Origin of the sequence: Chryseobacterium viscerum, assembly GCF_025949665.1 — a bacterium.
GTDB classification, from domain to species: domain Bacteria; phylum Bacteroidota; class Bacteroidia; order Flavobacteriales; family Weeksellaceae; genus Chryseobacterium; species Chryseobacterium viscerum_A.
The window spans coordinates 576,716-692,058 of the sequence record NZ_JAPDFT010000001.1 but is presented as its reverse complement, the minus strand read 5'-3'; the positions used below and the strand labels follow the sequence as shown (position 1 = coordinate 692,058).

At 36.4% G+C, this 115,343-nt stretch carries 108 protein-coding genes and 1 riboswitch (2 of these 109 running past the window's edge); of the genes, 45 read left to right on the top strand and 63 right to left on the bottom strand.

The annotated features are described in order from the left end of the window. Together OL225_RS03240 and OL225_RS03235 are read left to right on the top strand one after the other, a co-directional pair. On the top strand, window positions 1-1,096 hold the 3' portion of the coding sequence (locus OL225_RS03240) for an ABC transporter permease (RefSeq protein ID WP_047378595.1). The gene continues 134 nt to the left of window position 1, outside the view; the window shows 1,096 of its 1,230 coding nt (coding positions 135-1,230); its start codon lies beyond the left edge, outside the window; the stop codon is at window positions 1,094-1,096. A gap of 125 nt (window positions 1,097-1,221) precedes the next feature. Further along, the gene (locus OL225_RS03235; RefSeq protein ID WP_047378596.1) at window positions 1,222-2,214 is read left to right on the top strand and encodes a PLP-dependent cysteine synthase family protein; all 993 of its coding nucleotides are present in this window, start codon (window positions 1,222-1,224) and stop codon (window positions 2,212-2,214) included. A gap of 63 nt (window positions 2,215-2,277) precedes the next feature. Here OL225_RS03235 and OL225_RS03230 read toward each other — a convergent pair whose 3' ends face one another. From OL225_RS03230 to OL225_RS03215, 4 genes are all read right to left on the bottom strand, one after another. After that, the gene (locus OL225_RS03230) at window positions 2,278-2,805 is read right to left on the bottom strand and encodes a hypothetical protein (RefSeq protein ID WP_264517255.1); all 528 of its coding nucleotides are present in this window, start codon (window positions 2,803-2,805) and stop codon (window positions 2,278-2,280) included. A gap of 36 nt (window positions 2,806-2,841) precedes the next feature. Next, window positions 2,842-3,144: a chaperone modulator CbpM gene (locus OL225_RS03225; protein WP_264517254.1), complete on the bottom strand. Its 303-nt coding sequence runs from the start codon at window positions 3,142-3,144 to the stop codon at window positions 2,842-2,844. Between the two features lie 3 nt (window positions 3,145-3,147). After that, window positions 3,148-4,062: a J domain-containing protein gene (locus OL225_RS03220; protein ID WP_264517253.1), complete on the bottom strand. Its 915-nt coding sequence runs from the start codon at window positions 4,060-4,062 to the stop codon at window positions 3,148-3,150. 163 nt (window positions 4,063-4,225) lie between these two features. Then, window positions 4,226-5,584, bottom strand: a complete 1,359-nt coding sequence (locus OL225_RS03215) for a S8 family serine peptidase (RefSeq protein WP_264517252.1) — start codon at window positions 5,582-5,584, stop codon at window positions 4,226-4,228. Between the two features lie 302 nt (window positions 5,585-5,886). Here OL225_RS03215 and OL225_RS03210 point away from each other — a divergent pair, with 302 nt between their 5' ends. Together OL225_RS03210 and OL225_RS03205 are read left to right on the top strand one after the other, a co-directional pair. Further along, complete coding sequence (locus tag OL225_RS03210) at window positions 5,887-7,086, top strand: dicarboxylate/amino acid:cation symporter (RefSeq protein ID WP_264517251.1); 1,200 nt, start codon at window positions 5,887-5,889, stop codon at window positions 7,084-7,086. A 28-nt stretch (window positions 7,087-7,114) separates the two neighbouring features. Further along, complete coding sequence (locus OL225_RS03205; RefSeq protein ID WP_264517250.1) at window positions 7,115-7,627, top strand: hypothetical protein; 513 nt, start codon at window positions 7,115-7,117, stop codon at window positions 7,625-7,627. Window positions 7,628-7,648: 21 nt separating this feature from the next. Here OL225_RS03205 and OL225_RS03200 read toward each other — a convergent pair whose 3' ends face one another. The 3 genes from OL225_RS03200 to OL225_RS03190 all read right to left on the bottom strand — a co-directional run bounded on the left by OL225_RS03200 (window position 7,649) and on the right by OL225_RS03190 (window position 10,956). Next, the gene (locus tag OL225_RS03200; protein ID WP_264517249.1) at window positions 7,649-8,032 is read right to left on the bottom strand and encodes a DUF779 domain-containing protein; all 384 of its coding nucleotides are present in this window, start codon (window positions 8,030-8,032) and stop codon (window positions 7,649-7,651) included. A gap of 85 nt (window positions 8,033-8,117) precedes the next feature. Next, entirely contained in the window at window positions 8,118-9,152 is a 1,035-nt protein-coding gene (adhP, locus tag OL225_RS03195; protein ID WP_047378603.1) for an alcohol dehydrogenase AdhP, read from the bottom strand. A gap of 274 nt (window positions 9,153-9,426) precedes the next feature. Next, on the bottom strand, window positions 9,427-10,956 hold the full coding sequence (locus OL225_RS03190; protein WP_264517248.1) for an aldehyde dehydrogenase family protein: 1,530 nt from the start codon (window positions 10,954-10,956) through the stop codon (window positions 9,427-9,429). Window positions 10,957-11,138: 182 nt separating this feature from the next. On the opposite strand from OL225_RS03190, the gene OL225_RS03185 reads away from it, so the two are divergent. After that, window positions 11,139-12,062, top strand: a complete 924-nt coding sequence (locus OL225_RS03185; RefSeq protein ID WP_264517247.1) for an AraC family transcriptional regulator — start codon at window positions 11,139-11,141, stop codon at window positions 12,060-12,062. Window positions 12,063-12,136: 74 nt separating this feature from the next. On the opposite strand, the gene OL225_RS03180 is transcribed toward OL225_RS03185, so the two are convergent. The 11 genes from OL225_RS03180 to OL225_RS03130 form a co-directional block, all read right to left on the bottom strand. After that, window positions 12,137-13,816 (bottom strand): RagB/SusD family nutrient uptake outer membrane protein, encoded by a 1,680-nt coding sequence (locus tag OL225_RS03180; RefSeq protein WP_264517246.1) that lies wholly within the window; start codon window positions 13,814-13,816, stop codon window positions 12,137-12,139. Window positions 13,817-13,828: 12 nt separating this feature from the next. Next, complete coding sequence (locus tag OL225_RS03175; RefSeq protein WP_264517245.1) at window positions 13,829-16,681, bottom strand: SusC/RagA family TonB-linked outer membrane protein; 2,853 nt, start codon at window positions 16,679-16,681, stop codon at window positions 13,829-13,831. 670 nt (window positions 16,682-17,351) lie between these two features. After that, entirely contained in the window at window positions 17,352-18,680 is a 1,329-nt protein-coding gene (locus tag OL225_RS03170; RefSeq protein ID WP_264517244.1) for a hydroxymethylglutaryl-CoA synthase family protein, read from the bottom strand. A 167-nt stretch (window positions 18,681-18,847) separates the two neighbouring features. Further along, window positions 18,848-21,358, bottom strand: a complete 2,511-nt coding sequence (locus tag OL225_RS03165; RefSeq protein WP_264517243.1) for a M1 family metallopeptidase — start codon at window positions 21,356-21,358, stop codon at window positions 18,848-18,850. A 24-nt stretch (window positions 21,359-21,382) separates the two neighbouring features. Beyond that, window positions 21,383-21,601 (bottom strand): hypothetical protein, encoded by a 219-nt coding sequence (locus OL225_RS03160; RefSeq protein ID WP_047378609.1) that lies wholly within the window; start codon window positions 21,599-21,601, stop codon window positions 21,383-21,385. 395 nt (window positions 21,602-21,996) lie between these two features. Beyond that, window positions 21,997-22,791, bottom strand: coding sequence for a thymidylate synthase (locus tag OL225_RS03155; RefSeq protein ID WP_264517242.1), 795 nt, complete (start codon window positions 22,789-22,791; stop codon window positions 21,997-21,999). Window positions 22,792-22,926: 135 nt separating this feature from the next. Further along, on the bottom strand, window positions 22,927-23,367 hold the full coding sequence (locus OL225_RS03150; protein WP_047378611.1) for a hypothetical protein: 441 nt from the start codon (window positions 23,365-23,367) through the stop codon (window positions 22,927-22,929). A 150-nt stretch (window positions 23,368-23,517) separates the two neighbouring features. After that, window positions 23,518-24,867, bottom strand: a complete 1,350-nt coding sequence (locus OL225_RS03145) for an alpha-amylase family glycosyl hydrolase (protein ID WP_264517241.1) — start codon at window positions 24,865-24,867, stop codon at window positions 23,518-23,520. Between the two features lie 176 nt (window positions 24,868-25,043). Further along, entirely contained in the window at window positions 25,044-25,640 is a 597-nt protein-coding gene (locus OL225_RS03140; RefSeq protein ID WP_047378613.1) for an IS1096 element passenger TnpR family protein, read from the bottom strand. Window positions 25,641-25,775: 135 nt separating this feature from the next. Next, on the bottom strand, window positions 25,776-26,807 hold the full coding sequence (locus OL225_RS03135; RefSeq protein WP_047378614.1) for a sensor histidine kinase: 1,032 nt from the start codon (window positions 26,805-26,807) through the stop codon (window positions 25,776-25,778). Between the two features lie 49 nt (window positions 26,808-26,856). Continuing rightward, on the bottom strand, window positions 26,857-27,531 hold the full coding sequence (locus OL225_RS03130; RefSeq protein WP_002977493.1) for a response regulator: 675 nt from the start codon (window positions 27,529-27,531) through the stop codon (window positions 26,857-26,859). Between the two features lie 324 nt (window positions 27,532-27,855). Here OL225_RS03130 and OL225_RS03125 point away from each other — a divergent pair, with 324 nt between their 5' ends. Further along, window positions 27,856-30,645, top strand: coding sequence for a TonB-dependent receptor (locus OL225_RS03125; protein WP_264517240.1), 2,790 nt, complete (start codon window positions 27,856-27,858; stop codon window positions 30,643-30,645). A 44-nt stretch (window positions 30,646-30,689) separates the two neighbouring features. Continuing rightward, on the top strand, window positions 30,690-32,099 hold the full coding sequence (locus tag OL225_RS03120) for a hypothetical protein (RefSeq protein ID WP_047378616.1): 1,410 nt from the start codon (window positions 30,690-30,692) through the stop codon (window positions 32,097-32,099). A 399-nt stretch (window positions 32,100-32,498) separates the two neighbouring features. Here the strand turns inward: OL225_RS03120 and OL225_RS03115 are convergent, their stop codons facing one another. From OL225_RS03115 to OL225_RS03080, 8 genes are all read right to left on the bottom strand, one after another. Next, complete coding sequence (locus OL225_RS03115; RefSeq protein WP_264517239.1) at window positions 32,499-33,737, bottom strand: amidohydrolase; 1,239 nt, start codon at window positions 33,735-33,737, stop codon at window positions 32,499-32,501. Between the two features lie 80 nt (window positions 33,738-33,817). Then, window positions 33,818-34,663, bottom strand: coding sequence for a helix-turn-helix domain-containing protein (locus OL225_RS03110; protein ID WP_047378618.1), 846 nt, complete (start codon window positions 34,661-34,663; stop codon window positions 33,818-33,820). A 242-nt stretch (window positions 34,664-34,905) separates the two neighbouring features. Beyond that, window positions 34,906-35,574 (bottom strand): ankyrin repeat domain-containing protein, encoded by a 669-nt coding sequence (locus OL225_RS03105; protein ID WP_264517238.1) that lies wholly within the window; start codon window positions 35,572-35,574, stop codon window positions 34,906-34,908. 26 nt (window positions 35,575-35,600) lie between these two features. Further along, complete coding sequence (locus OL225_RS03100) at window positions 35,601-36,935, bottom strand: amidohydrolase (protein WP_264517237.1); 1,335 nt, start codon at window positions 36,933-36,935, stop codon at window positions 35,601-35,603. Window positions 36,936-37,262: 327 nt separating this feature from the next. Then, window positions 37,263-38,552, bottom strand: coding sequence for a glutamate-1-semialdehyde 2,1-aminomutase (hemL, locus tag OL225_RS03095; RefSeq protein ID WP_047420975.1), 1,290 nt, complete (start codon window positions 38,550-38,552; stop codon window positions 37,263-37,265). A 75-nt stretch (window positions 38,553-38,627) separates the two neighbouring features. Then, window positions 38,628-39,686, bottom strand: coding sequence for a glucosaminidase domain-containing protein (locus OL225_RS03090; protein WP_047378622.1), 1,059 nt, complete (start codon window positions 39,684-39,686; stop codon window positions 38,628-38,630). Window positions 39,687-39,701: 15 nt separating this feature from the next. Further along, window positions 39,702-40,610 (bottom strand): 1-aminocyclopropane-1-carboxylate deaminase/D-cysteine desulfhydrase, encoded by a 909-nt coding sequence (locus tag OL225_RS03085; RefSeq protein WP_047378623.1) that lies wholly within the window; start codon window positions 40,608-40,610, stop codon window positions 39,702-39,704. A gap of 324 nt (window positions 40,611-40,934) precedes the next feature. After that, complete coding sequence (locus tag OL225_RS03080) at window positions 40,935-41,261, bottom strand: hypothetical protein (protein ID WP_264517236.1); 327 nt, start codon at window positions 41,259-41,261, stop codon at window positions 40,935-40,937. 40 nt (window positions 41,262-41,301) lie between these two features. Here OL225_RS03080 and OL225_RS03075 point away from each other — a divergent pair, with 40 nt between their 5' ends. The 3 genes from OL225_RS03075 (at window position 41,302) to OL225_RS03065 (ending at window position 44,166) form a co-directional block, all read left to right on the top strand. After that, window positions 41,302-41,484, top strand: a complete 183-nt coding sequence (locus tag OL225_RS03075) for a DUF5522 domain-containing protein (RefSeq protein WP_007842321.1) — start codon at window positions 41,302-41,304, stop codon at window positions 41,482-41,484. Between the two features lies 1 nt (window position 41,485). Then, the gene (locus tag OL225_RS03070; RefSeq protein WP_264517235.1) at window positions 41,486-42,013 is read left to right on the top strand and encodes a DUF4136 domain-containing protein; all 528 of its coding nucleotides are present in this window, start codon (window positions 41,486-41,488) and stop codon (window positions 42,011-42,013) included. Window positions 42,014-42,375: 362 nt separating this feature from the next. After that, window positions 42,376-44,166, top strand: a complete 1,791-nt coding sequence (locus OL225_RS03065) for an endonuclease (protein ID WP_264517234.1) — start codon at window positions 42,376-42,378, stop codon at window positions 44,164-44,166. 211 nt (window positions 44,167-44,377) lie between these two features. On the opposite strand, the gene OL225_RS03060 is transcribed toward OL225_RS03065, so the two are convergent. From OL225_RS03060 to namA, 18 genes are all read right to left on the bottom strand, one after another. Then, window positions 44,378-45,097 (bottom strand): hypothetical protein, encoded by a 720-nt coding sequence (locus tag OL225_RS03060; RefSeq protein ID WP_264517233.1) that lies wholly within the window; start codon window positions 45,095-45,097, stop codon window positions 44,378-44,380. Between the two features lie 248 nt (window positions 45,098-45,345). Beyond that, window positions 45,346-45,999, bottom strand: a complete 654-nt coding sequence (locus OL225_RS03055; protein ID WP_156118474.1) for a hypothetical protein — start codon at window positions 45,997-45,999, stop codon at window positions 45,346-45,348. Window positions 46,000-46,019: 20 nt separating this feature from the next. After that, a complete protein-coding gene (locus OL225_RS03050; protein WP_047378628.1) occupies window positions 46,020-46,400 on the bottom strand; it encodes a hypothetical protein in 381 nt (126 codons plus the stop codon). Further along, window positions 46,381-46,941 (bottom strand): LemA family protein, encoded by a 561-nt coding sequence (locus OL225_RS03045; protein ID WP_264517232.1) that lies wholly within the window; start codon window positions 46,939-46,941, stop codon window positions 46,381-46,383. Before OL225_RS03045 ends, OL225_RS03050 begins: the two co-directional genes overlap by 20 nt. Beyond that, a complete protein-coding gene (locus tag OL225_RS03040) occupies window positions 46,941-47,717 on the bottom strand; it encodes a hypothetical protein (protein WP_156118475.1) in 777 nt (258 codons plus the stop codon). Before OL225_RS03040 ends, OL225_RS03045 begins: the two co-directional genes overlap by 1 nt. A 60-nt stretch (window positions 47,718-47,777) precedes the next feature. Beyond that, window positions 47,778-48,569: a hypothetical protein gene (locus tag OL225_RS03035; protein WP_264517231.1), complete on the bottom strand. Its 792-nt coding sequence runs from the start codon at window positions 48,567-48,569 to the stop codon at window positions 47,778-47,780. A gap of 8 nt (window positions 48,570-48,577) precedes the next feature. Beyond that, window positions 48,578-49,288, bottom strand: coding sequence for a hypothetical protein (locus OL225_RS03030; RefSeq protein WP_264517230.1), 711 nt, complete (start codon window positions 49,286-49,288; stop codon window positions 48,578-48,580). Window positions 49,289-49,300: 12 nt separating this feature from the next. Next, entirely contained in the window at window positions 49,301-49,927 is a 627-nt protein-coding gene (locus tag OL225_RS03025) for a hypothetical protein (RefSeq protein ID WP_264517229.1), read from the bottom strand. Between the two features lie 4 nt (window positions 49,928-49,931). Further along, entirely contained in the window at window positions 49,932-52,751 is a 2,820-nt protein-coding gene (locus OL225_RS03020; protein WP_264517228.1) for an OmpA family protein, read from the bottom strand. Between the two features lie 11 nt (window positions 52,752-52,762). Beyond that, the gene (locus OL225_RS03015; protein WP_047378635.1) at window positions 52,763-53,251 is read right to left on the bottom strand and encodes a DUF4280 domain-containing protein; all 489 of its coding nucleotides are present in this window, start codon (window positions 53,249-53,251) and stop codon (window positions 52,763-52,765) included. A gap of 29 nt (window positions 53,252-53,280) precedes the next feature. After that, on the bottom strand, window positions 53,281-54,324 hold the full coding sequence (locus tag OL225_RS03010) for a hypothetical protein (protein ID WP_264517227.1): 1,044 nt from the start codon (window positions 54,322-54,324) through the stop codon (window positions 53,281-53,283). Between the two features lie 58 nt (window positions 54,325-54,382). Further along, the gene (locus OL225_RS03005) at window positions 54,383-55,795 is read right to left on the bottom strand and encodes a DUF2235 domain-containing protein (protein WP_264517226.1); all 1,413 of its coding nucleotides are present in this window, start codon (window positions 55,793-55,795) and stop codon (window positions 54,383-54,385) included. A 34-nt stretch (window positions 55,796-55,829) separates the two neighbouring features. Continuing rightward, window positions 55,830-56,804 (bottom strand): DUF2931 family protein, encoded by a 975-nt coding sequence (locus tag OL225_RS03000; RefSeq protein WP_264517225.1) that lies wholly within the window; start codon window positions 56,802-56,804, stop codon window positions 55,830-55,832. A gap of 61 nt (window positions 56,805-56,865) precedes the next feature. Further along, window positions 56,866-57,036, bottom strand: a complete 171-nt coding sequence (locus OL225_RS02995) for a hypothetical protein (RefSeq protein ID WP_264517224.1) — start codon at window positions 57,034-57,036, stop codon at window positions 56,866-56,868. Between the two features lies 1 nt (window position 57,037). After that, window positions 57,038-58,969: a type VI secretion system Vgr family protein gene (locus tag OL225_RS02990; protein ID WP_264517223.1), complete on the bottom strand. Its 1,932-nt coding sequence runs from the start codon at window positions 58,967-58,969 to the stop codon at window positions 57,038-57,040. 149 nt (window positions 58,970-59,118) lie between these two features. Then, window positions 59,119-59,523 (bottom strand): type VI secretion system tube protein TssD, encoded by a 405-nt coding sequence (gene tssD, locus OL225_RS02985; protein WP_047378640.1) that lies wholly within the window; start codon window positions 59,521-59,523, stop codon window positions 59,119-59,121. 287 nt (window positions 59,524-59,810) lie between these two features. Beyond that, window positions 59,811-60,089: a DUF2752 domain-containing protein gene (locus OL225_RS02980; protein ID WP_264517222.1), complete on the bottom strand. Its 279-nt coding sequence runs from the start codon at window positions 60,087-60,089 to the stop codon at window positions 59,811-59,813. Window positions 60,090-60,117: 28 nt separating this feature from the next. Further along, entirely contained in the window at window positions 60,118-61,170 is a 1,053-nt protein-coding gene (gene namA, locus OL225_RS02975; protein ID WP_264517221.1) for an NADPH dehydrogenase NamA, read from the bottom strand. A gap of 100 nt (window positions 61,171-61,270) precedes the next feature. Here namA and OL225_RS02970 point away from each other — a divergent pair, with 100 nt between their 5' ends. Continuing rightward, entirely contained in the window at window positions 61,271-61,753 is a 483-nt protein-coding gene (locus OL225_RS02970) for a cytidine deaminase (RefSeq protein ID WP_047378643.1), read from the top strand. 210 nt (window positions 61,754-61,963) lie between these two features. Here OL225_RS02970 and OL225_RS02965 read toward each other — a convergent pair whose 3' ends face one another. Genes OL225_RS02965 through OL225_RS02935 form a run of 7 tightly spaced genes read right to left on the bottom strand, consistent with a single transcriptional unit; the run spans window position 61,964 to window position 66,012 of the window. After that, on the bottom strand, window positions 61,964-62,278 hold the full coding sequence (locus OL225_RS02965) for a barstar family protein (protein WP_047378644.1): 315 nt from the start codon (window positions 62,276-62,278) through the stop codon (window positions 61,964-61,966). Further along, a complete protein-coding gene (locus tag OL225_RS02960) occupies window positions 62,275-62,898 on the bottom strand; it encodes a Zn-dependent protease (RefSeq protein ID WP_264517220.1) in 624 nt (207 codons plus the stop codon). The genes OL225_RS02965 and OL225_RS02960 overlap by 4 nt, the downstream gene beginning before the upstream one ends. Window positions 62,899-62,955: 57 nt before the next feature. Next, window positions 62,956-63,474, bottom strand: coding sequence for a ribonuclease domain-containing protein (locus tag OL225_RS02955; RefSeq protein WP_264517219.1), 519 nt, complete (start codon window positions 63,472-63,474; stop codon window positions 62,956-62,958). 25 nt (window positions 63,475-63,499) lie between these two features. Continuing rightward, window positions 63,500-64,291, bottom strand: coding sequence for an NAD(+) synthase (gene nadE / locus OL225_RS02950; protein ID WP_264517218.1), 792 nt, complete (start codon window positions 64,289-64,291; stop codon window positions 63,500-63,502). 12 nt (window positions 64,292-64,303) lie between these two features. Beyond that, window positions 64,304-64,837: a GNAT family N-acetyltransferase gene (locus tag OL225_RS02945; RefSeq protein WP_264517217.1), complete on the bottom strand. Its 534-nt coding sequence runs from the start codon at window positions 64,835-64,837 to the stop codon at window positions 64,304-64,306. Next, a complete protein-coding gene (locus OL225_RS02940; RefSeq protein WP_319800560.1) occupies window positions 64,834-65,361 on the bottom strand; it encodes a GNAT family N-acetyltransferase in 528 nt (175 codons plus the stop codon). Before OL225_RS02940 ends, OL225_RS02945 begins: the two co-directional genes overlap by 4 nt. Before the next feature lie 12 nt (window positions 65,362-65,373). Further along, window positions 65,374-66,012, bottom strand: a complete 639-nt coding sequence (locus OL225_RS02935; RefSeq protein ID WP_264517216.1) for a protein phosphatase 1 regulatory subunit 42 — start codon at window positions 66,010-66,012, stop codon at window positions 65,374-65,376. A gap of 52 nt (window positions 66,013-66,064) precedes the next feature. Between OL225_RS02935 and OL225_RS02930 the strand changes: the two genes are divergently transcribed. The 9 genes from OL225_RS02930 to OL225_RS02890 all read left to right on the top strand — a co-directional run bounded on the left by OL225_RS02930 (window position 66,065) and on the right by OL225_RS02890 (window position 73,218). Further along, window positions 66,065-67,051 carry a gliding motility protein GldB gene (locus tag OL225_RS02930; RefSeq protein WP_185097859.1) on the top strand — a complete coding sequence of 329 codons (987 nt, stop codon included), beginning with the start codon at window positions 66,065-66,067 and terminating at the stop codon, window positions 67,049-67,051. A 21-nt stretch (window positions 67,052-67,072) separates the two neighbouring features. Further along, window positions 67,073-67,396 carry a gliding motility protein GldC gene (gene gldC / locus OL225_RS02925; RefSeq protein WP_034695059.1) on the top strand — a complete coding sequence of 108 codons (324 nt, stop codon included), beginning with the start codon at window positions 67,073-67,075 and terminating at the stop codon, window positions 67,394-67,396. A gap of 135 nt (window positions 67,397-67,531) precedes the next feature. Next, on the top strand, window positions 67,532-68,671 hold the full coding sequence (locus tag OL225_RS02920) for a cystathionine gamma-synthase (RefSeq protein ID WP_264517215.1): 1,140 nt from the start codon (window positions 67,532-67,534) through the stop codon (window positions 68,669-68,671). Window positions 68,672-68,741: 70 nt separating this feature from the next. Further along, window positions 68,742-69,191, top strand: coding sequence for a GNAT family N-acetyltransferase (locus OL225_RS02915; protein ID WP_264517214.1), 450 nt, complete (start codon window positions 68,742-68,744; stop codon window positions 69,189-69,191). Window positions 69,192-69,280: 89 nt separating this feature from the next. Continuing rightward, complete coding sequence (locus OL225_RS02910) at window positions 69,281-69,793, top strand: DinB family protein (protein ID WP_047378651.1); 513 nt, start codon at window positions 69,281-69,283, stop codon at window positions 69,791-69,793. A 249-nt stretch (window positions 69,794-70,042) separates the two neighbouring features. Continuing rightward, the gene (gene tnpA, locus OL225_RS02905; protein WP_264517213.1) at window positions 70,043-70,471 is read left to right on the top strand and encodes an IS200/IS605 family transposase; all 429 of its coding nucleotides are present in this window, start codon (window positions 70,043-70,045) and stop codon (window positions 70,469-70,471) included. A gap of 290 nt (window positions 70,472-70,761) precedes the next feature. Beyond that, window positions 70,762-71,310, top strand: coding sequence for an L-threonylcarbamoyladenylate synthase (locus OL225_RS02900; protein ID WP_264517212.1), 549 nt, complete (start codon window positions 70,762-70,764; stop codon window positions 71,308-71,310). A 107-nt stretch (window positions 71,311-71,417) separates the two neighbouring features. Next, complete coding sequence (locus tag OL225_RS02895) at window positions 71,418-71,762, top strand: nuclear transport factor 2 family protein (protein ID WP_047378654.1); 345 nt, start codon at window positions 71,418-71,420, stop codon at window positions 71,760-71,762. A 37-nt stretch (window positions 71,763-71,799) separates the two neighbouring features. Further along, the gene (locus OL225_RS02890; RefSeq protein WP_264517211.1) at window positions 71,800-73,218 is read left to right on the top strand and encodes a CCA tRNA nucleotidyltransferase; all 1,419 of its coding nucleotides are present in this window, start codon (window positions 71,800-71,802) and stop codon (window positions 73,216-73,218) included. A 167-nt stretch (window positions 73,219-73,385) separates the two neighbouring features. Here the strand turns inward: OL225_RS02890 and OL225_RS02885 are convergent, their stop codons facing one another. The 3 genes from OL225_RS02885 to OL225_RS02875 form a co-directional block, all read right to left on the bottom strand. Next, entirely contained in the window at window positions 73,386-74,441 is a 1,056-nt protein-coding gene (locus tag OL225_RS02885) for a YncE family protein (protein ID WP_047378656.1), read from the bottom strand. Between the two features lie 20 nt (window positions 74,442-74,461). Then, entirely contained in the window at window positions 74,462-76,288 is a 1,827-nt protein-coding gene (locus tag OL225_RS02880) for a TonB-dependent receptor plug domain-containing protein (RefSeq protein ID WP_264517210.1), read from the bottom strand. A 30-nt stretch (window positions 76,289-76,318) separates the two neighbouring features. Beyond that, a riboswitch (cobalamin riboswitch) is annotated at window positions 76,319-76,496 on the bottom strand. Between the two features lie 125 nt (window positions 76,497-76,621). Next, entirely contained in the window at window positions 76,622-77,935 is a 1,314-nt protein-coding gene (locus OL225_RS02875; RefSeq protein ID WP_264517209.1) for a T9SS type A sorting domain-containing protein, read from the bottom strand. A 154-nt stretch (window positions 77,936-78,089) separates the two neighbouring features. Here OL225_RS02875 and OL225_RS02870 point away from each other — a divergent pair, with 154 nt between their 5' ends. Both OL225_RS02870 and OL225_RS02865 read left to right on the top strand, forming a co-directional pair. Beyond that, on the top strand, window positions 78,090-79,718 hold the full coding sequence (locus OL225_RS02870; protein WP_264517208.1) for a helix-turn-helix domain-containing protein: 1,629 nt from the start codon (window positions 78,090-78,092) through the stop codon (window positions 79,716-79,718). After that, complete coding sequence (locus OL225_RS02865; RefSeq protein WP_264517207.1) at window positions 79,715-80,851, top strand: tetratricopeptide repeat protein; 1,137 nt, start codon at window positions 79,715-79,717, stop codon at window positions 80,849-80,851. Before OL225_RS02870 ends, OL225_RS02865 begins: the two co-directional genes overlap by 4 nt. A 61-nt stretch (window positions 80,852-80,912) precedes the next feature. Here the strand turns inward: OL225_RS02865 and pafA are convergent, their stop codons facing one another. Continuing rightward, window positions 80,913-82,559, bottom strand: a complete 1,647-nt coding sequence (pafA, locus tag OL225_RS02860) for an alkaline phosphatase PafA (protein ID WP_264517206.1) — start codon at window positions 82,557-82,559, stop codon at window positions 80,913-80,915. 95 nt (window positions 82,560-82,654) lie between these two features. Here pafA and OL225_RS02855 point away from each other — a divergent pair, with 95 nt between their 5' ends. From OL225_RS02855 to OL225_RS02815, 9 genes are all read left to right on the top strand, one after another. Beyond that, window positions 82,655-83,449 carry a DUF6896 domain-containing protein gene (locus OL225_RS02855; RefSeq protein WP_264517205.1) on the top strand — a complete coding sequence of 265 codons (795 nt, stop codon included), beginning with the start codon at window positions 82,655-82,657 and terminating at the stop codon, window positions 83,447-83,449. A 129-nt stretch (window positions 83,450-83,578) separates the two neighbouring features. Continuing rightward, window positions 83,579-84,115 (top strand): GNAT family N-acetyltransferase, encoded by a 537-nt coding sequence (locus OL225_RS02850; RefSeq protein ID WP_264517204.1) that lies wholly within the window; start codon window positions 83,579-83,581, stop codon window positions 84,113-84,115. Between the two features lie 111 nt (window positions 84,116-84,226). Further along, complete coding sequence (locus OL225_RS02845; protein ID WP_047379510.1) at window positions 84,227-84,460, top strand: hypothetical protein; 234 nt, start codon at window positions 84,227-84,229, stop codon at window positions 84,458-84,460. A gap of 138 nt (window positions 84,461-84,598) precedes the next feature. Next, entirely contained in the window at window positions 84,599-85,171 is a 573-nt protein-coding gene (locus OL225_RS02840) for a Crp/Fnr family transcriptional regulator (protein ID WP_264517203.1), read from the top strand. 45 nt (window positions 85,172-85,216) lie between these two features. After that, the gene (locus OL225_RS02835) at window positions 85,217-85,771 is read left to right on the top strand and encodes a putative glycolipid-binding domain-containing protein (protein WP_264517202.1); all 555 of its coding nucleotides are present in this window, start codon (window positions 85,217-85,219) and stop codon (window positions 85,769-85,771) included. A 284-nt stretch (window positions 85,772-86,055) separates the two neighbouring features. After that, entirely contained in the window at window positions 86,056-87,678 is a 1,623-nt protein-coding gene (locus OL225_RS02830; RefSeq protein WP_264517201.1) for a T9SS type A sorting domain-containing protein, read from the top strand. A 5-nt stretch (window positions 87,679-87,683) separates the two neighbouring features. Beyond that, window positions 87,684-91,022, top strand: a complete 3,339-nt coding sequence (locus OL225_RS02825; protein ID WP_264517200.1) for a hypothetical protein — start codon at window positions 87,684-87,686, stop codon at window positions 91,020-91,022. A gap of 8 nt (window positions 91,023-91,030) precedes the next feature. Beyond that, the gene (locus OL225_RS02820; protein WP_264517199.1) at window positions 91,031-94,489 is read left to right on the top strand and encodes an RHS repeat-associated core domain-containing protein; all 3,459 of its coding nucleotides are present in this window, start codon (window positions 91,031-91,033) and stop codon (window positions 94,487-94,489) included. Further along, complete coding sequence (locus OL225_RS02815; RefSeq protein WP_264517198.1) at window positions 94,479-94,847, top strand: hypothetical protein; 369 nt, start codon at window positions 94,479-94,481, stop codon at window positions 94,845-94,847. The genes OL225_RS02820 and OL225_RS02815 overlap by 11 nt, the downstream gene beginning before the upstream one ends. Before the next feature lie 105 nt (window positions 94,848-94,952). Here the strand turns inward: OL225_RS02815 and OL225_RS02810 are convergent, their stop codons facing one another. Further along, complete coding sequence (locus OL225_RS02810) at window positions 94,953-95,963, bottom strand: zinc-dependent alcohol dehydrogenase family protein (RefSeq protein ID WP_264517197.1); 1,011 nt, start codon at window positions 95,961-95,963, stop codon at window positions 94,953-94,955. A gap of 124 nt (window positions 95,964-96,087) precedes the next feature. Here OL225_RS02810 and OL225_RS02805 point away from each other — a divergent pair, with 124 nt between their 5' ends. Both OL225_RS02805 and OL225_RS02800 read left to right on the top strand, forming a co-directional pair. Next, complete coding sequence (locus OL225_RS02805; RefSeq protein WP_047378668.1) at window positions 96,088-96,471, top strand: winged helix-turn-helix transcriptional regulator; 384 nt, start codon at window positions 96,088-96,090, stop codon at window positions 96,469-96,471. Between the two features lie 84 nt (window positions 96,472-96,555). Continuing rightward, on the top strand, window positions 96,556-97,473 hold the full coding sequence (locus OL225_RS02800; protein WP_264517196.1) for an alpha/beta fold hydrolase: 918 nt from the start codon (window positions 96,556-96,558) through the stop codon (window positions 97,471-97,473). Window positions 97,474-97,633: 160 nt separating this feature from the next. Here OL225_RS02800 and OL225_RS02795 read toward each other — a convergent pair whose 3' ends face one another. The 3 genes from OL225_RS02795 to OL225_RS02785 all read right to left on the bottom strand — a co-directional run bounded on the left by OL225_RS02795 (window position 97,634) and on the right by OL225_RS02785 (window position 101,449). Next, window positions 97,634-98,560 carry a malate dehydrogenase gene (locus OL225_RS02795; protein ID WP_047420928.1) on the bottom strand — a complete coding sequence of 309 codons (927 nt, stop codon included), beginning with the start codon at window positions 98,558-98,560 and terminating at the stop codon, window positions 97,634-97,636. Between the two features lie 117 nt (window positions 98,561-98,677). Next, window positions 98,678-99,229, bottom strand: a complete 552-nt coding sequence (locus OL225_RS02790; protein ID WP_264517195.1) for a biliverdin-producing heme oxygenase — start codon at window positions 99,227-99,229, stop codon at window positions 98,678-98,680. Between the two features lie 21 nt (window positions 99,230-99,250). After that, window positions 99,251-101,449 carry an ATP-binding protein gene (locus tag OL225_RS02785; RefSeq protein ID WP_264517194.1) on the bottom strand — a complete coding sequence of 733 codons (2,199 nt, stop codon included), beginning with the start codon at window positions 101,447-101,449 and terminating at the stop codon, window positions 99,251-99,253. A gap of 379 nt (window positions 101,450-101,828) precedes the next feature. On the opposite strand from OL225_RS02785, the gene OL225_RS02780 reads away from it, so the two are divergent. The 6 genes from OL225_RS02780 to OL225_RS02755 all read left to right on the top strand — a co-directional run bounded on the left by OL225_RS02780 (window position 101,829) and on the right by OL225_RS02755 (window position 109,051). Next, the gene (locus OL225_RS02780) at window positions 101,829-102,878 is read left to right on the top strand and encodes a linear amide C-N hydrolase (RefSeq protein ID WP_264517193.1); all 1,050 of its coding nucleotides are present in this window, start codon (window positions 101,829-101,831) and stop codon (window positions 102,876-102,878) included. 188 nt (window positions 102,879-103,066) lie between these two features. Beyond that, on the top strand, window positions 103,067-104,233 hold the full coding sequence (locus OL225_RS02775; RefSeq protein WP_264517192.1) for an OprO/OprP family phosphate-selective porin: 1,167 nt from the start codon (window positions 103,067-103,069) through the stop codon (window positions 104,231-104,233). Window positions 104,234-104,253: 20 nt separating this feature from the next. Continuing rightward, complete coding sequence (locus OL225_RS02770; protein ID WP_264517191.1) at window positions 104,254-105,684, top strand: anion permease; 1,431 nt, start codon at window positions 104,254-104,256, stop codon at window positions 105,682-105,684. Window positions 105,685-105,700: 16 nt separating this feature from the next. Next, window positions 105,701-106,357 (top strand): succinate dehydrogenase cytochrome b subunit, encoded by a 657-nt coding sequence (locus OL225_RS02765; RefSeq protein WP_264517190.1) that lies wholly within the window; start codon window positions 105,701-105,703, stop codon window positions 106,355-106,357. 11 nt (window positions 106,358-106,368) lie between these two features. Further along, window positions 106,369-108,285: a fumarate reductase/succinate dehydrogenase flavoprotein subunit gene (locus tag OL225_RS02760; protein ID WP_264517189.1), complete on the top strand. Its 1,917-nt coding sequence runs from the start codon at window positions 106,369-106,371 to the stop codon at window positions 108,283-108,285. 13 nt (window positions 108,286-108,298) lie between these two features. Continuing rightward, on the top strand, window positions 108,299-109,051 hold the full coding sequence (locus OL225_RS02755; protein WP_255816385.1) for a succinate dehydrogenase/fumarate reductase iron-sulfur subunit: 753 nt from the start codon (window positions 108,299-108,301) through the stop codon (window positions 109,049-109,051). A gap of 87 nt (window positions 109,052-109,138) precedes the next feature. On the opposite strand, the gene OL225_RS02750 is transcribed toward OL225_RS02755, so the two are convergent. The 3 genes from OL225_RS02750 to OL225_RS02740 form a co-directional block, all read right to left on the bottom strand. Beyond that, on the bottom strand, window positions 109,139-109,912 hold the full coding sequence (locus tag OL225_RS02750) for a cyclase family protein (protein ID WP_264517188.1): 774 nt from the start codon (window positions 109,910-109,912) through the stop codon (window positions 109,139-109,141). Between the two features lie 54 nt (window positions 109,913-109,966). Next, window positions 109,967-110,929: a hypothetical protein gene (locus OL225_RS02745; RefSeq protein ID WP_264517187.1), complete on the bottom strand. Its 963-nt coding sequence runs from the start codon at window positions 110,927-110,929 to the stop codon at window positions 109,967-109,969. A gap of 61 nt (window positions 110,930-110,990) precedes the next feature. After that, the gene (locus OL225_RS02740) at window positions 110,991-112,004 is read right to left on the bottom strand and encodes a nucleoid-associated protein (protein WP_047378681.1); all 1,014 of its coding nucleotides are present in this window, start codon (window positions 112,002-112,004) and stop codon (window positions 110,991-110,993) included. A gap of 353 nt (window positions 112,005-112,357) precedes the next feature. On the opposite strand from OL225_RS02740, the gene OL225_RS02735 reads away from it, so the two are divergent. The 5 genes from OL225_RS02735 (at window position 112,358) to OL225_RS02715 (ending at window position 114,286) form a co-directional block, all read left to right on the top strand. After that, window positions 112,358-112,522 (top strand): hypothetical protein, encoded by a 165-nt coding sequence (locus OL225_RS02735; RefSeq protein ID WP_255816393.1) that lies wholly within the window; start codon window positions 112,358-112,360, stop codon window positions 112,520-112,522. Window positions 112,523-112,533: 11 nt separating this feature from the next. Next, entirely contained in the window at window positions 112,534-112,890 is a 357-nt protein-coding gene (locus OL225_RS02730; RefSeq protein ID WP_047387108.1) for a hypothetical protein, read from the top strand. Window positions 112,891-112,972: 82 nt separating this feature from the next. After that, window positions 112,973-113,104, top strand: a complete 132-nt coding sequence (locus OL225_RS02725) for a hypothetical protein (protein WP_262712104.1) — start codon at window positions 112,973-112,975, stop codon at window positions 113,102-113,104. A 51-nt stretch (window positions 113,105-113,155) separates the two neighbouring features. Continuing rightward, window positions 113,156-113,551 carry a hypothetical protein gene (locus tag OL225_RS02720; protein WP_047378683.1) on the top strand — a complete coding sequence of 132 codons (396 nt, stop codon included), beginning with the start codon at window positions 113,156-113,158 and terminating at the stop codon, window positions 113,549-113,551. Between the two features lie 132 nt (window positions 113,552-113,683). After that, the gene (locus OL225_RS02715; RefSeq protein ID WP_264517186.1) at window positions 113,684-114,286 is read left to right on the top strand and encodes a hypothetical protein; all 603 of its coding nucleotides are present in this window, start codon (window positions 113,684-113,686) and stop codon (window positions 114,284-114,286) included. Window positions 114,287-114,364: 78 nt separating this feature from the next. Here the strand turns inward: OL225_RS02715 and OL225_RS02710 are convergent, their stop codons facing one another. Further along, window positions 114,365-114,877 (bottom strand): thioredoxin family protein, encoded by a 513-nt coding sequence (locus tag OL225_RS02710; RefSeq protein WP_047378685.1) that lies wholly within the window; start codon window positions 114,875-114,877, stop codon window positions 114,365-114,367. 164 nt (window positions 114,878-115,041) lie between these two features. Between OL225_RS02710 and OL225_RS02705 the strand changes: the two genes are divergently transcribed. Continuing rightward, on the top strand, window positions 115,042-115,343 hold the 5' portion of the coding sequence (locus tag OL225_RS02705) for a helix-turn-helix domain-containing protein (protein ID WP_264517185.1). Its footprint extends 490 nt past the window's final position; 302 of the gene's 792 nt are visible here — the first part of the coding sequence; its start codon is at window positions 115,042-115,044; its stop codon lies off the right edge, out of view.

The window sequence follows — 115,343 nt, the reverse complement described above, 5'->3', positions numbered from 1 at the left end:
CACCGGTTTTGGTTCAAAAAAAGCTATCAAAGAGAGGCTGGCAGATTTCAGCGGGCATATTACTGTAAGATCAACGAGATCAAACTCCTCTTACAACACTTCTGTACTCGATAATCAGGGACTCAATATTGCAAAAATAAAAGAACTTCCTGATGTGGAAAGTACTCAAAAATATGTGATGGTTACCGGAATTATGCGTAACGAGCACAATTTTGCAGGGATCATATTTAAGGGGATCGGAAAAGATTTTGACAGTTTAAGATTTAAAAAATTCCTCATTGCCGGTACTACTCCGAAAGTTACTGAGCAAGGTTTTAACAATGACGTTGCTATTTCGCAAAAAGTTGCCAACGACCTTCATCTTAAGGTGAATGACAGTATTGTTACCGTATTTTTAAAGGCTGATCAAAAACCACTTTATCGTAAATTCAAGATTATTGGTATCTACAGAACTGATATAAAACTGATCGATGAACAGTTTGTGATTGGCGGAATCAACCATGCAAGAAAGATTCAGGATATGAAACCTGATGAAATTGGCGGAATAGACATCTTCCTGAAAAATGTAAATGATATCGACAAAGATTTTCCTGAAATTGAAAAACTGATCGGTTATAAAAACTATGCTGAAAAAGCTACTGAAAAATTTCCACAGATCACGGACTGGATCAGTATTTTTGATACCAATATAGCTTTGATCATTATCATCATGCTGATTGTAGTGGTTATTAATATCATTATGGTTCTTCTGATTCTTATTATTGAAAGAACAAATTCTATTGGTCTTCTTAAAACATTAGGTGCAAGCAATTCACAGATAAGAGCTACTTTCATCAATTATACGTTGATTATTATGATTCCGGGACTTTTGTATGGAAATGCTATCGGACTGGGACTTATTTTGATCCAGAAATTCTTTGGTGTTATAAAGCTTAACCCGGAAAATTATTATGTAAGCACGGTTCCGGTAGACCTTAATCCTATTGCAATCATTTCAATCTCATTAGGAATTCTTCTTATTTCAGGATTGGCTTTAATTATTCCAAGCTATCTGATCAGTAAGATTTCTCCTGTGAAAGTTATTAAGTACAACTAAATTGATAATTGACAATTATTCGCTGTCTTTCAGGGGTTTTTAACTTTATTCACAACTTATCCACACGTTATCCACAGCGCAGATAATTTTAAAAGCCTTATCTTTGCGCCGCATATAAAACATTTATGAAATACGCAAAAAATATCCTTGAAACTATAGGTAACACGCCGCTGGTAAAGCTTAACAAAGTATTAGGTGAAGATTTCCCGGCATTAGTATTAGCAAAAGTAGAGACCTTCAATCCTGGAAACTCAGTAAAGGACAGAATGGCTCTTAAAATGATAGAAGATGCCGAAAAAGACGGCAGATTAAAACCTGGAGGAACCATTATTGAAGGGACTTCAGGAAATACAGGAATGGGATTGGCATTAGCAGCGATCATCAAAGGCTACAAATGTATTTTTGTAACCAACTCTAAGCAATCAAAAGAAAAGTGTGACATCCTTCGTGCTGTAGGTGCGGAAGTAATCGTTTGTCCTACCGATGTAAAACCTACTGACCCGCGTTCGTATTATTCAGTTTCAAAAAGACTGGCAAAAGAGACAGAGAACGGCTGGTATGTGAACCAATATGACAACTTATCTAACAGAGCCGCTCATTATGAGTCTACAGCTCCTGAGATCTGGGAACAGACTGAAGGAAACCTGACTCACTTTGTAGTAGGAGCCGGAACAGGAGGCACAATTACAGGATGCGGAACTTTCTTCAAAGAAAAAAATCCAAACATCAAAGTAATCGGTGTTGATACCTATGGTTCTATTCTGAAGGAATTCCACGAAACCGGAGAACTGCACTATGATCACGCATATACTTATATTACAGAAGGTATCGGGGAAGATATCATCCCTGAAAACTACGACATGTCTGTAATAGATCATTTTGAAAAAGTAACAGACAAAGACGGCGCTATCTATGCCAGAAAGCTGGCTAAGGAAGAAGGAATTTTCTGCGGATATTCTGCCGGAAGTGCCATTGCTTCTTTGATCCAGATGAAAGATCAGTTTACTAAAGATGATGTAATTGTCGTTTTACTTCATGACCACGGTTCAAGATATGTAGGAAAGATCTACAATGACGAGTGGATGAAGGAAATGGGATGGCTGGAAGAAAATAAATAAGCAAGAAGGCTTACTTATAAGATAATAAAAAAACGGAACAAAATTTTGTTCCGTTTTTTATTTTTATTGCTTGATATTTTCTTTTAATTTATTTTTGAGAAAACTATATTCTTTTTCACTCATTGCTTTTCTGGGAAACATATAGCTGTATTTTCCTTCAAGGGAAATAAATTCATTATTGCTGTCAAAATATTCAAAATCTTTCCACTCACTGGTTTCTTTTTCTCCATCAATATTCACAGTGAAAAAATTCTGATCAAATCTGATTTCATACACTTTACACTTTTCCAGAACATGCAAATAATGATTCACCTGTTTTTTCCATCTTGAAACTTTATTGACACTTACAGACAGAAAAACAGCACAAAGCAAAAAAATAAAACTCAAAAAGTATAAAATCCCTACACTTTCTTTGCTCAGATTATCCTTCAAAAGAAAAACAATAAAAACAATGATTGCTGCTGCAATGGTGGCAACGGTTTTACTTTTCGTTGTAGGTGAAAAAAGCAGACTTCCCTGATTACCGCTAAAATAAATATCTTCAAAAATCTTTCTTTCCGGTTTTAGTGTAATCACCTTTTCTTCATTCATAATTATAGAGTTGCTTTAAAAAGCTACAAAACTAAACTAAATATCTTCATATTGATTACTTATTGCAGAAAGTTTATTCATCAACTCTCTGTTTCTTCGGTTCAGCGCATCCAGTTTTTTCAGCATATTGTGAATCACTTCAAGACCGGGAAGATTGACTTCAAGATCATAATACCAGTTGGCAAATTTTTCCAGATCAGGCAGATCCTCATACATCAGATAATGGATATTGTCTTCAATCTGTATATTCAATAGCCCATAATCTACAAGCTCATCAAAAAAAGTGATTTCTATATTATAGATTCTTACGAGTTCTTCCCGTGATATTCTTTCAATCATAGCTTAGGAATTTTTTAGTTGTTCAAAAAGTTCTTTCTGCTTCTCGGTAAGGTTGGTGGGCAGTTTCACTTCATAGGTTACAAAAAGATCTCCATGTTCTCCTTCTTTTTTATAGACAGGAAAGCCTTTTCCTTTCAGCCTTACAGTAATTCCGGTTTGGGTTTCCGGTTTTACTTTAAGCTTTACGCTTCCTTCCAGGGTATTTACATTCACTTCTCCGCCTAAAACAGCGGTATACAGATCAATGGTTACCTTGGTTTTCAGATCATCCCCGATTCTTTCAAAATTCGGATCGGCTGGGATATTAAAAGTAATATATAGATCTCCGCTTGGACCTCCATTGACCCCCGGATTTCCATGCCCTTTCAGTTTGATCTGCTGCCCGTCATAGACACCTGCCGGAATTGTGATTCTGACTTTTTTCCCATTGATATCAAAGGTTTGCGGGTGGGTTTTTGCAGCATCTCTCAGATTCAGAGTTAATTCTGCTTTGATATCCTGTCCTTTGAACTTTCCGGAAGCTCTTCCTCGTGAGCTTTTACCAAATCCGCTACCTGCTCCGCCAAACATATTCTGGAAGAAATCTGAAAAGTCTTCCCCATCACCAAAATCAGCACCGGAGAATCCACCGCCATAATTATTTTGCTGTTGATATTGTCTTTGCTGCTGCTGCGCCTTTTCGTATTCTTCACCATGTTTCCAGTGTTCTCCATACTTGTCGTATTTAGATCTGTTTTCCGGATTGCTGAGTACTTCGTTGGCTTCATTCAATTCTTTGAACTGTCTTTCGGCTTCCTTATCATCAGGATTCAGATCGGGATGAAGTTTCCTGGCCTGTTTCCGGTAGGCCTTTTTGATATCATCCTGTGTTGCGCTTTTATCTACGCCTAAAATTTTATAGTAATCTATATAAGCCATAGAAATGAGGTTTACCCAAATTTATGAAATTTATCTTTGAATGATATATAATAAAACATGAAAATTTGTCCTAAAAAAAGTTTTAATATTCATATCATACAAACAATATCAACAAAAAAAGAGACGGATAACTCCATCTCTTTTTAGTTAAAACTATAAATGATTATCTGTGAATAATCTTATCAATTACACCATCTTTATCGTAACGATAATCTGCTGTAGAATAAATATTTGTAGGGCTATATTTACCAGTATAATATTTTCCATATGTTCCATCATTTAACCATCCATATTTATACTCCCAATAAGCAGGTTTTACACTACCATCACTTGTTGGAGTTCCTAATAACAGAATTCCTGCTGCATGAGGCGATGCCATAGAAGTTCCGCTTATTGTGTTATATGTACCATTTAACCAAGTTGATTTTATACTGTAGCCCGGGGCAGCATAATCGACACCAATCCCATAATTAGAAAAATGGGCCCAGTAATCACCTTGAGCTATGGCTGATATGGTATAGATATTTTCATGATTCACGGCTGCTGGTGAATAGTAATCAGCATCATCATAACTATTCCCTGCTGCAATAGCTATTTTAATACCTTTCTGAGCAACCTTTAAGGTAGCTTGATCAGTAGCAGAAAACCTACCTCTTACTTTTGGTCCTAAACTCATGTTTACAACATCATTTACCGAAGCATTAGCATATACATAATCCAGGGCAGAAACAGTCCATGAAAACTCTCCACGTCCATCGCTTTTTAAAACTTTCAATGCAACAACTTTAGCACCGGCAGCTACCCCTACAACACCAATATTATTATTAATAGCAGCAATAGTTCCTGCAACATGAGTTCCATGACCATTCCCATCATCAGGGTTGTTATCCCCTGCAAAAGAAACACTTCTTTGGGTATCTACATTAAGATCCGGATGATCCAAATCTATTCCAGAGTCAATTACCCAGGCTGTCTTTCCTGTTCCATCTCCTGAACCTCCTATTCTTGTAATCCCCCAAGGTAACTCTTGTTGAGAGGTGGCTTTTGCAATAGTACCTACTGCCGTTCCTAATGAAATCTGATAATCCTGTTCAATACTTTTGATTCTTGAATCCTTCTTCAGTGTTTCCACTTCTACATCAGTAAGATTTCCAGCAACAAAACCTTCCAGAGCATACCCGAAAGCATTGGAAATTTTTTGATTATCAATTCCCAGTTTTAGCCCACTAACATTACTTTTCAATTTATCTAATAACACTCCAGTCTGCCTTAAATAACTTTCTCTGTCATTGTTTGCACCTTTAAAAACAGCGAGACCATTTTGAGCCAGAATACCATCTTTTAAAACTACAATGTATTGTCCCGGAATAGGTTTAGAACTTCCGGAGACTACACCCTCGGAATTAGCAAGTGCATTAGCATCAGTATTAGGTTCAGCAGTATCATTTAACCTATCAGTGTTACAACTTACAGTGATTGCACCAACAATCAGTAATAACGAAATTTTGTTTTTTCTTTTCATAAATTTGTAATATTTTTTTGCATTAGTTAATTTTAAATATATAACAAATAATTGTTTTTAAAACAATATCAATAAAGAATAATTAAAAAAAATATAAAATAAAGAATTAATTTGACTAAAAAATTAATTATTAAATAATTTAAATATTTTAATCTATTGATAATTTTATAGAATAAAATTTCATAATTAGCAATATCAACTTTTCAATTTTATAGTAATACACCAAAATCATACAATTGATAAATTGAGCTAATTTCTATTCTCACATAGAAAATAAACTTATCTTTGATAAAAAGCGCCGCATGAAAGAGGTCCTGAAAAACTACTCCGGAATTATATTTTTACTTTTGGGAATCACTATTGGAAGCATCATTGGAATTGTTGCTCCTGGTTTTGTGGAATATATAAAACCTTTGGGAGATATTTTCCTTAATCTTCTTTTTGTGAGTGTAGTTCCGTTGGTATTTTTTGCCGTATCCAATTCTATTTCTTCTTTGGAACAGCAGTCTAAATTTGGAAAAATCATCCTTGTGATGTCACTTACCTTTTTATTCTTTATTCTCACGGCAGCTATTTTTACTATCTGTGCTGTGTATCTTTTTCCGGTTTCAGGAGTCTCAGGGAGTTCTGATATGATTACGGAAGCAGCGAATGATGATACATGGGGTAATAGGATTGTAAGTTTCTTTACGGTAGGCGAATTTACTGAGCTTTTCTCGAGAAGAAATATGCTGGCTCTTCTGGTATTTGCATTTCTGACAGGATTTGCGGCCAGAAAGACAGGTGAAAAAGGACAGCCTTTCCGGGTTTTTATTGCTTCCGGGTATGAAGTGATGAAAGAGCTTCTTTTATTGGTCATGAAACTGGCTCCCATTGGTCTGGGTGCTTACTTTGCTTACCAGGTAGCGACTTTAGGACCACAGCTTTTCGGATTTTATGCTAAACCTTTAGGCTTGTATTATATTGCCGGAATCATTTACTTTCTGGTCTTCTTTTCAATTTATGCTTTTATGGCAAACGGGCAGAAAGGAATCAAAAGTTTCTGGACTAACGCAATCTACCCTACTCTTACTGCAATAAGTACCTGCAGCAGTTTTGCCACCATGCCTGCCAATTTACAGGCAGCATCAAAGATCGGAATTCCGAACTCTATTGCCAATCTGGTGATTCCTATCGGGACTACCCTGCATAAAAACGGATCTTCTATGTCTTCTATCATCAAGATCTATGTAGCATTTTTAATTATCGGAAAAGATTTCTTTGATCCGGCCAACCTGCTTTTGGCTTTGGGAATTACAATCTTTGTGAGTATTGTGGCTGGTGGTATTCCTAATGGCGGATATATTGGGGAGATGCTGATGATCTCAGTGTACAAACTGCCTCAGGAAGCTATTCCTGCGGTAATGATTATCGGGACTCTGGTAGATCCTCTGGCTACTGTTCTGAATGCTGTAGGAGATATAGTGGCGGCGATGTTTGTCAACCGGTTTGTGAAAGTCTGATTGCATTTTAACTATTTTCTATTAACCCATGAACTCATTTTTTAAAAGCATTGGCTTGTACAACAGCCTCACCATTGATCTCAATATCAGCAGTGCAGAACTTATACAGAGATTAATGAAAGTAACTTATAAAACCAATACGACATTCATATCATTGGAAAAAGATACTGCAATTCCCACGCGGTTTGAATACCGGGGAATGATTGATGCCAAGAGCTTTACAATCAAAAGAAGAGGAAGACTATTTGATATGAACAGAAGTAATCCTGTATTACGTGGAACTATTTCTGATAAAAATGGTATATCATCCGTATCTGTAGAATTTTTTCCTTCAGGATTTCAGATTTTGAATTGGTTTTTTATTCTGTGTTTTTGCTTTATAATAGGATTCGTCAGTATAACAGGAGATCAACAAGGTCTTATGGTCGGGGCAATCGCTTTCACAATAGCAATCAGCCAATATTTTATCTTAAAAAGAGGAATTTCGAGAGGGAAATATGAGTTTGAAAGAGAGCTTATTTATATTACCCAAAAGCCTTAAACCAATCTCAGGCCCAAGGCTCTACTCACTGCGTTTTACAGCTTCAAGATTTTTATATTCATCCGGAGTGAAAAGCCTGTAGTGAACTTTAAATGTTTTTCCTAAGGGAGTTTCCAAAGAGAAGCCACCAGGTCCGAAGCCATCTGTAACATCTAATGTAAAATGTGAATATTTCCAGTATTCAAATAGGTCACGGTCTATCCAGAACTCATATCCATTAATGGTTCCGATCATTGCATCATTCATCCGGGGAAAAAATCCGCCTTTTTCAAAACATTGCGGCTGCGTACCTTCACAGCATCCTCCTGCCTGATAAAACATGAGTGGTCCATATTGATCTTCCAATTTCCGGATCACTTCAAGTGCCTGTTCTGTTGCAGAGAGTCTGGATATTTTTGCTTCCATTGTTTTTTATTTTAGCTTACGGAACCTTATTGTTATAAAAGATCCCGACAAGTAAATCCAGCCGGGATCAGCAACACATCATCAATTAATTTGAGCCGGCAATATCCAAAACGATTCTGCCGTCAATCTGTCCTTTTTTCATTTTATCGAATACATCATTGATATCTTCCAGTTTTGCGGGAGTAACTGTGGCTTTTACCAATCCTTCATTGGCAAAATCCAATGCTTCCTGCATGTCTTTTCGGGTTCCTACGATGGAACCTCGCACAGTGATCCTTTTTAAAACTGTTTCAAAAATCGGAAGTTCAAAGGAGCCGGGAGGAAGACCGTTCAGAGCAATGGTTCCTTTTCTTCTTAAAACATCTATTCCTTGTTTGAAGGCAATAGGAGAAACGGCTGTAATCAATGCGCCGTGCATTCCGCCAACTTCTTTATGCAAATATTGTCCAGGATCAGTGTTTTTTGCATTGACTACAAGGTCTGCTCCTAATTTTTTTGCCAGTTCGAGTTTATCATCAGCAACATCAATGGCTGCTACATGCATTCCCATTGCTTTGGCATACTGAACCGCTACATGTCCCAGCCCGCCGATTCCTGAAATAGCTACCCATTCTCCAGGTTTTGTTTCTGTTTCCTTTAATCCTTTATAAACAGTTACTCCGGCACATAAAATAGGAGCAATTTCAAGAAAGTTAACATCTGATTTCAAATGTCCCACATATCTTGAGTCTGCAATAACATATTCTGCAAAACCGCCATCTACGCTATAGCCTCCGTTTTTCTGTGCTTCACAAAGGGTTTCCCATCCTGTGATACAATAATCACAACATCCACAGGCACTGTACAACCAGGGAACACCTACGGCATCACCTTCTTTTACAAAAGATTCAGGTCCGCAGGCTACCACAATACCTACTCCTTCATGTCCGGGAATAAGAGGCATCTTGGGTTTTGCAGGCCAGTCACCATCTACAGCATGTAAATCTGTATGGCAGACTCCACAGGCTATTACCTTAACAAGGACTTCATATCTTCCGGGTTCTCTTACGGGTACTTCTTCTATTTTCAGAGGCTGGCCGTAGCCTTGAACTACTGCCGCTTTCATTGTTTTTGGAATCATATTTTATTTTTTGGATGGAGTTATTTTGGGTTATTAGTTTTTATCACCAGATGTAAACAGTTAGCTGTAAATCGCTATGCTGCTTTATAAGTCAATGACTAAATAGAAAATGTATATCAAAAGACCAATATTTCTCTGCGTGAGGGATAGTAAGGGCGGCGAGGAACGAGCCGGTGCGAAATGCAATGGAGCACCGAAACGAAGTGCAGCCCTGCATAGCCCGACCGTTTTGCCCTGGATAAAGCCAAGGCAATCGGGCACGTCCTAAATAACATTAAAAGAAACCTAACTTATTCTTGTTGTAAGAAATCAGCATGTTTTTGGTTTGGCGGTAATGATCGAGCATCATTTTATGATTCTCTCTTCCGATTCCGGATTGTTTGTAACCTCCGAAAGGAGCACCTGCAGGGTAAGAGTGATATTGGTTTACCCATACTCTTCCCGCTTCTATCTGACGAGGGATATTGTATAGCTGGTGAGCATCTCTTGTCCAAACCCCGGCGCCAAGTCCATAAATGGTATCATTGGCAATTTTTACTGCATCTTCTTCATCTTTAAAGGTCGTAAATGCCAGCACCGGCCCGAAAATTTCTTCCTGAAAGATTCTCATTCTGTTGTTTCCTTTGAAAACCGTTGGCTGAATGTAATATCCGTCTTCCAGATCTTCTCCAAGATGATTAACTTCTCCTCCTACGAGCACTTCCGCTCCTTCTTCTATTCCCAACTGGATATAGGAAAGGATTTTATCTTTCTGAATCTTTGAGGCCTGAGCTCCCATCATTACGGTTTTGTCCAGCGGATTTCCTACTTTGATGGCTTTTACTCTTTCAATCACTTTTTCAATAAAGGCATCTGCAATATCTTCCTGAACGAGCAATCTTGAAGGGCATGTACAAATTTCTCCCTGGTTAAGGGCAAAAAGTACAGCACCTTCTATCGCTTTATCTAGAAACTCATCATCAGCATCCATTACAGAGTTGAAGAAAACGTTTGGTGATTTCCCTCCCAATTCCAGGGTTACCGGAATTATATTTTCAGTTGCGTACTGCATCACCATACGCCCTGTAGCGGTAGAACCGGTAAATGCTGCTTTTGCTACTTTCGGATTGGTTACCAGGGCTCTTCCAAGTTCTGCACCAAATCCGTTCACAATATTGATAACACCTGCGGGTAAAAGGTCTCCGATAAGTTCCATTAGAACCATGATAGAAACAGGAGTACTTTCTGCAGGTTTCAAAACGACACAGTTTCCTGCCGCCAGTGCCGGAGCCAATTTCCAGACAGCCATGAGTATCGGGAAATTCCATGGGATGATTTGTGCAATTACTCCCAGTGGCTCGTGAACGATCAGAGATACGGTATCTTTATCCAGTTCGTTATGAGATCCTTCGTCAGCACGAATCACGGAAGCAAAGTATCTGAAGTGATCAATTGCTAAAGGTAAATCTGCCACCAGTGTTTCTCTCACGGCTTTTCCGTTATCAATTGTTTCTACTGTTGCCAGATATTCTAAATTCTGTTCTATTCTGTCTGCAATTTTGTTCAGGATAATGCTTCTTTCTGTAGAGGAAGTATTTTTCCAGGTACGGAATGCTTTTTCTGCTGCATCTACGGCCAGCTCCAAATCTTCTTTGGAGGAATGGGCAACCTGGGTAAAGTTTTTCCCATCCACTGGCGAGACTACGTCAAAATACTGCCCTTTAACGGGTGGCGTGAATTTCCCGTCAATATAATTATCATATCTGCTTTTGAACTCCGGACGCTGTAAAAGCGTGGCTGATCTTGGTTCTGTAATAGTGCTCATATTAGTCTTGTTTTTATTTTTCGATAAAGCCAAATTACACTGAGATTCCCAAAAGAGTATAGCACAATCCTATAAAAAAAGTGTAAAATAGTACAAAGGGTTCAATTTTAGTATTTTATTAACAGCAACATACTGCCAAATTCTCTATATTTGAGTTACCTCCTTTTCAAAAAAAATTAGAAATGAATAACAATAGTAAGATTTTATTAAATACTCCTGAATTACGTAAGGAAAACCAACTATTGAGTCTTGTTGAAAACCAGACGAAATTCAATCTAAACAATTGTGAATTCAGTATTTATGAGACTCATAAGGCTGCTTTTGATGTAAAACTTCATTTTGAAAATATTGCATTTACAGCAATGCTGAGAGGTAAGAAACATATGAAGCTGGATAATAAGACCAATTATTTTGATTATTATCCGGGAGAAAGTATTCTGGTTGCTCCGGGAGAAACAATGGTTATTGATTTTCCTGAGGCGGATGAAACCCCTACCCAATGTATTTCTTTAAGTCTTAATCCTGATTTTATAGAAGATTCTCTTAATTATCTCAATTATCATCTTCCCAAAGTGGATGAAACTTCGCAATGGAATATTCAGCTGGATGAATATTTTCTGTTCAACAATAAAGCGATTGCTTCTGCCACCAATAATATTATGAGAATTGCAATGGATGATAACTCACAAAAGGATATCATGGCTGATTTTGCATTGAAAGAACTTCTGATAAGACTGATGCAGACCCAGGCAAGAAGCATGGTAGAAAAAAATATTGTTAAAAATAAATCCAGGATAGGCTTTGTGGTAGATTATATTAAAAGAAATCTTCACCAGAAACTATCCATTGACACTATTGCCAAGCTGGCTTATGTAAGTAAATCCAATTTCTTTAAAATGTTCAAAGATGAGCTGGGAACTTCCCCAAATGATTTTATTTTGCAGGAAAGGATTAGCAAAGCAAAAGAGTTATTAGCCAGCCAAATCAGTATCAAAGAAACTGCTTTTCAGACCGGATTTTCAGATACAAATTATTTCACGAGAGTATTTAAGCAGCTGGAGGGAGTAACTCCGAAAAGCTATCAGGACAGAATGGTTCTGAGGTAATCTATTTACAAATTTCTATAAAAAAAGAGCCCCATTACTGGGACCCTTCTTAAAAAATATATTAAAATTAAATCTTAATACTTGTCATTCTGCTTAACGTTCGGGTTTGCAGATATTTCTCTGATTGGAATAGGTAATGTATATCTGTAATCACCATTTGGAAGGTTTTTCATATCGATAATATCATCCGTAGGGTTTCTGTCCATAGATACATTAGCTGATACAGCAAGTCTCTTAAGGTCGATAAAACGGTGTCCTTCAAGTGCTAATTCAACTCTACGTTCTTTCAAGATATCAGCATATGCTAATTGTGCAGATGAATAAGTAGGAGTAGTAGCTGTTCCCTCGAAGTTTCTTGCTACTCTCACTTGCTGAATTTTATCGTGAGCTGCTGCAAGGTTTCCTGCCGCTACTTCAGCTTCTGCTATAATGAAGTACATTTCTGACAATCTGAAAACTTTCACATCGTTTCTTGTAGCTGTACTTATTTTACCAGGATATTTATCAATAACCAATCCGTCCGTTCTGGTATTTCCTGCTGTTGCAGTAGCATAATTTGGATTTGGTTTTGAAGAAGGGTCTACGTAGGCATATTTTCTGATATCTCCAGGAGTATTTTTAAATATGTTGTATAGGTTTCTTCCCCAGAACCACATTGGTGCTCCACTAATATTAGACTGATTTGTATTCCATTTTCCTCCAATAGCTGCACCAGCTCCTAAAGGTAGTCTATTCAGAGAGAAAATAGCTTCTCCATTTTCAGTATCAGCCCACATTCTTCTGTATGGGTTGAAAGATCCTCCTGCTATACCATTTCCAGTGCTCTCATCAATTCCTCCGTAGAATGCAATATTCCACTTACTTGTAGGGGTATCACTGAAAGGTCCGGATTGGAACACAGAACCATCAGCTTCAGTAACTGGAACTGCAGCATTGGTACCTGTGATTGGCGATGCAATTGTAAGAGAAAGACCAGATCCGTTGATTACTAATTCTGCATTTTGCTTAGCTAATGCCATTTCACCTCTGTAGAGATTAAAACGAGCAGCAACAGCATTTACAAAATTCTTATCTACTTTATATCTTCTTGGAGTAGTAGAGTTTCCTAAGATTCCTCTTGCATAATCCAAATCAGCATTAATGAAATCATAAACATCCTGATTTTTAGCTCTTGGCAATTTCGATTCTGTAGAAGGAACATCCGTAAGAAGAATAACTCCCAAAGCATTAGGATCCTTCATATCAGCAGAGAAATAAGCCTCTAACTGTACATAGCAATATGCTCTGATCGCCCTTGCCTGCGCAAGAATAGCATTGTATGTATTCTTCTCCTCAACAGTAGTAGGTGTAATTCTCTTTGCTCCCTCAAGAAGTCTGTTTACCCTGTTGATTACTCTATAATTGTTTAACCAGATTCCATCACTGGCAACAGTACCTACTGTACCTCCAGTAATAATAGGACTAGACGGATCTAGGAAATGTCTGTGCAATGTATATTCCTGTCCTCCACTACCAGATCCTGGCTTTACTTCATCTGTAAATACCGCTGTGAAATAGATCTCATCAATTGGGTCTAACTGAGCGTAAACAGATCCGTTTAAAACTTCATTAAGATTAGCAACACTTGTATACAGGTCTTCTCCTTCTAATTGTCCTGCCTGCTTTATATCTAGTGCATCCTGACAGCTATTCAGCGTAAATGCCACAGATGATAGGGTTGCTACAACTAATATTGTATTTATAATTCTTTTCATAATTCTTCTCTATTAAAAATCAACATTTAAACCTACAGATATGGTTTTTGGGTTAGGATAAACATTTAATGAATACGAAGTAATTGGCTCCGGATCAAATCCTTTCCAATCTGTCCAGGTGTAAAGGTTTTCTGCCTGAACAAATACTTTGATTCCTTTTACCGGCAGTTTACCTAACTGGCTTTTGCTGAAGTTATATCCTACAGAAATATTTTTAAGTCTGATAAAGTCTGATCTGTGTAAGAATCTGTCTGAAGAACCTAAGCTTAAGTTACTTGCTTTTAGTGCAGGGATATCTGTATCTCTGTTATCAGGAGTCCATGCGTTCAATAAATCAGCTGAAAGGTTTCTTGTTGCTGCTGCATTTGGATCCATAATCCATGATTGTAAGTTATCATAGATCCATCCTCCTTGTTGGAAAGAGAATAATGTATCAAGGAACCATCCTTTATGTTGTACATTGAATCCGAAACCTCCTGTAAACTTAGCATATCTTGATTTTCCAGTCAATACTCTGTCTGCTGATGTTGGAGCTTCTGTAATGTTTCCGTTTTTGTCAAGGAACTGTAAGTTTCCATTGTCACGGTTTACACCAACGTATGAATATAGCTGATACTGACCAGCAGGTCCACCGATAGCATTTACCACATCTCCTGCAAGGTTTTCGCTGTTCATAGAAACGATCTTGTTTGAGTTGTATGCACCGTTCACAAAAACAGATACTTTTGTATTTTCGTTTCTGATCACATTGTACTTGATCATCCCTTCAATACCTTTGTTGTCAAGAACACCGTCGTTACCTCTGATTGAGTAATATCCTGTAGCAGATGATTTTTGAATGTCATTGAACATTCTTGATGTTCTTTTCTGATAGTAATCAACGCTACCTTCAACCAATCCTTTATAGTTAAAGTCTACTCCGATGTTGCTTTGTTTTACCTGCTCCCACTCTAGAGAAGGGTTTGATAAGTTTACAAAGTTGTATCCTAATAAATTCTGGTATCCTGAGAAACCGTTATATAGATCAAGGAAATTATTCGGAAGAAGTGCTAATGGGTTTTGGTTATCACTGGCAATTCCTAAGTTCTGGTTACCTGTAGTACCGATTGAAGCTCTTAGCTTAAGCAGTCTGAATCCGGAATTAGCCATGAATTCTTCTTTGTCGATATTCCATCTTGCCGCAACTGACCAGAAAGTTTCCCATCTGTTGGTAGGAAGGAAACGGTAAGAACCATCTCTTCTTACAACTCCACTTACTCCATACTTATCTTTGTAATCGTAATCTAGAGTTCCAAAGTAAGCTAAGGTACCAGCAGTTACTTTTGTAGCACTATTAGAAGGTCTATAGATGTTTGGTGTATCCGGGTTAAATGGAATATAACCAGTTCCTGCACCAAATTCCCACTGTAATGGGTTAAGACCGTTTTGTCTTTGAGTATTTGTAGTTACATGAGCTTTAATATAGTCCATGTATGCACCAGCACTAATGGTATGATCTCCAAAAGATTTATTGAATGTAATATTCGTAATACTGTTGAACGTAAGATCTTTTATTGTAGAAAAATCTTCGAATCCGCCATATGTAGATCCGTCTCCTTTTGCTACACTGATAGCAAGGTATCCTAGTGGTGATCTTGCAAAGGTTCTGTCGTATTGCTTATACTCTATACCAGTTCTGTTCCCAACGCTTAAATAATCTGTAATTTTGTAGTTTACATTAGCATTGGCAGAAATACTTAGTTCAGTAAATCTGTTTCTGATTCCCCCATTGATGTTATCCTGAAGAATCCAGTGTCTGTTATTAGTAGCATCTCCTTTAATAGCATTATATAACTCCAGTCCATTTGCATATGGAGAAGGTGTTGCATATGGTAATGAAAGAACACTTCCGAATAAAGGATTCTGAAGGGTATTGTTAGAAATACCTGTGTTTGTTTCATCATCCAGCTGGTTTCTTCTGGAATACCCTAACCCCATAATAGCCCCAAAAGTTAATTTTCCGTTTTTAGACTTACCATTAAGGTTATTTCTCATTGTAAATCTCTTGAAGTCTGTAGATTTTACAGTACCTTCACTATCAAGATATCCTAGAGACAAGAAGTTATTGATGTTTTCCCCACCTCCTGTAATGGAAAGGTTGTGTTGTTGAGAAATACCTATACGGGTAAATTGCTTACTCCAGTCTGTATTAGTACCCCAGTTATTGATCTGATCCTGTGTTAAGGTATTACCTTTACCAGTTGCTAAATTCTTTTGAATTTGTAAAAGTTGTCTACCGTCTGACATGTTGTAGTCAGAAGTAGGCAGTTTACTGAACGAAGTTAATGCATCGTAAGACACCTTCATTCCTGCGTTGAATTTCCCACCTTTAGTTGTAATTACTACAACTCCGTTTGCTGCTCTGTTACCATAGATAGCAGTTGCCTGAGCATCTTTCAGGATACTGAACGTATCAATGTCATAAGAGTTTAGGTTTCTGAACTGAGAACCGGAAGTAATTACCCCATCCACAACGTATAGAGGATCTGTAGAACCATTAAGGGAGCTAGCACCTCTGATCAAAATATTGAATTTTCCAGAACCTGGAGATCCAGATGCTGAATTTACTACGATCCCGGGAGCTGTACCCTGAATAGAGCTCAGTACCGAGATATTAGGTCTGTTTTCTAAGGTTTCAGAACCAACAGTAACCGAAGATGTTGTTGTTTTCGCTTTAGTAGCAGTCTTGCTATAACCTAAAACAACAACTTCCTCAAGTTTTGTCTCTTTGTCCTTACTGTTCTTAGAGTCCTTTTCCTGAGCTAATACAGTCTGCCCTGTAAAAAACAGAACACCGACTGTTAAAACGCTTAATTTCACATTCATATTAACAGATTTTAATATATTCAAGGGACAAATATGTCGATAAATATCTACAACATCAATTCATTAAACGCTGAAAACAGGCTTCCAGAAAGGAGAAATTCACATTCATACTAAAAAAATGATAGGGAATCATTTTAATTGTATTTAAAAAATTAACGAAAAATAAGCCAATTTAAAGATTAACGGAATTTTAATAAATTTTGAAATTAAAATCAACTTTCATTAATTAACCAATATTTATTAAAAAAATAAACCAAAAAACATCAATTAGATTAATAAATTAAAATATTTCATCATCAATTTTAACTAAAATGAAGAAAAAAATACGCCATTTTCTTAAATTTTATTTAAAAAACAGGCCCTGAATAGCAAGAACCCCCTTTTTCAATAGGGCATCATTGTAATTTCCACCAAAAAACTGTTACTATATTATATTGCGAGATCAGTTGAAACTTATAAAACTCTCTTTCATATTCCCTGCATTTTTTTAACCTTTTTAGCATTACATTTAAAAATAATTCAACTCTGAAAGTGAGAAAATATTCAATGTGCTTTTATTTGAAAAAGCACATAATTAACATAAACTTCATGGATTATTATAAGCATGTTTTACTGCAAAAAAAAGCATCCCATACGATGAGATGCTTTATATATTAAGTTTACAATAATCTTATTTCTGGTAACTATAATATCTGGCTCCAATTAATACCGGATTTTCAGTCTCAATAGAAACAAGTCCGAATCCTTTATAATTTATGTTTACAGATTCTTTCAGTTGCTTTCTGTGAAGTTTTTCATAAGTTTCAAAATCTACAGAAGTTCTTTGTTTCAAATTTTCAAATACGTTCCATTTTTCTACTACTTTTTTCCAGTTCACAGAAACTTTTCCGGCAAACACTTTTGATTTTGAACCACTTCCATAGCCTACAAAGCCAATTTCTTCTCCTGAAAGCTCTTCATTTTCGTTATAGGATGTCTGTAAAGCAGAAAGAAAGGCCATAAAGACAGAAGCTGTGTACATGTTCCCTATCTCGGAAGAAGCCCTTTGTGTCTTTTCTATTTTATCACTGATTAATTGTAAATAATCTTCAGATTTGGCAACGGCTTTCTGTTCTTCTGCAGTTTCATAAGGCAAACCATTCTCAAGACTGTAAATTTCAGTAAAAACCCTTTTCCCGTGAAAGGCATAAGGTAGATGGAAAATAATATATTTCCAGTTTTCATAAGGTTTTTTCTCTCCTGTTATTTCTTTATAATGATTGTAAGCTTCTCTTATCCTATCCTGGTAGCATTGGTTAGAATATTGCCCGTCAAAAACAGGTTCATCTGTGAAAATTTCAATTTTTTCGGGATATGTTTCCGGAGCACCGTTCAGGTCTTCTTTATTATAGGTTCTTCTCGGTTTGAAAAAATCAAAGACACTTTCTGAAGCAACTCCCCAGTTATTTTCAATTTCAAGAAGATCCGGTTTTGATGAAACCAAAAGAGCTACAGCTCCTCCTCCTTGTGTATATTCACCAGAAGAAGCCAATTCATATTTTGCATAGTCACTGGCAATCACTACTGCTTTTTTATCGGGATTCACCCTTACAAAATCCAAAGCATTATGAAGAGCATCTACTCCTCCTACACAAGCAAATGTCATATCCAGCACATCACAGTTTCTGAAACATCTTGCTCCAAATTCTTCTTTCAATACCTGTTCTACCATCTGAACAGCATAAGATACTGTAGGCTTTGCTGCATCCACCGCACTTTCTGTTCCCAGATATACTCTTGCTATTTCCTTAGGATTGATATTATAATCTTGTATAAGCTTCAGTAATGCTTCTGCGGCAAAGGTTGCTGCATCTTCATGAACATCAGAAAGCCCCATTTTATGAAGACCTAAGCCTTTTTCCAATTTCGCCGGTTCTATTCCTCTTTTTTCTGCTAAATCCTTAATCTCCAAATATAAACCAGGCACATAATAGCCCGCTGCTTCAATTCCAAAACTCATAATTGTCTAAATTTTAAACGAATTTATGAAAGATACTGCAAAAAACAGTGGTAAAAAATGCTGATTTTTGTAATATTATTAAAAATCAATTTACTTTATCTTATATTTTTACAAATTGGTATTCAGTCATGATAAAAGAAAGCCGGCAAATCTGCCGGCTTTCTCTATTATTTATAGTTTTCAATTGCTTTATTAATCACATCAATCTGCTTATTAATACTTGCAGCATTTTGCGGATTCTGTTTCAGCAGTTCCATTTTTTTACTTAAGCCATCTTTCAGCATCTGAACCATCATCATTTTAGCCTGCGGATTACCTGCCATCTGATTCTTGGCATATCCTGCTATTTTTGTAATGCTTTCCGTTGCTTTCAGATTATCGGAAGTCATGATCCAGTTGAAACCATCTTCTGCAGCTTTTCCTAACTCGGGGTTCTGGAATTTAATAAATGGATAAAAGGTAGCAAGAGGAGCAATATTCTCTATCTGAGAAGTAATTTTGTTCTTTACAATAATCGGAAGCAACTGAGCCTGCAATGCATCTGATGCTCCTTTCATATCAATTTTATCAGCCAGGTTATTTGCTCTTGACGGATCAATGGAAAGAAGTGCACTCATTGAACTCCCTTTCACAGCATTTGAAACAGCATTTATTCCTTTTTCAAATAATGGAAGATATTTTTTGTCTTTTGTCTTTCCTAAAGCAGTAATAGCCGCTGCCTGTGTTAATGTTTTAGGATCATTGGAAGCCAGTTTTTCAACTTCAGCACCCAGCGCCTTCATTTGCTCAGGATTGGTAAGATCTATTAAATTTAAAGCTTTTATTCTTACTCTGAAAAAAGGATCTTTTAATGCTGCAGCCAGCAATTTTACAACGGCAGGGCTTTTTCCAGTCTGATCCTTGATCCCATTTAACGCCAGATATCTGCTTTTAAACTCCTTGGAATTTGTAAACTGCATCAGATTCTGCTCAGGAGTCTTAGCCTCGGTAATGTCTGCCAGTAAAACCCCATCTGCATTGATATTAATCAGATCAGGAGTTTTGGAAACATCAAAACTGAATGTATTTTTTGCTTCTGCATTTACCCAGACATTATATCTTTTAGATTTTCCGTTGTCATAGACATCTATAGCCAGAGGAAATTCAAATGGTTTTTCTTGACTTTGATTAATAGTTAACGCCACTTGTTTTTTTACAGGCTCAAATGTGAATGAGTAATTAATTTTCGGATTTCCACTTCCAAAATACCATTGATTGAAGAACCAGTTTAAGTCTTTCCCTGATACTTTTTCAAAAGAGAGTCTCAACTGATGGGCTTCTGCATTCTGATATTCATTGGTTTTCAGATAATCGTTCATTCCTGCAAAGAAGGCATCATCTCCGAGGTAGTTTCTCAGCATATTCAAAATTCCTCCTCCTTTCTGATAGGTTACCAGATCAAAAACATCTTCTCGGGATTCATAATTGAACCTTACAAGATTCTTGTTAAAGTCTGATGGGTTGTGAAGATAGTTATTCACATCGGTCATCAGGTGATAATCTGCCTGATCTTTTCCATATTTATATTCATTCCAAAGGTATTCGGAATAATTGGCGAAGGATTCGTTGACTGTAAGATTGCTCCAGCTTTCTGCTGTAACAAGATCTCCAAACCAATGATGGAACAATTCGTGGGCAATAGTGTCTTCCCATGTATTTTCGTCAATAAGCTGACCTGGCTTCTGAAGAATATCACTTCCATGAAGTGTTGCTGTGGTGTTTTCCATTGCTCCGCTTACATAATCTCTTCCTGAAATCTGAGCATATTTTGCCCATGGATAATCGTAATTCAGTTTTTTGGAGAAAAAGTCGATCATTTCCGGAGTATTCCCGTAGATCTGTTTAGCATAAGGTTCGTATTCTTTTTCAATATAATAATCAACCGGGATATTTTTCCACTTGTCTTTTACAATAGCATATTCTCCTACTCCCATAAAGAAAAGATAGGTAGAATGTCTTTTATCCATCACCCAATGATCTGTCCTAAGTCCGTTGGATTCTTTTTTAGATTCTTTCAGTAGGCCATTGGAAAGGGTTACATATTTATCAGGAACTGTCATATAAATTTCCTGTGTTGTCTTTTGGTTGGGTTTATCAATCGTAGGAAACCATGCAGAAGAAGATTCTGTTTCTCCCTGTGTCCAGATTTGTGTAGGCTTATCCGGTTCTGTTCCCTGAGCATTGATGAAATAAAGTCCTTTTGCATCATTGATAGCCATGCTTCCCTCCTGCTTCACCTCATTGGGACGGGATGTATATTTGATGTAAACGGTATACTCCTGATTTTTCTGGTATGTTTTATCAAGGTTGATTTTCAGAACATCATCTTTGTAATCATATTTCAAAGGAGATTTTTTTCCGTTATTATCAAGAGCCACTTCATGAATCAGCATTCCTTTTGCATCAAGCGTAAGTTCGTTGGTGGCATAAAAATAAGGTGAGGCGGTAAGCCATTCTTCCCCATTCATCTGTTCTTTCTGATAATCGAAATTTACTTTCAGCTTTGTGTGTTTAAGTTCCGTCACCTTGGCAGGAGTAGCTCTGTATACTTTTTCCCTTCCTGAAGTTTCGGTTTGTGCTGATACATTTGCGGAAAATAAAATTCCAAGTATAGCAATTGATAAAATGGCCTTTCTCATCGGTCTACTTTATTATTTTTAGAATTATTTTTTAATGATTATATCGAAAATATCATTGACTAAGGTTTCATAGTCTCCTTTTTGAAGTTGTTCTTTGGTTTTTGCAAAAGCTTTTTTCAGCTCGCTTTCCGGATTTTCGTCATCCATTATTTCTGCTGAAGCCACTCCCTTCAATTGAAGGATGGCATTTTTCAGCGCTTCGATGTCTGCGTTTTCTTCAATATTAACTTTTAAATACTTCATGATTTATTTTTAAGCATTTGAAATTTATGATCTGTAACCCAATCATCCTTCCCTTTTTTTCAAAAGATTAAATGAATCTGAGTTGTTCTTTCAAATTTAAGAAACAATTGCCAAAAGAAAGTGTGCTTAAGGGTTTATCTCAAGATAATTTGTGATACAGACTGTTTTGCGGAGTATTTTCCGTTTTAAAATAGAATATCATCTCATCATTTACTGTCTATCGAAAATGTAAATATGAATTTTTGAAGATAGAATAACGGTTGGGCTACCCAATCAGGCACAGCCCCGACTGCCTTATGTTTCCAGAACATATGACAAAAGCAATCACCTCTAATAATGCATAAATAATAGAAGTATATTAATCAAAAAGGATATCAGATAGATTTTACAGAATCTTAAATAGCTACAGGAGCTTTAATTCCCGGATGCGGATCATAATTTTCAAGACTGAAGTCTTCGAAATCAAAATCAAAGATATTTTTAACTTCCGGATTCAGTTTCATCGTCGGAAGTGCTCTCGGCTCTCGTCCCAGCTGTCTGTTTACCTGTTCAAAATGATTATTGTAGATATGAACATCCCCGAAACTGTGAACATAATCTCCCACTTCCAGATTACAAACCTGTGCTACCATCATCAGGAGCAATGCATAGCTTGCAATATTGAATGGTACCCCAAGGAAAACATCAGCACTTCTTTGGTACAGTTGTAAGGATAATTTTCCATCAGCTACATAAAACTGGAACAAAGCATGACAAGGAGCTAAGGCCATATTGGGAATTTCTGCTACATTCCATGCGGAAACAATCAGTCTTCTGGAATCAGGATTTTTTTTAATCTGGTCAATGACTTCTGTAATCTGATCTACCACTTTTCCATCTGCACCGCTCCAGCTTCTCCATTGCGCTCCATAAACCGGTCCCAAATCTCCATTTTCATTTGCCCATTCATCCCAGATGCTTACTCCGTTATCTTTAAGGTATTTGATGTTGGTATCTCCTTTCAGGAACCAAAGCAACTCATAAATAATAGATTTCAAATGCACTTTTTTGGTCGTTACCAAGGGAAATCCTTTAGACAGATCATATCTCAGCTGATATCCGAAAACACTTCTTGTTCCAGTGCCTGTTCTATCGGTTTTATCCGTTCCGTTGTCTAAAATATGCTGTAAAAGGTCCAGGTAGTTTTGCATTTTGAATGAGATTTTAAGTTCCAAATTTAGTAAAAACCATCAAAAAAAGCACTCATTTTTATGAATGCTTTTTATAGGTCTGATGTCTATTTTCTATTAAACAACTGTATATCTGCAATCTAACGTCTATTAAATTTACCATATATTTTCAATGGTCTGGTGAATGCTGTTTACTGTAAATGATTCTCCTGTTTTTTTACCATACATTACTTTTACCAGTGGAGATTCTGCAGATACAGTCATGATTTTCTGATTTTCAAAGACAAGTTCTCCCATTGAAGCAGAGATATAGAACAGCCCCTTATTGGTTTTCACCAATGCACCATTCTGAACTTTTTCCGAAGGATCGGAAGTTATTTTCTGCAGTACAGCCTGCTGATTCAAAACTTCGTTAAGCTGTCTCTGCAGATTATTAATTTCCTGCTGAAGCATTTCTCTTCCGGTTTCATATTTGTCCCCCATCGAACTTTTCGTATCGTTATTGGATGCCCGTGTTTCCGCAATAAGGTTTTCAAAATACTGGATTTTGTCGGTAGCTTTTGCTTTTATTATATTGATTATTTCCTGTTTGTTCATTACGATGATCGTTTTTTTATTGTGGGCAGATAAACCACCCCGTCAAAATCATAGATTTTGACACCCCTCCAGCGGAGGGGAATTGAGTACCTTTAAAGATCAGTCATTAAGATTTCACTGTTTCAGCCAGAATTTCAAAGAGTTGATTGCTTATTTTTCAAATACGGCATAATCTGAAACTTTGAAACTAAAGTCTTTCCCATTATTGAAATCTCTTTTCGTTTTATCAAAAACATTCCTGAATGCTCCTGATACATGTTCGTCTTCAATTGAAAAGTTAACAGGTTCTTTTGACATATTCAGAACAACCAATACTTCATCATTCCCATTTTTTCTTACATAGGCCAGAATCTTATCATTGGCTGTAGTATTAAGAAGATAAGTTGTTACATTAGAATCTCCTCCTCTCAAGGCCAGGTTGGAGGCTTTTAAATCCAATAATGTTTTATAGAAATCAGCGACCTGATATGTATTTGTCCATTTGATGACATCCTTTTCGAAAAACTCAAGTCTTTTTATATTCGGAAGTTCCTGTCCAGAGTAAAGTAACGGAACACCATTCCATGTTGCAGAGAATACTGCCATAGGTTTTGTGATGACTCCATATTTTTCATATTCGGTTCCGTTCCATGAATTCTCGTCATGATTTGTGGTAAACCACGCTCTCATCGAAGCATCTCCGATATTTGAATATTGTCTCAGAAGGTCTTTTAATTCCTGAAGAGGTTCGTTATTTTTATAGTAATCGGCAGATTTGTGCATCCATTTCCAGGAATAGCTGGCATCAAAAACTTTTCCGTACTCAGGGCTTTCCAACTCATCAAATTCTCCCAGCCAGAAAAGAGGTTTTACTTTTTCTACTTCAGGACGGGCCTGCACCCAGAAATCTGCTTCTACCCATGAAGCAAGGTCGCATCGGAAACCATCAATATCAGTTTCCTGTACCCAGAATTTCATGGCATCAATCATAGCTTGACGCATCTCCTGGTTTTTGTAATCCAGCTCAATAATATCATCCATTCCGGAAGCGATATGGAATTTTCCATCCGGATCTTTCAGATAAAATTCAGGGTGTGTTTTTGTCCAGACATGATCCCAGCCTGTATGATTGGCTACCCAGTCTATAATTACTTTGAACCCCAGTCTATGTGCCTCATTCACCATATCTTTAAAGTCCTGCAGTGTTCCGAATTCAGGATTGATAGAAGTATAATCTGAAGCGGCATATGGGCTTCCCATGCTTCCTTTTTTATTCTGATGGGCAATGGGGGTGATGGGCATAAACCAAAGGGTTTTTATTCCCATAGATTTCAGGCGGGGCATTTCTTTTGCAAATGCTTTGAAAGTTCCTTCCTGAGTATATTGTCTTATGTTTACTTCGTAGATATTTGTATTATGTTTCCAATCTTTTGGCAGTTCTGTCATCTTCCGGGTATTTTTTTGAGTGGTACAGGAAACAATTCCCAGACCAATTACAGCTAACAAAATTAATTTTTTCATTAAACTATTTTTAACAAAAGTAAGGATTGTTTTTTGGGAAAAGGCAAAATTTACGGATAGATGGATATACTTCCCGGCAGTTACCAGGAAGACCTGTTTTTATTGAAAATTAAATACCTTCACACTTTTGCAAAAAAAGCCCCGGATCAAAATCCAGGGCCAGTATATTGTGTTGACTATCTTTCGTCATCATTGTCATCTTCATCATCAAAGACATCGTCATTGTAGTCTTCTTCTTCCTCATCGTCGAAGCTGTCGTCCTCATCTGCAAAGTTTCCTCCTGATCCGAAATCTTCATCGAAACCAAACTCATCATCTACCAAAGGCATTGCCGATTTCTTTTTAGATCCTCCGGCACTTCCGTTTTTGCTAGGTGCTTTCAACGGAACGTTTCCGAATCTGTATACTGTGATAGGATAATTAACCCCTTTTGTTTCTTCAATTACTTCTACAAGTTCACAGAAGAATTCCCAAAGGTCAAGAAGCCCATATTGGAACTGTGCCTTGTCGCCTACACTTTCAAAAGCTTCATCAATGTAAACATCTGACATAATCTCACCATCACCATCATCACTCATATCTTCCAATGGGACACTTTTTACAATTGTTCCGTCATCTTCTAACAGATTAAAAGTAGAAAGCTCATCTCCCTGCAGACTGAATGCACTTTTAATTCCTAAATGTAAGTTCCATAACGTTTGTTTTCCCTTAACTTCGATATCACGGAAAATATCTTCTTTCGCATCTAATATTACGCGGATTTTGTAAACCATATCAGTTTCTTAAATTACTTTTTTTGCCTTTATAATTATGATAAATCTCTGGTGCAAATATATAATAAATGACATGTGACAAAAAAATATTTCAGGATTTTTTAAAATATTTTTTTTCCTTACATTTTGCCGGAATTATTTACTTTTTTCGAGCATAAAACTAAACTTCGTGCCTTCAAGGTATACACTTTCAACGGTGATATTTTCGTTATGTGCTTCAAGAATATGTTTTACGATGGCTAATCCCAGTCCTGAACCTCCTTCTCTCCTGCTTCTGCTGGTTTCTACACGGTAAAACCTTTCGAAGATCCTTGGAAGAATCTCAGACTTGATTCCCATCCCGTTATCTATCACTTCTATCAGCACCTTATTTTTAAGGATACTGGTCTTTACGATCACTTTTGCTTCCTGTCTGTTGGCATAGTGAATCGCATTGGAAATAAGATTAATGAAAACCTGGGAAATTTTCTGTTTATCAGCCTCCACAAAGATTTGTGGATGAAGGGTCTGGATCTGTAATGTTGTATTTCTTTTTTCAGCTTCAAGATCAAGCAGATCGAAAATCTCTTTGATCAGAAGATTGACATCAAATTTAGAAACGGTAAGATTGATTTCGCCCGCTTCCAACCTGTTGATCATATCAAGATCTGTGACAATAGCAATAAGTCTTTCGACAGATTTATCAATTCTTTCCAGGTATTTGTCACGAATGGTAAGATTGTCTACACCACCGTCTCTTAAAGTTTCTACATATCCCTGAATAGAAAACAAAGGCGTTTTCAGTTCGTGAGATACATTACCTATATATTCTTTACGGTAGCTTTCCATCTCTTTCATCATATCAATTTCTGATACCTGCTGCTGATTGAGATCAGAAAACCTTTCTCCTAATTCCTTGATGGTAATATTTTCATCCTGATTCTGAACTATTTCCTGCGGCAGAAATCCCGAAAGACCTTTTACCTGTTTTCTGCTGTAATAATTGAAAAGTAGCTCCAATACCACACAGTTGATCATAAAGATTAGGATAATACAGATGAAAAGACCCGTTTTAAACAAAGGGGTCTCATAATAGATATCTTTCAGTGAATCGAAGACGACTACTAAAAGGAGCATTACCAATGTCAGCAGACAGGAGGCAACGAGGGTAAGTCTGTAAAATTTCAATTTTACAACGTTTTAATGATTGAACGTAAAGTTAAGATTCTAAAAATAATTAAACGATCAGTTTATACCCAATCCCTTTTAATGTCTGAATCGTATTGATTCCTAGTTTTTCTCTCAACCTTCTGATATGTACATCGATGGTTCTTTCACCAACAATCACATCATTACCCCAAACTTTTTCCAGAATTTCTTCTCTTTTGAAAACCTTTTCAGTATTGGAAGCCAAAAGGTAAAGCAAATCAAATTCTTTTTTAGGAAGAAGAAATTGCTGTCCGCTTTTGGAAACTCTGAAATTATCTTTGTCGATAACAAGGTCTCCGATTTCGATTAGTTTTGCATTGTCAGAAACCTGCGAGGTTAGCTGTAATAATGCATTTACTTTAGAGATAAGGATTTTCGGCTTGATCAGTTTTACGATGTAATCATTAGCACCCGCCTGAAAACCTGCTAACTGAGAAAACTCCTCGCTTCTTGCAGAAAGGAACACGATAAGTGTTTTTTGAAGTTCTTTCACTTTACGAAGTTCCTGACAGGTTTCTATACCATCTTTTTCAGGCATCATGACATCTAATAAGATAAGGTCCGGAACAATCTCCTTTGCTTTTTCTATACCTTCGTTACCATTGGTAGCTGTATAGATATCATACCCCTCCTTTTCCAAATTGTAAGACAGAATCTCTAAAATGTCCAGTTCATCGTCTATTAAAAGAATTTTTTTGCTCATCTTCTAGTTTAAGAATTCCCACAAAATTAATTATTTCAATTGATTTCATCTATCTGCCAAATGTTAACTAATTATTAAAAAAACATATCGCAGCACAAAATTATAAAATCAATAAAAAAAATTAACAATAAATACACATAAATCAAATATAAGGAATAATATTTAAAATTAAAACAAAAATTACAATTATATAAATTAAACATCAATAACTGTAAATTTCACTCATCCGTTAATACAAACTTCACAATTAATTAAGATTCTCCTAAAGTTTTCTTAAAAACTTAGCCCTTATTTTGCCCTTGAAAAAGAAGTAAAAGAAGTAAAATGAAAAAACAACTCCACAAGAGCATCATGCTACTTGCCTTGTTTTCTGCTGGCTATGCTTTTGCACAAAGTCAGATTTTGGAAGGTAGGGTATTGGACGAGAAAGATAACACTCCTATAGAAGGGGTAAAGGTAAAAGTAAATGGGCAGGAAGCAACGACTGACATTTCCGGATACTACTCTATCAACCTGTCCCCCGGCACCAATTACATTGTAACGGTAAGCTCCAATGGGTATAACAGAAAAGAGATCAGTGAGGTTATTATCAAAAATGAAGGTAATACTCATCTTGATATCGTAATGGACAAGCCCTCTACCAAGGAAAAAGAAATTGAGGGAGTTGTCATAAAATCAAACGCAAGAAAAGAAACCATAGCCTCTACAATCGGTTTACAGAAGAACGCCGGTGTAGTTTCTCAGGTTATTGGGGTTGAAGCTATTAAAAGAAGTCCGGACAGAAACACAGGTGAAGTTCTGAAGAGAGTTTCCGGGGTGAGTTTATCTGAAGGAAAATATATTGTAGTAAGAGGTTTATCAGACCGTTATAACCAAGCGATGCTGAATGGTATTCAGTTATCCAGCACGGAGCCTGACAGAAAGACTTTCTCTTTTGACCTTTTCCCGGCAAACGTTATCGAAACCCTTGTCATCAACAAAACTTTCATTCCGGAATATACAGGTGAATGGGGAGGAGCATTGATTCAGGTAAATACAAAGGATATTCCTAATAAAAATTTCTTCAACGTACAGGTAGGTGTAGGAGGAAACACTGCTACTATGGGGCAGGAATTCCATATGCAGAAAGGAGGAAAATGGGACTTTTTAGGAATTGATGACGGTTACAGAAAGCTTCCTACCAATATGCCTGCAAAAAATGCTTTCAGCATTCTGACTGAAGCTCAGAAAACAGAGATTGGTAAAGGATACACAAAGAACTTAGGATACAACAGTATCGGTTATCCTGAAAACTTAAGTTTACAGCTTGACGGAGGTTTCAATACCAAAATATTTGGAAAGGATTTAGGAGTAATTGCTGTTTTAAACTACAGTAACAACAAGAGAAGAACTGAGTCTACCAACCGTTTCTTTACCATCAACAACGAACTTGCTGATACCAACTTCGATTATTTTACAGAAAAATACAGCAATGATATTATCTTAGGAGGAATGTTGAACTTAGCTTTAAAGCTGAACAGCAACAATAAAATTTCCTTAAAGAATATCATCACTAATAATACAGTGAACCATATGTCCTTCAGAACAGGAAAGGACTTTGAATTTGATCCAATCAACGGAACAAACATTATGGCAAGGGAAATTGGATTTAAAGAAACTACTTTCTATAATTCTACCCTTACCGGTAACCACAAAATTGATATTCTTGGCGGCCTTACTGTAAACTGGTACGGAAGCTTCGGAATCCTGGATCAGTATATTCCTTTGCTACAGCGTTTGCAGTATAATCAATACACAAACATGACAGGAAGCCCTTATTTAGCATTGATCTCTAATGGTCTTTCTCAAAAATCGGGAAGTGTATTCTACTCTACTTTAAGTGACTATCTGTATAATGCAGGAGGTGATATCTCCAAAACATTTACCATGTTTGGTCAAAAACAAACGATCAAAGGAGGTTATTTATTCCAGGTAAAAGACAGAATCTACAATTCAAGACCATTCTCTGTAAGACTTGAAAACTTCAATCAGGGATTACTTTCCCAGCCTTTTGAAACTATCTTCAATCCAGGAAACTTCGGAGGTAACGGTGGATTTACATTTGATGAAATTGCAGGAAACCAGTACCGATATATTGCCAACACAATCCTTAACGCAGGGTATTTACAGTTTGACAATAACTTTACACCATGGTTAAGAGCTGTTTGGGGATTAAGAGTTGAAAACTTTGATCAATTGGTAGGAAGCACGAAAAAAAGTGATGACCGTTTTGTAAACACCCGTGTTACAGATTTCTTACCTGCTGTAAACTTAACATTCAAGGTAAATCCTAAAATGAACATCCGTGTTGCAGGTTCACAAACTGTTGTAAGACCGGAGTTTAGAGAGGTTTCTCCTTTAGCATATTATGATTTTGATCTGGGAGCTACTGTAATCGGTAACAAATCTATTGAAAGAACTAAAATTACGAGTGCCGATGTTCGTTGGGAATATTACCCAAGAAACGGAGAGATTATATCTGTGGCAGGTTTCTATAAAAACTTCAAAAAGCCGATCGAATTATACTTCAACCAATCAGGGGTTGGAACGAGTAATACCTTCAACTACCTTAATGTAGATAAAGCTGATGCTTACGGGGTGGAATTGGAAGTAAGAAAAAAGCTGGATTTTGTAAGTGCTCTTAAAAACTTTACGCTGGGTGGAAACGTAGCTTTAATTAAAAATAAAGTAACAGACGAAGCTACTAAGATTGACAGACCAATGCAGGGTCAGTCTCCATATACGGTCAATGTAAGTCTTCAATATGATACTGAAAAATCAGGATGGTCTTCCACCGTATTATTCAACATGATCGGAAGAAGAATCCTTTATGTAGGAAACGATCAGGTACCACCAATCTGGGAAGCACCAAGACCTCTTCTGGATTTCCAGATTGCTAAAAAAATATGGAGCAACAAAGGAGAAATCAAGCTGAATGTTTCAGATATCCTGAACCGTCGTGCTAAATTCTACCATGACCTGAACGACAACGGTAAGTATGATAACAAGGATGCTCTTGCTATTGAAAGACTTATGGGAACCAATATCAGTTTAACACTGGGATACAATTTTTAATTCACACAACAAATAATCTAATAAATAATTTAATTCTTTATAACATGAAAAAGTTCGTTTTATATTCTTTAATGCTTGGCGCTCTAGTATCAACTACCGCATGTAGAAATATAGAAGAAGATGGACCTACCATTATTCAAAATGGAGGTAACGGAAACGGAGATACTGAAAACCTTATTCTTTCAGGAAAGATCACTTCCAGCATGACGCTTAAAGCTAACAAAATTTATAAGCTAAGAGGACTAGTATATGTAACTAACGGAGCTACTTTAACTATCGAGCCAGGTACAAAGATTGTAGGTGAAGCTGATAAAAACGGAGCTTTGATCATTACAAAAGGCAGTAAAATCATGGCAGAAGGAACTGCTGCCAACCCTATTATCTTCACTTCTGAAAAACCAAGTCCTAAAAGAGGAGACTGGGCAGGTGTAGTAATTTTAGGAAATGCTCCTACTAATGCTTCTTTCGGTGGAGCAAACGGAGTTGGAGAGATTGAAGGAGGTATCAACAACTCTGAAGGTCTTGGACTTTACGGTGGAAACAATGCTGCTGATAACAGTGGTGTATTAAAATATGTAAGAATAGAATATGCAGGATATGCATTCTTACCGGATAAAGAGATCAACGGACTTACTTTCGGTGGTGTAGGTAACGGAACTACAGTAGATTACGTAGAGGTTGCTTATGCTAATGATGACAGTTTTGAATGGTTCGGAGGAACAGTAAACTGTTCTCACCTTATTTCTTACAAAGGTCTTGATGATGATTTCGATACAGATAACGGTTTCTCAGGAAACATTCAGTTTGGTATCGCAGTAAGAGATTCTCAGGTAGCAGACGTTTCCGGTTCTAATGCATTTGAATCTGATAATGATGCTAACGGTTCTACTTTAACGCCTCAGACTTCAGCTACATTCTCTAACATGACGATCATCGGGCCAATCAACTCTGCGGCTCCAGGATCAATCAACGCATTATTCCAGAATGCATTACAGATCAGAAGAAACTCTTCTATCTCTGTATTCAACTCTGTATTCACAGGATTCCCGGTTGGTTTATTCATTGATGCTACAAAAGGTGCTCCAACAGATAACAATATTGTAGGTAACAAATTATTCTTTGAAAACAATGTTTTAGCAGGAATGCAAACTCCTTTAAAATTCGGACCATCTACTTCTACTCCGACAACTTATACATTAAACGATCTTACAACTTGGTTTAATGCTAAAGGAAATACAATCCTTGCTTCTACTGCTGATGTAAAACTTGCCGGTGCTTGGGCTCCTGCAGGAACTACACCAAACTTTACTCCTAGTGCAGGTTCTCCATTATTAACTGGAGGAGCGTTTACTAATCCTAAATTAGCTACTTGGTTTACACAGGTAACTTACAAAGGTGCTGTAAAAGATGCTACGGATACATGGTATGCGGGTTGGACAAACTTCAACTTATAATAGTATATAGTACTTAGATTTAATTTCAAATAGAAGGCCTTCGGAAGTATTTTCCGAGGGCTTTTTTTATTGTTATTATTGGATATTACAGATATTAGGAATTCTGAATATGAATAGATGTTCATATTGCAAAAACAGAAAAAGGGAATATGAACAGTTATTTTTTTAATTGATCATGGGGTTATTGGCAAGTTCGGCTAAAGCCAGACGAATGATTCTTCTAATTAATAAATGGTCTAAACCCATTCCTATTGATAGGAAAGAGACCCGAAACCCGGATCCCGGAACTCATAATTCATAATTTATAATTTATAATTTATAATTCAAAAAAAACGCCACCAGGAAAACTCCCGATGGCAATTACAAAAAACAAGTGTATAAAAATATATATACTTCAAATTAATTTCTCCAAAATAAATTCCCGTCATTCATCAGGGCTTTTATTTCAGACATTCTGGAAACAGCTTCTGCAGAACATGAAGCGTCTGTAAGTACAATTGCAGCTTCATCACCAGCTTTAGGCCACTGCTGTTTTCCTTTTTCATCCAGAGGAAGGATACTTTGAGTTGCAAACTGTAAAGCTCTTGATAATGCATATTCTGTGGCATAACCGTACAATTCTGCAATCAGATTGGCTTTCTGCAGCATACTTCCGGACCCGAAAGTACTCCAGTAGTCCTGTACATTATCATTTCCGATTAATACATTCACACCATATTTTTTCAAAGTTGGAATGGGCATTACCGTTCCTTTAAAAGGTACAGAAGAGGCGATTCCTACTTTTCCTGCGGCCAGTCTTTCTGCAATCAGTTCTGTTTCTTTTGATGAAAGATGTGCTAAAGCAAATGCATGACTTACAAATATTTTTCCCTGAAGTGCCGGATTTTCGATTGCTTTGTCAATCAGATAATTGATCGTTTTCATACCGGACTCTCCTACTTCATGCAGGTGAATATCAATTCCTTTATTGTGATCTAATGCCAGCTGAACCGTAAAATCCATTACTTTCTCAATACTTCCATCAATACTTAAAGGATCAAGTCCACCGATAAATTCCACACTTTTCAGTTGTGCTGCTTCCTTCATCAGAGGAGCAGATTCTGTGTAATACACTCCGTGCTGCGGGAAAGCTACCAGTTCAGCTTTGAAAGAATCTTTTTTGTTTTCAAGCGCCTGCTCAAGATGTTCCAGGGATTTCAATCCTGATGTAGGGTCTATATTGAAATGTGTTCTTGCAAAATGAGTTCCATAGTGCTGCTGCAGACTGATCAACTGTTCTGCTCTGCTTACCGATGTTTTCAACAGCTCAGGAATAATTTCCTGTTCATAGGCAATCATATCTTTCACTGTTCTTCTTTTCGGGGACAGCGCCTGCCATGGAAGACCGTACAATGTTTTATCCAGATGGATGTGCATATCTCTGAAAGCCGGAAGCATCAGATATCCTTTGGCATCTGTTGCTTTGGAAGCAGGGTCATTGGCTTTTACTGTTTTTATTTTTCCGTCTTCAATTTCAATACTGAAAAGCTCAGTTTTAGTTCCGACAACCTCTTCATTTTCGTATTCAAAACCTGTTTCCAGGCGGACATTTTTAAGGGAATATTTTCCTTTTGCAGTTAATTGATAGGGAAATTGCATGATTTAAAATTTTAACAATACAAAATTAACCCGGCTTTGGGGTAAAACCGGTGTATCAATTATGTCTTGTTTTGTACAGATTATTCTTTGAATTGGGAAGGTGTCATTCCCGTTTGTGCTTTAAAAAATTTGGAAAAGCTGGCATGGTCATAGAAACCGAGATCATACACAATATCTTTTACAGACATTTCGGAAACCTTTAAAAGTCTTTTGGCTTCCAGTAAAATACGATCCTGAATAAGAGATGAAGCCGAAGCATTAAGATTTTTCTTGCAGACAATATTCAGATAGTTGGCAGAAATATTCAGTTTATCAGCATAGAAAGAAACAGATCTTTCTGTTTTAAAATGTTCATCAATAAGATGGAGAAATTTTGAAATAATAGGATTTGAGTTATAGACTTCAAAGTCTTTGAAAGCCCCTTCCACAGATTTACTTACCAGCAGCCCAATGAGCTCACTTCTTTTTTGAATAAGCTCCCAAAATACGTTTTCTCCATTCAGTTCTTTCTGGATAGATTGAAATTCATATAGAAAAGTTTTAAAAATTTCCTGGGAAAGATTAATAACCGGATGATTCTGATAATAAGATGCCGAAAATCTTAACGATGGCAGAAAGCTTTCAAACCAGTCCCGGCTGATCATCAGCTGATAACCTATGGTTTCTTTCTCAATGACCCATTGGTGCACCTGATCCGGAAAAACAAGGTGGATCTGATGGTCTTTTACCGGATATTCTGTAAAATCTATGGTATGTGAGCCTGCTCCATGCTCAAAAAGATTGATGATAAAAAAATCATGCTTATGGGGATCATCAATGGAACGTGCCCCATAAAGTTCATTAAACAGCAGATTACAGCCCTTCAGCTGATTCTCACTAAATTCCTGAATTCCTAAAATTGGAAAATGATCTGTATGGTAACCCACTCTGCCTGATTTTCTCTTAAAATTACTAAAAATTGTGAGAGAAAAAATTAAAATAACCACAAAAGGGACAAAAGCTTTACTATACCACTTCTACTTCAGTTTCTATCTGCATCCAGTGGCTGTTTCTGAAAAGTTCAATACATTTCCAGGCTTTCCCCCGTAAAAACTTTTATACCCTTTGCGGTTAAAAAAACACAACTAAAAATATATTAATTTATTAATCACGAGCTGTTGCTCAACATCTATGATTTTAAAATCTGAGCAATTTCTTTAAACCCTGATGATTCTGCATGCTGCAAAGGCGTTTTGCCTGAATGGTCAGGAATGGTTAGATCAGCTCCGTTATCTTTTAATATCTGTACAATTTCCTGATATTTCCCGCTTCCATTACCCAGAATCACCGCTTCCATCAAGGCTGTCCATCCTAATCTGTTCACATGATTAATGGGAAATCCTTTTGTTTTAACCAAAACTTTTACAGTTTCCACATGTCCCCGCTCGCAGGCAGGGATCAAAGCAGTTCCGTTATAACGGTTAAAAAGATCAAAACGAGCTCCGCTTTCCAGATACAGCTTAACAAGTTCCGTCTGTCCGCTTGCTCCTGCATACAAAAACGGACTGTCCAGCTGATCGTCCTGAAGATTAACATCTGCTTTGTAAGATATAAGCAGTTTTGCCATTTCAGATTGTTTGTTTATTGTTGCAATCAGCAATAAGGAACGGCCTTTCCTGTCTTTGGCATTCACATCTGCACCGTTATTCAAAGCTGATTGTACCGCAGTCACATCATTTTTCTTTACAAAATGTATTATATCTTTTTCCTGCATATTTTCTTCTTTTGGTGTATCAATAGGCTTTGTTTCACAAGCATTCATACTTCCGAATACCAGAAAGAATAATAATACTTTCATAACTTTCATGTGAGTTAAAAGAAGGTTTAAAAGACAACATTCCCATTATGTACCAATGATTCCACTTCTGAAATTCTTGATACAGCTTCTGCGGAACAGCTTGCGTTCATCAGAACAAAGTCTGCTTTGTCTCCTGTTTTTGGCCATTGTTGAGTTCCTTTATCATCCAGTGGAAGAATATTTCCTGTTGCCAGTTTTAAGCTTCTTGACAATAAAAACTCTGTTGAATATCCGTACAATTGGGCCATTAAGTTGGCTTTCTGAAGTACACTTCCTGTTCCGAAAGTATTCCAATGATCTATGATACTGTCATTTCCTGTGAGAACAGTTACATTATGTTTGTAAAGCGTTGGTATTGGCATGATCAACCTTCCAAAAGGGATTGTAGAAACAATTCCAATCTGTGCTTCACTTAATTTTTCAGCGATTTCTTCCTGTTTTGCAGCTTCTAATTTAGCCAGAATAAAACAGTGGCTTAAATAAGTCTTCCCTTTCAGAGCAGGATTTTCATTTACTTTTTTAATAAGATATTCTACTGTTTTCAATCCGGAATCTCCGGTTTCATGCAGGTGAATATCTATTCCTTTTTTATTGTCCAAAGCAAGCTGAACAGTAAAGTCTACCACTTTTTCGATATGTCCATCGATGTTGAATGGGTCTACACCACCGATAAAATCAATATCCATCTTTGCAGCTTCTTTCAGATAAGGCACAGAATCCGTATAGAACACGCCATGCTGTGGAAAAGCTACCAATTCGGCTCCAAAACCTTTCTTTTTATTTTCTAAAGCTTTCTGCAGATTTTTTAAGGACTGAAGTTTGGAAGTGGGTTCAATATTTACATGGCTTCTGGCATAAGAAGTTCCTTTCGACTGTAATAATTCGATCAGTTTTTCAGCTTTGAAGGTTGAGTTCTTCAGCATTTCAGGAAGCATTTTCTGCTCCAGCTCTATCATTCCTTTGATCCCTCCGGTTCTTTTTTGGACAGCCTGCCACTGATCTCCGTAAAAGGTTTTATCAAGGTGAATATGCATATCTTTAAATGCAGGAAGCATCAGCAGACCTTTTGCATCTACGACCTTAGCATTGGGCTGATTGGGTGCAATCTTTATGATTTTTCCGTTTTCAACTTCTACATAAAACAGATCAGTTTTGGTAGAGGCTACTTCCCCATCCTGGTATTCAAACCCTGTCTCCAGACGAACATTTTTCAGACTCATTTTTCCCTTTACTGAAGTATTATTTTGATCAAAGAAAGGTGATGCATTCATCATATTAGGTATTAAAGTGAGTCCCGCAACAGCCAAAGCTGAATTCCTGATAAAATCTTTGCGGGAGATGGTATTGTCAGAAGTCTTCATTTCCAATCTATTTATGACAAAATTAAAAAGAAGTCTGCTGAACGAAGTGTATGGTTTATTACAAAATCTGTATGATTTATACTTTGTGGTAATTACTTGCTAAAATACTCAGTTTATCTTTTCCGTATTGCAATCAAAAGATATCCATGGCAATTGTCAATCCGTAGAAATCTAAATTATATTGTTTTTATGCTGGTGAGACTCCTACGGAGTGACAAGGATTGTGGATAAATTTGATTGCGTAGAGTTTTTTATTGATCTGCAGACTTTCCAATTCAAATCATTCTGCATAAAAAAACCGGATCTAAAATCCGGTTTTGTTTATTTTTATTTATTTGAATATTCAAATTTTCTTACAGCTTCCAGCGTCATGTCAATTTCTTTATCTTTGATCGCATCACTGATGAAGTACGTTTCGTATCCACTTGGCGGCAGATATACTCCATTCTGAAGCATCTGATGGAAGAAATTATTAAACAATGAATGATTAGCTTCCTGAGCCTCATCAAAGTTTGAAACCCTGTTGATATGGAAGAAAACAGACATCATAGAACCTTTTCTGTTGATTTTATGAGCAATTCCTTTTTCATTTAAAATTTTTCCGATTTCAAAATCCAAAGTTTCTGTTGTCTTATGCAATCTGTTGAAAAATTCGGGGTCGTTTTTAATAAGCTGAAGGGTTTTTAATCCAGCTCTCATTGCTAAAGGGTTTCCGCTTAATGTTCCTGCCTGATATACTCCTCCTTTTGGAGCCAGGTGATCCATAATTTCATTTCTACCAGCGAAAGCTCCTACCGGAAGACCTCCACCGATTACTTTTCCGTAAGTCACTAAGTCTGCTTTTACATTGAAAAGTTCCTGAGCTCCTCCGAAAGCCAATCTGAAACCGGTCATTACCTCATCAAAAATTAATAAAGCTCCATTTTCATCACAGATCTTTCTCAGGTTTTGTAAGAAGTTGTTTTCTGGCAGTACACACCCCATATTTCCTGCAACCGGCTCTATAATTACCGCTGCAATTTCTCCCTGATTGTGACGGAATAAATCCTCAACCTGTTCAAAATCGTTATAACGTGCTAATAATGTATCTTTAGCAGTACCTGCTGTTACTCCTGGAGAATTTGGATTTCCGAAAGTTGCTGCACCACTTCCTGCTTTGATCAGAAATGAGTCTGAATGTCCGTGATAACAGCCTTCAAATTTCACAATTTTATCTCTTCCTGTGTATCCTCTGGCTAGTCTTACTGCACTCATACATGCTTCTGTTCCTGAAGAAACCATTCTGATCTGGTCAATATTCGGGACATTATCAATAATGAATTTTGCAATTTCTGTTTCCAGTTCTGTAGGAGCTCCGAAAGAGAATCCTTTCTCTGCCTGAATCTTCAGTTCTTCCAGTACTTCAGGATGTGTATGTCCCAAAATGGCCGGACCCCATGAATTGATATAATCGATGTAAGTATTGTCATCTGCATCGGTAAGGTAAGCCCCTTTTGCCGATTTCATAAAAACAGGAACACCTCCTACGGATTTGAATGCTCTCACCGGAGAGTTTACTCCTCCCGGAATGTATTTGTAGGCTTCATCAAACAAAGCCGAACTTCTTTGATACTTCATATATACTTAGTTGCTGTTGGCAGTTGCTTGTTGGCATTTAACTGTCAACGGTAAACTCTCAACAAAAAAATTAAATTAGTTTCGTGGTTTTTTGTCTATCAAATAAATCAGCTGTCCTGCAGATGGCTGCTGTCCTTCATCCATTCTGTTTTTAGCATAAAGTTTATTTAATTTGATTCCGAATTTCTGAGCGATATCATGCATATCTTCTCCGGATTCTGCTTTATAAGTAGCTGTATTTCCTGTAGAATTTTTTGATTCCAGAAAAACAATATCATTTTTCTTTAAGGTTTCACCTTCCAATTCATTCCATTTTATCAGTCTGCTTTCGCTGACTTTGAATTTATTAGCAATGAATTTCACATCAGTATCTTCAGGAATTACAATATATTTCAGCCCGTCATTCGGATGGCTTTTGATAAGAATGGAATTAAGAATTTCAGCTTTCGTTTTGATTCTTTCCACTCTTTTTTGCTGTTGTGCGTAAGAAGTCTGTTTGTAAGGAACTTCTACGGTAACCGGGTCTTTAGCTTTTTTAACAGCTTTTGAAGGGTCCAGCTGTGCCATGAAAGTTCTGTCGTCTTTCAGATCCGGATACATTTTAAGTACAGCGTACAATACCTCATTAGAACTGGTATTGTCGAATTCATATAGCTTGTACTTTTCAATTTTGGTAATAAGAATTGAAGCATAACGTGGATTGGTAGCATAGCCCGCCTTTTTTAAACCGGTTGCCCACGCTCTGTAATCTTTCATATCCAGTTTGAAGAGGTTTGCATAATATTTTCTTGTGGATAAGAATATAGAATGGTCTTCATAAGACTGTCTTGGATCGTCATAAACACGGAAGCATTCATTGGGTGCATCATCGGTATGTTTCATCGTTCTACCGGTCCAGTCTTCTTTACATTTTATACCGAAGTGGTTTTTACCTTCCTGTGCTAATCTGCTTTGCCCGCCCCCGGTTTCCAATAATCCCTGGGCAAGGGTAATAGAAGCCGGAATTTTATATTTTTCCATTTCTTCTACGGCATATTTAGCAAACTTCTGAATATACTGATCTTCGGTTGCCCAAGTTTGGGCAGAAAATTTTGATAAAACTAAAAGGCTTATGGTTAGGAAAAGTCTTTTCATGTTTTTCAATTTTACTTATATAATTAAATTTCTATTCTGTTTTTCCAAAAGCAGATTAGCTCCTTCAATCCCCTGTAATCCACCAGTGTGAAAGCACAAAATCCTGCTGTTTTCAGGAAAATAATCATCTTCAATCAGTTCAAAAACTTTCTCCATCATTTTTCCTGTATATATCGGTTCTAAAGGAATACCATACTTCTCTTTGAAATCATTGATAAAACGGATGTTTCCATCATTTATTTTACCGTAACCTCCAAAACATGAATCTATTAGATTAAAATTATGTCTCAAAGTTAATTCAAAAATTCTATTTTCCAGTGAAGCATCATCTACAACCTTAAATCCTATAACTTTCTGATTGTCTTCACTAAATTTTGAAATTCCCGCAATGGTTCCTCCGGTTCCGACTGCGGTGCAAAGATAGTCAAAATCTTTTGTTTGTTCATTGAGCATCATTTTCACCCCTTCCACAGCCTCTTCATTGGTGCCTCCTTCGGGTACTATCAGTGCATCGGGAAACTCCTGATGAAGGAATTCTGTCAGTTTTTCTTTATGGCGGTATTCTTCGCGGGTGACAAATTTCAGATTCATTCCATTTCTTTTGGCAAAAAGTAAAGTAGGGTTATCACGCCACTTATGCTGCAGTTCTTCTCCTCTGATGATTCCCAATGTTGGAATACCTGCCAGATTTCCTACGGCTGAAACCGCAGCAATATGGTTGGAAAAAGCGCCTCCAAAAGTAATAATATAAGGTTTATCCGGATTTCTTTCCAGATAGTGGTTGACATTATAAAACAGTTTCCAGTATTTATTACCTGAAACCAGCGGATGAATCTGATCTTCCCTTTTAATGAAAAGTTTTACATTTTTATGAATGGGAATTTCCTGAATGGAAACAGGTTCTGTGGGAAGTTGTAATAGCATTTCAGTTTTTAGCAGCTCAAGGTTTATTCTTTACAAAAGTAGGAAAAGATTTATTCTTCCGGAGGTTTCTGGCTGTATGAGTAATTATGTTTAGATCTTTCACTCGGATCACACAGATTTTCACAGATGGTGGTTTGATTTTTTTAGGTTTCAGCTAAAGCCAAATGAATTTGAGTTTATTTGATAAACGGGCTAAAGCCCGTTCCTATTAAATATAAAGAAAATCGAAATTGATCTTCCCAAAAAAACAGAATCCAGAAACTTGAACCACGAACCCCAAATCCTTAAGAATGAAATCTCGAATCCCGAAACTGGCAAATAACTCTACAAATATTTCCTGAAGTTCCAGAATTTTCTTTTCTTCAAATAATTCAGATTATTTTCATTGGTGTAGGCTTCTCTTTCAAATGAGATTCTTCTGTAAGCCAGATAGCCGTCTTTCAGCTTGAAAAACCAATAATAATATTCAATGACATAGAAAATATAGAAGAAAATAATAAGCATTTCCCATTGTTGGCGTAAATGGATTTTTTCGTGATTGATCAAAACATTATTTTCCTTATCTTCGGGTTTCCTAATGAAGATAAAGGGAAAGAGAGCAATGCCATTAATTTTTAATTTTTTTAAAGGCTTTTGGCATACAATTATCATAGTAACAAATATAAAAAGTTTTTTGACTAGCATTTAACTTATGGCCCATTATGACATCAAAGAAGGTGAAGACTTCTACTATAATGAACAGGGGTACAAGGTTTTTACAGAAAAATTTCATCTGAAAAGAGGTTATTGCTGTAAAAGCGGCTGCAGACACTGTCCTTACGGGTACGATAAAAAGACTGATACATTCATTAAAAATGATAAAAAAAATAAATAAAATGAAAAAATATATTTTTATTTTGTTGGCATCAGCTACTTTAGGTTTAACTTCTTGTAGCCCTTTTCAGGTACGTTCAGATTATGCTGAAACCGCCAATTTCAATTCTTTCAAAACTTATAAAATAAGAATTGATGATCTAAAATTGAATGATATTGATAAAGACAGAGTGCTGAATGAACTGTCAAGACAGCTTCAGAGCAAAGGACTTCAGTCTGGAGAAAGCCCTGATCTGATTATCAACGTAAAAGCTAATCATAAAAAGATTACTGATATCAATTCTTCTTCACCTTACGGAATGTGGGGATGGGGCGGACCATTCGGATGGGGTGTTGGAATGAGCAGAACGTGGACCTCAAATTATAATGAAGGTGCACTGATTGTAGACCTTATTGATGCAAAAACCAACAAATTGGTTTGGCAGGGTATCGGAAGCGGAATTTCTGTAGATTCTCCAAAAGCAAAACAGAGACAAATTCCGGAAATTATGGCTGAGATTATGAAAAATTATCCGCCACAAAGAAAATAAAATTTAAGTCATCCATTATATAAGCCGGTATTTTTGTACTGGCTTTTTTTATGAGTGATGATTCTGTTTTTCCCACAGATAATACAGATTTCCACAGATGCTTTTTTTGGATTTTTTATGAGTTTGGTCATTAAGTTTTAAGTTTTGGCTAAAACCAGATAAATTGTTGGTTTATTTGATGAGTGAGCTAAAGCCCACTCCTATTGAGTATAGAAAATATTAAAATGTATAATCCAAAATATAAAATTCAAAACCCGGAACTCCGCATTCATTACGTATTACATGCAGTGCATTTAAAATTAACTATTTTGTAATTTCTTATTCACAAAAAATGTAGTATTCTTGCTGAAACTTGTATTAATATGAAAAAAATCATTTTATTCTCTGTATTTGCAGGACTTGCCCACGCTCAGGCTCCTGCAGGATACTACAATTCTGCCAACGGACTGAGTGGAGCAGCACTGAAAACTGAATTAAGCAGCATTATCACCAGCGGTCATATGGACAAAGGATACAGTGGACTTTGGACCGGTTATAAAACTACTGACATAGATAAGGATTATGAAAATGATGGTTCTATTCTTGATATCTATTCTGAAAAACCTGTAGGCACAGATCCTTATAAGTATACTCCAGGAACCAACCAGTGTGGAACATATTCTACTGAAGGAAATTGCTATAACAGAGAGCATATTGTTCCTCAAAGTCTTTTCAATCAGGCTTCTCCCATGGTTGCAGATATTCACTTTATCAGAGCGACAGATGGGAAAGTAAACGGAATGAGAAGTAATTATCCTTTCGGAAAGGTAGGAAGCGCCTCTTTTACTTCACTGAATGGTTCAAAGCTTGGAACGTCAGTCTCTTCAGGATATTCGGGAACGGTTTTTGAGCCGATTGATGAGTTTAAAGGAGATGTGGCGCGTATGATTTTCTATTTTGTAACCCGTTATCAGAGTAAACTTTCTACTTTCTCATCAGGAAATATGTTAGGAAGTTCTACATTCCCGGGATTACAGACATGGGAACTGAATGTTCTTCTGGCATGGCATAATCAGGATCCGGTTTCTCAGGCTGAGATCAAAAGAAATAATGCCTCTTATACTTTCCAGGGTAACAGAAATCCATTTATTGATAATCCTAATTATGTAAATCTTATCTGGGGTTCCCAGCAGCCTTCAGGTGATACTCAGGCACCTACTGCAGCAACAGGACTGAATGTTTCAGGAAAAACTTCCAGCAGTATTTCTCTTGCCTGGAATGCCTCTACAGATAATGTAGGAGTAACAGCTTATAATGTTTATATGGATGGAAATCTGAAAACTACGGTAAGCTCAACTTCAACAACGATTTCAGGACTTGCTCCTTCTACTTCTTACAGCTTTTATGTTGTAGCAAAAGATGCAGCAGGAAATTCATCATCAAACAGTTCTACGGTTTCCGGTACTACCGATGCAGGAAATACAAATCCAGGAACAAGCTGTGCGAATGAAAGTTTTGAAACAATTCCAGCAGCCAGCTCTACTTATTCAACCAAAACATGGAGCAACGATGGTATCTCCTGGACAGCAACGGATGCAAGAACTGATCAGACTCTTAACAATAAAGCTATTACGGTAAGAAACGGTTCTTTAACTTCCGGCAGTTCTGCAAACGGTATCGGCTCTTTAACAGTCACTACACAACTTAAATTCTCAGGAACAAACGGTACTTTTGATGTAAAAGTAAACGGAACAACAGTAGGAACTATTCCTTACAGCACTTCATCTACAACTACTACCATCAACAATATCAATATTTCCGGGAATGTAGTGGTAAGTCTGGTTAATAATTCATCAAGTAACAGAGTTGCCATTGATGACCTTTCATGGACATGCTATTCCGGATCAAGTGCAAGAATAGCTCAAAATACAGCTGCAGAAACTACTTCTAACGGTTTTAAAATTTCTCCGAATCCTATTACCAACCAGGAGATTTTTGTAAAAGGAGATCTTCAGAAGGTAAAAAAAGCTGAAATTTACACTCTTCAGGGGAAAGTTCTTCAGACGATTAACCAGCCTTTCAGAAATGGAAATTCTATTAAAACCATAAATCTTGGTCAGGGAGTTTATATTCTGAAACTGGATCAGGTTACGATGCAGTTCCTTGTAAAATAATTCAAGTACTGATTTAATATAAAAAATGCCGGTCTTTTTAGACCGGCATTTTGTGTTTTTAAACTATCGCTGATTTTGCTGATTGAGCTAATGTTTTTAACGCAAAGGTTTTATTTTTATAATATTTTATTTTAGAGGGCAAAGAGGAATCAGCAAGCTGATTTGACTAAGCGAATGTTTTATTTTTTTGTTTGTTCTTATCTTAATTCAATTAATTCAGAGAGATTTTATCGAGATCCGGATATCCTGATCCTTTCAGAAGGTCTTTCCATTCTTTATTTTTGAATACAAAGAGATTGCAGCGGTATTCGTCCGGTCTGTTATCTATTTTGGTTTCGCAGTAATAATAGAGTAAATCTTTGTTTCTCCAGATTGCTACTTCCTGTCTGAGTTTATTATGGGTCTGGATGATTTCATCATCTCTAACTTCTGATTCAAAACCTTCACGTATGGTATCAAAGCTGGGTTTCTGAAGTGTTTTGTTCAGATTATCCAAAAGTGCAGTTTTTTCCTGCTCTGTATAAATATCAAGCTGATACATTCCCAATTCGTCTTCTTTTTCATTGGCAAGAGGACCAATTTCCTGATCAACCTTTCCAAAATGTAAAATTACTTTGTTGATGTTTTTATTATTCTTTCCTTCCAGGTCTATTCCGTTGAAGTGTAATAGTTCTTTTGATGAAAAAGCCAGTTTTTCATTTCCGATAAGGGTAACCTCACTGGTACGTACTGCTTCTTTGGCTGTTGCTCCAGCAGATTTCAAAATTTCATTAATATTTTGACCTACAGTAATTTTGGCAAGATTAAAGGGTTCTGTCTGTGTACTTCCCTGTGTTTCAACCAAAGCCTCAGTCTCTTTATTTTTCTGATGGCCGCATGAAGCAAATCCCCAACAGATCATTGATAGTACTATATATTTCAATCTTTTCATAATGTTAGTGTTAGTATGCGGTTATCAATATTAAAACAGAAAAAAGGGGATTCAAGTATCCGGAATCTGTTTTTTATTTGTTATTCTCTTGTTTTTCATCTCCTGGTCCGCATTTTAATTCATATACTTATCTACGGAGACTCTTGAGATGTAGAACATTTTAATCCAAAAACAACATTATTATGGTAAGCCTCTTGGATCGCGGAAATACATTTATACCTTTATTTTTACTTTACTCTCAATGACTTTTAGTTCATGTATTTATACCACGGAGAAGCCGGAGGTGTTGGATATTTCAATCCAAATACGGCATTATCACGATACGCGTCTTTCGTAACGGAAATGTATTTATTTCTTATTTTACCATCAGCTTCAATGGAGATACTGAGTATGGAATAATTTTTACCATCATCCCAGAAGAAAGAAGTTGGGTAAGTAAAGGTATTTTTTTGATTTTGGTCCCATGACACTTTTTCGGGAGAAAGTTTTTTCAGCTTTTCAAAAATTGGTTTTACAAGTTTGGCATCTACGGTAGCTTTATCAGTAATAGAAGCTGTAGGATTTCCATGTTTTTTTACTATTTTTTCTACAAATTCCAAAGAGTATTTTTCGGATGCATTGGTATCTACAGCTCCTACTTTCCCTTTGTATACGGTAATTCTTGTACCCATCGTATTGTCTAAGGGTATATTCCCATACGTCACTCCTTTGTTTCCATCAGCATAGTATTGAATGATATCTGCCTTTGCAGCATCTTTCATAAATAAATCTTTGTTTTCAAAATCATACTTCTTTGCATCATTACCTAAGGAAACTGATGACAGGTCAAATGATTTATTTCCACAACAGATATTGATCAATACTACAAAAATTAATACCAGTACTCTTGCTTTTTTCATCATGTTAAATGTTTTTTCCAAAATTACTGATTTTGTTTTTCTTTGATCATTTTAGACCAATCTGTAAACATTTTGGTAATGGTATTGGCATTGATCAGACTGAAAAAAAACATTCCCGCGAGTACCGTAAGCCAGCAATAGGCTAGTTTTACTCCATTTTTATCGGTAATAAAAAAAAGGATAAATATTGTAATTGCCCCTACTATAAATGTAAAAAGCAAAGTATACATGAATACATGAACGATATACATGCTGAATTTAAGCTTTCTGAAAATCCATCCTATAACGGCAACTGGAATAAACAACAAAAGCGGCAGAAACATAGCTCCGAAAATGGTTACTTCCGGGTAATCTACTATTTTATCTTCTAATCCGAAAAAGGTATTAAAACTGAACCCCGTCATAATGTTTTTCTTCGTTTGTGATTTCCAGTAAAGTTTTGTCTTTATAGCCTAACATTTTCGCCAGTATCACATTGGGAAATTCATGAATTCCGATGTTATAAAGGTTAACGCTGTCATTAAAAAATTCTCTTCTGTCTGCTATTTTGTTCTCCAGATCGGAAATTCTTTTCTGCAGTTCAAGGAAATTATTATTAGACTTCAGTTCGGGATAGTTTTCTGAAACAGCAAAGAATGAAGAAAGTGCTTTTGAGGTTTCATTGGCAATCTCTGTTCTTTTATCTGCATCAGTACTGTTATTATAAAAGGTCCTGAGCTCTGTAAGGCGGGCAAGGAGCTTTTCCTCATAGTTCATAAAGTGTTTGGCAACTGTAACAAGATTGGGGATCTCATCTGCACGCTGTTTCAGCACTACATCAATATTACCAAAGGCTTTATCAACATTAAATTTAAGCATAACCAGCTTGTTATAAAGATTGATTAGAAAACTGATGATAACTACTCCCAGCAGAATAAGTAATATGATTGCGACCGTCTGATTCATTATTGTGTAAGTATATAAATAATTATTAAAAGGATGATGGAGCAGGTAAACATAAATGACTTCAGCAATGGCTGGTATTTGTTCCAAACCGTGATGCCTGATGACGAAGTAATCCCAAGGACTTTATAATGTTCATCTTTTCTCATGAAAGGTGTTCCGTTTCTGGAATCGGCATAGCCTACCAACAGCATCTTCTGACCATCTTTTAAAAGCGTTTCTTTGTACCTTTTACCGCTATGACTGCTTACATTGGTTTCTTCTAATAAAACCAGCTCTATTCCTTCAGGTTCTACCTCTATCGTGCCAGTATCATCTTTAATCTGGAAAATACTGCATTGGGTTTCCCGATGAATCGTTCTGTAGCTTTCTTTGCCGTCAGAATCTCTGTCGATATCCTCAATGGTATAATAATATCCGATGCAGACTTCATTCTTCACTGGTGAGGATAAAGGGGTTTTCATCACCAATGTTCCTTCAATCTCTGCCAGTCCTTTTGCTACCGAATGAATCTTCGAAGTCGGAAGTGATGACTGAAGATGTAAAAAACGTTTGGCTGTATTAGGCTTCATTACAATGATAAAGACGAGGAGAAAAAAAAGTAAAGGAAGAAAAATGATTGCTTTTTCTGCATAGCTGTCATAATTATTGGCGATTTCAAAAGCATATTCATGCAGCGGCATTTTATCTTTAAAAATAACCCACAGAATAAAATAAATAAAGCACGCCGCTATTATTCCTAAAATGCTATATATAATGTATGGTCTTCCTTTTTTCACTCCCCTTTATTCTATTCTAAAACCCTGTAGAAATATCTGAATTTATCCCGTATTTCTTTTTTAAATGACTTCAAATTCTTCTTTTCCTTGTGGAATATGAAACATCAGCTCCAGCATTAATTCTTCACCGGTTTGTTCTTTATAAAGGAAAAATGCGGGTTCTCCGTTCAGTTTTTTATAGGTTGCCAGTTTTCCATTGCCATAGATTTTCAAAATCCTGTCTTCCGGTAACGGCATCATTGCAAAGCCATTATTAAAATCTTCTAATAAGCTGTTCAGTCTTGCTTTCGTATCTGCATCGCTTAAATACATGGATAAGGCCATATTTTTTTCACGGTTCTTTATCATTTCAAAGTAAGATTCATACTGCCTTGAGCTGATAAGACTGCTTATTTTTTTGTATGCTGAATCCAGTTTGGTACCAAGGTAAGAATTATCTTTTGAAATGGACAGCAGATCACGGCTTTGTTCCCAGCTCATCATTTCATAAGGAATTTCAGCCTGAAAGGATGATTTATGGCTTAGTGAAGGTAGTTTTTTTGCAGTTTCTTTTTCTGAAAACTGAAAATTACCACAATCTTTTTCGTGAACAAATTGATCATTGAAAACATCAAATAATTTGATGGTATATTGAAATGCTGTTCTTGAATCTATATGCTGTTCTCCTGTAACCGGCAGAAGCTTAATCTCAATTTTCTGTTCACCGGAACTGTTTATTCCGAAATTAACAGGAACGTTGGGAGACATTTGTCCTTCGGTTTCCAGAGCGATAACGGGAATGTCATTCACCAGAACTTCAAATTTGCAATAAACAGCAGTAAAATCAATGGTGTAGTAAGGTTCTTTAGCCATTATTGTGGTTATTTATTGTAAAACATATCGAGACTGCGGTAAGAAACCCATTCTTTATATTTTGGACTGGTTTTATCTAAAGCAAAAATCTTCAATGTATTTTCATTGGGTTTCTTAGAAAGATTAACGGTATGGATGGTAAAGAAAGTTGTTTTTGCTTCTTTATCTTCCCAGACCTGTATTGTTTCTTCTATGTGATCTGTTTTGAATTCTCCGTTTTCATCAAGGAAAATAGGCCTTTCTTTTGTATTTACTTTTTTATCTGAAAAGTCTGCTTTATGACCTGCTTTTTTTTCAATAGCACTCAGAATGGCATCTGTATTGGGGTTGTTCTGAAGTACCATTTCGTAGCACCATACTTTCTTATCATTCTTTGAATAAAAAACGGAAACGTCATCCGCAGCCGGTTGCAGGGCGTTATTAAACAACGACAGGTTCAGGTTTTTATCTTTTGGAAATTGAAATTCAACATAATCCACCGAGGTATTAAAATCACCTGAAGCATTGTCATTAGCAGTTAATCCAACTCCTTTGAGTACCTCTTCTCCATTGGTTCCGAATTTCAGATCTTTAAAATCCATTTTTCCCTGTGTGTTGTTTGCTGTTTTATTTATAACGTTGGTATTGGCTGTCTGGGAAGCAGATTTACCTGTTCCTTTTTCCTGACAGTTCATGAGAACAAAGCTCAAAACAATTTGGCATATAACGATCTTTTTCATTCAACTTTTTATTTAATTTTGGTCTTTACTATATACACTATAAGGGTAATTTTCTACCTTCTTATTGTTTTTTATCCTGAATTTTAAGTATTCAGAATATTTTGTAGCCTGAGTAGCATTAATGATCAGTGTGGTAAAGTTAGTATTTAAACACAACAGATCCGATTCTTTTGTTTTTTCTCCTTGTATTTCAGCATTTCCACTATTGAGAATGTATAGCTTTCCGGAGGTTTCCCAGATGATATTCCTTTCTGTTTCGTTTCCTTTATCGAAAGCCGGTTTTCCTAATTTATCAAGAAGGAGTTTTTCCAGTTTTTCGCTTTCCTTCTGGGTATACAGATGAATTTTATAGCCGTTTATCTCTTTTGAATCTCCTAAAAACTCAAGATAATTTTTTCCTGCATAGGCTGCAGAGCTGCTTCCAATTTCATTTGCAAAAGTCTGTCCGTACAAGCTAAAAGTATTCATATCTTTTACCTGATAGGCAGTAAGCTTTTCATCTAATATGGATTTCTTCTCTGTATAGTCTGCTCCACCTACAATTTTTTCTTTTTTTACAGGGAAAAGAATAGTAGATAAATCTTCTTTTGCTGTACTGCATGATGATATAAACAGAGATATGATTAAAAGTATAAACATATTTTTAATTTTTCTTTTTTTCCCAAAGTAACATTTTGTTGTCATAACCTGCTAGTTCTGCTAAATATTTCATGATATCAAATCCGTCAAAAAATGTACGGGTTCTGTTATAATTTACCGGAGTCCAGTCTGAGCTTACTTTTTTATAGGTAAATCCGGCTTTTACCATGACCACTACTGTTCCCACACATGGGTCTATACTTAAACTCGGAATATAATAAATTCCGGCTGTGGAATCATATTTTAATTTATGCCCTGAAGTAATTCCCATTGTTGCTCCTGCAGTTAGTTTTCCTTCTATGTGTCCTTCCAGTTCTGGTTTTTTTGTAGTTCCGATGACCACAAACATTCCTTTTAACTCGAGTCCGGATTTTAATTCAACGGTTATATTGGAGCTCAGATCAAAATTGACCTCCGCTCCGTCTTTCACAGTACTGAATGAACCATCGATAACACCGTCTACTTTTCCTTTTACTTCAAGATCAATGTACATTTTAAAATTGATAACTACATGTTCCGTTTCATATCCTTTGCTTGCCCATTCTCTTACCATATTGAAGATTTCAAGAGCGAGCGCATTTCCTGTTCCGGCCGTCGCTACAGCAACTCCTGCCTGAACAATTAAAGCCAAAAGGTCAAAAACAATGGCCAGCTCAACCAAAGGTTTTGCTTCAATGAAGAGCATCAGTTTTGTCCCTATATCAGAATGAGCTTCATTTACATCTGCTTCCCATTCTGCTCCAAAATATAATGCGGGAGCATTTAATTTTATTTCAAATGGCAGCTTTCTTCCTACTCCTTTGGACACCACACCTTTTGTCTGTGATGTGATTCCCTGCGACATTTTTTTAACGGAAGAAATAATAGAGAAGAGTTTACTGATCTTATCTTTATATTTCAGAGTAAGCTCCGGCTTACAATAATAGCTTCCATCTTTTTGTTTGTCATAAGAGGCCTTAAGCTCCACTCCGAATTCTACATCTGTGTATTTTCCTTTCTCTTCATTGGCAAGGCTTAATGCCTTACTTCGAAGTTCTTTATGCTTGTCGGGAGTCATTTTCTGCCATTTTATACTTAAGCTGTTGCTCAGATTGATAAAAAAGGCGAATCTCCACTTTATATCCGGATATGCTTTTATTAATACCGTAGTTCTTTTCTCATTGCTGTAATACCTGCAGGTATGTACGTGCATATGAAACTGATTCGGGCTGGAAGATGCAGGCCAGATATATTGCATAACGGTCATTGATTGGGCATCAAACCCAACTCCTCCTCCAAAATTATACCTGCTCAGCGGAGCATAGACTTCATAAGGGAATGATGGAGTCTGGAAACTTTTCTTTGTATCTCCTTTATCTATTGCCTGCCCTACGTCTACGATATAAATTTCTTTTTTATGCTTGTTTTTGGTATCTCTGAAACAGCTGTTGGTATCAAATCCTGTAACATCAATAATGAGTTCTTTTTTAGTGGCTGAAGTAGGAGCTACTACAGCATAATTGATTGTCTGGGCATCATGAGCATTGAATACGAATGAAATGTCTACTCTACGGTTGTTTTCGTAGTCTTTCTCATTTTTGTATTTGATATTATCTCTTCCCATTTTATCATCGGTAGGATCTACTTCTCCTTTTCCTACTGAGATGATTCTTTTTGGATCTAACCCTCCGTCTGCAAAGAATTTTTTGACAACATCTGCCCTTCTTTGTGAAAGTCCTTTGTTGTAATTTTCTTTTCCTATAACGCAGGCATAGCCACTGAGATTCATGGTAGCATCTTTGTGTTCGAGAAGAAATTTGAGTACATTATTCAGTATGGCCACTCCATCTTTATCAATGACTGTTGAATCAAATTTATAAAAGATCGTTCTCTGAATATGTTCCTGTAATGCAGCGGATTTTATCTGTTTTACACCGTCTCCGTTTTTAAAGACTGTAGCTGTTGTATTGTTGGCTTTGCCATCTTTTATTTCACTTTCTGTAATTTTGATGACTTCAAATTTACAGGGTTCAAGTCTGACTGCATTTACATCCGGCTTATATACTTTCGTTGGAGTCTGGTTCTGGGCTCCATTGGTATTGGTTGTGACTATTTTATTTTTCACATTCAGATAGATGGCATGAAGATCATCACCCAATCTATCTTTGATATATTGCTTTGACGCGGCATCTTTTACTTTAATATAAAATTCCTCTACGTTTACAATATAATCTACATGCGCCATCCAGGAATAGGTGTTTTCTATTTTCAGGTTCACTTCACCATCTATTACCTGTACATCAGTATATACACATATCTGCTTATCTTTTTTGGCAGTTTGGCGGTTCCACAGCTCAATAATAAGTGTATTCCCATTCAGGCCTTCTGTCATCAGGTTCAGGTGTACAATATGTCCGTAGGAAATATACTCTATCTTTTTATTGTTTTTTATGCTTTTGCTGTTTTTTTGTGTGGACCACTTACTGCTTACAATTTTGGGCTCACACCAGCCTTTCACGTACAGGCCTGTATTATTTTTAGTATCTCTTACTCCTGAAAGACTGGCTTCTATATAGAATTGATAACTTCCGCAGTATTGTTTATCTATTAAAAATTTATACCCGCCCGCAGAGGATACCTGATTGATAATAATTTTCCTGTTGCTGTTCTGCCTCATCCAGATAAGAGGTTTCTTTTTATCTGCATCTGTAGTGCCCGGCAGCCATTCGTCAATACCAAACTGCACCCATTGGTCAGGTTTTATTGTTACCCTTTGCCCTAGTACAGACATTTTAGGATAATACAGTCCGCTTACAACTTTTATTTTTTTTACGCCTTTTGCCATTTTTTTATCATTTAGATTGCACCATCCTGACCTCCTCCTGAAGGCTGCTCGTTATACATTTCTTCGGAATCTACCAACGGATTAATCTGCTGCTGGACGTCTTTATCTGCATTTTTAAAGTTCTGCTGGCTGGCTTCTGCTCTCTGCCCGTGGTCTATGATCTCAATGCATGGAGTTCCGGCAACAGCACATACGGCTTTGCTGTCTTCTACAATGATATATCCGCCATTGCTGAGCTGTACTTTATCATAAAACTTCTGCCATTCTGTAACCATGATTTTGCAAGGTGGCGGCGGAACTCCCATTTTGGTACAGTTTCCGAAGGTATTTTTTTCAAATGTAGCTGCTCCTATTTCTTTCGTAGTAACGATCAGTTTTTTGGAAGCGCTTTTATCATTGGCATATTCTTTTTGGTGTGTAAGTACTTTCAGCTTGTCCGGAGCCTGCCCGAACTGGCATTTGCACATGGCGCCCTGTACTACAATATGTTTTTCTGCCATATTAATTTTATCTTTAGTGAAATGGTAATTTAGTTTTCATCAATTCCTGAAACTGATACTGAAATCTTTTTCTCTTCCTGCAGCATGATACTGCATTCCAGATAAAGAGATTCCGGAAGTGAAGTTTCTTCTTTCAAATAGCTTATGAGTCTGAAAGTTCCTTCTTCATTCATTATCGGTTCGTCTTCTATAATCAATGAAAAAGGTGATCTTCTTATAAAATCATCAATATCTCTTTCTTCATATAATTTTCCTGATCCTTCCACAGTAATCAGGTCTGTTTCTCCTTTTAGCGGATCTGTCTGCAGTGTGATCTTGTATCTGGGTTCAATTGCATTATCCACTACCGGAAAAGTTGCTGTCATTTCTGTTATATAGTCCGGTCCGAAACGTTGGTATATCCCAAAGAACAAAGCACGGATAAAATAATCATTTTTAAGGTAAAGATCTATGGCTTCAGGCTGGCTGATTACTTTTTCAATCTTTCCGCAATATTCGTCTACCGTCTCTCCTTCAAATTCTTTATACAGTTCTTCTTTAACGGCCGGCCATCTTTTGATAAATACCTCAGCATTTTCTACTGTTCCAAATTTTCCCTGTTCATCTGTACTGATCTGTAGAGGGTATAAAACCTTAGAGGTTCTGTACGCCAGCAGATCTGCAATTTCATTAACTTCTTCTTCATTAAGATAAAGGTTGGATGTCCTGTCTATCTCAAAAAAGTAAAGTCCTTTATCTGTTTTCAGCCAGCGAACTGATGTTTCATATTTTAATTCACTTCGAGCGTCTCCTTTTTCAATGGTAATGACAACACTGTATTTCCGCACTGAAGTTTCCGGCTGAAAAACAAGTTTGTTTCCTCTTCCGAATTTTACCAGACTGTTTTTATCTGCAACTGCCGTTCTCGGAATAAAAAGTTCTTTCTGCCCGTTAAGGTTGATCAGGATCATATCCTTAACAGCGCAATGATTATTATGGAAGAGTTTTAATGCATCTTTATCCAACCCGTACAGCGAGGCTATACTTTTTAAAGTTTCATCTTTCTGAACGGTATGTATATTATATTTCTGCATAAAATGTTCCTGCTTCAATTTCTTTCTTGACTGATATCTTTTGTTTAAAGATTTAATTCTAATGGATAACTCTTGTTCTGTTTGGCCTCGGATCCATCCCGATTTTTTCTCTTCTTGCGGACCAGTGAAGGTAATGAAGACGAAGGAATCTTAAATCATCCTGTTCTTTTACTTCTTTCTGATACGCTGTCTGGCGGTCTTCCGGAATTTCGTTTCCTCCATAGGCGTCCCTCAGTTCTTTATAATGTCTGAAAGAATAAGGTTTGCCATCTCCCATTACGTAAGTTCTGAGACGATCTTTTATTCCTATTAAAAATTGATCATCCATAATGGAATATTTATCGTCTGTCAGTTTCTTTATGGTTATAGGAAGATTTTTATCAATCCCATATTCTGCCATAAAATGTAAAGGAATATAGCTGAAAGTCTTCAGCAGATAGCGAGATCCTCTTAATGAAAGATAAAATCCGGGAGTAATGGTAAGCTGGTCTTTTTCGTACCATCCTTCTGTTTCAAGCTCTGTTTTTAATGCTTTTAATTTGGTACTGGTGGTCCATGATGTTTCAACTTCTTCCCATGTTTCCTGCCCGTTTTCATAGGCTCCGCCTACATCGCAGTGTACACCCGGGAATGTTTTTTCCGTTCCGATATGTACTCTTGTCAGGTCAAAGTTTTCTCTGTGCTCGTTTTCTGCAATAAAATGAACTACCGTCTGAGCTTTTCCAATATCATTAAGGCTCAGTTCTTCTACGTCATTGCTGAAATTGGGTACTGGTGACAGGTATTTTGAATAGGAAGAAACCGTATCGTAAATTCCCAGGAATCTTACTTTCAAAACATCGACCTTTAATCCTGCTTCTTCAAGTTTAAGGCCTAAATGTCCCCATTTTGGAAGTTCTTCCGAAGCAACACCTTTTCCGTCATCATCTGAGTAGGTAGTCACTGAAACAGCTTCATTGGCAACTGTGCGTGAAGTGGCTTTATATTTTGCTTTTCCAATTTCGTATACAAAGTTACGGGCAGCAGCAGCCCCACGGCTAAATCCGAATACATCAAAAGTAAGAACAGCAATTTTATCAGCTTTCTTTTCTGCTTTAATGGTTTTCACCTTTTTTACGATTTCTTCACAGCCTTTTCTCACTTTTGATCTGATCCCGGTTTCTCCTGTTCCAAAAGCATAGCCCAGCGTAGCATCTCCTTCTTTATCCTGTGTACCGATACCTTCTATATAAATACCGAAGTTTTTATCATAATTATCCCACATACGGGCTACATTACTCCAGTCATTATTGTAGCTGGTATTATCTGTAGCTTTTCCGCCATGTTTTTTATGAGCCTCCGTCCCTTTTTTTCTTTCGTCTGTATTGGTTTTATTATTCAGGGTTCCGTCAAAAAAAATCCCAATGGTAATATCCAGTACTTCCTCTTTGGATACAGATGGTGTATAACTTCCAAATTGATTGTTGTGCATAGTTCTTGTTTTTAAATTGACTGAGTGAATATTATCATTCTATCTTTCCGGATACTCTGATTTTTGCTTTGGTAACAGCCAGCTTTTCTTTTTCAGATTCTAAGAACACCAAAACTTTGGTATTGTCTTCATTAACTTTAATGGTAAGATCAATGTTTTTACCCTTACCTAATTTTTGAAACAGATCAAATATTTCTTTGTCATCAAAAGAGTCTATCCATACCGCATATCTGTTGTTGTTTTTATCTTTCCAGTAAAAACCACAGAATCCGGGAACAGCTCTGCTTTTGTAGGTATTAGCTTTTAAACTCTGATCAAAAAGATTTTCCTGCTCACCGTTATAATTGGTAAATCCGAAATCTATCCATGTTGCACCTTCCGGAAGAATCACTGAAGGTTTCCAGCTGTATTTTTCTCTGTATACGTTATAAATATCAGCTGCAGGATATCCTTCTTTTTCAATTTTCTCCCGAACTTCCGGCTTGAATGTCTTATAAGACGGATCTTTCAACATTCTGTCCGCAAAGCCTTCTTTCAGCATATACTGTGCGTTATCGTATGCTTTTTCTTTGGTAATAACAGTATCATGAGCCTGAAAAGCACCTACTTCTTTCTGATTTCCTGCACCTTTCATCCAAAGCACTACCCTTCCTTGTGGAGCTAGTCCCACAACAAAAGAACTGTAAGTAGATTTCTTTTTCGTGTCCTGATCTACAAATCCTTCGTCAAAAAGGCTTTTTATCTTTTCTTTATCCAGGTTCCATTTCCCGGTATAGAATTTTTTCTCTACCAGAGAATACCATGTGAATTCCAGCTCATGAGGAGCATTCATTCTTTCGGTGGTCACGTTCATGGTTCCTCCTTCTTTACCCCATCCTGTATTTTGTGTTCCCCAGATTGCATCAAAGCTGTAAGTAAAACCATCGGCAACAATAGCTCCTTCATACACTTCCATCGGATATTCCTGTGGGGCAGAAACGGTTCCCAGCCAACTGTATTTTTCTTCCATTTTTTTATTCTGACAATTCGTTAATGAAAAACACCATATAAAAAGAATCAGCAGGTTATATTTACTTATGACCATGGGACATAATCTTCTTGTTACTTGCTAAAACCAGATTTGCTTTATGTGCTTCCACATTGATTTTCTTTGCTATTTTCTCCACCTTTTTTCCTACGCTCAGATGATAGGAATCTTTAACCGTGATGTGCAGATTGGTTGCTGTCTTTATAATGGCCATATCAGAAAAGTTTTGATTTTTCAGCACTGTTGAATTCTACAATCTTTCCACTTTGCATGGTCATATTTTCCAGTTCGCTGAACATAGAAATTTCACCAGCTATTTCGTTGGATGTTTCAGATTGTCTCTTGAATTCTTTTTCAATCATTTCCGTTCTGGTATCGGAAGTTTCTGTAATATCTCCCGAGGCTGTAAGTTTCATATCTTTTCCTGCAATGGAAACAATATTATCGTTTGCAGTACTGGTAATACTTGCTCCTGCTCCTATTGAAATTTCTTTTCCTGCGGTGATATTGATATTGTCACCTGCATTTAAAGTAAAGTTTTTAGGTGCTTTCATGCTGATATTGCCCTGTCCGTCCATGAAATAAGTATTTCCACTTGGATCAAGTATCGTTACACTTCCTTCTTCATCATTCATTAAAATTCTGATTCCGCTCCTGGTTTGAATTGACTTAAGGTGATTGTTTACACCACCTCCTAATGCAATTCCTCCATGGAACATTCCTCCCATTACAAAAGGTCTGTCCGGATGGCTGTGAACAAAGTTGACCATCACCTGATCTCCTACTTCAGGAATGGCAACATAACCACGGTTTTGGCTAACCTGATCTGTGCCTCCCGCATCAGGGCTCATCATACGGATAAAGTGAGTGGTATCATTGGTCTGCCAGTCAAATCTCACCTGTATCCTTCCTTGTCCTTCGGGATCTGTATTGGAAATTACGGTTGCAGTCTGCGGTTCAGCCTTCGGAATGGTGTATTCCGGTTTTGGAAGAAATCCTGTGTCTGCGGCAATTCCTATAAAGCTTCCATTATAATGACCTATTGTGTCAATTTCATGTTCGGCTTCTGTGATCATAATTCTGGTAAAATAGGAGGTTTCATTAGAATCCTGTTTACGCATCTGCACATCTGCTACGCAGCCCGGATGTAAGAAAGGCACTGTTGTATTTCCTGAAACAGAAAAAACGTTGACAGCTTCGCTTCCTGATGCACTTTTTTGAGAATACTCAACATCAAGGTGCGTGGCAGCTTTGATGGGAGCCATCTGTAAAGCCGGAGTTTTATAAATAGACTCGTTATGACTGTATGCTGTTTTTGCCAGATCGCCCACGTGTTTGATCGGTGTTGAACCGGAAGTCAGTCTTTCATTTTTATTGCTGTTGTAGCCGTAGAATTGCGGCTTGGTATGTACAGCTTTCAATTCCACTTTTATATCATTGGCACTGCTTCCGTAAGTAAGGGTTATTGGTTTGTTCTGAGCAGGAAGTTTTCCGAAGTGTAAGACTTCACCGTCATAGTAGAACTGTTCACCATAAGCTTCAGCCATTCTTGCCAGATAGTTGTAATGGGTTTCATCATACTGGCTGCTGTAGATAATCTGAGAATAGTTATTGGCATCTACCCTGATATCAAAACGGCTTTTGTCAATTCCCTGTTTGATCACTTCTTCGGCAATGATTCCTACATTTACAGACTGTGCACCTCCAAAGCTCTGGATATGGGGAGCTCCATCAAGGAGAATGGTAGGACTGTATCCGGTAAGGACAATATTTCCTAAACTCATCTGTTCCTGGCTGAATCCTACTCCGGTAATCACTCCTACAAAGGTTCTTTCGGGGCTGTTGTCTATATCTTTATAGGAAATAACAGCCGTAAGCCGTTTTCCAAGAAATTTATTGGCCTCTTCCAATGAATGGGTCTGTCTGTCTCCCAGAGTATCATGCGCCAGTGTCAGCGTAAATTCATGGTGTCGTCTGGTGCTTTGTTTAAGCTTAAAATGCTTATAGTACTTGATAATCTTACCTTCTATGACAAGGGAAAGTTTTACCAAACGGTTGATACCTGTATGATGGTTTTCGGAAATACCATCTGCATTCTGCGTAGGACGAAAAGACGTCGCTTGTGATTTTCCGGGTGTATTTGACATATTTTTTAGTGATTTGATTAATTTTCTAAACGATTATTCAACAGAACGGGAATTTAAAAATAAAAACAAAAGCTCCCACTGAATATAGTCTAAGGTAAAAAAAGACCGTCTTATTAAGGACAGTCTTTTATTTTTCACTCATGAAAGACCTAGCTCATTGGCCAAAGACCATCATAAGATGAATTTCCATATGTAATGCTTTCAGCGCTTACTACAAAGCTGATCAGCATGTTGTTACTGTCTACTGCATCAAAGTCTACTTCATGCTGGATAACATATCCGTTTTCCCACTTCAAAGAAATCAGTGTTCCTTCTTCATGAGATTTATTGAAGTTTATTTCTCCGTTTGTAGGTTTATATTTACTGTTTAGTAAGCTTTCTAAAACATCAGATTTTTCTGTTGCTTCAATGGTTACTTTAATCAATGCGTTTGACGGATCAGATGCTACACGTCCTGAAATGTCCGTAGATCTTGATACGCTGTAGTTAAGCTTTAATAACTTCTGACCTTCTCCTCCATTGAATTTTAAGATTCCTCTTGAATTTCCTGCCATATTCTTAAATTTTAATCATTAACAACTGTTCCCAGATATAGGATTTATATAACAAAGATAGACTTCATGTTCTAATTTAAAAAGTTTTTAGAGAACAGTTTCATAAATTGTAGTAGTTCTACGACATTTTAAAAATTCTACACGACAAAATAATACAAGAATTTTAATCTAATAAATTTTATTTTTTATTGAAATTTTTCTACATAACCCTATATAAATCAGGATACAAAAGAAAGCTCACTACATACATTGAGCTCAATATCAAGCATTTGTCCTTTTCTTCTTAATTAATAATGTTTATATGTGTATCCAATAATCATGATAATAAGATTAATTACAACCATAATCATTAAAATATTACTATATTTTCTTTTTTTATCTATAAAACTCAAACCAAGAATAAGAAAGAACAGCAATAAAGTATACACCGCAGGATACATTTGAAAAGCTTCAGAAAACTTTCCTTCAAATACCAGTACAATTGCTCTCTGGGCACCACATCCCAGGCATTCTACCCCAAGGAATTTTTTACTGGGGCAGGTAAGCATGAAATCTTCGATATCCATTTCTGAGTTTTTATAAATTTTTCATTACCTAAGAAGAGATTTTAGCTCTGGTATACTGATGTGGGAAAAAACAGTCTTCTTTCATTTCAAAAGACCCCTGAACGGCAATATATGGATTTCTAAGAATTTCTCTTGCCACAAAAACAAGATCGGCATCGCCTTTCTGAAGAATTTCCTCAGCCTGCTCCACTTTGGTTATCAATCCTACTGCTCCTGTCTTTACACCTGCTTCCTTTCTCACCTGTGATGAAAAAGGAACCTGGTAGCCGTCAAAAACCGAAATTTTTGCGCCATGAATATTTCCTCCACTGGATACATCCACAAGGTCTACAGCGTGTTGTTTTAAAATTTTTGCCAGTTCTGCACTGCTTTGAATGTCCCATCCGTTCTCTGCATACTCCGTTCCGGAAATTCTTACAAAAAGAGCTGTATTTTCACTCAATTCCCCATTAACAGCGTCTACAATTTCAATCAGAAATCTGATCCTGTTTTCAAAGCTTCCACCGTATTCATCTGTTCTGATATTGGATAGTGGTGACAGGAACTGATGGATCAGATATCCGTGTGCCCCATGAATTTCAATAATATCAAAGCCAGCTTTTACAGCTCTTCTTGCCGCTTTTTTAAAATTCTGAACCTGTTCTTTAACCTCATCTGTCGTTAATGTATGCGGAATTCTTTCTGTAGGATGATAAGGAATAGGGCTTGGTGCAACGGTTTCCCAGCCTTCTTCCACAGAAATCTGCAGGTTATTCCATGTTGAACCTTTTCTTCCGGCATGAGCCAGCTGAATTCCTATTTTACTTTCTGAATTTTTATGCACAAATTCTACAATTCTTTGCAGCTTCTCTGCCTGTACATCATTCCAGATTCCCATGCAGTGATTGGTAATTCTTCCTTTGGGTTCTACTCCTGTAGCTTCTACAATCAATAACCCTGTACCACCCTGCGATCTGCTTCCGTAATGTACAAAATGGAAGTCATTGGCTTCTCCGTTTTCACATGAATACATACACATGGGGGACATTACCCATCTGTTTTTTAACTCTACATTTCTGAATTTTATTGGTGTATATAACATTATATTCTTAAAAAAAATTGAACTGTTTACCGGGAGAATAAAATATTGCCCACTTCATTAAAAAGAACTAATTTTACCCCCCTTTTTTAGTTGACAATATATGAAAAAAGACATACAGATCAGTTATGAATATTTTAAAAATAGCAGTGAACTGAGCGATATAGAAAATAAATTATTTGCAAGAGCCAAAGAGGCTCGTGAGAATGCTTATGCACCCTATTCTCAATTTTTGGTAGGATGTTCCGTATTATTGGAAAACGGAGAAATCTATTCCGGGAACAACCAGGAAAATGCAGCCTACCCATCCGGACTCTGTGCGGAAAGAACGACTGTTTTTTGGGTAGCAGCCAATTTTCCGAATGTGAAAATAAAAAAGATCTTCGTTGTAGGTGGTCCTAAAGAATTTCATGAAAAGAACCCTCCGATTCCTCCTTGTGGAGCTTGTCGCCAGAGTTTAATAGAGTATGAAACCAAACAAAATGAAGATATAGACCTTTATTTTTCAAGTATGAATGAAGAGGTTGTAAAAGTGCGTGCGGTGAAGGATCTGCTTCCTTTTTATTTTGATTCTACGTTTTTGTAACCAAAGTAAAACTTGATTTTTAAACCCTGCGAAGGTTTGAAACCTTGGCAGGTTGTGAAGTAAAAACTTTACATTGACTAGTCCTAAATAAACTTTACAATTAATAAGATAAGAAACCTAACAGGTTTTGGAAACCTGTTAGGTTTGTATGTTAAAGAATAAAGATCAGCATAAAAAAGGCTGTCTCCTCTATTGAAACAGCCTTTTTTTCTATTCTTCGTCCTCAGATTCCACATCATCATCTTCGTCTTCGTACTGCTCAAGATAATAGCTAAAGCTAAAGTCTTCAACTTCTTCTTCCGCATCTTCAAGTGTTGTAAGAAGATCTTCGAAAATTTCTAGCTGATCTACAGTCATGTTTACGAATTCTAAATGGAGCGGCATTTCCACATCTCCGGTGATGGTATCAAAAAGTGCATCAAGATTATCACCGAAATGCTCAGGAAGCTGAATTTTTTCCTTTAGCTGGGTGTAAAAATCTTCATAGTCACCTATGTCTGTAAAATCTATATATATTGTCTTCATATTGAACTAAATTTCCATTTTTTATTGATTAAAAAAGTTTTGCATTTTTTGCAGAAATCCGTTTCTTCATTGGTTGGATTCTTACCTTCTGCATCTCTCATAAAGCACATTTTTTCGGGGCAATGTGGCAGCCCCTGAGTATGACCTAATTCATGAATAGCTATTTTGTAAAACTGCTCATCCCGATTTTCTTTGCTCAGTCTGAAATTTGAAGCTACACAAGCTTTCCCAGGTCTATACCCCAATCCCATGATTCCAAAGTCTTTTATCTTTCCTCTGGTGGCGCTGATGTCTTTTGAAGTCAGACCAATTGTAACAAATCCTTCTTTTGTTTCCTTATTTAAAAACTTAATGATTGAATCTGCTCTATATCGGTTTCTTCCTTTATAATAAGTATTTTCAGGAAAATCTATGGCATTCTGAACTTTTACATTCGGGTATACTTTTTCTATTCCTTCAGCTACTTTTGCTACAGTTTCCTGTTTAATATCTTTAAATGGTTGTATGAGTATTGTTACGGCTGGCTTTTCTATTTTTTCTTTTGCAATATTCTTCTTTTCCGAACATGAGTATGCCAGAAGCAAAACAATTAAAAAGTAAAAAAATCTAATATTCTTCAAAATTAATAATTACAATGCAAATTACATATTAGTCATTGCGAGGAACGAAGTGACTATTTATTGTTTTTCAAAGCTTTTATAATGGTTTTTGGTAAGATATACGTCACCATTCTGAGTGTAAATGATACGATCAGCATTTCTTCCGCCACAATGATAGTTTACATCTGCTTCAAAATATTTTTCTCCATCCGGCAAACGACCTTCTCTGTTTCCGAATTTATCTCCGCCAATAGCTTTTCCGGGAAGTACGTCACAAAGATTTCCTTTGGAAGGATTCCACCCCTGTTTTCTCGCTTCATTTTTAGTGATATAATAATCCGGAAGTTTATGATTCTGTTTCACATAGCTGATCACCGTTTTTTCCTCTGTAAGCTGATCTATAGAAACCTGAGCAGATGAATTCCCATTATTGGATGCACCATCCGGGGTGGTACTGCTATAGTTCACCGTTTCCTTTTTTACAGGACCTGTCTGATCTTTTTTATCTTCAATAAAATTTCTGTAAACATACATTACAGCCATTCCGAAAAGGAGTCCCAGACAAATAAAAAACAGGGATCTTATTTTACCGTTCATAACTAGTATTTAATGTAATAATATTTTATGCTCTCCACTCTTCAGGAATATCACAAACAGGAATAGGGTCCATTTTGTGTTTTGCAGCTTTATGCATTCTGTCGAAGATCTGAAAAACTTCTTTATCTCTTCCTTCGTAGTCATCAGCCGTTTTGGTTCCGTATTCTTTCTGGATTTTCTCCAGTTCCGGATACGTAGCACCAATCTGCTGCTCGTCTGTTCTGTCTACATCCCAAAGTCCATCTGTAGGAATTGCTTCCTGAATACTTTTGATCAGATTCAACCCTCTGGCAAGTTCATATACTTCAGTTTTATAAAGGTCAGCAATGGGAGAGACATCTACTCCGCCATCTCCATATTTTGTATAAAATCCTATCCCGAAATCTTCCACCTTATTTCCGGTTCCCCCTACCAAAAGGCCATTTATCTGTCCATAATAATACAGGGTAAGCATTCTCAAGCGGGCTCTTGTGTTGGCAAATGCCAGTTTCTCGTTAGGAAACAGATCATCTTTTACATCGAAAGTTTTGTACAGCTCCTCAAAAGCAGGCGTCAGATCTACAGACATTGTTTCAACGTTGGGGAATCTGGATTTAAGGTCATTCATATGATCTTTTGCACGGTCTACCTGATCAGCTTTCTGACGGATCGGCATTTCGATCAGTAATGTTTTCAGGCCTGTCATTGCTGCCAATGTAGAAACAACCCCTGAATCTACTCCTCCTGAAACTCCAATTACATATCCATTCACTTTTGCTTTTGTGGCATAATCTTTTAACCAGCTTACAATATGATCTATCACTTTTTGTGTCTGCATCGTTTATATTTTTTAGTCTATTCCAAATTCCTGAGGGTATTTCACCACTCCTTTTTTATCTTTTAATCCATCTTTTACCAATTCTGCAGCCATTCCGTTTTCTTCCGGAATATCGAATGGAAAAGAAATCCCAAAATTACTTGTTTTTTTGTAACCAAAGCGTGGATAATATTTTTCGTGCCCTATAAGTATTACCGATTCATATCCCAGCTCTTGAGCAATATGATGTCCCTGAAGAATCAATTTCGCACCGATTCCCTGATTCTGAAATTCAGGTTTTACGGAAACAGGGGCCAATGCAAGGGAATCAAAAGATGCGTTATCATTAACAATTTTAATTTTTGTAAACAGAATATGCCCTGCAATTGTTCCGTTTTCATCTTCTGCCACTAATGATAATTCCGGGATAAATGCTTCAGATCTTCTTAATTTTCCCACCAGAAACTGCTCCTGATGATCACTGTGTTCCATTTCTCTAAAGGCCTCTTCCGTAAGTTGAAAGACCTGATGATGATCTTTTTTCTCTTCCTGTCTTATGGTAATCATTTTTGTATATATTTTTCACGCTTCAGTTCGTACCATGAGCACATCACCCCATCTTCTTCAAATTCTCCAATATTTTCAAAACCCAGTTTCCCAAGAATATATCTTGAGCCTGTATTTCCGGAATCGGCATAAGCATAAATTACATTTGCATTTAGCTCAATAAAACCATATTCAAGTGTTCTTTCAGTGGTCTCAGTGGCATATCCTTTTCCCCAGAACTCTGGAATAAAACGATATCCCAATTCCAGTACATTTTTGTAACCATTGATAGGTTTTGTCAGTAATTTTAAACCACACCATCCTATCAGCAATCCGCTTTCTTTTTCAATAACAGCAAGCCTTCCCACACCATTTTCTTCATATTGCTTCCGAATCATTTGGATCACTTCTTTCGATTCTTCTTTTGTTGCCGCAGGTTTACCCAGATATTTCATCACCTCAGGATTGGAATCCAAAAGAAAAATACGTTCTACATCTGTCTCTTCAAGTTTTCTTAAAATAAGTCGTTTTGTTTCTATTTTCATACTCATTAGTTTTTACTCTCCAACTCCAAAAATGGCAACATCTATTTTTATCCCTTTTTTGATATCCGTTTCCTTTATTTTATTTCCCATTACGTTCAGGGTTTGCAGAGCCGGATTCCAGGAAATATCAATTTTTTGAAGCTTATTATGTTCTAAATTCAGTTTCCTTAATGCTTTAAACTGAGTCAGATCAATTGTTTTCAATTGATTTAAAGATAATGTTAATTGGTCAATTTTTGGAATTCCATTAAGCGAAATACCTTCCAAGAGATTATTATCCAGGTATAAAGAACTTAAATTTTTCAAATTTTCTGCTTTGAATGAAGAAATCTTACACCCTGTACAGGAAAACAATTCCAGTTGATCCAGATTGTTTACTACAATATTCTGTATCGTATTATCATCTATAACAATCATTTTCACATTTTTGAAAAAGTGCAGATCTTCCGTAGAAGTAATTCCTTTCTGAACAAGGAACAGATTCGTAACTGTCCCAGCTTCCAGGGGTTCAAGTATTCCGTTTTTATTCAGATCAAAATTTTCAAGGACTGCTTTTTCAAAGTTTTTATCTTTAAATTCAAGCTTTTGCCCATAGAAAAAAGAAAGTCCCCAAATAAGGCAAAGGGTTGTAATTATTTTAATTTTCATCATGAATTGTGTATTTAATCCTTATTTTTGTAAACTTAAATTCCATGTAAAAATAATGAAGATTTTTAGATATATTGCGCTTTCTTCTATTTTAGCTGCCGGACTTGTTTCCTGCAAAAAAGAAACTGAAAATCAATGGAAGGTAGAAGTTAAAGAAACTACCGAAAAAGTTGATGTAACAGATATTTCCAAAGAATTTTATAATCCGAATGTTCCACTGGAGCAGTTTAAAGCTAAATTTCCATGGTTTCAGGGAAGTGTTTCAGATGCAGATTTCGAAAAAAGGAGAATGGATGCTGAAGAGATCAAAATCTATAAGGAAGCCATTGGAAAAATAAATCAGGCTACATTAGAAACGGAGCTGAAGAGTTTATTCTCACATATCAAGTATTATTTCCCACAGTTCAAAAGCCCCAAAGTATATTTATTTTCATCTGCATTACAGATGATTCAGGATCCTATATTTTATGATCAGAAAGGAAACCTTCTATTCATAGATGTTACCGGTTTTATGGGTGACGGAAATCCTAATTATAAGGGACTGGAACTGTATTTTCAAAAATCGATGAACCCGCAGAATATTGTTCCAAAAGTATCACAGCTTTTTGCTGAAAATATTGTAACAGAATCCCCAGATCACCAGAAATTTATTGATCAGATCATTCTGAACGGAAAAGTAATGATTCTTCAGGACGCTTTTCTTCCGGATACTCCTGATTATCTGAAAATAAATTATACCAAAAAGCAGTATGAATGGGCAACGGGTAATGAGGCCAATATCTGGAATTATTTTGTAGAAAGCAATCTGATCTTCGGAGATGATCCGAGATTGGGAGAACGTTTCATATCACCTGGACCATTCTCGAAATTTTATACGGAGATTGATAATGAATCTTCACCACAAATCGGAATTTTTACGGGATGGCAGATCTGTAAAACATACCTTAAGGAAAAGCCTGAGACAAAACTTACTGCTTTCCTGAAAATGGATGCAACTACCATTTTTAATGAATCTGGTTATAAACCGAAACTTAAACAATAGAAAATTTAGAATTTAGAAAAAATGAGAAAGACTCAGATTACGATAGATGTAGAACTTGATGAAAATCATGTGCCTGAAAATATTACATGGAACGCTCAGGACGGAGGTATTGATAAACAAGATACCAAAGCAACCATGATTTCTGTATGGGATGATAAGACAAGAGAGGCATTAAGAATTGATCTTTGGACTAAAGAAATGCCTGTAGATCAAATGAAGATGTTTATCCACCAGATTTTAATATCTTTAGGAAGCACTTATCAGAGAGCGACAGGTGAAGAGGATGTGGCGCAATGGATGGAAGAAATTGCAGAAGAGTTTGCTGTAAAATCTGCTATTAAGTAAAAAAATACAATTGTGATAAACTGGGGACGGTAAGCGGTAAGCTTTTTGTATTCAGTTAGAGCAAATTTTAATAAAAAACAATGGGCTTAAGTAATATATTCTATTGCTTAATGCTCAAGCCTAAAGCAAAAAATTATGAATTTTAATACAAAAGTAATTCACGGAGGGCAGCACCATGAGTCTGCAACAGGTTCTGTAAATGTTCCTGTATTTTTAACCTCTACGTTTGCACAAAAAAGCCCTGGAGTACATTCCGGATATGAATATTCAAGAGCAGCCAACCCTACAAGACAGGCATTGGAAGATTCTTTGGCAAGTATTGAAAATGGAGCGAGGGGTTTAGCTTTCGGTTCTGGTCTTGCTGCCATCGACTGTGTTTTGAAATTATTAAACCCTGGTGATGAAGTAATTGCTGTAGATGATCTTTATGGTGGTACTTACAGAATGTTCACAAGACTTTTCGAAAAATATCAGCTGAAGTTTACTTTCGTGAATTTTGACGATGTTTCTAAAATTGCAGATGTTATCACTGATAAAACTAAGCTGATCTGGGTAGAAACACCAACTAACCCATTGATGAAATTGGTAGACATCAAAGCAGTAGTAGAGATTGCGAAAAGAAAAGATATTTTAGTAGCGGTAGACAATACCTTTGCGACACCTTACATCCAGAGACCTATTGATTTGGGAGCTGATATCGTGATGCACTCTGCAACAAAATATTTAGGAGGACACTCTGATGTGATTGCAGGAGCGCTTATTGCTAAAGATGCTGAACTGGGAGATAAACTTCACTTTATTCAGTTTGCGAGTGGTGGTATTTTAGGGCCTCACGATTCTTACCTTGTATTGAGAGGAATCAAAACACTGGCATTAAGAATGCAGAGACATTCTGACAACGGACTTGCTGTAGCAAAATATCTGGAGACCCATCCAGCTGTAGATAAAGTAATTTATCCAGGATTGGAATCTCACCCACAGTATGAACTGGCAAAATCTCAGATGAAGGAATCAGGAGGAATGGTTTCATTCACTTTCAAATCCGGAAAGAAAGAAGATGCAATCAAATTCTTAGAGAAAGTAAGAGTATTCACACTTGCAGAATCTTTAGGAGGAGTGGAATCTTTAGCTAACCATCCTGCTCTGATGACTCACGCTTCAATCCCGGCAGAAAAACGTGCTGAATTGGGAATCACTGATGACCTTGTTCGTTTAAGTGTAGGTATTGAAGATGCTGAGGATCTTATTGCAGATTTAGAGAAAGCTTTTTCTTAACATACCATAAACTAAAATGAGAGGGGTTATTAAAAATCCTTCTCATTTTATTATAACCATCACTAATAATATGAAAAACACAAGAAAAGCAGTCATCTCCGACTTGCCTCAGCTGGCTGAACTATTTGACCAGTATAGAATATTCTATCATAAGACTTCAGACATTCCTGCCTCGACCAATTTCCTTCAGGAAAGACTTGAAAATAAAGATTCTGAAATTTTTGTTGCAGAAGAAAATAGTAAACTAACAGGCTTCGTACAATTATACCCGATATTTTCGTCTACAAGAATGCAGCGCTACTGGCTGCTGAATGATCTCTATGTGAATGAAAACTATAGAGGAAAAGGCTTTTCTAAAGAGTTGATTGAAGAATCTAAGGAACTCTGCCACTCGTCAAAAGCATGTGGTATCCTTCTGGAGACAGGAAAAAGCAATGATGTAGGAAATCAGCTGTATCCAGCCTGTGGATTTGAATTGTATGACTCCGTGAATTTCTACGAGTGGACTAATCATGAGTAATGAGTAATAAGTAATTTATACATAATATTCTCCATCTCGGATCTCAAAACCTCGAATCCCAAAACCAACACTAAAAACAAAAAAATAACATGACCGATTTTCAAAAATATATTCAAAGATATTTAGATCAGATTCCATCAGGAAACTGGATCAACGAACTGCAGATATCAGCAGACAAAACAACAGGGATTTATTCCAACCTTACCGAAGAACAATCTCATTTCGCTTATGCAGAAGGAAAATGGACATTAAAAGGACTTCTACTCCATTTATCAGATACAGAAAGAGTTTTTCAATACAGAATATTAGCTTTCGCAAGAGGAGACAAAAACAATCTTCCAGGATTTGATGAAAATGAATATGCTGACCAGTCTTTTGCCGGTGAAAGAACACTTGAATCTCTTTTGGAAGAGTACAAGCTGGTGAGAAAATCTTCGCAGATTTTATTAGAAACACTTCAACCTTCTGCTTTACAAAATACAGGTACAGCCAATGGCCACGAAATCACTGTAGAAACCATCGGAAAACTAATTGTAGGGCACAATTACCATCACCTGAATATTATTGAAGAAAGGTATTTATCGAAGTTGGGATGGATGTAGAAAGTTAAGTTTAATGTTGGATTATTATAGGTTTTGGCTAAAGCCGTGGTATATGTCTATTGTTTAAATGGGCTAAAGCCCATTTCTATTGAATAAAATAACGTCTATAATAATTTATTTGATCAACAAATTACGTCATAAAAAACATCAATAGGAACGGGCTTTAGCCCGTTTTTCATATTATATACCATTCCATCGGCTTTAGCCAAAACTTATTAAATAAATACTATTTTTGATAAAACAACACAAATGGCTTTTATCAAAATTTACATTCATCTTGTTTTCTCTACAAGAAACAGAGATCCCTTTCTTGACACATTCGACACACGTCTCAAAGTCTGGAAACATATTAAAGAATATGCTACAGAAAAAGAAATATTTTTAGATATGATTAATGGATATTCAGACCATTGTCACTGCCTAATTTCCTTGGGTTCAAATCAAAATATAGAGAAAATCGTACAGTTATTAAAAGGAGAATCTTCTCATTGGATTAATAAGAATGATCTTGTAAAAGGAACGTTTTCCTGGCAGGATGAATATTTCGCGGTGTCCGTTTCTGAATCCATGGTAGAAACCGTAAGAAATTACATTAAAAATCAGGAAAAGCATCATCAGAAAAAAAGTTTCGGTGAGGAATATAAGGAATTTGTTGAAAAATATAATTTTAAAATCTGAGTAAGTTTTGGCTGAAGCCAAGAGATTTAGGCATATTGCTTAAATGGGCTAAAGCCCATTTCTATTGAATAAAATAAATAACATCCTCTACCATAATTTATTGAATTAACAACATTTAATTGTGGCGTAAAAAGACACCAATAGGAATGGGATTTAGCCTGTTTTCAAATGATACATTCCTCATTGGCTTTAACCAAAACCAATTAATATCATCACATTTATATCCCATTTTTTTGCCTAAAATTCATAGATTTTTTACCTTTATCCACTCTTTGAACCCACATACAACTATGGAACATATTATCGAAATATTAAAATCCGGCGGAACAATTCTTTATCCTACAGATACGATCTGGGGAATAGGTTGTGATGCTACCAATATAGAAGCTGTCAATAAAATTTTTGACATCAAAAAGCGCGAAAAAAATAAATCTATGATCATCCTTGTAGAATCTGAGAAAAGACTTCAGGATCTGGTGGATGTTCCTGAGATAGCCTGGGAAATTATTGATCTTAGCGAAAAACCGGTAACGATTGTTTATGAAAATCCAAGAGGTTTGCCCAAAGAACTTCTTGCAGAAGATGGAAGCATCGGAATCCGATTAGTGAAAAATGATTTCTGTAAAAAACTGATTACAAAACTGAACAGACCTTTGGTATCTACCTCTGCCAATTTCAGTGGCGAGAAAAGCCCGTTGAAATTCTCTGATATTTCTGAGGAAATGATCAGCCTTGTGGATTATGCTGTGGAAGAAGACAGAGAAAAAGTTTCAAAATATTCTGGTTCATCGGTGATCAAAATATGGAATGACAATAGAATAAAAGTGCTTCGGGAATAAAAATCCTGAGTATTTATGTGTATTTTTTAGAGTCTTGTCAGTTCATATCGGCAGGATTTCTTTTTTTTAATTCTATCTTTGCAAACTCAACTCATAAATTATTTGCTATGAATCATCAGGAATTTGCTCAAATGTGGATTAATGCATGGAATTCTCATGATTTAGAGGATATACTCTCCCATTATTCGGATGATATTGAGATTACAACTCCCATGATAGCGATGGCTACAGGTGGTAAAGAAAGTTCTTTAAAGGGAAAAGAAGCCGTCCGCAAATATTGGAAAAAAGCCTTGGATAAGTTTCCAAATCTCCACTTTGATCTTATTCATTCTACAGCGGGAGTAGATTCAGTAGCATTATTTTATAAGTCGATTATGGATAAACATGCTGTTGAAGTCATGTTTTTTAATGAAGATGGAAAAATTAGTAAAATGTATGCTCATTATGATTAATGAGTTACATGGGTAGAAATTGTCACTATTATCAACGATGAAAATTAATCTTAGTCAAAATAAGAATTTAAAACTTTTTAAAATAATTTCTGAAGCAGCAGAAAGGAATAATCAGTCTGTATATATTGTGGGTGGTTATGTGCGTGATCTTCTGATGAACAGAAAAGCTTCCACAGATATAGACTTTGTAACAGAGCAAAGCGGTATTGAGCTTGCCCAGAGTGTAGCTCATGATATAGATCCTAAATTAAAGGTTTCCGTATTCAAAACTTATGGAACGGCCATGATCAAGTACAAAGAACTTGAGCTTGAGTTTGTGGGAGCAAGAAAAGAAAGCTACACCGAAAACAGCAGAAAACCGGAAGTAGAAGGCGGAAGTCTGGAAGATGATCAGAAAAGAAGAGATTTCACCATCAATGCGATGGCTATTTCTTTAAATAAAGAGAACTTCGGAGAACTGGTAGATCCGTTCAATGGGGTTGAAGATCTTGAAAAAGGAATTTTAAGAACTCCTTTAGAACCAGCTCAAACCTATTCTGATGATCCGTTAAGAATGATGAGAGCGGTACGTTTTGCTTCAACTTTAAATTTTAAAATCGAGGAAAACTCTCTTCAGGCTATCCAGCAGGAAGCAGAAAGAATCAAGATTGTTTCTATGGAAAGAATCATGGTAGAATTTAACAAAATTATGCTTTCTGAAAAACCTTCTGTCGGATTAAAACTCATGGAACAAACTGGTCTTATGAAGCTGATTATTCCGGAACTGATCGAACTGAAAGGAGTGGAAGAAGTGGAAGGACAAACCCACAAGGATAACTTTTACCACACGCTGGAAGTTGTAGATAATATTTCTGTGAATACAGATAATCTTTGGCTTCGCTGGGCTGCCCTGCTCCATGATATTGGGAAAGCCCCTACAAAAAAATTCGTAGAAGGAACGGGATGGACATTTCACGGACATGAATTTTTGGGTTCAAAAATGGTGAAAACACTTTTTCAAAGATTAAAATTACCTTTAGGAAGTGATATGAAATATGTGCAGAAAATGGTAAAACTTTCATCCAGACCTATTGCTCTGATCACTGATGATGCTTCAGATGCTGCATTGAGAAGACTTTTATTTGATGCCGGTGAAAACCTTGAAGATCTTTTTACTCTTTGTAAAGCCGATATTACTACTAAAAACTCTAAAAAGCAGGAGAAATTCAAAAGAAACTTTGAATATGTAGCCGTGAAGATCAAAGAAGTGGAAGAAAAAGATCAGGTAAGAAATTTTCAGCCGCCTATTACTGGTGAAGAGATTATGGAAATGTTTAATCTTAAGCCCGGCCGTGAAATTGGTATTCTGAAAGAGAAAGTAAAAGAAGCCATTCTGGAAGGTGAAATTCCAAATGAAAAAGAGGAAGCCACAAAGTTTGTCATTGCTGAAGCAGAAAAACTTGGATTAACAATTTAATTTAATCTATAGATAATATTAAAAAAGCCCGGCGGGATGTTCCATCCCGCCGGGCTTTTTCATACACAGATATAAAACAAAGCCGGCCGGTTTCCAAAGAAACCGGCCGGAAAAAAACACAAATGATGAAAAAATAAAAAATTATTTTTTAGAAGTGTGATAAATTATTATGGGTTCAGGAAAGTTCCGTTAGCTCCAAGACCTCCTGTTTTAATAGATCCCATTTTGTTACCAGTAGTTCCTGAATATATTACCATCTCACTTTCTGCTGTAAACTGGTGAACGTCTGATGCAAAAATTCTTCCGTCAATAACGTTAAATCCGTAAAGTGTAAGGTAAGGACCTCCATCCGCAGCTGTTAATAATGGGCTGGAAGGAACTGTTGGAGTAGCTAAACCAGTTGTATACACTTTATTGGCAGAGCTGAAGTAGATTTTATCATTATCAATCTGAAGATTGGTAGCACTTGGAATTCCTGTCAGGGTAATTACCGGTGTCATTGCTCCAGTGCTCGTAATCTTGTAGATATAAGAATCTGTAGCTGTAGAAGAAATGGTGTAAACATTAGATTTGTATGAAACAGTACTGTTAATTTTACCATTCGGAACAGTAATTTCAGTTTTACTGTCGTTAGAAGCATTGATATAAGTAATCATATTTCCGAATCCTGATGTAGCATTTTGTACAAAAACATTTCCACCTGCTTCTACTGTTTTATCAGCACCGCCTGTCATAGTGATTTTGCTTACAAATGAATAGTCAGAAACTTTATATTTCGTTACACTTGTTGCATTCGTAGAGAAATTCAGGTTGGCAACATAGATAAAGTCATTCGCAAAAGCAATTCCTCTTGGATTATCAATCTGATCTGTAATTACTGCTAATTTTTTGAATGTATAACGATCTACTACAACAATTTTGTTTGAGTTATTGATGACAAGATAAGCCTTATTTCCGTTAAGACCAATGGTCTGAAGAACGTCACCCAGGATTTCTTTATTATTGTTATAACCATACACATCATCTTGTTTCATACTTAAATCTCTTGTCAGGAATGTTACTTTAGCTCCCTGGCTGTTGAAGTTTCCTTCATTAGAGATAAAATATCCGTTCTGGTAAGTGATGGGAGACATTTCAAACTCCGCAGAGTCACTTGTACATGAAGACATGTTAAACAATAAAACCACTGCAAATAATACAGTTAAAAGTTTAGTTATTTTCATAATTTATTCAATTTAATTTTTTAAAAATTTATTGCTGCATACACACTGTAGTTTCTTTTTGGTAAAGGATAGAAAGAAACTGTTTTATAATAAGTATTCGTTAGATTATTCACTTTAAACCCTAAAGTGTATTTTTTTGCTAGCGTTGCGGAAACACCCATATTTAAAAGAAAATAAGGATCTATGGCATCTGATCTCTTTTCGTCACTTGTGGTATAAGTAACGCCATTCAGTAGTCCCTGTGCAAAGAATTTAAAGAAACCATATTCATAATCTACATTGGCCATTCCTCTGTGCATGGGAACGTAAGGTCTTTGCATCTTCGTTTCTTTATCAATAGATTTTGCATAATAGTACCCGGCGTTCGCACGGATTCTATGATTTCCAAACTGTTTACTGAAAGACAGCTGAGATTCTAATCCGTAAGATTCAGATTTATTGACATTAAATGCCTGCCAATATCCTAAAGCAGTAGGCAGCCATACAATAAGATCTGTAACGTTCATATAATAAGGAGACAAAGTAAGTCTGAAATCTCCCGCTTTGAACTCATTCACCATATCAAACTGGGTAGACGTTTCTGGTCTCAGATCTTTATTTCCTCCCGGTTCATAATAAATGTCATTGAATGACGGATATCTGAAGTTTTTTGACACATTAATACTTACATCATACCATTTTGCGGCACTCCATTTTCCGGAGAATGAATACATAAACGGAGACTTCACATCTTCCACAAAATCTTTTTTAAATCCACCTTCAAAACGCAGGTCTTTAGTAGCAAAATACCGCAGCAATCCGGAAACAGAGCCAATATTTCTGCTGACACTGGATATTCCGCTCTGATATCCTTCACCTTTATTGACCTGAAATTCTCCGATAAGATTAAAATTCCACTTAGAATTCAGGAAATAATTGAAATCATTTTTAAAGATATAGTTTTTCCCTGTTCCACCACTTGATTTAGGTTGGTTTAGCGAACCGAAATACTGAAAGTTTTCTTCTGTATAGGCAGCTTTAAAAGAGTTGCTGAACTTTGTTTTATTCCAGTCCCAGGAAAGAAGACTTCTTATACTTTGAGTTTTATACTTTGTTTTTGTTCCCGTTTCTTCATACACAGGATAATGCTGCGAAGAATCGAAAAACTGGCTCTGCCAAGAAATTTTATGATCGTTGGTTATCTTATAGGATGCACCTGCATTGAATGTGGTATTGTAGTAATTCCCATTTCTGTTGATGTAGTTCAGATCACTTACCTCATAATTGTTTTCACTTACAGAATAATTTCCGGAAGCTTTAAAACTGAACTTATCATTGCTGTAAGAACCTTTTACAAAATTATTATAGGTATTAAAAGAAGCAACCTCAGAAAATAAAGAACCATGGAAACCTTTATTAAAATCAAGGGTGTTATTCAGGTGAATACTTCCCCCGATAGCTCCGCTTCCATACACTACACTTCCTCCACCGGCTTTTATACCGATCTGATCATATCCGAACAAAGCAATATTATTAATATCTCCCTGTCCTAAAAAATTGGAGTTGATATTAATTCCATTCCAGACAAAAGCGGTCTGCTGGGCAGTTGTTCCCCGAAAAGAGGGTGAAGAAACAGCTCCGCGGCCATTTTCTTTAATAAAAACCTGTGACTGAAATCTCAGGAGTTCCGAAAGATTACTGGAGTTTTTTTCGGCCTCTTCTGCCGAAATTATTTTTACGGGATGAAAAAGTTTCACCCTATTCATCTGGTTATCGAAGACATAAATAGTGTCAATGGTTTTCTCTTGTGCAAAAAGAAAACAGCCATAAGATGAAAAAAGCAGTACTAAAGATCTTTTTATATCCATACTTTTTTACTTTTCCTCCGAAAGCAATATGTTTTTTATTATAATTCCGGCAGGTCTCCTGACTTTCGCATTCTGCTCCTTCCCGTTTTAAACAGTGGCTGTTTGCAGAAACTTTTATTGCGATTTACAGTTGCGGGGACAGTCCGGGAGTTACACCCGATTCCCTTTTCATTCCAAAATACTGGAAACCAAAATTTTTGCAAAGATAGTTTTTTATATGTATTCGCCCAAAACCGGGGAAAAACCTATCTTCCTAATCCAATAAACAAAAAAACAGCCGCCTTCAATATTGAAAACGGCCATACATCCCACTAATATTACTATTTATATGTTTTAATTCTTTATAAATTTATAATTCTGTTGTTTTTCTCCTTTCACAGAATATTGCAGAATATACTCTCCTTTTGACAAGGATGAAACATCCATCTGTCCTTCCACAGTATTGAATGATTTCACCCTTTGTCCAACCAAATTGTAAATTTCTGCTTTCTCTATTTTTCCTGTTCCTTTAAAATATAGAATGTCAGCCACTGGATTAGGATAAATGCCAATATTGTTTTTATCTTTCACCATATCATTTACGGATAAAAATTCAGAAGTATCCAGATAAAAAGCTATTGTTTGACCTGAAGCATTCGTTCCCGATCCGGCAATTTTCTTTCCGTCTTGTGAAATCGCCAGAGGAAGTCCCATTGTTATTCCATTCGTAGCAATTCCTAAGGATACTGCATAAGTATTCAGATTGACTCTTCCGGCAGCTGAAGTCCAGATAAAGCCTTCTCCCGACATCGGAGGTGCTCCAAATGCTCTGTAATATCCAATAACCTTTGTTCCGTCAGCCGAAATTCCTGTAGCTCCTCCTTTGAAACTAGCTGAAGCATTAGGGTGCGTTATATAAGTCAGTCCGCTTGCAGCATTCCAAACATAAGGGTTAGGATTTGCTGCTCCTATAATCGTATTTCCGTCTGCAGAAATTCCACCTGCTTCTCCTACATGATTTCCGTTATTATCTGTAATAAAACTTTCTACTCCATCCTGCCATTTTGCACCACTTCTTGTGCCTGTGGGTTCGTCCTGCCAACCTACGATTACCGTTCCTGCCGCATTGATTGCATTTGCTCTTGAGCTTCGTCCGGCAACTATACTTCCCAGATCAACCATTCCGTTTACTTCATCCCATTTCACAGCATGTGCATTCGCTGCAGTAAGGAATCCTAGCCCTACAATAGTATTTCCGCTAGGTGACATTCCCCATGTAGAACTTACACTGCCATCCCAACCGGTAGGAACCAGCCCGCCTCTGTTTACCCATGTGGAAGTAGCTACATCATAAGTAGATATTTCATTAAATCCCGTTGCAGAATTTGTAACCGAAGACGATATTTTGCTTCCGTCATTCGAAACAATTGTTCTGCCTGCAGCTGGGTATCCGTTTGATATTGAACCTATCTGTACAAGTCCGCCTGCTGCATTCCATTTATATATTCCGCCTGCACTTGTATGCATACTTACCACTCCATTATCTGAAACTGCGCCTACATTATAATTTCCTAAACCTATTACAGTAAGCTGCGCTTCTGCAAAGCCAAATTTCAGAAAAAGACAAGCCGTCAATATTTTCATTGACATTCTGTAAAAATTTTTCATATTTTATTATATTTAGCATCTCGAATTGGTGAAAACAATATTAATACAATATTTTCCCTATCCAAAGAAAGAGGCTTTCATAATTCGTGAATTTTAAAAGAGTTTAATTTTTAAACAAATAATAATCAAACAGATACAAAACATTATTTTGAATATGGATTTTACCCGAACTATTCAAAAAAACACAAAAAACAAATTATCAAGACAAAAATTATTTCAAAAAAGTAGAAGAATTCTGCTGTTTCTTTTCATTTGCTGTTCTTTTATTACCAATGGACAGTCAGGTCCGGACTTTAAAATTCTGGCAGATAAGGCATTTCTGAAATTGTATCAGAATTCTGACGAATGCATCAGTTATACTCAAGGAATCCTTGTAAGCGATCAGAATACAGAGCATAAAATTGTACTGCAAAACATTATTTCACAAGCTTTTGCCATGAAAGGCGATTACGTACAGTCTGTGAACATTTTTGCTCAGAAAGAAGATTCCGATCCCAAAAATGAACTTTCTTATTTTATGCAGATTTTCAGTGATTATAATCTTGCTGATCAGTACCAAAACCTGGGGCTTTACAATCAGTCAAAAAGAATTATCTCCCAGCTTTTATCTGATCAAAAGCTTCTTAAAAGTAACGATCCTGCATTAAGAATAACCACAGCAAAGTTGTACCAACTGCAAGCTTTGAACTCGGGAATCAATAAAGATTATCCTGCAGCATTCAAAAACCTTGATAAAAGTAACCAATACCTTAACAATGATAATGAAGAAAACAGAATATTAAAAACGGAAAACAGAATTTTCCATTCTGCCTATCTGTTGAAACAAAATAGAATGGTTAAATATAAAGTGCTTATAGAAAGTATTATTTCTGATCTTGAGCACCAGAAAAACCAGCCATTTCTTTTAGCTTTAGCTTATGAGAGTCTGTCCCAGTACTATTTTTTGAAACAGGATTATACAACCTCTGTTGAGAAACTGGAGGCCGGACTTTTTTTGATTGAAAATTTACCTTTTAATAATTTAAAAATTAAAATCTATGAATCATTATCCCGCAGCTATTATGCACTTCATAATGATGTAAAATACCATCAATACAATAAACTTTACAATGATTTAAAAACAAAAACCGATGCAAGCTCGAAAGAAGGGATACGATATATTATAAAACTTGTTGAAACCAATCAGAATAAAAGTATTGAATTTCAAAAACTGATGTTTCTTAAGTCTTTCTTACCTCTGATTCTCGCTCTGTTCCTGATAGTTGTTGGTCTGTTCACTTATTTTTTAATAACTAAAAGCAAAAATAAAGATTTAAAAAAGCAATTTGATTTCTTTGAGAAACAAAGCAATGAGAAACTTCAACCCGTCTTATTAAATAAAGCTTTTTCAACAACAAAAGATGCCGTTACCACTAAAATGTCGCGGGGAAAAGAAGATGAAATCCTTCAGAAACTTGAAGAGTTTGAAAAATCCAACAGATATCTGAATAAAAATATGTCTTTATCTATGCTTTCTTCTCAAATGGAAATTAATCCAAAATACCTTTCTGAAGTAATCAATAACAAGGAGAAAAATTTCAACGGATACATTAATAAGCTAAGGATCAATCATATTGTACAGTTATTAAAGAATGATTCTACCTTTCTTAATTATAAAGTGAGCTACCTTGCCGAATATTCAGGATTTTCATCGCACAGCGCCTTTACAACCGTTTTTAAATCCGTCACCGGAATGTCTCCCAATGCCTATATTCAGGAAATCAGTAAAACAAAAACCGTATGAAATCACTTTTAAGAATATTGCCACTGTTCCTGTTGTCTTTTTGTATTTTCACAAAAGCCCAAAAAAAGACATCAGATAGTGCCTTAATAAGAAAGGCTGAACTTGATCTTTATGATAATCCTGATAATACGATTAAAATTGCAGAACAGTTATTAAAAAAATCTCATGATGTAAAAACGTCCATTAATCTTTATAAGCTTCTTTCCACAGCTAATATTGCTAAAAGAAACTTTGAAGAATCATTAAAATATATTTTGAAAGCAAAGGAACTTTCAAAGAAAACCAATGACCCTCTGAGCCATGCAATAGCTCTTATCTCGGTTGCAATACAATATCAGCAGATGGAACTTTTCAGCAAGAGCCTTGAAACACTGAACGAAGCGGATCAGTATACTGCTAAAATCCCTGACAAAAACCCTGTGAAATATGTTGAAATTGCTACGAGCTACGCCATAAGAGGAATGATTTACAAGAGCCAGTCCAATTCAGAGATTGCACTGGAAAAATTTTTAATTGCAATACGGAATTTTGAAAAAGTACCTGTAAAGAAAGCTACTTACTCCAACATGAGTGTAGTCTTCTACAATATTGGATACTGCTATCTTGACCTCAATCAAATTGATAAAGCCCAGGAAGCTTTTGTGCAGTCTTTAAACAATGCCCGAAAGAATTATGCTAAAAGTCTGGAAGCTTTTGCCTTAAAAGGAATTGCTGAAATACATAAGAAAAAATATGAAAATCAATCCGCTATAAGCCTTTTATTAAAAGCAGAAAACCTTTGTAAAAATACAGGAGACCTCACCCTGAATGAAGGAATTTACAAGGAATTGGCAGAAAATTATCTTGCTATGGGACAACAGAATCTTTATCAGCAGTATAATAAAAAATACCTGGAAATGCGCTTTAAAAGAAAACAGAATGAACTGAAATCCATTAACCAGGTAATTGACAATCATAATAAAGAAACCGCATTAAAAAGTGAAAAACTGAAATCTTATTATCATTACATTAAAATTGGATCCATACTGCTGGGATCTATTTTAGTAATTATCCTTTTATATTTTATTGTAAAAATCAGAAAACAGAATAAAAAGTTTCATAAAGAGATACAGCAAATGATAAGAACATCATAAGCTATGAAAACAAAAAAACATTCCAAATTGGAATGTTTTTTTATAAAGTATAATTTCTGGTTTATTTACCAATAACTTCTGTAATTGGATTTCCTACATTTCCACTTGGAAACTGGATTTTCAGTAAAGAAGATACCGTAGGAGCAATATCTGTCATGTGGTATTCTTTATTGCTTTCTCCTTGCTTCACTCCCCATCCCATGAAGATCAATGGAATATGTGAATCGTAAGAATTCCATACACTGTGTGTAGTTCCTGTTTTAGAATATGGAGGAAGCATAGAATCATGAGAAATTAGCTGAATATCTCCACTTCTCTGTCTGTTGATTCCGTTGATAATTCTTTGTTTGATCGGCTCCGGAATGCTTGACTCCTGAACTTTATCTACAGAAACAGCGTATAAAACGGTAGGATCTTTCTCAATTTCTTTTACAGCAAAGTTTCTTACATCATCCAATTCAAGCTTGCTGTCTGCTAATACTTTTCTGTCAAAATAAATCTGATAGTTATCAATCGCGTTGATCAGTTTATCAGCTCCGAATTTATCTTTTAGCTTTTGGTTCAGATTTTTTTCAGCATCTTCACCAAAGAAACCTGTCGGGATTTTATGTTCTTTAAGGAATCCTACAGAATGTGCTCCACCATGGTCAGCAGAAAGGAAAACGGTGTACTCCCCTTTTCCTACTTTAGAATCCAAATAATTGAAGAACTCAGCTAAATCCTGGTCTAATCTGATATAAACATCTTCTACTTCAATAGAATTCGGTCCGAATTTATGGCCTGCATAATCTGTAGAAGCCAGGTTGATGGCTAAAAAGTCTGTAATATTATCTCCACCCAGTTTTTCACCTTCTACAGAAGCTTCTGCCAACTTCAATGTCAGCGTATTTCCAAAAGGTGTATAACGGATATTGTCTTTTTTAGTCTGATAATCCTTTGCTAAGTTGCTGTAAGGGAATGTAGGTGTTTTTGCACTTCCCAGCAAGCCTTCCCATGAAGAATTGTCTGGTGCACTTTCTGTATATTGATTAATCGGAAGTAAGGTATTCCAACCGTTTGCTACTAATTTTTCAGGAAGATTCTGAGAATTGAATGACTTTGCCCATTGAGGAAGGTCATTCATATACCATGAACTTGTAATGAAATTTCCAGTGCTGTCATCAAACCAGAAAGCTCCGTTTGGAGTATGCCCTGCGGGAAGAATAGAAGCCCGGTCTTTCAAAGAAACTCCGATTACTTTTCCCTGGAAGTTAGTTGCTAATCTCAATTCGTCAGTCACCGTAGTAGACCAAAGGTTTTTCGGAGAATGGCTTCCGGTTTTTGTATTGGTTGTTCCCACTGGCTGAACGCTTTCATCGGCAGTACAATAGACTCCTTTTCCTGTTTCCTTATCCGTCCAGTCGTTTCCTGCAATTCCGTGAATAGCCGGTACAGAACCTGTATAGATACATGTGTGTCCCAAAGCTGTAATGGTAGGAACATAAGGAATATGTACATTATTCAAAGAATATCCGGTATTCAAAAGTCTTTTGAAACCATCATTTCCATACTTACCATAAAAACGGTATAAATAGTCCCAACGCATCTGGTCTACTACAAGACCTACCACTAATTTTGGTCTCTCAAGCTGGGTATTTCTGTTCTTCTGCGCATTGATTGTAACTACGGACAAAAAAGTAGCTGCCGCAATTGAAATGTTCCTAAGCATCCAAGTAAATTTTTATTGACAACAAATTTAAGGGTTTTGAAAGTTTTGGAGTGTGAAATTTTATTTAATTTTGAACGAATCATCGATTTAATGTTTTGGAAAGAGCTACTCATGTAATAACTGCAAAATCAATACAAGAACTTCCTGGTATTGATTCCCTCAGAAATATACCCAGACAAAAAACAATCAGAATAATTTTTGATCATCCTATCCGCCACATCAGAGAGGACTATGGTGAACAATTAAAGAAAAATCTTCCTCATTTTATAATTGGTATTCATTCAATGGAACCTAAAATTGAAATAAGAAAACTGATTACAAAAGAAGAGATAATTGCAAACCAATTATTTTTTGTACAATGTGCAAAAGACTATAGAAAACTTGGAGAAGAACTGGTCAGTTTATTTTTTGAAAAGAAGAAAATAAAACTAAACAAAGATTTCCCTTTTCTTGCTTTTAATTATTTCAAAGGTAGAAGTAGAAGAACTCAGAGTGGAAAAGTAGGGAAATGGAGATATTTCCTTCATGGTTATCATTGTTATTTTCAAAATGTAACTACAAAACAGGAAATTGAAGTTCCATTTATGTTTGGGATGGAATTTGGAGACCTTGACCCTTATTTTTTTTCTCTTTATATTAAATCCACACCTAAGTACCGACCTCTTCCCATTACTATTTATGAAGATTTTGCAGACGGAGAGAGAATATTAGATGTAATGCTTCAATTGGGATTATTGGAACGAATTAATTCTAATCTTGAAAATCATTCCGGACTTGTAATCAAAGACAGAAATAAAGTTGAAATTAAAATATACAATCCTGATAAAGATTATGAAAAGCCTAAATTTCAATTTGGTTTATCAAGACTTATTCAATTTTTTAACCTCTAATTTTAAAAGAATGATTCTAAGCGCATACTCGTACTTCAAAGAAACTTTGGTATAAAAACAATAAAAAGATCTCAATAATTATCTAATAGAAACCTATACTGAAATTCAATACATTTAAAAATATCTGATGTGGAAATAAGAAAATTACAAAAATTAGTCTCCAATCCCACCCTAGAATGGGGACATAACGGCTATATAACAGACAGAATATATTCAGTTTCTTCTATTGAATTTGGAGGTTCTTTTGAATTTAGTTTAAAAGAAAAGACTTTCCCTTATACCAAAATATGGGAAACCACTTCTGAAGATCTGGAAGAACTCCATACTATTATTGAACAAGGTAATTCTTTCGGTGCTTATGTGAATGAAGAGCTTGCAGGCTGGATTATCTGTGAGCAAAGGTCATGGAATAACAGTTTTTACATTGAAAATATCCTTATCGATGAAAAACACAGACGACAGGGAATCGGGATTGTGCTGATTAAAAGCGCCATTAAAGAAGCCAGAAAATTAAACTGCAGAGTTATTGAGCTCGAAACACAGAATACCAACTATCCTGCTATTCAATTTTACAGAAGAATGGGATTCAATATTACCGGACTGAATACAAGACTATATAATAATACAGAAGAAATCGCTCTTTTTATGACCTTAGATGTGGAATAGATCTATGATATGGTATTATCATAAAATATTTCAATTCTCTTTAATTAAAACACTTGCTGGTGTGCTAATTTTTCTATACATTAGTAATCAACAAATTAAAACATGATTACTATGAAAAATTTAAAAAAATTAAAGAGAAATCAGCTTGTGCTGATCAGTGGTGGTGACACACCTTATGCACTATGTGATATGGATGGTAATTGTCCGCCAACCATTGGCTCATATTATTGCAGCGATGGTACCTGTTACAGAGTTTCCGGCGGCGGCGGTGGTAATCCTGGCTGTAATGAACCTATGCGCCTTTGCCAGGAATGGGAAACCGGATGTGGATGCGTTTATATGTAAAATATTTTGTTAGATAGAATCTTGTTGGGGGCGGTTTTTACCGCTCTTTTTTACGCTCAATTACTGGGGAAAAACATACTTATACAAGTAATTTCTGGCAATTTCACTACTTTCGCAGAAACAGGATCACTCAATATCATGCAAAATCTTCTGAAATACATCAGATCCCTTACCTCATTTTCTGATGAAAGTTGGATGATGCTTCAACCGGCCTTATCGGAAAGGCATTATAAGAAAAATGAACTGATGTTACAGGAAGGAGAAATCTGCCAGTCTTTATTTTACGTTGATAAAGGATTTTGCAAAAGCTATTATGAAATAGATGGAGTTATAAAAAACACCGGATTTTTCTTTGAGAATGAAATAGCAACCAATATCAGCAGTTTTGGAAGCGGGCAGCAGTCTGAATTCAACATCATCGCTTGTGAAAAGCTTTGTACCATAGTTTTTGATAAAAAGAAATTATTTGAAGCAGCTGGAAAGAATCCGGAAATTGAAACATTGGGGCGTCATTGCATCCGTCAGTTTGCCTCCAGGCTGGAAGAATTTTCTAATCTATTCAAACTTTATACAGCACAGGAAAGACTGGAATATCTTGAAACTAAATACCCTGAAATGCTCCAACGTATATCTCTCACCCAGCTGGCCTCATTTCTGGGCATAGCAAGAGAAACATTAAGCAGAATCCGGAAACGGAGAATCTCCCGTTAACAACTTTCTATAAGATAATACTACACTAAGTAAAAACAATATTATATGAAAACATTAATCTGGCAAGGAGTTCTTTATCAATCTCTTGAATATTTTAACGAGCAGACCAAAGATGAAAACTATATAATAGTAGAATCAAAAATTATAGGCTGTTATGAAGATAAAATTTATGCCGTAGACTATAGTATCCTCATTGACAAAAACTGGATCGTTCAGAATTTTCTGATCAAATCTGAGATCAATAAGGTTAAAACAACATTAGAAGGAAAAAGGAATCAAAATCAATGGGAAATCAACAATGTTATCAACCCTGAGTTCAATGATATTAAGTTTATCGATATTTCTTTGACTCCATTCACCAACACACTACCGATCAATAATTTACAACTCAAAGAGAACAATCCAAAAAAAATCGATGTGATTTATATTGATGTACTCAACCAGCATATCAGACCTGTTCAGCAACAATATACAAAGACAGCATCCAATAAATACCTGTATGAAAATATCGAAAACGATTTTAAAGCAGAGATTTCAGTAGATAATGCAGGGCTGGTCATCAGCTATCCCAAATTGTTTGAAAAAATTGCAGAACTCTGAAAAACTGTTCAATAAAAATTTAATTGGAAGACACTTTATTAAGTGTCTTTTTTATTTAAATAATCATAACTTATTTTTCATTATAAGAAAATACGACATGTTCTGTCGTTGCGCGTAGATAACTTTGTATGAGAATAAGATGAATTCAATGCAGTATAAAGTAGATTTAATTATAAATAGTATGATTTACTACAGACTGCAATAAATTGATTTTCATGTCTTAAAAAGTGTTAAATTCGCGCAGTTTTAAGAAACTAATTACTAACTCAGAAAACAACATTGGAATGAAAAAATTCTATATCGGTGCATTTACCTTATACACTGTCCTGGGATTAGCTCAGGAAGTGGTGTGGCAGAAAGACATCAAATCCTCTACTCAGGATTTTCTTAGCCAGGTCACCACAACTATCGATCAGCAGTATCTGATAACGGGAAGCTCGATTCAGAGCGACAAATTACAGCAAACGAGCAAACAAAACAACGGCTATGATTTCCATCTTGTAAAACTGAACCAGCAGGGAGAAGAAGCCTGGGAAAAATACTTTTCCGGACAAAATCATGATTATTTATCAGCAACAGTAACCACACAAGATGGTGGATTTTTATTAGCCGGAACTTCCTATTCTGGAAAAGGGCTGGATAAAAAAGAAAATTCCAAAGGTGGATCAGATATCTGGCTGATCAGAATCAATGAATTGGGTGATGAATTGTGGCAGAAAACCTTAGGAAGTTCTTCAGACGAAGAAGCAAGAGCTGTGATTCAAACTACAGACTTAGGATTCTTTGTTGCAGGGAATGTTCAAAATTCTTCAAAAGGCTACGGCTCCAAAGATGTCTTGATTACCAGAATTGATAAAAACGGAAAAGAACTCTCGCAATTAATCTTAGGTGGAAAAGGCTTAGACGAAGTAGAGAAGATGATTCCAACGAAAGATGGAGGAGCGTTATTGGGAATTTATTCCAGAAGTTCCGAGGTTCGTGTTTCGGGATCTGAAAAGGGTTCTGAGATGCGAAATGCGGGTTCTGTGTCAAACGTTCAAAACTCGAATTCCGTATCCCGAAACTCGAAACAAACTGAAAATTTCGGTGAAGGTGACTACTGGATCGTCAAATTAGACAAAAACGGAAAAGTAGAATGGGAAAAGAATTTCGGAGGAAAAGGTGATGATCATATCAGAACCCTGGCATTAATGTCAACAGGCTTTATCATTGGTGGAGAATCAAGATCCGAAAGATCAGGAAATAAAACTGTAGGCATTGAAGAAGGAACAGATCTTTGGCTGATTTCTTTAAATGAAAGAGGAGATGAGCAGTGGCAGAAATCCTACAACTTTGGAAGAAGAGATGTATTGATGGGAATGAGTGTGATTCATTCCGCAGATGATAAATCATCCAAAGGCATTCTATTAGGAGGTTATACTCAGGCAGAAGGAAGAATTCAAACGGATGATGAAACGTTCTGGATTCTGTATTTGGATCAGAATGGTAATGAACAATGGAGAAAGCATGTGAAAGGAGAATCCAGACAAAAAGAAGAGAGACTTTCTGACTTAAAACTGAACAAAGACGGTTCTATTGTTCTTGCCGGAACCAGCGCAGAAGAACTGGGTAAAGAAAACTGGAAAATTGTAAAACTGGGAGACAAACAGGTTGATCAACTCATTGAAAAATATGACATCAAAATCTATCCAAATCCAGTATCAGATTATGCTTATGTAGAAATCGGCTTTGATTTTAAAGATGCTGATATTCTTTTGTATGATATGAGCGGAAGACAGCTTCAGAGTATAAAAACTAAGAACAGAGTGACTAAGATCAATACCCAGGCTTTGGTGCAGGGTGCTTATCTTGTGACTATAAAAACTGATAACAATAAAACGGCAAACGCAAAACTGATAAAAAAATAACCAGCATGAAATTTTTTTTAAACTTATTATTATTTATCCCAATAATCTTTATTAAAGGACAGGGAGACCCTGAGCCTTTTGATATTCCAAAAGTAGTTCCTCCTTCCACCGAATCATTTTTAAGAACGGAATATGGGAAGACACCATTGAATGAGTACAGAGGTATGGCTTCAATTAGCATTCCTGTGTATAATCTAAAAAGCAATGGAGTAGAGCATTCTGTAAACCTTAATTACGCCAAAATTGGAGTTAAGGTAAATGATATTCCTACAAGTGTAGGAATGAGCTGGGTGCTTGAATCCAGCGGAGTTGTCAATAGAACAATATATGGAAAGGCTGACGAAACAGTTGATAGTAGCAAAAGAATCTATTTTAATGATTCTCAGGTTGCTGCCAATCTAGCTAATGCAAACGAGGGTACTCCACAAGCTGTAGAGCTGGCTTCTTATCTTAATGGGAATATAAATGATACTCAGGTTGATATTTTCAATTTTACAGTTCCCGGATATTCAGGAAGCTTTTATCTTGACAAAAATCTTAATCCAGTACTGATAACGGATGAACATTTATATAAAATAAGCACTGTAGGAAACTTTTCACAAACCTATGCTTTTATCATCACAACAAATAAAGGGGTGAAATTCTATCTGGGAGGGGAAAATGCTATAGAAACTACTGCTAGTAGAGAGTCCCTTAATACTTCGGGAATAACCAGTTTTTACCTGACAAAAATAGAATATCCGGATGGCAATACTATTAATTTTCAATATGAAAAGACCTATACAAAAAGTATTATATTGTCTACTACTCTATACAAGTCAATAACCTTAATCGGCCCATCTGCAGGTTGTCATCCTCAAAATGAGCCAGATCCTCCAACGACAGTGAATACTTTAAGGCTTATGAATCCGTTGAAAATATCAAAAATTACTTCAAATAATATTTCGATAAATTTCTATTATCAAGCGAATAATTTTTCATTTTATGATAAACTGATCTCTATTGATGTATTTTATAAAAATGAAAAAAGAAAAACAATAGATTTTACTTACATTGATGGATATGACAAGTTTTTCCTGAATAAACTTCAAAATTACAATTATTCTCAGGGCTCAAAAATTTTTGAAAATGAATATGTGTTTACATATGATGAAGCTAATAATGTTCCTAGGAAAAATGCTTTTTCTATAGATACTTTTGGATATAATAACGGGAAATCAAATACAACCTCAATCCCTGATATTAACTTATTGGGAGCGAACTTTAATGTGAATTTCGGTGCTTCTAATTTTGCAGATCGAAGAGCTGACTTTAATTTTGCTAAAAAAGGGACCCTGACCTCCATTACTTACCCGACAAAAGGGAGTACGCATTTTGAATATGAATCACTAGGTATAAAAAAACCTACACGTGATAACAAAACGGTTGCAACAAACACAGACCCTTATTATCCTGTAGTGGTTAAAGATTCAATGACTATTCATGGAAATATTGTACTAGATAATAAAATAACATTAAATTTTAATATCCATCAGGATGATCCGTCTACTATTCCTAATAATCAAGGAGCATCCAATTTAAAAGTTATTGATATTACGTCAAATCAGATATTGATTAACCAAAACTATTATCTCCCCAAAACCCAAATGGATTTTAATAAAATCATCGAGATCAATACAAATCCTAATAGTCAATATAGAATTGTTATTACATGTTTAAGACCCAATATTACGTTTGAATCATCTGTTAATGCAGATTACTATATTGGATATACAAAAGTTGAGGATCATGGTCTAAGGTTGAAAAAAATGTACGACCAAACAGTTGAAGGTGCTATCTCTAATATCAAAAGATTATATTATAGTAATTTCCAAAATATTCATAATGCGGATATCCTTCCTTTATCGAGGACCAATTATCAAAATTTTCTCTTAGGGAATATGTATTCTGAAGGTATTTGTGATGACTCAGGATTTCCGTATAGCCTTATAAAGCTGTGTCTTACTTCTGGAATAAATAATTATTCTTTCTCAGATATTAATAATGATAATTTTTATCCTAATGTTACAATCAGTCATGGTGGTGATGATTTTGAAAAAGGAGGTGAAGTAAAGGTTTTTTCTGCGCCTGAATTTGACCAATTTGAACCATTACGAGAACCTGATGCAACTGTTATTTATACCCCGAAGAATATTGAATATATTATTGGTATGATGACGAAAAATCTTGAAAGGATTTTGTTCTATGACAAATATAATGGAACGCTTCTTAAACACTATTCATTTGTTAAGAAGAATAACAATTTTTTTGCTTTAAAAATGAGTGAGAAGAATTACGAAGTGAATACTATAAATAAAATATACAACTTGGTAGGATTGGAAGTTTATACTCCTACAATGTATCCTCCAAACATAACACCGGGAACTCAGCTTTTTAACAGGATTATAGGTATGCTGCCTATCACCACTTATTCTACGACTTTAAAGAAAACCATAGAAACTGATTTTATGGAAGACATCCTGTTAACAGATCTTCTTAACAATACAGTAAATATGAATGCTAAGAAAATTGCACAGACCAGCGATTATCAGTATAATAATACTGACAACCAACTAACGGACATTAAAGCAACTTTTTCTGATCAGTCTTTATTAGAAACAAATTATAAATATGCTCTGGAAAAAAACAATCAATACCTGACCGGCAAGAATATGATTGGTATTCCACTTGAAACGGAAACAAAGAAAAATGGAAAGGTAATTTCTAAAACAGAAATCTTATATCCATATACCCAGACAGAAGCTGATACCAAAACAACTGGTCTACCACTTCCTATTTCATCATTGTCTCAAAATCTTTCTGACGGAGTGATGGAAGCTGCAATCAGTTATGATATATACGACAATAAAGGAAATTTACTTCAATATACAACAAGAGATGGACTTCCTGTTAGTATTGTATGGGGATATAATCAAACTCAACCTATTGCGAAGATAGAAGGGATTACCTACGCTCGTTTATCAGGGTTCTCACCAGGTATTTTAGAAATCATTAGCGCTTCTAACATAGATGCAGATGCAGGTGTAAACAATGATGAAACAGCATTTATATCCGCATTGAATACCTTTAGAAGTAATTCTGCATTATCTGGCTATCAGATTACCACGTATACTTACGATCCTTTAGTTGGGGTAAGAAGTATCACCCCTCCATCAGGAATTAGTGAGTCTTATATCTATGATGCATCGAACCGATTAAAAGAAATCCGTCAGCAGGAAAAAGACAGCAGTGGAAATATAGTTTATAAAACAGTAAAAGAATTCAAATACAATTATAAAAACTAAACACAATCATGAAAAAACTTATAATTCCAATAGGGATTCTCATAATGGGAACTGCCCAGGCGCAGCTTACCAATACAGAAAACTATATCTATTCAAAGACTTATTTATCAGATCCTACACTTACCAATGTCAAGACCTCAGAAACGGTTCAGTATTTTGACGGCTTGGGAAGACCTAAACAAATAGTAGGTGTAAAAGCCTCTCCACTAGGAAAAGATGTAGTCACTCCCATTAAATACGATCAGTTCGGAAGACAGGTTCAGGACTACCTTCCCGTTCCCCAGGGAGCAACATTAAACGGTGGTATTATTACCGATCCATTAGCCAATGTAAGCAGTACTCCTTATGGTTCAGAGAAAATTTATTCAGAGAAGATTCTTGAAAACTCACCATTAGACCGTGTTTTAGCACAAAAACAAGTTGGAAATGCGTGGGATAACAAGCCTGTACAGTTTGGATATGATGCCAATGCAGATGGCGAGGTTAAAAAATATACAGCCACTTTTAACTATACCACTTTTACCTCCAGTCTGACATTATCAGGTTCCTACGGAACAGGTCAGTTATATAAAAATACGGTTACCGATGAAGACGGAAACCCGACCATTGAGTTTAAAAACGGACAAGGCCAGGTTGTATTGGTAAGAAAGGTGATCAGTGCTACAGAAAATGCAGATACCTATTATGTTTACAATGATTATAACCAACTGGCTTATGTGATTCCTCCCAAAGCTTCTGTAGAAGCAGATCCCAATACTGTTCTTAATGATTTATGTTATCAGTATAAATATGACGGGAGAAGCCGTTTGGTAGAAAAGAAACTACCTGGTAAAGGCTGGGAATATATGGTGTATAATAAAGCGGATCAGCTTATCCTGACCCAGGATACAGTGCTTAAAGGAAAAGGGCAATGGCTTTTTACCAAATATGACCAGTTTGGAAGAGCTGTTTATACCGGAATCACAAATAATGCAGCCAGCAGGGCATCAATGCAAAACAGTATCAATGCCAATGCTAATTTATATGAAACCAGAACTGCTACAGCGGGGCTGACCTTAAACGGCATGCCGGTATATTATACTAATCTTTCGACTCCTACCGGTGTTACCCAAATCTTAAGCGTTAATTATTATGATACTTATCCGGCAGGATCTCCAGCGGTTACCAACGTCTTTGCCCAGCCTCTTCTTACAGATGACCCTGCTCAGGAAAGAACAACTAAAGGACTTCTTACCGCTTCTTATGTAAAGAATATAGAAGATGACAATTGGACAAGGAATTTTATCTGGTATGATACCAAGGGAAGAAATATCGGATCAAGAAGCCGTAATTATCTTGGAGGCTATACTGTGATTAATAATAAGCTTGACTATACTGGGGCTGTTCTTCAGACCAATACTTACCATAGAAGGCTGGGTACAGATACTGAGAAGATCATTGTAGAAAAATTCACCTATGATTCCCAGAACAGGCTTCTGACCCATACTCATCAGATCGGCAGCAACCCTGTTGAATACCTGACTCAGAATAAATACAATGAACTTTCCCAGCTGGAATCTAAGAAAGTGGGTGGAATAGCTGCAGCATCTCCATTACAGACTATTGTTTATCAATACAATATCAGAGGCTGGATGACGAAAGTTAACGATCCTGCCAATCTGAACGGGAAATTATTTGGCTATGAGATGAAGTATAATAATCCTGTTTATACTAACACTTCAACAGGAAGGTTTAATGGGAATATTGCTGAGATTGATTGGAATATTTCCAGTGCAGAGGGGTTGAAAAGATACAATTACCAGTATGATGCTTTAAACAGATTGTTGAAAGGAGCTTATTCCCAGCCCAATGCTTCTTTAGCACAAAATAATTATTTTAATGAAGAGCTGAGCTATGATCTCAATGGCAATATCAAAACCTTAAAAAGATTTTCATGGCCTGTTTCCGGAGGAACAACAGCAGAGATGATTGATGATTTGATCTATAATTACCAGAATGGGGACAAAAGTAATGTACTGGACAAAATCACCCTTCCTGCCGGTGTCATTAACAACCGTTCAGGATATGATGCTTTGCAGGGAACTATGGCTTATAATCCTAACGGAAATATGACCGATCATCCTGACCGGAAAATGAAGATCAGCTATAATTATCTGAATCTTCCCAATAATATTGCGGTTAATGCAGGGATAATAGATAACTCTACAACCAGTTATATCTACAGGGCAGATGGCACGAAAGTATCTAAGGTATACGATCATAACGGGCCTATAGAAACCAATTATCTAGACGGCTTCCAGTATGATAACAGACATGCCTATGACACCGCAGCATCTCTTTATACCATTCCTGTATTGAAATTTGTACCTACCTCAGAAGGGTATTATGATTTTACTGAAAATAAGTATATTTACAATTACACGGATCATTTAGGAAATGTAAGAGTGAGTTACAGAAGTAATGGCAGTGGTATAGCTGAGGTCATTGATGCCAACAATTATTATCCTTTTGGATTAAAACACCAAGAGGGCCTTATTGTACCAGCTCCTTTTGGAGGAGTTCCCTATAATTACAAGTACAACGGAAAGGAGTTGCAGGAAAGTGGAATGTATGATTATGGAGCAAGATTCTATATGCCGGATTTGGGTAGATGGGGTGTGGTAGATCCGTTGGCTGAAAAGATGACGAGACATAGCCCTTATAATTATGCGTTTAATAACCCGATTAGATTTATTGATCCTGACGGAAGACAAGGAACAGACTGGTATCAAAATAATTTGACAGGGGACTATAAATGGTTTGATGGCAAAGATCAACATGAAGGATATGCATATGTTGATAATAGTGGAACAAATGATATTGATATATTAACAAGAGGAGGTTCTAAAAGTGAAGTTTTAGGAGCAACTTTACACCCTGACGGAACGGTTTCAGATTATAATTATTCAGATAATACAGCAAATAGAGGAGAAGTATTAATAACTCCAGATGGTACAAAATTTGAAGCAGGATCTGCCAATATAGGAACTTATTGGAGTTTTAGTGCAAATTATGCAATAGGAGGCGGTTTAGGCTTTAGTTTTGGTAGAGTAACTGATAGTAAAGGAGAAACAAACTGGTTTTCTTCATTTAATGGAAATATAGGTTTTGGTGCATCGGGTGGAGTTGAAACAGGAGTCATAATTCCTACAGATCCAAACCATAAATTTGTTACTTCAGATTTTGCCGGAACAGGAGTTGCTTATTCTGGTGGTGATGGTCCTCTTAATATGTCATATGGGGGTACATTTAATGATACATACACGGGATATAAAAATATTGATAATTTTATACCATCTCACTTTGGGCAAAATTCTAAAACAGTTAATAGCGGCTACAAGACTATGGGAATAGGCATTTTTAAAGGTTCTGCACAAGCTTTACCTGTAATGTGGACAAAATCTAAAACACATGTATATGGACAATAACTTTGAATTGGATAAATCTAGTAAAAAACCACTGATTATTTTTGGTTTAATATTTGGTTCGATTGTGTTTCTAATTGTTTTTTATTTGAATCATAATTCTGATAATTTAACAAAACAACAAATTTTAGAAATTGATCGACATACAAAAGTTATTGAAATATACATCAATAAAAGCGAACATAATTTTCCATATGTGAAATTTTCTAATGGCACTGACAAAATTATGGAAACACCTTATCAAATAGGTGATTCTCTTTCAAAAAATAGAGGAGATTCTATAGAATATATTTTTAGAAGAGATAGTATTATTCAAAATAATTTATTTGAGACAGCAAGAAGAGAAAAAATGCTAAAATAATATCCTCCGCTGGCGCGAGCGTCCTCGCTCGTGTCCGTGAATAAAAAAAACCACTGCTTTTGCAGTGGTTTTTTATTAATATCAACACCCCTCATCCAAAATAAGCTAATACTTTATCACAATTTTTCCCGTTGCTCCCTTTTCAAGATGAGAAAAAGCAGATTTTGCATCTTCAAATGGATATATATGATCAATGACAGGATGTATCTGATGTGTTCTCAAAGCTTCATTCATATGGGTAAACATTTCTTTGGAACCTACTTCTATTCCCTGCAGTCTGATTTGTCTGGACATAATTTTTACGGTATTCAGTTCGGCACTTAATCCACCCATTAAGCCAATAACTGAGATGGTTCCGTCGAGGGCAATTACATTTATGGATCGGTTGATATGACTTCCTCCTACCACTTCCACAATATGGTCTACTCCTCTTCCACTGGTAATATCCATTATATTTTTTTCCCACTCAGGAATTTGACGGTAATTGATAAGGTGGTTAATTCCCATCTTTTTACCCAATGCCAGTTTTTCATCACTGCTTGATAATAAAATCACATCAGCACCAGCCATCAAAGCAAATTGAGCTGAAAACAAAGAAACTCCGCCTGTTCCCTGGATGAGAACTGTACTCCCCGGTTTAATATCTCCTTTTTCAATGATGCCATGCCATGCTGTCAATCCAGCACAAGGTAAAGTTGCAGCTTCCTCATCACTTAAAAAATCAGGAACTTTAATGACTTCATTTTGGTCAAATACAGCATACTCCTGCAGCAGCCCATCTGTTTTTGTACCACCAAGAGAACCACCTAGCTTTTCATCAGTCAATTTTCCATCTATCCATTTGGGTAAAAATAATCCGGCAATGCGGTCATTTACATCTAAATTTGTGACTGCACTTCCCTTTTCTACAATGATACCCACTCCATCAGAAACCGGCACCCTTCCTACCGGAGGTTTCCATGAAGAATAGCCTGTTACCACCATCAGATCTCTATAGTTAAGGGAATTGGCTTTCATTTTCACTAATACTTCATTCGGTAAAAGTTCCGGATAAGATCTGTCCACCAGCTCAAGAGAAGATATACTGAACTCTTTACTTACCTGATATGCTTTCATTTTGCTTATTTTAGAATTGTTAAACTATAGAGTAAAAAACGTAATTTTATGAAACAAATGTATGCTGAAAAAGTCAAGGAGAATATACTACAGTCCATTGTGAGTTACTAATAAATAAATGAGTATGAGTAAAAAGAAGCTGAGTTCCACCAATACAATAAATGAGCATTATCTGGATGACAGATGTACCTTGAATAAAGTATTAAAGATTATTGGTAAACGATGGGTAGCAGAAGTTTTATTACTGATTACCCATGACGTTTCCCGATTCTCTCAATTGAAGGAAACATTGACTGGGATTTCAGATAATGTATTATCTTCGGTACTCAATGAATTGGTTAAATCAAATCTGATCACCAAGAAAATATTCAATGAGGTTCCTTTAAAAGTTGAATATCACATTACACCCAGCGGCTCAGAACTCACAAAGGTGATGCACCAGCTCTGCAGCTGGGGAAAACAAAATATTCCCTATGAAGTTAGAATTCTTCCGGGATCTATGAAATAGTAACCAACATTAAGAATTAATAAGCAAAAGGAAGCTAATTTTTCATCCAGGTAATAAACACTCCTTTACAGTTGTTATAATAATATGAAAACAATTGCCCTCCTACTCTTTTTCTTTGTTTCCCTGACTACAATTTCAGCTCAGAATCGCACATCTGGAAGCTTTTATGAAACCTCAGATCATGTAAAGATCAAGTATAAAATCTCCGGAAAAGGAGAAGCATGCATTTATATTCCAGGTGGTCCCGGACAGGGTTATCCATCTTTTGAATTGATGGGTGGAAACAGTCTGGAAAAAAACATGCAGATGGTTTATATGGATCAGCGGGGATCGGGTGCATCCGGTACTTCTAAAAATTATCATCTTGACAAAATGGTTCAGGATATTGAAGAACTGAGACAGCATCTCAAATTAAAAAGGGTTTTCCTGCTGGCTCACTCCTTTGGCGGAATCATTGCAGTCAGTTATGCAAAAAAATATCCCCAGCATACCAAAGGACTCATTCTTGCCAATGTTACCCTTCATTTTCTGAATGATGAATCTCTCAAAGAACAGATTGAATATGGAAACAGTCTTTTACAGACAAAAAACAGAGCAGTTCCTAAAGACAGCCTTTCTTCAGAACTTTCAAAAATAAGCAGTGCACTAAGAAAAAAAAGAATCGGATATAAATTCCTGACCGAAGATATCGAAACCATAAAACAGACGGATAAAATAGACTCTCTTCATCCCCGTATCATCGACTTCGGAATGGCCGTCATTTCAAAACCTAAAGATTTTCCGGAATATTATGCTGATTATGCTCCCATCACAAAAGATATTCATGTTCCTGTCCTTATCATTACGGGAAAAAAGGATAAAGCAGTGGGAACTCAGCATTATAAGACTTTCCGGTTTCCCAATCAGAAAATAGTTTCCATTGATGGCGGACATCTTTTGTATTATGAGAAAAATAAAGAATTTGTGAATGCTGTCAACAGTTTTGTGAAAACAACTAAATGATATTGTATTGGCAATTTTATATAATTAAAAGTTTCGGCGCGGCCTTTGGCCGCGCCGAAACTTTTCCAACATTCAATATACGTTAAAACAAAACAGGCTGTTTCAAATTGAAACAGCCTGTTTTTATCTATTTTAATTCCTGCTTAAAAGCTGGCAATGATTAAAATTTAAGATCTCCATTCACCTCTCTTACCGCGTTAGCAGCTTCAGCGAATTTCAATTGCTCTTCAGCAGTAAGCGTTACGTTTACAATAGATTCTACTCCGTTTGCTCCGATGATAGCAGGAACTCCTAAGCAGATATCGTTTTGTCCGTATTCTCCTTCAAGCATTAAAGAACAAGGGATCATTTTCTTTTGATCACATGCAATTGCCTGAACCATTACAGAAACTGCTGCACCTGGAGCATACCAGGCTGAAGTTCCTAATAATTTTGTAAGAGTAGCTCCTCCTACTTTAGTTTCTTCGATTACATATTTTTGTTGATCTTCACTTAAGAATTCAGTTACAGGAACACCATTTCTTGTTGCCTTGCTCAATAATGGAAGCATACCTGTATCACTGTGAGCAGCGATTACCATTCCGTCAACATCAGAAATTGGAGCTTCTAACGCTTCAGCCAATCTGTATTTGAATCTTGCAGAGTCTAATGCACCACCCATTCCGATGATTTTGTGCTTAGGAAGACCTGAAGTTTTGTGTACAAGGTAAGCCATAGTATCCATTGGGTTAGAAACCACAATAATGATCACTTCCGGAGAATGTTTTACTAAGTTTTCAGTAACGTCTTTCACGATACCAGCATTGATACCGATCAATTCTTCTCTTGTCATTCCAGGTTTTCTTGGGATCCCTGAAGTGATTACTGCTACATGAGAACCTGCAGTTTTGCTGTAATCTCCTGTTGTACCCGTAATTTTTGTATCAAATCCGTTAAGAGATGCTGTCTGCATCAAATCCATTGCTTTCCCTTCAGCAAACCCTTCTTTAATGTCTACCAAAACTACTTCTGAACAGAAGTTCTTCATTGCGATGTATTCCGCACAGCTTGCTCCTACAGCGCCTGCACCTACTACAGTTACTTTCATATTGTTACTTTTTAAAATTATTTTTTGTTAGTTAAGTTTAAATTTGAAACTCCCCAAATTTAACAATTCCTGAAAAAATGCGCAATTTTTCAGGAATTTAATTAGAATTAAAATAAATTAGTTGACGTTCAGTAAAAACGTGTAGAGCTTTTTAGCACCAGAAAGCACTTCATGGTAGTTTTCTTCAGCGATTTCCGTATCCAGAACCTCCTTGAAATTTTTCCACATAGGGCCTGTATTTTCCTGATAACATCCGAAAAAGTTGAAAGTAACCTCATCAAAGCCTTCCGTTTTAGAAAGCTGTTTCGCGATAACATTTCCTCCAAGCGTAGAGCCTTCAATCACATACATCGCTCCAAGTGCTTCATGTTCGTTGTTAAATTCAAGATTGTGAGAAGCGGATTGATTTTCCAGGGAAAGACTTTTCAGATCCTTTTCAATAAGGGAAAGTTTTTTTCTTGCTTCAAGCTGAAGTTTTTCTGCATACTTACCAGAAAGGCTACGGAATATTTTGTCTTCACTGTGAAGAAGCATCAGATAATTGGTATGAATGATTTTTTTATAATCCTCCAAAGTGAAAGTTTTATTAAAAATCTTTTCAGAATTAAAAAGTTTCTCTGCTGCATCGTGATACTCTGCCGTGTTCTGTTTAAGATATTCTGATACCATAAATAACGTTTTAAAAGTTTCTCAAATATAAGGCTTTTTAAACGTTAAAATAAAGGACGTTCCCTCACTGCTGCTTTCATAATCCACATTTCCTCCTATTCTTTTCATAATACGGTATACAATAGACAGCCCTACTCCGTTTCCTTTAAATTGCTTGGCATTATCCATCCTGTTGAAGATTTTAAACATCTTATGCTTCTCCTCTTCAGGAATACCAATACCATTGTCTGAAACCCTGTAAATAATAGTCTGCCCATCTTCTGTGCCTTCAATTTCCACCTTCGGAAAATCTTTGTGGGAAGAATATTTCACAGCATTATTGATAATATTAAGAAATACCTGATGAAGCATCGTTTTATCAGCCAGTACATCCGGGCATTCCTTAATGATAATTTCACTGTTCGGACTCCCATAAGTCATCTTGGCATTTTGAGATATTTTCTCAATAGTATGAGCCGTTTTAAGGCTTTCAAGCTGAACTTCACTGTGCTTGGCACGGCTAAGCTGTAATACGTCCTGCATCATTTCAGCCATATTATCAATCTCCTCGATAATTGTATTGATCTTCGTTTTGCTTTTTCCGGTATCTTCAGCAAGATTTCCCAGAAGCATCTGGGCATTCAGCTTCATCACCGTCAATGGAGTTCCTAAATCATGAGAAATGGTATAAGAAAAACTGTCAAGCTCTTCATTCACTTTCTTAAGCTCATCATTAAGCCTTTTGATAGCAATATAATTTTTGTGAGAGGTTTCTAAAATCAAATCCCTTACAGCCTGTACAGCACTTATGTTTCTGGAATTCCATCTTTTAGAACTCCCTTTGATATTTTCTGTAAAAATATGGAAGGAAGTTCTCGGCGATATCATTTGCCTTTCCTCTCCGTTTTGAGAAAATACACCAATCTTTTTCTCCGGATTTCCAGCCCAGTTGATATGTTCATCAAACTCTTTCCGGAACCAGATCAGCATTTCATTCTTATCCCTTTCAATAAAATAAATAATAATACCTGCAGCATTTTTAGGCAGATCCAGTTCTTCACCGTAATCTTTAAGAAAGCTTCGGCTCACATAAATTCTCTCATTGGTATTCTCCAACGCCCATTGTACAATTCTATTGACAGTTTCCGGATTGGGAGTACTGCCGTCTGTTATGATGCTTTCATCTGAAACAATAGCAAGCCCGTCTGCCTCAGGTAGGTTTCTGATGTCTGTTTTACACTCAATAAGAGAATCAAACAGGTTATTATGTTTTAAAAACTCCGTTTTAAGCTGAGACACTTTCTCATTCAGCTCCAAACGGTAGTTCAGTTCGCTCTTGGACTTGAAAGATGAATATGCATTAGCAGCCAGAGCAGTGAAAATTCCGGCCTGTACTCTGTCCTCAAGGTCAATATGCTTAGGTTCTACATTCTGGCAGGTTACCAATCCCCAAAGGTGATCATCAATAATAATCGAAATACTGAAGCTTGAAGCGGCTCCAGAATTTTTAAGATACTGCCCGTGAATAGGCGACATTCCTCTGGATGCAGAGAAAGTAAGATCGATATTTTCCGGACTTTTGCTTAAAATAGGAACCGTATCCGCATATACATTGCTGAAGATTCTTTTTCTTTTTTTCAGATAAAGCTCACGTGCCTGTTTGGGAATATCAGATTCCGGGTAATGAAGTCCCAGAAAGCTTTCCATATTCTCATTTTTCTTTTCGGCAATTACTTTTCCTGAACCATCCATCATGAATTTATAAACCATCATCCGGTCATAGTTCACCACCTTCGACAGGGTTTCCAGAAGATGATTCCAGAGTTCTTTTTCATTATCAATGATGTAAAAATTATCATATTTATTGGAAATCCTTTTGTCAGGATTGATCAGCACTTCTTCAAATTCCAGGAAAATATAAGGTCCACTCTTGAAAACAGAAAAGTGGTATTCTTTTTCACCAATGAAAATCTTGTCAAAATAAGTTTCGTTTTTACGTCTGGTAAACCTTTCCAGTGAAGTATATATTTCCGAATTGATAATACTCTGGAAACTTTCCGGAAAGTCCGTAAGCATCCTGTCGAAAAGTTTTTCCGGACTTTCGATTGTAAATATATCCGAGATATTCCTGCTAAAAAAAGTAATGGTACGGGACTCCGCATCAATGCCAATCAAATAACCAAAACTTTGTATAGAACCCGGAATATGGATAGGTTCTTCATGGCATTCTATAAAATTCATATATCTCTTCAGTCTATCTATCAAATATAGCGTTTTTTAGAACAGCTTTCTATTTTGTGGTATCTAATTTCAATGTTCTTTACCTTATAATTTAAAAGTATATCCCTATGAAAACCAAAGTAAAATGACATTACACTATTCTTCATTTTTACCTCATTTTTATGAGATATCTCTAGAATATACAAAAAAAAATCCAATAATCAGGTTTTTCACTCTTTAACTATGATTCATAACATGAATTACACATTATTATCCTTAATAATTATTTTATTTAAACAAATTTATCTAAATTTATATCACCAACTAATGAATATGATTAAAATTAATTGAATTATTCACAATAAATTCAATACAAAATTTAAATTCAAATAATACTATTATGAAAAAGTTCCCATTAATTTTATTTTCTCTGGTCCTCGCTGTAGGATTATGGAATCCATCAGAAGCATGTACAAGAGTAGTTTACAAAGGACCCCAAAACACTGTCATTACAGCCCGTTCTATGGACTGGCGTGACGAAATCCCTGCCAATCTGTGGGTTTTCCCAAAAGGAATAGACCGCAACGGGCAGACAGGCTCTAAATCTGTAAAATGGACTTCCAAATACGGAAGCCTCATCAGCTCTTCATGGGATATTGCTTCAGCAGACGGAATGAACGAAAAAGGACTGGTTGCCAACCTGCTTTGGTTAGGAGAATCCCAGTACCCGAAGTTTGATGGAAAAGGAAGTAAAAAGGGACTTGCTATATCATTATGGGCACAATATTATCTCGATAATTTTGCCACAGTAAAAGAAGCTGTAGAGTTTTCACGCAAAGAACCTTTCGTTATTGTAAGTGATTATATTCCAGGAACAGAAAGATTTACAACAATCCACCTTTCCATTTCTGATGCTTCCGGAGACAATGCCGTATTTGAGTATATTGACGGTAAACTGGTCATTCATCATGATCCGTCTTACACCGTAATGACCAATTCGCCTGTTTTTGAAGAACAGCTGGCCCTTAACAATTACTGGAAAGGAATTCCGGGAACGGTTATGCTTCCGGGAACCAACCGTGCTGCAGACCGCTTTGTAAGAGCTTCTTACTATGTAAATGCAATTCCGCAAACAGCCGATACCCGTACAGCTGTGGCCAGTGTTTTCAGTGTGATCAGAAACTGCTCTGTCCCTTATGGAATCACTTCAGCAACGGAACCTAACATTTCGTCCACAAGATGGCGTTCTGTCTCAGATCAGAAAAATCTGGTGTATTATTTTGAAACGGTTTTCACACCAAATACTTTCTGGGTAGATCTTAAAGATTTCGACCTGAGCCCTAAGGGAAAAGTGATGAAACTGGACCTGAGTAATAATAATACTTACAACGGCAAATCCAATGCAAATTTTAAAGAATCCGCACCGTTTACATTCTTAGGATTAAAATAAATATTTCACCACAAAATATTTCACTTAGTAAAAAATCTGTTTTCGCAGACGAAAAGATCTAAGTATGCTGCACTATGATTCCATATGTTACCATTCCCTCCTCTGGAGGGGTGGCAAATCAAAGATTTGACGGGGTGGTTAAGCAGTAGTGGTAAAATAAAGTTTACAATAAAAAAACAAAAATAGATATGGCCTTTTTTTCGATTAAAAAGAAAAGCCTGATCCTGTGCATGCTGGCCTGTGGGTTATCAGCTTATGCACAAAATCAGGATTTTCTGAAGACCACACCTCCTCCACAGGAAGAAGACAATGTAAAATATCCGCAGCTGCAGATCAAAGGTCTTTTTCAGGCACGTTATCTGGTAGGAATGTCCAGGGATGTTGATGTCAACGGACTTCATCATACCGATGGTTCCGGAACTGATAATAATTTCATGCTCAAATACATGAGGGTTCAGGTTCGGGCGCAGATCAGTAAACGCACAGAAGTGGTTGTCTTAGCCAACCTTGCGGACTTTAAAAATGACCCTAAAAGCAGAGTTCTTGAAAACGCGTATCTGAAGTATACTTTCAATCCCAAATTAGCCATTACCGTAGGGCAATTCAGACCTTGGTTCGGTATTGAAGAAACTTATCCTATTGATATTATTAAATCTTTAGATTGGTCTAATCAGTATACGGAATTCGGAAAACTGGGCTGGACAAGTTTCCAGATCGGAATGTCTGCCACAGGACAGCTTCAGTTGGGAGAAATTCCTTTCCAATATGCTGTTTCGGTAGTCAACGGAAATGGAAAAAACCAGATCAATGATAATGATAACGGAAAGCAGTATTCTACCCGCCTTGTCTTCGGATTATCCAAAAAATACAATTTCAATGTAGGTCTGAACGGAGGTATTGGGGAAGTTTTCAGCAAAAAAGTATACGCACTGGGAGTAGATCTGAGCTCATTGATTCAATTTGATTCAAAATGGAGTCTTGACATGCAGCTGGAAGCCAAACAAGCCACCAACCATGTTCTGTACAACTCCATTGCCCCTGAATTGCGACCTGAGAATCCAGATCAGTATCTGATCCGCGGAGCTTATTTCCTTCCGAATCTAAGATATGAGATCAACCATAAAAACCTCAGCGCCTTCGAATTATCCTGCCGTTACGAATACCTTGATACCAATTTCAGAATGGCTTCCAACCCAAGACAAACGATCACTCCTATGTTCGGATTGGAATTTCTGAAAAATTATGGAGCAAGAATTCAATTGGGGGTTCAGTTTGACCGTTACAAATATCAGGTGGAAAACACATCACAATACAATAACAATCTATTCATTGTCCAGGTACAAAGTAGGTTTTAAACGATTAAATAGTTAGTATCATGAAAGAAATTAATATCAAAAACGTAGCGATTACATTTGTTGTTGCGTTAATAATATGGTTCATCCCTGCTCCGGAGGGTGTGGCTGAGAATGCCTGGCATCTGTTCGCCATCTTTGCGGCAACCATTTTAGGCATTATTCTTAAAGCAGCTCCTATGGGCACAATGTGTATGATGGCCATTGGTTTTACAGCCCTTACACAGGTAGTAGCTCCGGGAGACGCAGGGAAATCCATTACCAAAGCTCTTTCCGGTTTTGGAGACAAAGTAATCTGGCTGATCGGGATCTCATTCTTTATTGCCAGAGGATTTATCAAAACAGGACTTGGAAACCGTATTGCCTTTCTATTCATCAGAGTTTTTGGTAAAAGCTCTTTGGGATTAGCTTACGGATTAGGACTTGCCGATGTCTGTCTTGCTCCAGCTATTCCGAGTAATACCGCGAGAGGAGGTGGAATTATCTACCCTATCATGAAATCTATGGCCATCAGCTTTGATTCCGTTCCAGAAAAACCGGAAACCCATAGAAAATTAGGATCATTTCTAACATTGAACAGTTATTATATGAACCTCATCGCTTCTTCTATGTTCCTTACGGGGACAGCCAGTAACCCGATGTGTCAGAAATTTGCAGCCAACCTTGGTATTGATATTACCTGGATGTCTTGGGCTACCGCAGGTTTCATTCCCGGTGCAGTAGCATTCTTTGTGGTTCCTTTGGTATTGTATAAGTTATACCCGCCTGAACTGAAAAAAACAGGTGATGCTCCCAAAATGGCAGCTCAGAAATTAAAAGAAATGGGGCCTATTTCCAGAAACGAATGGCTGATGCTGCTGGCATTCTTCATTCTGTTAGCTCTTTGGATATTTGGAGGGGCACTTTCTATTGATGCTACCACTACTGCATTCATCGGATTAACATTATTGCTTTTAACTTCGGTATTAACCTGGGAGGATGTAAAAGGTGAAAAAGGAGCATGGGATACCATCGTTTGGTTTGCTGTATTGGTAATGATGGCAAGTTCATTGAATGAACTAGGCTTCATTGGATGGTTCAGTAACCTTATCAAAGTGCAGATCGGAGGTTTGAGCTGGCAGGTAGCCTTCCCGGTTATTATTGTAGTCTATTTCTTCAGCCACTATATTTTCGCAAGTGCTACTGCTCACGTAGCTGCTATGTATGCTGCATTACTTGGTGTAGGGGTTTCTTTAGGCATTCCTCCTATGTTATTGGCGATGATGCTAGGTTTCATGGGTTCAATTTACGGAGTACTTACTCATTATGGTCACGGTCCGGCTCCGGTATTCTTCGGAAGTGGATATGTTGACCTGAAAGCCTGGTGGGTGAGAGGTCTAGAAATAGGAATCGTTCTATTGATCATTTATATGGTTGTAGGAGGATTGTGGATGAAAGTCTTAGGATATTATTAATTTTTAAATCAAAAATATGTTATCAACATTGTCAAGAAAAATGCTGATGTGCCTTACAGGACTCTTTTTGGGATTCTTCCTGTTGATTCATTTCCTTGGAAATCTTCAGCTTTTCCTTCCACAAGAACAGGCGCACCTGCAGTTTAATGCCTATTCGCATTTTCTATCCGGAAATATTATTATCAAAATAGTTTCCTATGTTTTATATGCCAGTATCATTCTGCATGCTATAGACGGACTCATTATTACTTTAAAAAATAAAAAATCCGGTGGCGGTTATCAGTCAGACAGGCGTGGAAGAGCCAGTAAATGGGCTTCCAGGAATATGGGAATCCTTGGAACATTAATTCTGATTTTCCTGGTGATCCATTTTCAGAACTTCTGGTATATCTACAAATTCGGAAATCCGCCTTTGGATGAGAACGGAAATAAAGATCTGTACATTCTGGTAGTAACCGTATTCAAAGAATGGTGGTATGTCATCATTTATGTACTCTCAATGATTGCTTTATGCTATCATCTGATTCATGGGATACACAGTGCTGTAAGAACTCTGGGGCTGTATCATCCTAAGTTTGTACAATGGTTCAAGACTATCGGGATTGCCTATTCAATCATCATCTGTGTAGGTTTTGCATTGATGCCGGTGTATGTATTCTTTACTTATCATTAAACAGAACGGTCATGATTTTAGATTCAAAAATACCACAAGGCCCATTGGAACATAAATGGGAAAATTATAAAAAGAAAGCGAGACTCGTTAATCCCGCCAATCGTAAAAAACTGGATGTCATTGTTGTAGGAACAGGACTGGCGGGAAGTTCTATCGCTGCTTCTTTAGGAGAAATGGGATATAATGTGAAATCATTCTGTTTCCAGGATAGCCCGAGAAGAGCGCACTCTGTAGCAGCCCAGGGAGGAGTGAATGCTGCAAAAAACTATAAAAACGATGGCGACAGCGTGTACAGAATGTTTGTTGATACCTTAAAAGGAGGAGACTTCAGAGCCCGTGAAGCCAATGTATACCGAATGGCAGAGTGTTCTCTGAATCTCATCGATCAGGCTGTAGCGCAAGGCGTACCTTTTGGACGTGAATACGGAGGATATCTGAACAACCGATCTTTCGGGGGCGTTCAGGTGAGCCGTACTTTCTATGCGAGAGGACAAACGGGGCAACAGCTTCTTCTGGGCGCTTATCAGGCATTGATGAGACAGGTTGGAAAAGGTTCTGTACAATTGTTTTCAAGGCATGAAATGCTTGATCTGGTCACCGTTGAAGGGAAAGCCAGAGGAATTATCGTAAGGAATTTAGACACAGGAGACATTGAAAGACATGCAGCACACGCTGTAATATTGGCAACGGGAGGTTACGGGAAAATCTATTATCTGTCTACCCTGGCCATGGGTTGTAACGGTTCTGCAATCTGGAGAGCCCATAAAAAAGGAGCTTTAATGGCTTCTCCAAGCTGGATTCAGGTGCACCCTACTTCTCTTCCGCAATCAGGAGATTATCAGTCTAAACTGACCTTAATGTCTGAATCATTGCGTAATGACGGACGGATCTGGGTTCCGTTAAAAGAAGGTGAAAACAGACCACCCAATGATATTCCGGAAAATGAAAGGGATTATTATCTTGAAAGAAGATATCCGGCTTTCGGGAATCTTGCTCCGAGAGATATTTCTTCCCGTGCAGCCAAAGAAAGAATTGATGCAGGTTTCGGAATCGGGCCTTTGAAAAATGCTGTGTATCTTGATTTTTCAAAAGCAATTCAGGAACAGGGAAAGGATAAGATCAAAGAGAAATATGGAAATTTATTTGATATGTATCTTAAAATAACGGGATACGATGCCTATAAAGAACCCATGATGATCTCTCCATCTGCCCATTTTTCAATGGGTGGTCTTTGGGTAGATTATGAGTTGATGACTACCGTTCCGGGATTGTTTGCTTTAGGTGAAGCTAATTTTGCAGATCATGGAGCTAACAGATTAGGGGCTAATTCTCTTTTGCAAGCTTCCGTAGACGGTTATTTTATCGCACCTTACACTATTGCGAACTATTTGGCTGATGAAATTCACACCGGAAAAATTTCATCTGATACACCTGAATTTGAACAAGCAGAAAATGCCGTTAAAAATCAGATTCGTGATTTTATCAATATCAAAGGAACCAAAACCGTTGATTATTTCCACAAAACACTGGGAAAACTCCTGTACGATTATTGTGGGCTGGCCAGAAATGAAGAAGGACTGAAATACGCCATTCAGGAAATCCGAAAACTGAAACAGGAATTCTATAAAGATGTCAGAGTTTCCGGCCAGGGAGATAAAATGAATACCGAACTGGAAAAAGCCGGCCGCGTTGCCGATTATTTTGAAATAGGAGAACTGATGTGTTATGATGCCTTAACCCGTAACGAATCCTGCGGGGCGCATTTCAGAGAAGAATTCCAGACTCCGGACGGAGAAGCCATGAGAAATGATGCTGAATACCAGTTTATCTCCGCTTGGGCATGGGCAGGTGAAAATAGTGAACCTGAGCTAATTAAGGAGTCTTTAACCTTTGAAGAAATTCAGCCAACGGTAAGAAGTTACAAATAAAAAACAGAAAATTATGGATTTACATCTTAAGATATGGAGACAGAAAGACAGAAAAAGTGAAGGAAAACTGGTAAGTTATGACTTGAAAGGATTGAATTCCCATATGTCTTTCCTGGAAATGCTGGATACACTAAACGAAAAATTGATCATTGAAGGTGACGAGCCTGTAGAATTTGATCATGACTGCCGTGAAGGGATCTGTGGGCAATGTGGTATGATGATCAACGGGATTGCCCATGGTCCTCTGAAAAACACAACTACCTGTCAGCTTCATTTACGGTCTTTTAAAGATGGGGAAACGATTCTGATAGAACCTTTCCGTGCTGAAGCTTTTCCTGTAAAGAAAGATTTAAAAGTAGACCGCTCTGCTTTTGACAGAATTATATCTTCGGGAGGTTTTGTATCTGTAAATACAGGTCAGGCTCCTGATGCCACCGCCATTCCGGTAACTCATCAGACTGCTGAAGAAGCTTTTGATTCCGCAGCCTGTATCGGATGTGGAGCTTGTGTTGCTACCTGTAAAAACGGAAGTGCAGCATTATTTACCTCCGCAAAAATCACCCATATGGCACTTCTTCCTCAGGGGAAAGAAGAACGAAGCAAAAGGGTTCTGGATATGGTAGCTCAGATGGACACTGAATTATTCGGACACTGCTCCAATACAGAAGCCTGTGAAGTGGAATGTCCGCAAGGAATTTCCGTACTCAATATCGCCAGAATGAATTTTGAGTACAGCAGAGCCTTATTTTTCAGGAAAAAAGCTTAGATACATCAACGAAGAACGCTAAAAATGATAATGTTTGAAAGGGTGAATTTGCCAATGCAAATTTGCTCTTTCTTTTTTATTTACTTTCTATTCGTTCATCATCGCCACTACCCTTGCCGGAGCCGCAGAACCGCCAACAATCTTTAGCGGAAATACACAGATTTTAAATCCGGATGGAGGCAGTGCACTGAGATTGGTAAGCTGTTCGATATGTAGATATTCTTTTTCAATGCCTACGCGATGCCCTTCCCAAAAGAATTCGGGATCATTGAGTTCTTTGGCTTTTTTAGCCATATATCTTAAAGGAAGATCCCAACCCCACTGATCAATTCCCATTACTTTTACACCCTGGTCAATCAGCCATTCTGTAGCTTCTTTACTCATTCCTGTTCCTTTTTCTACAAAATCTGAGGTTCCCATCATTTTATCACGGTCTGTTCGGATCAGTACAATATTTCCTTCCTGTATGGTGATTCCGTTTTTGTCCAGATCTTTTTTCAAATCATCAATAGTGATAGCAACAAAATCTTCTTTATGGGTACAGTCGATCACAATTCCGTCTCCATAGCACCATTCCAGAGGAATCTGATCTATGGTTTTAGCTGGTTTCCCTTCTACTACAGGACCATAATGCCATGGAGCATCAATATGGGTGGTAGAATGAAGTCCCATATTCTTGATGGTATCATCTGCCCAGCCTGTCCAGTTTTTAGGAAAAAGCCTTGAGGGAAGTCTTAGTGCCAGACGAATCAGCCAGTGTGATTTTCTGTGCGCTTTATGTTTGATTTTTACCCTCATAAACCATGGGTCTCCTGCATTGTACTGAATAGGTTTTGTCAGATCGACAATTTTTGTTTTCATATGATTTAGGCTAAGAAGCAAAGATAGCAAATACGGCAAAAGCGTTGTTGATGTTTAAAATCCTTTAGGAATCATAATTTCCTTCGGATCATTCTCATCATACATAATCTCAATAGTTCCGTATTTGGGGACAGAAGAGAGATTCAAAAGGCTGACAATTTTCTTGTAAACAGCAATATGTTCAGTTCCTCTGAAGTCTTTAAAACTTACATGAAACATAATTTGAGGCTGGTCATTTACAAGAAGACCTGTCTGGCTTACACTGATGATATTGGCTTCAGCATTTCTTCCAGAAAAGAGAATGCGTTCTTCTTTTTTATTTTTAAAAAGTTTGCTGATCAGTAACTGAAAAACCAATACATAAATAAGGGTCATTACACCGCTGAAAATAATCGGGTGCATGAAAGTCAGAAATCTCCAGCCAAAATCAAAAGATTCCCGCATATAGAAGTAATAGTAAAGTCCGGTTATGTAGCCAATCATGAATACAGCAAACACAATTCTTAAAATGATTCCGGAGGTATTGAACCCCACTTTCTGATCACTTAAAATAAAGTAAGGTTCCTGCGAAACTTTGGGATTCAGCAGTACTTTCACCTTATTTCCGACGTCAAATCTTTTTTCCTGTGGTTTGGAATCGTGAAACATCATTTCATGTTCAATCAATGTATTTCTGAGATTGGGGAATGAAAGTATAATCTGAATAATATTCATATTGGTTTTCGGAATATACTTCAGGAGTTTATAGCTGGTAATTTTGGCTTCTCTTGGAATTCCGTTCTGTAATATAGACTGAATCGTATTTTTCTCTTTAAAGGTTTTTATAAAAAGGATATTGATAAAGAAGAAAACTACATACAACCATATGAGCAAAGAAAAACCGAGATATCCATAGCTCACAGCTAATGAATTTCTCGGTTCTGTTGCGAGTTCTTCCGTCATCATATAAATGAAAATCGGAAAAGGAACGCAGAAAAAAAAGAGAAAAATCCCCCAGAAAATGATCATAAATTTCATAGCTGCTATTTTGTAATCAGCAATAAAGTTATGATATTATTATGGAACAGGAGAGATCTTTTTACACCTCTTTCTCGAAATAAAGTCTGTAATATTTTCCTTTATCATCTTCACCCATTTCGATTTTTTGTCTGTCTCCGTGGATGTAGATATGGAAGTTTTTATCCAGTTTAATGATACTTTTAAAATGTCTCTGAGTCTTTTTTACCGCCGCTTCACTGATTGGGAATTCTTCGGCAATATTCACCTGCATATCCTGTTCGTAATCTGTTTTAAAGTTCACGAAACTTTCAATCACATGCTCGTCACCCAATACTTCACTGGCAAACTCATCCAGCTTAAACTCTTCTTTTTCTTTGAAGAAATTGATAGACTTATTAAGGAAATCTGCCTGGTCTGCTTTGGAAACTTCAAATTCCTGAGGGAGCTGTTTGGTGATATAATCTTTATAGACCATCAAAGCTTCCTGCGTGTGGAAATATTCGTCATCACGCTGTTTTACTTTCAGGAAATCTTCAAACCAGTAGTACATATCTCCGTTTTTGTTGTTGTCAACTACAGAAAGTACATATCCTGTTTCTTTATTGTTGTTGTAGATCAAAGCGGCTTTATCAATTTTAGATAACCCAATTCCCTGATCTTTTTCAATATCAAATGTTTCTTCGGAAGGATTGATTTTCAGGAAAGATTCTCTCTTCTCTGTTTTAAAAATCCCGATTTTGTCTACTTTGTCAGGACGGTCACTTTCGTCTTCAAAAAGAACAATAAAAAGTTCTCCGCTCTGAACTCTTGGGTTCTCTGCAGCCTCAAAAAGATGTTTTGCAATATTCTCAGATTCCCAGATGAACTTAGCTTTATCATCAAAAATTTCTGATACGGCACTGTAAACCGGATTATTCACCAGGTAAGTATCGCTATAAAAATGGAACGTTTCTTCTGACTTGAAGGAACCTAAAAAGTAATCTTCAAGCATTTCTGCCATTCCTTCTTCCAGCTTCAATTCTTCCTGAGAAAGCGTCAGGGAATCACCGTTGATCTTATTTCCGACTCTGTGTACTATTATTTTTGAAAACATTTTTCTGAATATTTGGACTGCAAAGATATTCATTCTTATTCTTTCTGCGAAACTTAAAAAATGTCATGACATGCGATAGATTTTATTAAAGCAAAGTTTTACCACCCCGTCAAAAATTCTTTGAATTTTCGCCACCCCTCCAAGGGAGGGGAATTCTCAGTCGTTCATTTGTGGTAGCAGGTAACATAAATTTTTTTCCTCATTTCCAAATTGATAAAACCCTTATCATTTTGACATGTTTTTTTGTCTCAAAAACCAAGATAAAAAATCACAAAACATTATTTATCAGTGATTTAAATCAAATTTATTTTCAACGGAATACCATTGGCATCATCATTTGAAAACATAGAAAAATGGACTTAAAAACCTTAAACAGAATAGACAAGCTGAGAAGATTAAAAAGCAGAGGGCCTGAGACTCCCAAATGGCTGAAGCCTTATCACCTGCTCTTTTTGGCTTTTTTAACCATTTTCATCTTTGGCGCCATCATCAGAATGCTGGAACAAAATCACCATTAAAATATAATATTATGAACTATCTACAAGCCGTAAAGGAAATCACTGATGTGGTTCCCGATTTTGAAAAAGAAGTAAAAGAAATTAAAATTCAAAACTCATACAGCATCATCCGCACTTTCACGGAGCGCATTAAAAATATGATCCGCCAGAATGACAGAAATCTGCTGTTCAGAAGTTTACAGAAAATGGACAAAATTTATACTGACGGAGATACTATATTAAAAAATGCTATTGAGACTACTTTTATTTATTCTCTGGACAATTGTACTGCTTTCTGCAGTGAAGAATACAGAAAAGTGATTTTTAGTCACATTTCTGCCAACCTTCAGAAGGTATATTCAAGACAAATTTACAGTCACGGTATATAAAGGTTTTATTACATTTTTTATCCCTTTCATTACAAAGTGTTTAAATTAAACAAAATTAAAAATAACTCACAATCAATAGATTATGAAAAATAAAATAAGAAGAATTTCAGATTGGAAAACCTGGAAAACCACGACTAACAGACACAATACAGAGATATTACTCACTCACATCGCTGTCATAGTAAGTGTATTTATTTTTGCGGCCTGCCTTTAAATTTTGGTATACATTTCGCTGCAATAAAAAGTGTTTGAAAAATTCTTAATTATGATGAAAGTACAAATGCAAACTATTAATCAAAAAATAGCTGTTGAATACTTAAAATTTTTCTATCCGCCACTTCGCAATGAAATCACACAGTTGTCTGTTCAGGACAATTTTGCCGGGATCATGCAGGCTACCGTGAATTATCTGAAGAATCTTTTGCAGGAATCTAAAATCAGTATTATTGCCCATCACCTTAAACTGATGGACTCAATCTATAGAAATGGGGATTCTTATGTAAGAACCATGATTGAAAATCTGTTTGTAAGATCTTTCGAAAGTTTCAAAAAACACGCAAAGATTCAACATTGGAAACTCCTTTATCAATATATGCCTGTAAGCTTCCAGATCATTTATAATGAACAGCAGAAGCAGGATATGATGTATTTTGGAAAATAACATGTAAAACAAAAATGAAAAGGACAATTCACTTATTTGTCCTTTTCATTTTTCCTTCTATTACTGACAAATCACACCCTCATCTATTACACCAATACGTGTAAAAACCTCTATTTTTGCAAAAAAATAACGATGAAGTACCTTTTTTATGCTGCAATGATATCCCTCCCGCTGATCTCATGTGGAAATAATGATAACATGATTGACGATCCGAAACCGATTGACAAAGAAATTTATCAGTTTGAATTCAAAAGCTATGCGGTAAAAGGAACTACGCTTTACACAGGTTCATTTGGAAACAAATCTAATCCTGATGAATCGTATCTAAGCCAATACTGGAGCCTATACCAGGAACCTGCCTGGAAAAAAATAACCCTTGATCTGAAAAACAAGACGATCAGATTGATTTCAGAGACCTCATCTACGGATTTTACTTATAGCTTTACAATCGTAAATGACTCTGTACTGATCAAAGAGAATAACAATAATAAGCCAGCTTACATTGGTGATTTCAAAAAAAATAACTCCTTATTCACTTTAAAAAGAACTTACAGATACATTAAAAAAGTACCCCGTAATGACCATGACGCGCTATTAATTACTAAAAGTGCTCATTTTGGAACGACCCAATACGAAAATATTTTCGGAAATATTTTTACCACTCCTTCTGAAATGATAAAATCAGGGGATCAGGTTTTATGGACTAATATTGAATATTCTTATCAGGAATTATAGTCACTGGTAATGATTCAAAATAAATCCCCGGAGCTTATGTTTCCGGGGATTTATTTTTTATGATAAATAGAAGAGTTTTTATTTCTTTACAAATACTTTCTCTATTGTCTGAGATTCTTCATTATTCAGTTTTGAGGCCTTTCCTAACTTGGCAATGAAAGCTGTTACTTCTTCCGGAGTTGCCGGTGAGCCAAGATTTTCTCCTTTGGCATCAAATGAATCAGCTAAAACTTCTCCCTTTGGATTTAGAATCAGCCAGAAAGGAAGTCCTGCATTTTCACCTTTATATTTATTCATCAATTCCTGTCCGCCAGGATTTTCAAGACTTTTCTTTTCCCCTCTTTCCTGAACATCTACATAAGCAGTCACAAATCTTTGATCAAAAATAGGTTTGGTTTCGGGAAGATCCATATTTTTTTCCATCATCTTGCACCATTTGCACCATGAAGCATGGAATACCAGTAAAACATTTTTCTTGCCTGCTTTAGCTTCTTTGAAAGCTGTATTTAATACAACATCCGCTTTTTCCTGTGCTGCTCCCAACTGAAATAGAAACAGAGTAACAACGATAATAATTTTAGTGTATTTCATTCTGAATTTTTGTTTAAATCAATACGAATTTAAGTATTTTTCTTTGACAATATGGCTTTGAAACTCATCAATATAGTTAAACATTTTGTAAATTAGTCGAGAATAAATTTGTTTTCTAGTACAAGACATAAAACTGAATCCTCCATTTTTTAACAAGTTTAAAAATGATTGAAATAAAAAAATATTCTCATCAGGCAGGACATTCTGAACCCAGACGGGTCATCAGATACACATTATTCTGGTGTCATCATGGTAGTGCTGAAATCCTGATTGACGAAAATATTTTCATCCTGAAAACAGGACAGACGATAACCATTACCTCAGGACAGTTTCATCAGTTAAAATCAGTGGAAGGAGAACTTACCGTATTAGAATTTACCCTGGACTTCTTCTCTAAAAGTGACAGTGATATTGAACTTATTTTTCACAATGGGCTTTTTTGTCATTTTGGAATGAATGAAATGAT

Coding starts and splice junctions, on each gene's coding strand:
- OL225_RS03235 (WP_047378596.1), top strand. CDS start 1,222: ATGAAATACGCAAAAAATATCCTTGAAACTATAGGTAACACGCCGCTG.
- OL225_RS03230 (WP_264517255.1), bottom strand. CDS start 2,805: ATGAATGAAGAAAAGGTGATTACACTAAAACCGGAAAGAAAGATTTTT.
- OL225_RS03225 (WP_264517254.1), bottom strand. CDS start 3,144: ATGATTGAAAGAATATCACGGGAAGAACTCGTAAGAATCTATAATATA.
- OL225_RS03220 (WP_264517253.1), bottom strand. CDS start 4,062: ATGGCTTATATAGATTACTATAAAATTTTAGGCGTAGATAAAAGCGCA.
- OL225_RS03215 (WP_264517252.1), bottom strand. CDS start 5,584: ATGAAAAGAAAAAACAAAATTTCGTTATTACTGATTGTTGGTGCAATC.
- OL225_RS03210 (WP_264517251.1), top strand. CDS start 5,887: ATGAAAGAGGTCCTGAAAAACTACTCCGGAATTATATTTTTACTTTTG.
- OL225_RS03205 (WP_264517250.1), top strand. CDS start 7,115: ATGAACTCATTTTTTAAAAGCATTGGCTTGTACAACAGCCTCACCATT.
- OL225_RS03200 (WP_264517249.1), bottom strand. CDS start 8,032: ATGGAAGCAAAAATATCCAGACTCTCTGCAACAGAACAGGCACTTGAA.
- adhP (WP_047378603.1), bottom strand. CDS start 9,152: ATGATTCCAAAAACAATGAAAGCGGCAGTAGTTCAAGGCTACGGCCAG.
- OL225_RS03190 (WP_264517248.1), bottom strand. CDS start 10,956: ATGAGCACTATTACAGAACCAAGATCAGCCACGCTTTTACAGCGTCCG.
- OL225_RS03185 (WP_264517247.1), top strand. CDS start 11,139: ATGAATAACAATAGTAAGATTTTATTAAATACTCCTGAATTACGTAAG.
- OL225_RS03180 (WP_264517246.1), bottom strand. CDS start 13,816: ATGAAAAGAATTATAAATACAATATTAGTTGTAGCAACCCTATCATCT.
- OL225_RS03175 (WP_264517245.1), bottom strand. CDS start 16,681: ATGAATGTGAAATTAAGCGTTTTAACAGTCGGTGTTCTGTTTTTTACA.
- OL225_RS03170 (WP_264517244.1), bottom strand. CDS start 18,680: ATGAGTTTTGGAATTGAAGCAGCGGGCTATTATGTGCCTGGTTTATAT.
- OL225_RS03165 (WP_264517243.1), bottom strand. CDS start 21,358: ATGAGAAAGGCCATTTTATCAATTGCTATACTTGGAATTTTATTTTCC.
- OL225_RS03160 (WP_047378609.1), bottom strand. CDS start 21,601: ATGAAGTATTTAAAAGTTAATATTGAAGAAAACGCAGACATCGAAGCG.
- OL225_RS03155 (WP_264517242.1), bottom strand. CDS start 22,791: ATGCAAAACTACCTGGACCTTTTACAGCATATTTTAGACAACGGAACG.
- OL225_RS03150 (WP_047378611.1), bottom strand. CDS start 23,367: ATGAACAAACAGGAAATAATCAATATAATAAAAGCAAAAGCTACCGAC.
- OL225_RS03145 (WP_264517241.1), bottom strand. CDS start 24,867: ATGAAAAAATTAATTTTGTTAGCTGTAATTGGTCTGGGAATTGTTTCC.
- OL225_RS03140 (WP_047378613.1), bottom strand. CDS start 25,640: ATGGTTTACAAAATCCGCGTAATATTAGATGCGAAAGAAGATATTTTC.
- OL225_RS03130 (WP_002977493.1), bottom strand. CDS start 27,531: ATGAGCAAAAAAATTCTTTTAATAGACGATGAACTGGACATTTTAGAG.
- OL225_RS03125 (WP_264517240.1), top strand. CDS start 27,856: ATGAAAAAACAACTCCACAAGAGCATCATGCTACTTGCCTTGTTTTCT.
- OL225_RS03120 (WP_047378616.1), top strand. CDS start 30,690: ATGAAAAAGTTCGTTTTATATTCTTTAATGCTTGGCGCTCTAGTATCA.
- OL225_RS03115 (WP_264517239.1), bottom strand. CDS start 33,737: ATGCAATTTCCCTATCAATTAACTGCAAAAGGAAAATATTCCCTTAAA.
- OL225_RS03105 (WP_264517238.1), bottom strand. CDS start 35,574: ATGAAAGTATTATTATTCTTTCTGGTATTCGGAAGTATGAATGCTTGT.
- OL225_RS03100 (WP_264517237.1), bottom strand. CDS start 36,935: ATGAAGACTTCTGACAATACCATCTCCCGCAAAGATTTTATCAGGAAT.
- hemL (WP_047420975.1), bottom strand. CDS start 38,552: ATGAAGTATCAAAGAAGTTCGGCTTTGTTTGATGAAGCCTACAAATAC.
- OL225_RS03090 (WP_047378622.1), bottom strand. CDS start 39,686: ATGAAAAGACTTTTCCTAACCATAAGCCTTTTAGTTTTATCAAAATTT.
- OL225_RS03085 (WP_047378623.1), bottom strand. CDS start 40,610: ATGCTATTACAACTTCCCACAGAACCTGTTTCCATTCAGGAAATTCCC.
- OL225_RS03080 (WP_264517236.1), bottom strand. CDS start 41,261: ATGATAATTGTATGCCAAAAGCCTTTAAAAAAATTAAAAATTAATGGC.
- OL225_RS03075 (WP_007842321.1), top strand. CDS start 41,302: ATGGCCCATTATGACATCAAAGAAGGTGAAGACTTCTACTATAATGAA.
- OL225_RS03070 (WP_264517235.1), top strand. CDS start 41,486: ATGAAAAAATATATTTTTATTTTGTTGGCATCAGCTACTTTAGGTTTA.
- OL225_RS03065 (WP_264517234.1), top strand. CDS start 42,376: ATGAAAAAAATCATTTTATTCTCTGTATTTGCAGGACTTGCCCACGCT.
- OL225_RS03060 (WP_264517233.1), bottom strand. CDS start 45,097: ATGAAAAGATTGAAATATATAGTACTATCAATGATCTGTTGGGGATTT.
- OL225_RS03055 (WP_156118474.1), bottom strand. CDS start 45,999: ATGATGAAAAAAGCAAGAGTACTGGTATTAATTTTTGTAGTATTGATC.
- OL225_RS03050 (WP_047378628.1), bottom strand. CDS start 46,400: ATGACGGGGTTCAGTTTTAATACCTTTTTCGGATTAGAAGATAAAATA.
- OL225_RS03045 (WP_264517232.1), bottom strand. CDS start 46,941: ATGAATCAGACGGTCGCAATCATATTACTTATTCTGCTGGGAGTAGTT.
- OL225_RS03035 (WP_264517231.1), bottom strand. CDS start 48,569: ATGGCTAAAGAACCTTACTACACCATTGATTTTACTGCTGTTTATTGC.
- OL225_RS03030 (WP_264517230.1), bottom strand. CDS start 49,288: ATGAAAAAGATCGTTATATGCCAAATTGTTTTGAGCTTTGTTCTCATG.
- OL225_RS03025 (WP_264517229.1), bottom strand. CDS start 49,927: ATGTTTATACTTTTAATCATATCTCTGTTTATATCATCATGCAGTACA.
- OL225_RS03020 (WP_264517228.1), bottom strand. CDS start 52,751: ATGGCAAAAGGCGTAAAAAAAATAAAAGTTGTAAGCGGACTGTATTAT.
- OL225_RS03015 (WP_047378635.1), bottom strand. CDS start 53,251: ATGGCAGAAAAACATATTGTAGTACAGGGCGCCATGTGCAAATGCCAG.
- OL225_RS03010 (WP_264517227.1), bottom strand. CDS start 54,324: ATGCAGAAATATAATATACATACCGTTCAGAAAGATGAAACTTTAAAA.
- OL225_RS03005 (WP_264517226.1), bottom strand. CDS start 55,795: ATGCACAACAATCAATTTGGAAGTTATACACCATCTGTATCCAAAGAG.
- OL225_RS03000 (WP_264517225.1), bottom strand. CDS start 56,804: ATGGAAGAAAAATACAGTTGGCTGGGAACCGTTTCTGCCCCACAGGAA.
- OL225_RS02995 (WP_264517224.1), bottom strand. CDS start 57,036: ATGGCCATTATAAAGACAGCAACCAATCTGCACATCACGGTTAAAGAT.
- OL225_RS02990 (WP_264517223.1), bottom strand. CDS start 58,969: ATGTCAAATACACCCGGAAAATCACAAGCGACGTCTTTTCGTCCTACG.
- tssD (WP_047378640.1), bottom strand. CDS start 59,523: ATGGCAGGAAATTCAAGAGGAATCTTAAAATTCAATGGAGGAGAAGGT.
- OL225_RS02980 (WP_264517222.1), bottom strand. CDS start 60,089: ATGGATATCGAAGATTTCATGCTTACCTGCCCCAGTAAAAAATTCCTT.
- namA (WP_264517221.1), bottom strand. CDS start 61,170: ATGTTATATACACCAATAAAATTCAGAAATGTAGAGTTAAAAAACAGA.
- OL225_RS02970 (WP_047378643.1), top strand. CDS start 61,271: ATGAAAAAAGACATACAGATCAGTTATGAATATTTTAAAAATAGCAGT.
- OL225_RS02965 (WP_047378644.1), bottom strand. CDS start 62,278: ATGAAGACAATATATATAGATTTTACAGACATAGGTGACTATGAAGAT.
- OL225_RS02955 (WP_264517219.1), bottom strand. CDS start 63,474: ATGAACGGTAAAATAAGATCCCTGTTTTTTATTTGTCTGGGACTCCTT.
- nadE (WP_264517218.1), bottom strand. CDS start 64,291: ATGCAGACACAAAAAGTGATAGATCATATTGTAAGCTGGTTAAAAGAT.
- OL225_RS02945 (WP_264517217.1), bottom strand. CDS start 64,837: ATGATTACCATAAGACAGGAAGAGAAAAAAGATCATCATCAGGTCTTT.
- OL225_RS02940 (WP_319800560.1), bottom strand. CDS start 65,361: ATGAAAATAGAAACAAAACGACTTATTTTAAGAAAACTTGAAGAGACA.
- OL225_RS02935 (WP_264517216.1), bottom strand. CDS start 66,012: ATGATGAAAATTAAAATAATTACAACCCTTTGCCTTATTTGGGGACTT.
- OL225_RS02930 (WP_185097859.1), top strand. CDS start 66,065: ATGAAGATTTTTAGATATATTGCGCTTTCTTCTATTTTAGCTGCCGGA.
- gldC (WP_034695059.1), top strand. CDS start 67,073: ATGAGAAAGACTCAGATTACGATAGATGTAGAACTTGATGAAAATCAT.
- OL225_RS02920 (WP_264517215.1), top strand. CDS start 67,532: ATGAATTTTAATACAAAAGTAATTCACGGAGGGCAGCACCATGAGTCT.
- OL225_RS02915 (WP_264517214.1), top strand. CDS start 68,742: ATGAAAAACACAAGAAAAGCAGTCATCTCCGACTTGCCTCAGCTGGCT.
- OL225_RS02910 (WP_047378651.1), top strand. CDS start 69,281: ATGACCGATTTTCAAAAATATATTCAAAGATATTTAGATCAGATTCCA.
- tnpA (WP_264517213.1), top strand. CDS start 70,043: ATGGCTTTTATCAAAATTTACATTCATCTTGTTTTCTCTACAAGAAAC.
- OL225_RS02900 (WP_264517212.1), top strand. CDS start 70,762: ATGGAACATATTATCGAAATATTAAAATCCGGCGGAACAATTCTTTAT.
- OL225_RS02895 (WP_047378654.1), top strand. CDS start 71,418: ATGAATCATCAGGAATTTGCTCAAATGTGGATTAATGCATGGAATTCT.
- OL225_RS02890 (WP_264517211.1), top strand. CDS start 71,800: ATGAAAATTAATCTTAGTCAAAATAAGAATTTAAAACTTTTTAAAATA.
- OL225_RS02885 (WP_047378656.1), bottom strand. CDS start 74,441: ATGAAAATAACTAAACTTTTAACTGTATTATTTGCAGTGGTTTTATTG.
- OL225_RS02880 (WP_264517210.1), bottom strand. CDS start 76,288: ATGGATATAAAAAGATCTTTAGTACTGCTTTTTTCATCTTATGGCTGT.
- OL225_RS02875 (WP_264517209.1), bottom strand. CDS start 77,935: ATGAAAAATTTTTACAGAATGTCAATGAAAATATTGACGGCTTGTCTT.
- OL225_RS02870 (WP_264517208.1), top strand. CDS start 78,090: ATGGATTTTACCCGAACTATTCAAAAAAACACAAAAAACAAATTATCA.
- OL225_RS02865 (WP_264517207.1), top strand. CDS start 79,715: ATGAAATCACTTTTAAGAATATTGCCACTGTTCCTGTTGTCTTTTTGT.
- pafA (WP_264517206.1), bottom strand. CDS start 82,559: ATGCTTAGGAACATTTCAATTGCGGCAGCTACTTTTTTGTCCGTAGTT.
- OL225_RS02845 (WP_047379510.1), top strand. CDS start 84,227: ATGAAAAATTTAAAAAAATTAAAGAGAAATCAGCTTGTGCTGATCAGT.
- OL225_RS02840 (WP_264517203.1), top strand. CDS start 84,599: ATGCAAAATCTTCTGAAATACATCAGATCCCTTACCTCATTTTCTGAT.
- OL225_RS02835 (WP_264517202.1), top strand. CDS start 85,217: ATGAAAACATTAATCTGGCAAGGAGTTCTTTATCAATCTCTTGAATAT.
- OL225_RS02830 (WP_264517201.1), top strand. CDS start 86,056: ATGAAAAAATTCTATATCGGTGCATTTACCTTATACACTGTCCTGGGA.
- OL225_RS02825 (WP_264517200.1), top strand. CDS start 87,684: ATGAAATTTTTTTTAAACTTATTATTATTTATCCCAATAATCTTTATT.
- OL225_RS02820 (WP_264517199.1), top strand. CDS start 91,031: ATGAAAAAACTTATAATTCCAATAGGGATTCTCATAATGGGAACTGCC.
- OL225_RS02815 (WP_264517198.1), top strand. CDS start 94,479: ATGGACAATAACTTTGAATTGGATAAATCTAGTAAAAAACCACTGATT.
- OL225_RS02810 (WP_264517197.1), bottom strand. CDS start 95,963: ATGAAAGCATATCAGGTAAGTAAAGAGTTCAGTATATCTTCTCTTGAG.
- OL225_RS02805 (WP_047378668.1), top strand. CDS start 96,088: ATGAGTAAAAAGAAGCTGAGTTCCACCAATACAATAAATGAGCATTAT.
- OL225_RS02800 (WP_264517196.1), top strand. CDS start 96,556: ATGAAAACAATTGCCCTCCTACTCTTTTTCTTTGTTTCCCTGACTACA.
- OL225_RS02795 (WP_047420928.1), bottom strand. CDS start 98,560: ATGAAAGTAACTGTAGTAGGTGCAGGCGCTGTAGGAGCAAGCTGTGCG.
- OL225_RS02790 (WP_264517195.1), bottom strand. CDS start 99,229: ATGGTATCAGAATATCTTAAACAGAACACGGCAGAGTATCACGATGCA.
- OL225_RS02785 (WP_264517194.1), bottom strand. CDS start 101,449: ATGAATTTTATAGAATGCCATGAAGAACCTATCCATATTCCGGGTTCT.
- OL225_RS02780 (WP_264517193.1), top strand. CDS start 101,829: ATGAAAAAGTTCCCATTAATTTTATTTTCTCTGGTCCTCGCTGTAGGA.
- OL225_RS02775 (WP_264517192.1), top strand. CDS start 103,067: ATGGCCTTTTTTTCGATTAAAAAGAAAAGCCTGATCCTGTGCATGCTG.
- OL225_RS02770 (WP_264517191.1), top strand. CDS start 104,254: ATGAAAGAAATTAATATCAAAAACGTAGCGATTACATTTGTTGTTGCG.
- OL225_RS02765 (WP_264517190.1), top strand. CDS start 105,701: ATGTTATCAACATTGTCAAGAAAAATGCTGATGTGCCTTACAGGACTC.
- OL225_RS02760 (WP_264517189.1), top strand. CDS start 106,369: ATGATTTTAGATTCAAAAATACCACAAGGCCCATTGGAACATAAATGG.
- OL225_RS02755 (WP_255816385.1), top strand. CDS start 108,299: ATGGATTTACATCTTAAGATATGGAGACAGAAAGACAGAAAAAGTGAA.
- OL225_RS02750 (WP_264517188.1), bottom strand. CDS start 109,912: ATGAAAACAAAAATTGTCGATCTGACAAAACCTATTCAGTACAATGCA.
- OL225_RS02745 (WP_264517187.1), bottom strand. CDS start 110,929: ATGAAATTTATGATCATTTTCTGGGGGATTTTTCTCTTTTTTTTCTGC.
- OL225_RS02740 (WP_047378681.1), bottom strand. CDS start 112,004: ATGTTTTCAAAAATAATAGTACACAGAGTCGGAAATAAGATCAACGGT.
- OL225_RS02735 (WP_255816393.1), top strand. CDS start 112,358: ATGGACTTAAAAACCTTAAACAGAATAGACAAGCTGAGAAGATTAAAA.
- OL225_RS02730 (WP_047387108.1), top strand. CDS start 112,534: ATGAACTATCTACAAGCCGTAAAGGAAATCACTGATGTGGTTCCCGAT.
- OL225_RS02725 (WP_262712104.1), top strand. CDS start 112,973: ATGAAAAATAAAATAAGAAGAATTTCAGATTGGAAAACCTGGAAAACC.
- OL225_RS02720 (WP_047378683.1), top strand. CDS start 113,156: ATGATGAAAGTACAAATGCAAACTATTAATCAAAAAATAGCTGTTGAA.
- OL225_RS02715 (WP_264517186.1), top strand. CDS start 113,684: ATGAAGTACCTTTTTTATGCTGCAATGATATCCCTCCCGCTGATCTCA.
- OL225_RS02710 (WP_047378685.1), bottom strand. CDS start 114,877: ATGAAATACACTAAAATTATTATCGTTGTTACTCTGTTTCTATTTCAG.